Annotated in this window: 128 protein-coding genes, 1 other RNA gene, 1 pseudogene and 1 riboswitch (2 of these 131 cut by a window edge); of the genes and pseudogenes, 18 read left to right on the top strand and 112 right to left on the bottom strand. The window is 36.6% G+C overall.

The annotated features are described in order from the left end of the window. Positions 1 to 2,249 carry the 5' portion of an AAA family ATPase gene (locus AAIB49_RS02375; protein WP_343457077.1) on the bottom strand. Its footprint begins 865 nt before the window's first position, so 2,249 of the gene's 3,114 nt are visible here — the first part of the coding sequence; it begins with the start codon at positions 2,247 to 2,249; its stop codon lies off the left edge, out of view. Position 2,250: 1 nt separating this feature from the next. Then, positions 2,251 to 3,402: an exonuclease SbcCD subunit D gene (locus AAIB49_RS02370; RefSeq protein ID WP_343457076.1), complete on the bottom strand. Its 1,152-nt coding sequence runs from the start codon at positions 3,400 to 3,402 to the stop codon at positions 2,251 to 2,253. Between the two features lie 119 nt (positions 3,403 to 3,521). Between AAIB49_RS02370 and AAIB49_RS02365 the strand changes: the two genes are divergently transcribed. Then, positions 3,522 to 3,845 (top strand): YolD-like family protein, encoded by a 324-nt coding sequence (locus AAIB49_RS02365; RefSeq protein ID WP_339214957.1) that lies wholly within the window; start codon positions 3,522 to 3,524, stop codon positions 3,843 to 3,845. A 31-nt stretch (positions 3,846 to 3,876) separates the two neighbouring features. Here AAIB49_RS02365 and AAIB49_RS02360 read toward each other — a convergent pair whose 3' ends face one another. The 6 genes from AAIB49_RS02360 to AAIB49_RS02335 all read right to left on the bottom strand — a co-directional run bounded on the left by AAIB49_RS02360 (position 3,877) and on the right by AAIB49_RS02335 (position 7,083). Further along, a complete protein-coding gene (locus tag AAIB49_RS02360) occupies positions 3,877 to 4,098 on the bottom strand; it encodes a YozE family protein (RefSeq protein ID WP_339214955.1) in 222 nt (73 codons plus the stop codon). A 21-nt stretch (positions 4,099 to 4,119) separates the two neighbouring features. After that, entirely contained in the window at positions 4,120 to 4,863 is a 744-nt protein-coding gene (tatC, locus tag AAIB49_RS02355; RefSeq protein WP_186869737.1) for a twin-arginine translocase subunit TatC, read from the bottom strand. Positions 4,864 to 5,026: 163 nt separating this feature from the next. Beyond that, positions 5,027 to 5,230: a twin-arginine translocase TatA/TatE family subunit gene (locus AAIB49_RS02350; protein WP_186869738.1), complete on the bottom strand. Its 204-nt coding sequence runs from the start codon at positions 5,228 to 5,230 to the stop codon at positions 5,027 to 5,029. 20 nt (positions 5,231 to 5,250) lie between these two features. Beyond that, positions 5,251 to 5,487 carry a twin-arginine translocase TatA/TatE family subunit gene (tatA, locus tag AAIB49_RS02345; RefSeq protein ID WP_281413767.1) on the bottom strand — a complete coding sequence of 79 codons (237 nt, stop codon included), beginning with the start codon at positions 5,485 to 5,487 and terminating at the stop codon, positions 5,251 to 5,253. Positions 5,488 to 5,622: 135 nt separating this feature from the next. Next, complete coding sequence (locus AAIB49_RS02340; protein WP_339214947.1) at positions 5,623 to 6,114, bottom strand: dihydrofolate reductase; 492 nt, start codon at positions 6,112 to 6,114, stop codon at positions 5,623 to 5,625. Between the two features lie 12 nt (positions 6,115 to 6,126). Continuing rightward, a complete protein-coding gene (locus AAIB49_RS02335; protein ID WP_339217970.1) occupies positions 6,127 to 7,083 on the bottom strand; it encodes a thymidylate synthase in 957 nt (318 codons plus the stop codon). 136 nt (positions 7,084 to 7,219) lie between these two features. On the opposite strand from AAIB49_RS02335, the gene AAIB49_RS02330 reads away from it, so the two are divergent. Next, on the top strand, positions 7,220 to 8,266 hold the full coding sequence (locus tag AAIB49_RS02330; RefSeq protein WP_339214945.1) for a C40 family peptidase: 1,047 nt from the start codon (positions 7,220 to 7,222) through the stop codon (positions 8,264 to 8,266). Between the two features lie 66 nt (positions 8,267 to 8,332). Here the strand turns inward: AAIB49_RS02330 and AAIB49_RS02325 are convergent, their stop codons facing one another. Both AAIB49_RS02325 and AAIB49_RS02320 read right to left on the bottom strand, forming a co-directional pair. After that, positions 8,333 to 8,926 (bottom strand): HD domain-containing protein, encoded by a 594-nt coding sequence (locus AAIB49_RS02325; RefSeq protein WP_343457073.1) that lies wholly within the window; start codon positions 8,924 to 8,926, stop codon positions 8,333 to 8,335. Next, positions 8,926 to 10,602: a formate--tetrahydrofolate ligase gene (locus AAIB49_RS02320; RefSeq protein ID WP_339214942.1), complete on the bottom strand. Its 1,677-nt coding sequence runs from the start codon at positions 10,600 to 10,602 to the stop codon at positions 8,926 to 8,928. The genes AAIB49_RS02325 and AAIB49_RS02320 overlap by 1 nt, the downstream gene beginning before the upstream one ends. A gap of 346 nt (positions 10,603 to 10,948) precedes the next feature. On the opposite strand from AAIB49_RS02320, the gene AAIB49_RS02315 reads away from it, so the two are divergent. Next, positions 10,949 to 11,149 (top strand): cold-shock protein, encoded by a 201-nt coding sequence (locus AAIB49_RS02315; RefSeq protein WP_186869743.1) that lies wholly within the window; start codon positions 10,949 to 10,951, stop codon positions 11,147 to 11,149. A gap of 47 nt (positions 11,150 to 11,196) precedes the next feature. Here AAIB49_RS02315 and AAIB49_RS02310 read toward each other — a convergent pair whose 3' ends face one another. Together AAIB49_RS02310 and AAIB49_RS02305 are read right to left on the bottom strand one after the other, a co-directional pair. Next, positions 11,197 to 11,715: an isoprenylcysteine carboxyl methyltransferase family protein gene (locus tag AAIB49_RS02310; protein ID WP_339214940.1), complete on the bottom strand. Its 519-nt coding sequence runs from the start codon at positions 11,713 to 11,715 to the stop codon at positions 11,197 to 11,199. Continuing rightward, positions 11,715 to 12,800 carry a type III polyketide synthase gene (locus AAIB49_RS02305; protein WP_339214938.1) on the bottom strand — a complete coding sequence of 362 codons (1,086 nt, stop codon included), beginning with the start codon at positions 12,798 to 12,800 and terminating at the stop codon, positions 11,715 to 11,717. Before AAIB49_RS02305 ends, AAIB49_RS02310 begins: the two co-directional genes overlap by 1 nt. A gap of 242 nt (positions 12,801 to 13,042) precedes the next feature. Here AAIB49_RS02305 and AAIB49_RS02300 point away from each other — a divergent pair, with 242 nt between their 5' ends. From AAIB49_RS02300 to AAIB49_RS02290, 3 genes are read left to right on the top strand one after another with little or no spacing between them, the layout of a single operon-like run. Continuing rightward, a complete protein-coding gene (locus AAIB49_RS02300; RefSeq protein WP_186869746.1) occupies positions 13,043 to 13,180 on the top strand; it encodes a cytochrome c oxidase subunit 2A in 138 nt (45 codons plus the stop codon). Between the two features lie 24 nt (positions 13,181 to 13,204). Then, entirely contained in the window at positions 13,205 to 13,708 is a 504-nt protein-coding gene (locus tag AAIB49_RS02295; RefSeq protein WP_343457071.1) for a cytochrome c oxidase subunit II, read from the top strand. Beyond that, positions 13,708 to 15,396, top strand: a complete 1,689-nt coding sequence (locus tag AAIB49_RS02290) for a b(o/a)3-type cytochrome-c oxidase subunit 1 (RefSeq protein WP_343457070.1) — start codon at positions 13,708 to 13,710, stop codon at positions 15,394 to 15,396. The genes AAIB49_RS02295 and AAIB49_RS02290 overlap by 1 nt, the downstream gene beginning before the upstream one ends. A gap of 190 nt (positions 15,397 to 15,586) precedes the next feature. Here the strand turns inward: AAIB49_RS02290 and AAIB49_RS02285 are convergent, their stop codons facing one another. From AAIB49_RS02285 to AAIB49_RS02255, 7 genes are all read right to left on the bottom strand, one after another. Further along, positions 15,587 to 17,086 (bottom strand): carboxypeptidase M32, encoded by a 1,500-nt coding sequence (locus tag AAIB49_RS02285; RefSeq protein ID WP_339214931.1) that lies wholly within the window; start codon positions 17,084 to 17,086, stop codon positions 15,587 to 15,589. An 11-nt stretch (positions 17,087 to 17,097) separates the two neighbouring features. After that, complete coding sequence (locus AAIB49_RS02280; RefSeq protein WP_343457068.1) at positions 17,098 to 18,228, bottom strand: THUMP domain-containing class I SAM-dependent RNA methyltransferase; 1,131 nt, start codon at positions 18,226 to 18,228, stop codon at positions 17,098 to 17,100. 129 nt (positions 18,229 to 18,357) lie between these two features. Then, positions 18,358 to 18,732: RNase P RNA component class B (gene rnpB / locus AAIB49_RS02275), an RNA gene on the bottom strand. A gap of 64 nt (positions 18,733 to 18,796) precedes the next feature. Next, on the bottom strand, positions 18,797 to 19,105 hold the full coding sequence (gene gpsB, locus AAIB49_RS02270; protein WP_186869751.1) for a cell division regulator GpsB: 309 nt from the start codon (positions 19,103 to 19,105) through the stop codon (positions 18,797 to 18,799). A gap of 211 nt (positions 19,106 to 19,316) precedes the next feature. Further along, positions 19,317 to 19,715: a cytidine deaminase gene (locus tag AAIB49_RS02265; RefSeq protein ID WP_339214927.1), complete on the bottom strand. Its 399-nt coding sequence runs from the start codon at positions 19,713 to 19,715 to the stop codon at positions 19,317 to 19,319. A gap of 71 nt (positions 19,716 to 19,786) precedes the next feature. Further along, positions 19,787 to 20,137, bottom strand: a complete 351-nt coding sequence (locus AAIB49_RS02260) for a DUF1798 family protein (protein ID WP_339214925.1) — start codon at positions 20,135 to 20,137, stop codon at positions 19,787 to 19,789. 97 nt (positions 20,138 to 20,234) lie between these two features. Continuing rightward, complete coding sequence (locus AAIB49_RS02255; protein WP_186869754.1) at positions 20,235 to 20,444, bottom strand: hypothetical protein; 210 nt, start codon at positions 20,442 to 20,444, stop codon at positions 20,235 to 20,237. A 159-nt stretch (positions 20,445 to 20,603) separates the two neighbouring features. Here AAIB49_RS02255 and AAIB49_RS02250 point away from each other — a divergent pair, with 159 nt between their 5' ends. Then, positions 20,604 to 20,705 carry a spore protein gene (locus AAIB49_RS02250; protein WP_222619021.1) on the top strand — a complete coding sequence of 34 codons (102 nt, stop codon included), beginning with the start codon at positions 20,604 to 20,606 and terminating at the stop codon, positions 20,703 to 20,705. Positions 20,706 to 20,940: 235 nt separating this feature from the next. Here the strand turns inward: AAIB49_RS02250 and AAIB49_RS02245 are convergent, their stop codons facing one another. Next, positions 20,941 to 21,879: a DUF2515 family protein gene (locus AAIB49_RS02245; RefSeq protein ID WP_339214921.1), complete on the bottom strand. Its 939-nt coding sequence runs from the start codon at positions 21,877 to 21,879 to the stop codon at positions 20,941 to 20,943. Positions 21,880 to 21,984: 105 nt separating this feature from the next. Here AAIB49_RS02245 and recU point away from each other — a divergent pair, with 105 nt between their 5' ends. Continuing rightward, entirely contained in the window at positions 21,985 to 22,569 is a 585-nt protein-coding gene (gene recU, locus AAIB49_RS02240; RefSeq protein WP_339214920.1) for a Holliday junction resolvase RecU, read from the top strand. A gap of 17 nt (positions 22,570 to 22,586) precedes the next feature. Beyond that, positions 22,587 to 25,292, top strand: a complete 2,706-nt coding sequence (locus AAIB49_RS02235; RefSeq protein WP_343457066.1) for a transglycosylase domain-containing protein — start codon at positions 22,587 to 22,589, stop codon at positions 25,290 to 25,292. A gap of 45 nt (positions 25,293 to 25,337) precedes the next feature. On the opposite strand, the gene nth is transcribed toward AAIB49_RS02235, so the two are convergent. The 12 genes from nth to AAIB49_RS02175 form a co-directional block, all read right to left on the bottom strand. Next, a complete protein-coding gene (gene nth / locus AAIB49_RS02230) occupies positions 25,338 to 25,994 on the bottom strand; it encodes an endonuclease III (protein ID WP_343457064.1) in 657 nt (218 codons plus the stop codon). Further along, positions 25,994 to 26,680 (bottom strand): DnaD domain-containing protein, encoded by a 687-nt coding sequence (locus tag AAIB49_RS02225; protein ID WP_343457063.1) that lies wholly within the window; start codon positions 26,678 to 26,680, stop codon positions 25,994 to 25,996. Before AAIB49_RS02225 ends, nth begins: the two co-directional genes overlap by 1 nt. Before the next feature lie 86 nt (positions 26,681 to 26,766). Next, complete coding sequence (gene asnS, locus AAIB49_RS02220; protein WP_339214914.1) at positions 26,767 to 28,059, bottom strand: asparagine--tRNA ligase; 1,293 nt, start codon at positions 28,057 to 28,059, stop codon at positions 26,767 to 26,769. A 49-nt stretch (positions 28,060 to 28,108) separates the two neighbouring features. Continuing rightward, positions 28,109 to 29,290, bottom strand: coding sequence for a pyridoxal phosphate-dependent aminotransferase (locus AAIB49_RS02215; RefSeq protein ID WP_343457062.1), 1,182 nt, complete (start codon positions 29,288 to 29,290; stop codon positions 28,109 to 28,111). Positions 29,291 to 29,306: 16 nt separating this feature from the next. Next, positions 29,307 to 29,828, bottom strand: a complete 522-nt coding sequence (locus AAIB49_RS02210) for a cell wall elongation regulator TseB-like domain-containing protein (RefSeq protein ID WP_343457061.1) — start codon at positions 29,826 to 29,828, stop codon at positions 29,307 to 29,309. 369 nt (positions 29,829 to 30,197) lie between these two features. Further along, on the bottom strand, positions 30,198 to 32,981 hold the full coding sequence (gene dinG, locus AAIB49_RS02205) for an ATP-dependent DNA helicase DinG (protein ID WP_343457060.1): 2,784 nt from the start codon (positions 32,979 to 32,981) through the stop codon (positions 30,198 to 30,200). Between the two features lie 145 nt (positions 32,982 to 33,126). Continuing rightward, positions 33,127 to 34,113 carry a biotin--[acetyl-CoA-carboxylase] ligase gene (locus AAIB49_RS02200; RefSeq protein ID WP_339214909.1) on the bottom strand — a complete coding sequence of 329 codons (987 nt, stop codon included), beginning with the start codon at positions 34,111 to 34,113 and terminating at the stop codon, positions 33,127 to 33,129. Then, entirely contained in the window at positions 34,089 to 35,291 is a 1,203-nt protein-coding gene (locus tag AAIB49_RS02195) for a CCA tRNA nucleotidyltransferase (RefSeq protein WP_343457059.1), read from the bottom strand. The genes AAIB49_RS02200 and AAIB49_RS02195 overlap by 25 nt, the downstream gene beginning before the upstream one ends. Positions 35,292 to 35,313: 22 nt before the next feature. Beyond that, positions 35,314 to 36,438, bottom strand: a complete 1,125-nt coding sequence (gene bshA / locus AAIB49_RS02190; RefSeq protein WP_339214905.1) for an N-acetyl-alpha-D-glucosaminyl L-malate synthase BshA — start codon at positions 36,436 to 36,438, stop codon at positions 35,314 to 35,316. A gap of 2 nt (positions 36,439 to 36,440) precedes the next feature. Then, a complete protein-coding gene (mgsA, locus tag AAIB49_RS02185; RefSeq protein ID WP_339214903.1) occupies positions 36,441 to 36,851 on the bottom strand; it encodes a methylglyoxal synthase in 411 nt (136 codons plus the stop codon). Between the two features lie 16 nt (positions 36,852 to 36,867). Next, a complete protein-coding gene (dapB, locus tag AAIB49_RS02180) occupies positions 36,868 to 37,656 on the bottom strand; it encodes a 4-hydroxy-tetrahydrodipicolinate reductase (RefSeq protein ID WP_343457057.1) in 789 nt (262 codons plus the stop codon). Next, a complete protein-coding gene (locus AAIB49_RS02175; protein WP_343457056.1) occupies positions 37,653 to 38,033 on the bottom strand; it encodes a nucleotide pyrophosphohydrolase in 381 nt (126 codons plus the stop codon). The genes dapB and AAIB49_RS02175 overlap by 4 nt, the downstream gene beginning before the upstream one ends. A 132-nt stretch (positions 38,034 to 38,165) precedes the next feature. Between AAIB49_RS02175 and AAIB49_RS02170 the strand changes: the two genes are divergently transcribed. Then, positions 38,166 to 39,038, top strand: a complete 873-nt coding sequence (locus AAIB49_RS02170) for a YitT family protein (protein ID WP_343457055.1) — start codon at positions 38,166 to 38,168, stop codon at positions 39,036 to 39,038. Positions 39,039 to 39,278: 240 nt separating this feature from the next. On the opposite strand, the gene AAIB49_RS02165 is transcribed toward AAIB49_RS02170, so the two are convergent. From AAIB49_RS02165 to prsW, 33 genes are all read right to left on the bottom strand, one after another. Next, positions 39,279 to 39,959: a zinc metallopeptidase gene (locus AAIB49_RS02165; RefSeq protein ID WP_339214895.1), complete on the bottom strand. Its 681-nt coding sequence runs from the start codon at positions 39,957 to 39,959 to the stop codon at positions 39,279 to 39,281. A 60-nt stretch (positions 39,960 to 40,019) separates the two neighbouring features. After that, complete coding sequence (locus tag AAIB49_RS02160; protein WP_343457054.1) at positions 40,020 to 40,283, bottom strand: sporulation protein YpjB; 264 nt, start codon at positions 40,281 to 40,283, stop codon at positions 40,020 to 40,022. Positions 40,284 to 40,331: 48 nt separating this feature from the next. Then, a complete protein-coding gene (gene lhaT / locus AAIB49_RS02155; protein ID WP_343457053.1) occupies positions 40,332 to 40,922 on the bottom strand; it encodes a lipoprotein heptaprenylglyceryl N-acetyltransferase LhaT in 591 nt (196 codons plus the stop codon). A gap of 74 nt (positions 40,923 to 40,996) precedes the next feature. After that, the gene (locus AAIB49_RS02150; protein ID WP_343457052.1) at positions 40,997 to 41,779 is read right to left on the bottom strand and encodes a menaquinol-cytochrome c reductase cytochrome b/c subunit; all 783 of its coding nucleotides are present in this window, start codon (positions 41,777 to 41,779) and stop codon (positions 40,997 to 40,999) included. A 16-nt stretch (positions 41,780 to 41,795) separates the two neighbouring features. After that, positions 41,796 to 42,470, bottom strand: coding sequence for a menaquinol-cytochrome c reductase cytochrome b subunit (qcrB, locus tag AAIB49_RS02145; protein ID WP_343457051.1), 675 nt, complete (start codon positions 42,468 to 42,470; stop codon positions 41,796 to 41,798). Positions 42,471 to 42,476: 6 nt separating this feature from the next. Further along, complete coding sequence (locus AAIB49_RS02140) at positions 42,477 to 42,989, bottom strand: Rieske 2Fe-2S domain-containing protein (RefSeq protein WP_343457050.1); 513 nt, start codon at positions 42,987 to 42,989, stop codon at positions 42,477 to 42,479. Between the two features lie 138 nt (positions 42,990 to 43,127). Then, entirely contained in the window at positions 43,128 to 43,586 is a 459-nt protein-coding gene (locus AAIB49_RS02135) for a DUF2487 family protein (protein ID WP_343457048.1), read from the bottom strand. Positions 43,587 to 43,674: 88 nt separating this feature from the next. After that, complete coding sequence (locus AAIB49_RS02130; RefSeq protein ID WP_186869781.1) at positions 43,675 to 44,250, bottom strand: ReoY family proteolytic degradation factor; 576 nt, start codon at positions 44,248 to 44,250, stop codon at positions 43,675 to 43,677. Positions 44,251 to 44,280: 30 nt separating this feature from the next. Continuing rightward, a complete protein-coding gene (locus AAIB49_RS02125) occupies positions 44,281 to 45,528 on the bottom strand; it encodes a tetratricopeptide repeat protein (protein WP_343457047.1) in 1,248 nt (415 codons plus the stop codon). 85 nt (positions 45,529 to 45,613) lie between these two features. Then, entirely contained in the window at positions 45,614 to 46,690 is a 1,077-nt protein-coding gene (gene aroB, locus AAIB49_RS02120) for a 3-dehydroquinate synthase (RefSeq protein ID WP_343457046.1), read from the bottom strand. Then, positions 46,690 to 47,856, bottom strand: coding sequence for a chorismate synthase (aroC, locus tag AAIB49_RS02115; protein WP_343457045.1), 1,167 nt, complete (start codon positions 47,854 to 47,856; stop codon positions 46,690 to 46,692). Before aroC ends, aroB begins: the two co-directional genes overlap by 1 nt. A 102-nt stretch (positions 47,857 to 47,958) precedes the next feature. Continuing rightward, positions 47,959 to 48,735, bottom strand: coding sequence for a CheR family methyltransferase (locus tag AAIB49_RS02110; RefSeq protein ID WP_339214877.1), 777 nt, complete (start codon positions 48,733 to 48,735; stop codon positions 47,959 to 47,961). 299 nt (positions 48,736 to 49,034) lie between these two features. Then, entirely contained in the window at positions 49,035 to 49,481 is a 447-nt protein-coding gene (gene ndk, locus AAIB49_RS02105) for a nucleoside-diphosphate kinase (RefSeq protein WP_339214875.1), read from the bottom strand. Between the two features lie 83 nt (positions 49,482 to 49,564). Then, positions 49,565 to 50,536, bottom strand: a complete 972-nt coding sequence (hepT, locus tag AAIB49_RS02100) for a heptaprenyl diphosphate synthase component II (protein ID WP_339214873.1) — start codon at positions 50,534 to 50,536, stop codon at positions 49,565 to 49,567. A gap of 35 nt (positions 50,537 to 50,571) precedes the next feature. Further along, positions 50,572 to 51,279 carry a demethylmenaquinone methyltransferase gene (gene menG / locus AAIB49_RS02095; RefSeq protein WP_445254508.1) on the bottom strand — a complete coding sequence of 236 codons (708 nt, stop codon included), beginning with the start codon at positions 51,277 to 51,279 and terminating at the stop codon, positions 50,572 to 50,574. Further along, positions 51,279 to 51,989, bottom strand: a complete 711-nt coding sequence (locus tag AAIB49_RS02090) for a heptaprenyl diphosphate synthase component 1 (RefSeq protein ID WP_339214871.1) — start codon at positions 51,987 to 51,989, stop codon at positions 51,279 to 51,281. Before AAIB49_RS02090 ends, menG begins: the two co-directional genes overlap by 1 nt. Positions 51,990 to 52,116: 127 nt before the next feature. Next, a complete protein-coding gene (gene mtrB, locus AAIB49_RS02085) occupies positions 52,117 to 52,332 on the bottom strand; it encodes a trp RNA-binding attenuation protein MtrB (protein ID WP_339214869.1) in 216 nt (71 codons plus the stop codon). A 104-nt stretch (positions 52,333 to 52,436) separates the two neighbouring features. Continuing rightward, positions 52,437 to 52,709 (bottom strand): HU family DNA-binding protein, encoded by a 273-nt coding sequence (locus AAIB49_RS02080; RefSeq protein ID WP_010095921.1) that lies wholly within the window; start codon positions 52,707 to 52,709, stop codon positions 52,437 to 52,439. Between the two features lie 606 nt (positions 52,710 to 53,315). After that, positions 53,316 to 54,794: a stage IV sporulation protein A gene (gene spoIVA, locus AAIB49_RS02075; protein ID WP_343457043.1), complete on the bottom strand. Its 1,479-nt coding sequence runs from the start codon at positions 54,792 to 54,794 to the stop codon at positions 53,316 to 53,318. Between the two features lie 338 nt (positions 54,795 to 55,132). Then, a complete protein-coding gene (locus AAIB49_RS02070) occupies positions 55,133 to 55,855 on the bottom strand; it encodes a hypothetical protein (protein ID WP_339214864.1) in 723 nt (240 codons plus the stop codon). 18 nt (positions 55,856 to 55,873) lie between these two features. Further along, the gene (locus AAIB49_RS02065) at positions 55,874 to 56,071 is read right to left on the bottom strand and encodes a DUF2768 domain-containing protein (protein ID WP_186869791.1); all 198 of its coding nucleotides are present in this window, start codon (positions 56,069 to 56,071) and stop codon (positions 55,874 to 55,876) included. 245 nt (positions 56,072 to 56,316) lie between these two features. After that, positions 56,317 to 56,577, bottom strand: a complete 261-nt coding sequence (locus AAIB49_RS02060) for a stage VI sporulation protein F (protein ID WP_339214862.1) — start codon at positions 56,575 to 56,577, stop codon at positions 56,317 to 56,319. A gap of 59 nt (positions 56,578 to 56,636) precedes the next feature. Next, complete coding sequence (locus tag AAIB49_RS02055; RefSeq protein ID WP_339217966.1) at positions 56,637 to 57,674, bottom strand: NAD(P)H-dependent glycerol-3-phosphate dehydrogenase; 1,038 nt, start codon at positions 57,672 to 57,674, stop codon at positions 56,637 to 56,639. A gap of 15 nt (positions 57,675 to 57,689) precedes the next feature. Then, positions 57,690 to 59,000: a ribosome biogenesis GTPase Der gene (gene der / locus AAIB49_RS02050; RefSeq protein ID WP_339214861.1), complete on the bottom strand. Its 1,311-nt coding sequence runs from the start codon at positions 58,998 to 59,000 to the stop codon at positions 57,690 to 57,692. A gap of 193 nt (positions 59,001 to 59,193) precedes the next feature. Continuing rightward, positions 59,194 to 59,379: a capping complex subunit for YIEGIA gene (locus AAIB49_RS02045; RefSeq protein ID WP_339214859.1), complete on the bottom strand. Its 186-nt coding sequence runs from the start codon at positions 59,377 to 59,379 to the stop codon at positions 59,194 to 59,196. Position 59,380: 1 nt separating this feature from the next. Beyond that, complete coding sequence (locus tag AAIB49_RS02040) at positions 59,381 to 60,268, bottom strand: YIEGIA family protein (protein ID WP_339214857.1); 888 nt, start codon at positions 60,266 to 60,268, stop codon at positions 59,381 to 59,383. Between the two features lie 9 nt (positions 60,269 to 60,277). Beyond that, positions 60,278 to 60,862, bottom strand: coding sequence for a YphA family membrane protein (locus AAIB49_RS02035; RefSeq protein ID WP_339214855.1), 585 nt, complete (start codon positions 60,860 to 60,862; stop codon positions 60,278 to 60,280). A gap of 224 nt (positions 60,863 to 61,086) precedes the next feature. Continuing rightward, entirely contained in the window at positions 61,087 to 62,211 is a 1,125-nt protein-coding gene (rpsA, locus tag AAIB49_RS02030) for a 30S ribosomal protein S1 (protein ID WP_339214851.1), read from the bottom strand. Positions 62,212 to 62,350: 139 nt separating this feature from the next. After that, positions 62,351 to 63,022 carry a (d)CMP kinase gene (gene cmk / locus AAIB49_RS02025; RefSeq protein WP_339214849.1) on the bottom strand — a complete coding sequence of 224 codons (672 nt, stop codon included), beginning with the start codon at positions 63,020 to 63,022 and terminating at the stop codon, positions 62,351 to 62,353. Between the two features lie 39 nt (positions 63,023 to 63,061). Next, positions 63,062 to 63,724: a flagellar brake protein gene (locus AAIB49_RS02020; RefSeq protein WP_339214847.1), complete on the bottom strand. Its 663-nt coding sequence runs from the start codon at positions 63,722 to 63,724 to the stop codon at positions 63,062 to 63,064. Positions 63,725 to 63,822: 98 nt separating this feature from the next. Next, the gene (gene ypeB / locus AAIB49_RS02015) at positions 63,823 to 65,163 is read right to left on the bottom strand and encodes a germination protein YpeB (protein WP_343457042.1); all 1,341 of its coding nucleotides are present in this window, start codon (positions 65,161 to 65,163) and stop codon (positions 63,823 to 63,825) included. Between the two features lie 11 nt (positions 65,164 to 65,174). Next, complete coding sequence (sleB, locus tag AAIB49_RS02010) at positions 65,175 to 66,092, bottom strand: spore cortex-lytic enzyme (RefSeq protein ID WP_343457041.1); 918 nt, start codon at positions 66,090 to 66,092, stop codon at positions 65,175 to 65,177. 158 nt (positions 66,093 to 66,250) lie between these two features. Beyond that, the gene (prsW, locus tag AAIB49_RS02005) at positions 66,251 to 66,889 is read right to left on the bottom strand and encodes a glutamic-type intramembrane protease PrsW (RefSeq protein WP_339214842.1); all 639 of its coding nucleotides are present in this window, start codon (positions 66,887 to 66,889) and stop codon (positions 66,251 to 66,253) included. Between the two features lie 89 nt (positions 66,890 to 66,978). On the opposite strand from prsW, the gene AAIB49_RS02000 reads away from it, so the two are divergent. Beyond that, on the top strand, positions 66,979 to 67,950 hold the full coding sequence (locus tag AAIB49_RS02000; protein WP_339214840.1) for an asparaginase: 972 nt from the start codon (positions 66,979 to 66,981) through the stop codon (positions 67,948 to 67,950). 257 nt (positions 67,951 to 68,207) lie between these two features. Here AAIB49_RS02000 and AAIB49_RS01995 read toward each other — a convergent pair. The 8 genes and pseudogenes from AAIB49_RS01995 to AAIB49_RS01960 form a co-directional block, all read right to left on the bottom strand. Next, positions 68,208 to 69,262, bottom strand: a pseudogene (locus AAIB49_RS01995) (LLM class flavin-dependent oxidoreductase). A 20-nt stretch (positions 69,263 to 69,282) separates the two neighbouring features. Beyond that, complete coding sequence (locus AAIB49_RS01990) at positions 69,283 to 70,263, bottom strand: YpdA family putative bacillithiol disulfide reductase (protein WP_343457040.1); 981 nt, start codon at positions 70,261 to 70,263, stop codon at positions 69,283 to 69,285. Between the two features lie 89 nt (positions 70,264 to 70,352). After that, entirely contained in the window at positions 70,353 to 71,633 is a 1,281-nt protein-coding gene (locus tag AAIB49_RS01985) for a Glu/Leu/Phe/Val family dehydrogenase (protein WP_339214834.1), read from the bottom strand. 154 nt (positions 71,634 to 71,787) lie between these two features. Beyond that, complete coding sequence (locus AAIB49_RS01980) at positions 71,788 to 72,366, bottom strand: genetic competence negative regulator (RefSeq protein WP_339214831.1); 579 nt, start codon at positions 72,364 to 72,366, stop codon at positions 71,788 to 71,790. 162 nt (positions 72,367 to 72,528) lie between these two features. Further along, positions 72,529 to 72,837 carry a hypothetical protein gene (locus tag AAIB49_RS01975; protein WP_339214829.1) on the bottom strand — a complete coding sequence of 103 codons (309 nt, stop codon included), beginning with the start codon at positions 72,835 to 72,837 and terminating at the stop codon, positions 72,529 to 72,531. Position 72,838: 1 nt separating this feature from the next. Then, entirely contained in the window at positions 72,839 to 73,414 is a 576-nt protein-coding gene (locus AAIB49_RS01970) for a CPBP family intramembrane glutamic endopeptidase (RefSeq protein WP_343457039.1), read from the bottom strand. Between the two features lies 1 nt (position 73,415). Further along, entirely contained in the window at positions 73,416 to 74,945 is a 1,530-nt protein-coding gene (locus tag AAIB49_RS01965) for a RecQ family ATP-dependent DNA helicase (RefSeq protein ID WP_343457038.1), read from the bottom strand. Continuing rightward, complete coding sequence (locus AAIB49_RS01960) at positions 74,938 to 76,005, bottom strand: YpbB family protein (RefSeq protein ID WP_343457037.1); 1,068 nt, start codon at positions 76,003 to 76,005, stop codon at positions 74,938 to 74,940. Before AAIB49_RS01960 ends, AAIB49_RS01965 begins: the two co-directional genes overlap by 8 nt. Before the next feature lie 125 nt (positions 76,006 to 76,130). On the opposite strand from AAIB49_RS01960, the gene AAIB49_RS01955 reads away from it, so the two are divergent. Next, positions 76,131 to 76,385: a ferredoxin gene (locus AAIB49_RS01955; RefSeq protein ID WP_343457035.1), complete on the top strand. Its 255-nt coding sequence runs from the start codon at positions 76,131 to 76,133 to the stop codon at positions 76,383 to 76,385. 23 nt (positions 76,386 to 76,408) lie between these two features. On the opposite strand, the gene AAIB49_RS01950 is transcribed toward AAIB49_RS01955, so the two are convergent. From AAIB49_RS01950 to AAIB49_RS01890, 13 genes are all read right to left on the bottom strand, one after another. Next, complete coding sequence (locus tag AAIB49_RS01950) at positions 76,409 to 76,927, bottom strand: ECF transporter S component (RefSeq protein ID WP_343457034.1); 519 nt, start codon at positions 76,925 to 76,927, stop codon at positions 76,409 to 76,411. Further along, positions 76,924 to 77,364: a DUF4430 domain-containing protein gene (locus AAIB49_RS01945; RefSeq protein ID WP_343457033.1), complete on the bottom strand. Its 441-nt coding sequence runs from the start codon at positions 77,362 to 77,364 to the stop codon at positions 76,924 to 76,926. The genes AAIB49_RS01950 and AAIB49_RS01945 overlap by 4 nt, the downstream gene beginning before the upstream one ends. Before the next feature lie 159 nt (positions 77,365 to 77,523). Next, positions 77,524 to 77,707: riboswitch (cobalamin riboswitch) on the bottom strand. A gap of 45 nt (positions 77,708 to 77,752) precedes the next feature. Next, positions 77,753 to 79,522, bottom strand: coding sequence for an ATP-binding protein (locus tag AAIB49_RS01940; RefSeq protein WP_343457032.1), 1,770 nt, complete (start codon positions 79,520 to 79,522; stop codon positions 77,753 to 77,755). After that, entirely contained in the window at positions 79,522 to 80,238 is a 717-nt protein-coding gene (locus AAIB49_RS01935; protein WP_186869815.1) for a response regulator transcription factor, read from the bottom strand. The genes AAIB49_RS01940 and AAIB49_RS01935 overlap by 1 nt, the downstream gene beginning before the upstream one ends. Positions 80,239 to 80,345: 107 nt before the next feature. Further along, complete coding sequence (ccsB, locus tag AAIB49_RS01930) at positions 80,346 to 81,539, bottom strand: c-type cytochrome biogenesis protein CcsB (RefSeq protein WP_343457031.1); 1,194 nt, start codon at positions 81,537 to 81,539, stop codon at positions 80,346 to 80,348. Positions 81,540 to 81,559: 20 nt separating this feature from the next. Continuing rightward, on the bottom strand, positions 81,560 to 83,275 hold the full coding sequence (resB, locus tag AAIB49_RS01925) for a cytochrome c biogenesis protein ResB (RefSeq protein WP_343457030.1): 1,716 nt from the start codon (positions 83,273 to 83,275) through the stop codon (positions 81,560 to 81,562). Positions 83,276 to 83,293: 18 nt separating this feature from the next. Next, on the bottom strand, positions 83,294 to 83,872 hold the full coding sequence (gene resA, locus AAIB49_RS01920; RefSeq protein ID WP_186869818.1) for a thiol-disulfide oxidoreductase ResA: 579 nt from the start codon (positions 83,870 to 83,872) through the stop codon (positions 83,294 to 83,296). Positions 83,873 to 83,923: 51 nt separating this feature from the next. Continuing rightward, positions 83,924 to 84,667 carry a pseudouridine synthase gene (locus tag AAIB49_RS01915; protein WP_186869819.1) on the bottom strand — a complete coding sequence of 248 codons (744 nt, stop codon included), beginning with the start codon at positions 84,665 to 84,667 and terminating at the stop codon, positions 83,924 to 83,926. 100 nt (positions 84,668 to 84,767) lie between these two features. Further along, positions 84,768 to 85,298, bottom strand: a complete 531-nt coding sequence (locus AAIB49_RS01910) for a spore maturation protein (RefSeq protein WP_343457029.1) — start codon at positions 85,296 to 85,298, stop codon at positions 84,768 to 84,770. A gap of 1 nt (position 85,299) precedes the next feature. Continuing rightward, positions 85,300 to 85,887 (bottom strand): nucleoside recognition domain-containing protein, encoded by a 588-nt coding sequence (locus AAIB49_RS01905; protein WP_186869821.1) that lies wholly within the window; start codon positions 85,885 to 85,887, stop codon positions 85,300 to 85,302. Between the two features lies 1 nt (position 85,888). Next, the gene (locus tag AAIB49_RS01900; protein WP_343457028.1) at positions 85,889 to 86,986 is read right to left on the bottom strand and encodes a D-alanyl-D-alanine carboxypeptidase family protein; all 1,098 of its coding nucleotides are present in this window, start codon (positions 86,984 to 86,986) and stop codon (positions 85,889 to 85,891) included. Positions 86,987 to 87,246: 260 nt separating this feature from the next. Continuing rightward, positions 87,247 to 87,834: an SMC-Scp complex subunit ScpB gene (scpB, locus tag AAIB49_RS01895; protein WP_343457027.1), complete on the bottom strand. Its 588-nt coding sequence runs from the start codon at positions 87,832 to 87,834 to the stop codon at positions 87,247 to 87,249. A gap of 1 nt (position 87,835) precedes the next feature. Then, the gene (locus AAIB49_RS01890) at positions 87,836 to 88,579 is read right to left on the bottom strand and encodes a segregation/condensation protein A (RefSeq protein ID WP_343457026.1); all 744 of its coding nucleotides are present in this window, start codon (positions 88,577 to 88,579) and stop codon (positions 87,836 to 87,838) included. A 165-nt stretch (positions 88,580 to 88,744) separates the two neighbouring features. Here AAIB49_RS01890 and AAIB49_RS01885 point away from each other — a divergent pair, with 165 nt between their 5' ends. Next, positions 88,745 to 88,834 carry a YjcZ family sporulation protein gene (locus AAIB49_RS01885; protein WP_047980004.1) on the top strand — a complete coding sequence of 30 codons (90 nt, stop codon included), beginning with the start codon at positions 88,745 to 88,747 and terminating at the stop codon, positions 88,832 to 88,834. A gap of 193 nt (positions 88,835 to 89,027) precedes the next feature. On the opposite strand, the gene AAIB49_RS01880 is transcribed toward AAIB49_RS01885, so the two are convergent. From AAIB49_RS01880 to AAIB49_RS01785, 20 genes are all read right to left on the bottom strand, one after another. Continuing rightward, positions 89,028 to 89,396: a GNAT family N-acetyltransferase gene (locus tag AAIB49_RS01880; RefSeq protein WP_186869825.1), complete on the bottom strand. Its 369-nt coding sequence runs from the start codon at positions 89,394 to 89,396 to the stop codon at positions 89,028 to 89,030. A 241-nt stretch (positions 89,397 to 89,637) separates the two neighbouring features. After that, a complete protein-coding gene (locus AAIB49_RS01875; RefSeq protein WP_343457025.1) occupies positions 89,638 to 90,096 on the bottom strand; it encodes a site-2 protease family protein in 459 nt (152 codons plus the stop codon). A 20-nt stretch (positions 90,097 to 90,116) separates the two neighbouring features. Further along, positions 90,117 to 90,554 carry a peptidylprolyl isomerase gene (locus tag AAIB49_RS01870; protein WP_343457024.1) on the bottom strand — a complete coding sequence of 146 codons (438 nt, stop codon included), beginning with the start codon at positions 90,552 to 90,554 and terminating at the stop codon, positions 90,117 to 90,119. A gap of 151 nt (positions 90,555 to 90,705) precedes the next feature. Then, entirely contained in the window at positions 90,706 to 92,016 is a 1,311-nt protein-coding gene (gene lysA / locus AAIB49_RS01865; RefSeq protein WP_343457023.1) for a diaminopimelate decarboxylase, read from the bottom strand. A gap of 130 nt (positions 92,017 to 92,146) precedes the next feature. Further along, complete coding sequence (locus AAIB49_RS01860; protein WP_343457092.1) at positions 92,147 to 93,565, bottom strand: spore germination protein; 1,419 nt, start codon at positions 93,563 to 93,565, stop codon at positions 92,147 to 92,149. Between the two features lie 64 nt (positions 93,566 to 93,629). After that, on the bottom strand, positions 93,630 to 94,058 hold the full coding sequence (locus AAIB49_RS01855; protein WP_339214794.1) for a stage V sporulation protein AB: 429 nt from the start codon (positions 94,056 to 94,058) through the stop codon (positions 93,630 to 93,632). Then, positions 94,036 to 94,656: a stage V sporulation protein AA gene (locus AAIB49_RS01850; RefSeq protein WP_343457022.1), complete on the bottom strand. Its 621-nt coding sequence runs from the start codon at positions 94,654 to 94,656 to the stop codon at positions 94,036 to 94,038. Before AAIB49_RS01850 ends, AAIB49_RS01855 begins: the two co-directional genes overlap by 23 nt. A gap of 185 nt (positions 94,657 to 94,841) precedes the next feature. Continuing rightward, on the bottom strand, positions 94,842 to 95,594 hold the full coding sequence (sigF, locus tag AAIB49_RS01845) for an RNA polymerase sporulation sigma factor SigF (RefSeq protein ID WP_339214790.1): 753 nt from the start codon (positions 95,592 to 95,594) through the stop codon (positions 94,842 to 94,844). A 12-nt stretch (positions 95,595 to 95,606) separates the two neighbouring features. Beyond that, on the bottom strand, positions 95,607 to 96,050 hold the full coding sequence (gene spoIIAB / locus AAIB49_RS01840; RefSeq protein WP_339214788.1) for an anti-sigma F factor: 444 nt from the start codon (positions 96,048 to 96,050) through the stop codon (positions 95,607 to 95,609). Beyond that, positions 96,047 to 96,400, bottom strand: coding sequence for an anti-sigma F factor antagonist (spoIIAA, locus tag AAIB49_RS01835; protein WP_343457021.1), 354 nt, complete (start codon positions 96,398 to 96,400; stop codon positions 96,047 to 96,049). Before spoIIAA ends, spoIIAB begins: the two co-directional genes overlap by 4 nt. Positions 96,401 to 96,505: 105 nt before the next feature. Next, complete coding sequence (locus AAIB49_RS01830) at positions 96,506 to 97,687, bottom strand: D-alanyl-D-alanine carboxypeptidase family protein (RefSeq protein WP_339214784.1); 1,182 nt, start codon at positions 97,685 to 97,687, stop codon at positions 96,506 to 96,508. 127 nt (positions 97,688 to 97,814) lie between these two features. Continuing rightward, positions 97,815 to 99,119, bottom strand: a complete 1,305-nt coding sequence (locus AAIB49_RS01825; RefSeq protein WP_343457020.1) for a pyrimidine-nucleoside phosphorylase — start codon at positions 99,117 to 99,119, stop codon at positions 97,815 to 97,817. 18 nt (positions 99,120 to 99,137) lie between these two features. Further along, positions 99,138 to 99,962 carry a purine-nucleoside phosphorylase gene (locus tag AAIB49_RS01820; RefSeq protein ID WP_339214780.1) on the bottom strand — a complete coding sequence of 275 codons (825 nt, stop codon included), beginning with the start codon at positions 99,960 to 99,962 and terminating at the stop codon, positions 99,138 to 99,140. A gap of 19 nt (positions 99,963 to 99,981) precedes the next feature. Further along, positions 99,982 to 101,157, bottom strand: coding sequence for a phosphopentomutase (deoB, locus tag AAIB49_RS01815; protein WP_339214779.1), 1,176 nt, complete (start codon positions 101,155 to 101,157; stop codon positions 99,982 to 99,984). Positions 101,158 to 101,254: 97 nt separating this feature from the next. Next, the gene (gene xerD / locus AAIB49_RS01810) at positions 101,255 to 102,145 is read right to left on the bottom strand and encodes a site-specific tyrosine recombinase XerD (RefSeq protein ID WP_339214778.1); all 891 of its coding nucleotides are present in this window, start codon (positions 102,143 to 102,145) and stop codon (positions 101,255 to 101,257) included. Positions 102,146 to 102,148: 3 nt separating this feature from the next. Next, positions 102,149 to 102,355 carry a YqzK family protein gene (locus tag AAIB49_RS01805; protein WP_343457019.1) on the bottom strand — a complete coding sequence of 69 codons (207 nt, stop codon included), beginning with the start codon at positions 102,353 to 102,355 and terminating at the stop codon, positions 102,149 to 102,151. Between the two features lie 179 nt (positions 102,356 to 102,534). Further along, positions 102,535 to 103,005: a ferric iron uptake transcriptional regulator gene (gene fur / locus AAIB49_RS01800; RefSeq protein ID WP_186869839.1), complete on the bottom strand. Its 471-nt coding sequence runs from the start codon at positions 103,003 to 103,005 to the stop codon at positions 102,535 to 102,537. 75 nt (positions 103,006 to 103,080) lie between these two features. Continuing rightward, complete coding sequence (gene spoIIM, locus AAIB49_RS01795; protein WP_339214776.1) at positions 103,081 to 103,728, bottom strand: stage II sporulation protein M; 648 nt, start codon at positions 103,726 to 103,728, stop codon at positions 103,081 to 103,083. Positions 103,729 to 103,845: 117 nt separating this feature from the next. Further along, the gene (locus AAIB49_RS01790; RefSeq protein WP_343457018.1) at positions 103,846 to 105,015 is read right to left on the bottom strand and encodes an endonuclease Q family protein; all 1,170 of its coding nucleotides are present in this window, start codon (positions 105,013 to 105,015) and stop codon (positions 103,846 to 103,848) included. Between the two features lies 1 nt (position 105,016). Further along, positions 105,017 to 105,562 carry an NUDIX domain-containing protein gene (locus AAIB49_RS01785; RefSeq protein WP_186869842.1) on the bottom strand — a complete coding sequence of 182 codons (546 nt, stop codon included), beginning with the start codon at positions 105,560 to 105,562 and terminating at the stop codon, positions 105,017 to 105,019. A gap of 125 nt (positions 105,563 to 105,687) precedes the next feature. Here AAIB49_RS01785 and AAIB49_RS01780 point away from each other — a divergent pair, with 125 nt between their 5' ends. Continuing rightward, complete coding sequence (locus tag AAIB49_RS01780) at positions 105,688 to 106,599, top strand: aldo/keto reductase (RefSeq protein WP_343457017.1); 912 nt, start codon at positions 105,688 to 105,690, stop codon at positions 106,597 to 106,599. A 261-nt stretch (positions 106,600 to 106,860) separates the two neighbouring features. Here AAIB49_RS01780 and AAIB49_RS01775 read toward each other — a convergent pair whose 3' ends face one another. From AAIB49_RS01775 to AAIB49_RS01760, 4 genes are all read right to left on the bottom strand, one after another. Further along, on the bottom strand, positions 106,861 to 107,403 hold the full coding sequence (locus AAIB49_RS01775) for a GNAT family N-acetyltransferase (RefSeq protein ID WP_186869844.1): 543 nt from the start codon (positions 107,401 to 107,403) through the stop codon (positions 106,861 to 106,863). A 245-nt stretch (positions 107,404 to 107,648) separates the two neighbouring features. Beyond that, positions 107,649 to 107,969 (bottom strand): iron-sulfur cluster biosynthesis family protein, encoded by a 321-nt coding sequence (locus AAIB49_RS01770; RefSeq protein ID WP_186869845.1) that lies wholly within the window; start codon positions 107,967 to 107,969, stop codon positions 107,649 to 107,651. Between the two features lie 19 nt (positions 107,970 to 107,988). Beyond that, complete coding sequence (locus tag AAIB49_RS01765; RefSeq protein WP_186869846.1) at positions 107,989 to 108,783, bottom strand: SDR family NAD(P)-dependent oxidoreductase; 795 nt, start codon at positions 108,781 to 108,783, stop codon at positions 107,989 to 107,991. After that, entirely contained in the window at positions 108,773 to 109,732 is a 960-nt protein-coding gene (locus AAIB49_RS01760) for an MBL fold metallo-hydrolase (protein WP_339214766.1), read from the bottom strand. The genes AAIB49_RS01765 and AAIB49_RS01760 overlap by 11 nt, the downstream gene beginning before the upstream one ends. 194 nt (positions 109,733 to 109,926) lie before the next feature. Here AAIB49_RS01760 and AAIB49_RS01755 point away from each other — a divergent pair, with 194 nt between their 5' ends. Genes AAIB49_RS01755 through AAIB49_RS01740 form a run of 4 tightly spaced genes read left to right on the top strand, consistent with a single transcriptional unit; the run spans position 109,927 to position 114,025 of the window. Continuing rightward, the gene (locus AAIB49_RS01755) at positions 109,927 to 110,673 is read left to right on the top strand and encodes a glycerophosphodiester phosphodiesterase (protein WP_343457016.1); all 747 of its coding nucleotides are present in this window, start codon (positions 109,927 to 109,929) and stop codon (positions 110,671 to 110,673) included. A gap of 15 nt (positions 110,674 to 110,688) precedes the next feature. Further along, complete coding sequence (namA, locus tag AAIB49_RS01750) at positions 110,689 to 111,705, top strand: NADPH dehydrogenase NamA (RefSeq protein ID WP_186869849.1); 1,017 nt, start codon at positions 110,689 to 110,691, stop codon at positions 111,703 to 111,705. A 13-nt stretch (positions 111,706 to 111,718) separates the two neighbouring features. Beyond that, on the top strand, positions 111,719 to 112,642 hold the full coding sequence (rnz, locus tag AAIB49_RS01745; RefSeq protein ID WP_343457014.1) for a ribonuclease Z: 924 nt from the start codon (positions 111,719 to 111,721) through the stop codon (positions 112,640 to 112,642). Between the two features lie 15 nt (positions 112,643 to 112,657). Continuing rightward, the gene (locus AAIB49_RS01740) at positions 112,658 to 114,025 is read left to right on the top strand and encodes an aldehyde dehydrogenase (protein WP_339214760.1); all 1,368 of its coding nucleotides are present in this window, start codon (positions 112,658 to 112,660) and stop codon (positions 114,023 to 114,025) included. Positions 114,026 to 114,371: 346 nt separating this feature from the next. Here AAIB49_RS01740 and AAIB49_RS01735 read toward each other — a convergent pair whose 3' ends face one another. Together AAIB49_RS01735 and AAIB49_RS01730 are read right to left on the bottom strand one after the other, a co-directional pair. Further along, entirely contained in the window at positions 114,372 to 115,079 is a 708-nt protein-coding gene (locus AAIB49_RS01735; RefSeq protein ID WP_186869852.1) for a DNA alkylation repair protein, read from the bottom strand. 76 nt (positions 115,080 to 115,155) lie between these two features. Next, positions 115,156 to 115,343 carry the 3' portion of an iron chaperone gene (locus AAIB49_RS01730; protein ID WP_339214757.1) on the bottom strand. It continues 184 nt past the right edge of the window, so only the last 188 of its 372 coding nucleotides appear in the window; its start codon lies off the right edge, out of view; the stop codon is at positions 115,156 to 115,158.

Here is a 115,343-nt window from a genome sequence, read left to right as displayed (position 1 = left end):
TCGGAAATTGCAGTAAGAAACTTTTGCTTTTGCAGTTGATAGCTATCGTTTGTTTCTTGTTCAAATCCTTGAACTTGTTCTAAAACGGTCGTTTGTTTTTGTCGTAGCTCATTTATTTTCTCATAAGAAGACTTTAATTGCTCCCATTCGACCATCATATGTTCATACTGTTTTTCTTTCTCGATTACAAGGTTAGTAAATGTTGTCGGATCTTCCACTTCGTTTGGTAATTGTTTTACTAATTCTTCCGCTTTTGCAGAGGTTTTTAGTAGCTCATCATTAAGCTCTTGCATATGCTTGGATATTAAATCAAATGTTTGTTTTAATTCAGTTTCTTTATTCTGATAGGTGACTTTTTTGTCTTGGATACTTTTTATTTCCTTTAGTTTAGTGGTTATTCCTTCTAATTTTCGTTTGATACTGTCTATCTCATTCGTTACATTGGCTTCCACAGTTTGAACTTGTTCATTCGCAAAGCCAGGGAAAATCGTTTCTAATTCAGCTTGTAGCTTATCAACGTAAGAACGCTGTGTTTGCCCATTCGTTTTATGGTTAACAAAATCCTGTTGCACAGCATCAAACTCTAGCTCCTGCTTCTGGATTAATGCTTTTAATTCTTCTAGCTCTTCCATGTTATGTTCGAATGTATCTTGTACCGCTTTATTCGGATGATGTGTAGACCCACAAACCGGACAAGGTTCACCTGGTACTAACTCATGGGCAAGCCATCCAGCAAATTGCTCATTTTGAGCTAATTGTAGCTTATCGTACTTGGCCTTTAAATGCTTAATATGCTCTTGTTTTTCTTGATACTTTCGCTTAGCGGTGGCATATTGTTGCCTTAAACCAATCAGCTTGTGACTTTCTATTTGATATTCCGTTAATTTCTTCTTCCTATCCTCTTGTTCTATTAACGCATCTCTTGTTTCATAATACGCTTTAGTTAATGTCGTCTCTTCTGCTAATTGTGTTTCTAACTCTTTCATTTTAGCTTCTAATTTTTGTAAGTTCATTTGCGTTTGCGTTAGTTTATCATTGGCTTGGATTTTCTTCTGCTCCAGCTTATCCATTTTCTTCGTTAACTCAAGATACGTATTCACAAGCTGCAGCTGTTCTTTTCCCCGTTTAATTTCTTCTTTTAATGTTTCGCGTTCCGATTCCTTACTTATCGCCTCTTCATATTTCTGTTTCACGCTCCCATACTCTTTATTTAGCTGAGCTAGATTGGCTTCTTGCTCCTGTAGGCGTTTAGCTTGTCTTTGCCACTCTGCCTGTCTTGCTGCGGCTTGTTCTTCTAGTGGGACAAGTTGCTGAGCGGTTCTAGCAAGGTGAAGCCTTGCTTTCTGTTCTGCCATTGTAGCTTTCTGCTGATCGAGCCGTTGCTGTTCTACTAAGAGGGCTTGTTGTTCTTTAAACTTCTCTTCAATGATGCTCGCTTTTCTGAGCTTATCCTCTACAAGTTTTAACTTTTCCCGCTGCTTCCCTATTGCTTCGTTTTGCTCAGTCGCTCTATTTTCTGTTTCTTCAATTTCCAGACGTAGTTTATCTAGTTTTACCTCATTAGTATCCGACTCTTCTATTTCAACATGTTGCCAGTCAATTTTAGATAGCTCATATTCCATATCCGCTTCTAGCTTTTTCATTTGAGTTTCTAATTCTTTCGCTTGAATTTTTAATTCATCCGTCATTTTTTCATAAAAATGGGTACGGAATATCTTCTGAAGAATGGCTTCACGTTCTCTACTATTTTCTGAGATGAGCTTGCGAAATTCTCCTTGAGGAATTAGTACCATTTTACGAAACTGCTCATAATCAAATGCAAGCTTCTCTTCAATTGTTTCATTGACATCTTTAATACGAGAGGATAGCAATTGTTTTTCTCCATTGACAATCTCATACAAGATTGCCTTAGCTGGCTCTTCGGTGTAGCCATCGCCACGTTCTTTTTTCTTTTGTTGCTTAGGATTACGTATAATCTCATACACGCAGTTATTTAGGGCAAATTGGAATACCACTTCAGTAGGCTCATCTATTGCTGCAAAATGGCTGCGTAGTGAGTCTTGGTCACGGTCAGAGCCACTTGCTCTCCCATATAAAGCATAACAAATCGCATCAAACACAGTTGTCTTTCCAGCACCAGTGGGGCCAGTTATTAGAAAAATAGATTCATCACCTAACAACTCAAAGTCAATAACTTGCTTTTCTAAATAGGGACCGAAAGCAGTCACACTTAACTTGATTGCACGCATTTTATTCCCCTCTTTCCTTTGCCATTACAGTCGAAATCGTACTTTCGATATATGCCATTCGTTTCTCATCAATCGCTTCACCAGTAATCTCTTCATAAAAGGAAGCAAATAGCTCTGTATGAGATTGTGTTTGCTGTTGGCGAATTTGTTGTAAATCTAGTAGGCTCTTTGTTGTAGAAAATCCAACCCGCTCTAATCGTAAAATATTCGGATACACTTTTCTTAACTTGTACATCGGATCCATGATCTGTCCCTTGTCGAGCAGGCGGATGTGTAAGTAATCCTCATTGTTTTCTAGTGGATTGGTAAGAAGATCCTCAAAATGTCCTTCTACAATACGCATATCATGCTTCGGTACTAACGGAATAGCTTTTAACTCACACGTTCCATCCGCATCTAGTTCAATGATGGTGACAGACTTCTTATGAGTAGCTTCGGAAAAGGAGTATTTTAAAATCGAACCACTATACCTTACCTCATCTCGCTTAATACGCTGTGGTTGATGCAAATGTCCTAACGCAACATAAACAAAGTCTTGAAACAAATTCGCATCGACATATGGAGTTCCACCAATCATCGATAATCGCTCCTCTGATTCAGACTCCATTCCACCAGCTACAAAAGCATGTCCTACAAATATGTGACGTTCATTCATGTCATGATGCTCTTTAATATAGTTTGTTACGGCTTCCATTGCTGTTTGATGGGAATGAATCGTGTCATCGTTAAATAGCTCCCTAGCCTCGGTAGGCTCAATGTAAGGAACTAGATGAAAGTAAACTGGACCATGCTCGTCTTCTATAACAATAGGCTCAAGACTTCTACTTAGTCTGGTTTCAATATAAAGCCCTTGTGAGCGAAATAATTCTGTTCCGAACTCTAAACGTTCTGGACTATCATGATTACCAGAAATCGCTAATACTGGGATCTTTATGTCCGTTACAAGGGTTGTTAATACGCGATTTAATAGATCTACGGCTTCCTTTGGTGGAATAGCTCTATCATATAAATCGCCTGCAATTACTAACACATCCGGTTTCTCTGTTCGAATGATGTCGACTAACTGATCAAGAATATATGCTTGTTCCTCTGTCATATGAACGCTATTCACAATCTTTCCAAGATGCCAATCAGCGGTGTGTACTATTTTCATACTACTTTCCCCCTTGTGATTTCTTCTTCTATTTTATCATGTTTCGTTACTCTGCAGTATATTGCTTCCTTGATAAACAAACAAATGTTCGTATATAATAAAGATGAGGTGATAAAATCGTGAATGATAGAGGATCTATCAAATGGACTTCATTAATGCTCCCTGAGCACGTAGAACTCCTAAAAACTATATGGAGTGAGGATAATCGCATCCAACGGCCTCTGCTAGATGAGCAGGAGCTTGAGCTAATAAACAATCAAATTATCGAGGCGTATCAGGACAATCAGCTTATTACATTAACGTATTATCAAAACGGGAAAATGGTAGCGATTAGTGGGACGATTCAAAAGGTGGATCAACTAAAGCAAAAGGTTCTCTTGAAGGATCTAAACGAAGAAATACTAGCTATTCCATTTAACGATATATATCGTATTCAATCATAGTAATGGGTCTGTCTTATCGACAGACCCTAGTTTAATCTTTTTCTTTTATTACATATATTTCCCACAGCGAGTCAAATACAGATATCGCATTGGTGAATGGACTATTCCATTCTAAATACTCGCTAATTTCGTCATAGCTATCAGAGTGCCTCGGAAAATTATGATCCTGAAACATCCAATCTGCCAGTTTGCTTTCATCATCTGGCTTCTTTTTTCCACGATAGCTCATCATAAAATGATAGAACGAGCGCATATAAAACACCTCAAATATAAATTAGCCTTCCATAAATTCACGATGCTTCTTCTCTTTCTTTCTATATACCGTAGTAGAAAGGTAAATACTGATTTCATATAATAGAAAGAACGGAATTGCAACGATTAATGGTAAAATAAAGTCTGGTGGTGTAACCATCGCAGCAACGATAATCAAAATAAAATAAGCATATTTTCTCATTTTTCGCATCGCGTTTGGCGATAAAATGCCAATACTAGTTAAAAACATTGCAATAATTGGTATTTCAAAAATAATAGCAAATGGTAATGTAATGCGAAAGACGAATTTAAAGTACTTTTCTACCGTAAACATTTCATTAAACATACCATCATTTAGAGATAATAGGAAAGGTAATATTAAATTGATAAACATGATATAACCAACAACTAGTCCACCAACAAAAAGCAAGAAAATGACTGGGATATACGCTAAGGATGCTCTTCTTTCTTTCGGCGTAAGCCCTGGCTTAATAAACAACCAAATCTGCAAAGCTAATATGGGAAGAGTAGCAGCTAATGCAACGATTCCAGCCATAGTAAATTGCACCCAAAACACTTCTCCTAAACCAATTACTGCTAGTTTAAAGTCAATATGACTCTCAAAAAATCCATAAATATCTCTAACATATACAAAACCTATAATAAAAAACGCAACAAAGAAGAGCGCAGTTACCACTAACCTATTTCTAAGCTCCGCTAGATGACCAGTAAAATTCATTTCTTTCTCTTTATTCTTACGCGCCATACAAAACACCCCAAGAGTTCAAATGCTGTATCAAATTTCATTATACTAATACTTGTTATAAAAGCTTGTCTATATACGTATACTAGGAATCCTCACCGTGATCTGGAAAGAAAGAGATCACAACAGAAAAGAAGATGCAAGGTTATCCACCTTACACCTTTAGTTAGTCATTTTTAATCGTTGTATTTACTTCGTTAACCGGCTTTTCTTGCTTGTTATCCTCTGAAACAATGTCCTTTGCAGCATTGCGAAACTCACGTAATGAACTACCAAAAGCCTTTCCGATTTCAGGTAGTTTCGACGGACCAAAGATGACTAATGCAACAATAAGAATTAAAATTAAACCAGGTACACCGATACCACTCATTACTGTTCACTCCAAGTAATTTATTTATTATCCTTACCTTGCGTAAGATCTTTTGCATCCTTAATTTCTTCCGTTACATCTTCCGTTAAATCCTTTGCAGATTTCTTAAACTCCTTTAACGTTTGACCAGCGGCCTTTCCGATTTCAGGTAGTTTTTTTGGACCAAAAATAACTAAAGCAATAATTAGGATTAAAATTAAACCTGGAATTCCAATAGGACCCATATTGACACCTTCTTCTATCAAAATTAGTTTCATTATAGTTTAAAACACTTACAAAATATATGTATCAAAAGAAACGCTCACAAAACGTTCATAAAACAAGGATGGTTACATCATGATAACCATCTTTATTTTATCAGTTAACCGTAGAATAAACAACCACCATGCCAATTAACGGATTCGATCATACTGAATAAAGTAATAATCATACGGATTCTTCTCATCCTTTACCCCTTTAACAGTAGAGGTTTCTCTCCACATATCGGTTGAAAAGGCTGGAAAATAAACATCCCCTTCAAATTCATGATCAATTAAAGTCACATACATACGGTCTGCATATGGAAGGATGTCTTTAAATAAAGCACCGCCACCAATGACAAATAACTCTTCATTAGGATTCTGTTCCTTCATTTCGATAATCGTGTCCATATCGTGAATTAATTCTACACCTTCAGGAAGTGTTATATTGTTTCTGCTTAACACAATATTTCTCCGGTTCGGTAGTGCTCGTCCAATCGAATCGAACGTCTTTCTTCCCATGATAATCGTATGGCCCGTCGTTGTTTCCTTGAAAAATTTCAAATCATTCGGTAGATGCCATGGCAAATCATTATTAGAACCAATGACACGATTACGGTCCATTGCAAATAATAGTGATAGCAAGTAAATTCCTCCTTATACCGCAATAGGCGCTTTAATGGTAGGATGTGGCTCATAACCAATTATTTCAAAATCGCTAAGTTCGAAATCAAAAATGGACGCTTTTTCTTGGTTCAATTTGAGCTTTGGCATTGCTTTCATCTCACGAGTTAATTGAAGTTTTACTTGTTCTACATGATTCCCATAAATATGAGCATCTCCTAGTGTATGAACAAACTCCCCAACTTCAAGCCCTGTTTCATGTGCAATTAGATGGGTTAATAATGCATAACTAGCGATATTAAACGGCACTCCTAAAAATACATCTGCACTGCGTTGGTAAAGTTGACAAGATAGCTTACTATCCGCTACATAGAATTGAAATAGCGTATGACAAGGCGGTAATGCCATATTTGGAACCTCTTCCGGATTCCAAGCAGATACGATATGTCTACGAGAATTTGGATTCGTACGAATGGCTTCAATTACCTCTTTTATCTGATCAATCGTTTCATTTTGTGATGTTTTCCACGCTCTCCATTGCTTTCCATATACAGAACCAAGGTCACCATATTTTTCTGCGAATTGGTCATCTTCTAATACTTTTTGTTTAAAATAATTCATTTGTTCTTCATAAACTTCATTAAAAGCAGGGTCTACCTGACTGCGATTCCCAAAATCGGTCATATCAGGGCCAGTATACTCATCACTTTCTACCCATTTTTTAAAAGCCCATTCATTCCATATATTGTTATTATTTTCTAATAAATAACGGATATTAGTATCCCCTTTAATAAACCATAATAATTCACTTGCAACTAGACGAAACGGAACTCTTTTCGTCGTTAGTAGTGGAAAACCTTCTTGTAAATTAAATCGCATTTGGTGACCAAATACGGAATATGTACCAGTTTTGGTTCGGTCATCTCGTTTTGTACCGTTAGTTAATATATGCTGACATAAGTCTAGATAAGCTTGTTCTCCTGTTATCATTACGAGCTCCCCCATATCTACTTCATTTTTTTTATATTGTACCATAATAATCTTGTAACATAATCGTAATTCATATTTTCTATATATTTGCAATAAAACTAGTTAACAAGAGTCCAATCGAAAGGGGTATTAACGCATGTTAAATAGTACGGTTGAAAATTTAGCCAAGAATACATTGTTATACAGCTTTGTTCTGAGTCAACCATTTGCCCTTTACGCAGGAGCCTATCCTATTATTGGAAATAGAACATTATTAGAAGCGGAACAATTAGAATATGGAGATCACGGAGAAGCGGTTCGTATTTTACAGTATAAATTAAATGAGCTATCGTATTATGATGATAAAGTTGATGGAGATTTAGGCATTCTAACCGAGCATGCCATTAAAAAGTTTCAACGGGATCACAATATTACGATTACCGGTCAAGCGGATAAAGAAACGATTATTGCACTGATTGAAGTAGATATTGAACGACATATTAAAAGGCTAGAAAAATTATCCGATAAAGTATATCCAGGCCTTCATAGTGAGGATGTTAAAATTATTCAGGAATCATTACAGTACTTCGGTTATTATGAAGGTGAAATTGATGGAATGTATGGCCCGTTAACAAAACAGGCTATCGAAATTGCAGAAGAAAAACATGATATTGAGTTTCTTGATGAAGCACCGCAAGAATCCCTTCAAACCATGTATGACCAAGAAAGACAACAAGCAACCAATAGTAATGCTAGTGCAGAAGCAGAAACAGTGGCAAATACTGAAACAGAAACGGAAACAGTAACAAAAACCAACACAAAGGTAAAAAATGTTACAGCCCCAGCTAATTATACTGGTATTATTCAAACGGCTCAGGAGCATATCGGAACTCCTTATGTTTGGGGTGGTAGTTCACCTGGTGGGTTTGATTGTAGTGGCTTTATACAATATGTTTATAGCGTAAATGATGTCACTATTCCGAGAACAGTAAGTGACATTTGGAACTTTGCCACTCCGGTAAATTCACTATCTGTTGGTGATATCGTTTTCTTTGAGACATATAAACCTGGCCCGTCTCATGCTGGAATTTATATAGGGAATAATCAATTTATCCATGCTAGTTTAGATGGTGTGGAAGTGAGTAATATGGACGAATCCTATTGGCAAACCCGATACTTAGGTGCGAAGCGAATTGATGGCTAAACATCAAGGAAGGAGAGCAGTATTCGCTCTCCTTCCTTACATTTTTTTGATACAATTACTTCCCGTTTATCCCCATTCTTCGAGAAATTGTTCGATAAAGGCTTCAACAAATGCATGTCTTTCCTCAGCTAGTCTTTTAGCCGCATCTGTATGTAACGTATCCTTTAGATGTAAAATTTTATCATAAAAATGCTGTAATGATGTATCCTGTTTGTCTACATCATGATACATTAGCCTTCCCTTCGCCCCACCATATGCAAACGTTCTTGCAATACCAATTGCACCAATGGCATCTATTCGATCAGCGTCTTGAATGATTTTTCCTTCTATGGACGATGGTTTTTTCCCTTTACTGAAAGATATGTTTTCTATTGCTTGATGAATGGCTAGAATATCCTCCTCAGAAACCTGTATGGAAGTCAAGAATTTGTCCATATCGTTAAGGGCTCTTGCAGGGTCATCGAACAATTTATGGTCTCCAACATCATGAAGCCAAGCACCTGATACACAGATAAAGGTGTTCGCACTCTCTTGTTTTGTAATTTGACTTGCAAGTCTTGCTACCCGTTTTAAATGAAAAAAGTCATGTCCGGTTGAATCTTTGCCAAAAAGGTCTTGACAATATGCTTGAATCGCTAAAATTTGTTCACTTTGGTTCATTAGAATAGCCCTACAATCTTACCGTCTTCTGTTACATCCATATTTAAGGCAGCTGGTTTCTTTGGAAGTCCTGGCATCGTCATAATATCACCGGTTAATGCGACAATAAATCCAGCTCCGATAGAAGGGCGGAACTCTCTTATCGTAATTGTAAAGCCAGTTGGTCGTCCAAGTAATGCAGGGTTATCCGACAATGAATACTGTGTTTTCGCCATACAAACCGGTAAGTTCCCCCAGCCTTGCTTTTCAAAGAAAGCAAGCTGTTTTTTGGCTTTGGATGAAAATTCTACGCCATCCGCACCATATACGGTTTTAGCGATTTTAATGATTTTCGTATCTAATGCATCCTCTAGCTCATAAACATGCTTAAACTGTTTTTCTTTTGATGCAATCGTTTGGACAACTTTTTCAGCGAGTTCTATTCCACCTTCTCCTCCCTGAGCCCATACATCTGTCAATGCTACTTCATAGCTGCTTTCCTCACACCATGCTTTAATATATTCCACTTCATTCGTTGTGTCTGTTGGAAATTGATTAATAGCAATCACAAATGGTAAGCCAAAGTACTGGATCGTTTCAATATGCTTTTGAAGGTTTTCCATACCAGCCTTCAGTGCGTCAATATTTTCTACTGTAAGCTCATCCTTTGGCACACCACCATGCATTTTTAAAGCCCGCACTGTCGCAACAATCACTACTGCATCGGTTTCAATATTTCCAGCTCTAGTTTTAATGTCAAGGAATTTTTCCGCTCCTAAATCTGCACCAAATCCCGCTTCTGTTACTACATATTCGCCTAATTTCGCTGCTGTCTTTGTAGCAATAATACTATTACATCCGTGTGCAATATTAGCAAAAGGGCCACCATGTATAATGGCTGGCGTATTTTCGATTGTTTGGACTAAATTAGGCTTAATCGCATCCTTCAAAAGGAGTGTTAAAGCACCCTCTACCTTCAAATCTCGAGCATAAACAGGCTCTTCTTCGTAGGTATAGCCAATAACAATATTAGAAATTCGGTTCTTTAGGTCCTGTAAATCGTTAGACAAACATAGGATTGCCATAATCTCTGAAGCAACCGTTATATTGAAGCCATCCTCTCTAGGAACTCCTCGTAACGGTCCACCAAGACCAACTACAATTTGTCTTAAGGCGCGGTCATTCATGTCCATAACCCGTTTAAATTCAATTCTTCTTGGGTCAATATTTAATTCATTCCCCTGATGAATATGGTTATCAATCATAGCTGCTAAAGCATTATTAGCACTTGTAATAGCATGTAGGTCACCGGTGAAATGTAAATTTATATCTTCCATTGGAAGTACTTGGGAGTATCCACCACCAGCTGCGCCACCTTTAATTCCCATTACCGGACCAAGTGAAGGCTCTCGTAGTGCAATGACAGTCTTTTTTCCAATCTTATTCATTGCTTGTCCAAGACCTACAGTAACGGTGGATTTCCCTTCTCCCGCTGGTGTCGGACTAATGGCAGTTACTAAAATTACTTTTCCATTCGGTTTATCAGCTAATTTAGCCAAAAGCCGATCAGATAATTTAGCCTTTGTATGGCCATATGGTTCATAATCTTCATCGGATAAATTAAGTTCTTCAGCAATCTTATGTATCGGCTTTAACGTAGCTTCTTGTGCGATTTCTATATCGGACTTTATTTTCATTCTTCCTATCCCCTTTTAACATTTTTTGCTGACCAGAAAAAAATAATATAATACATAATTCAGCTAATAAACAACATACTATAATTATACAATGAATGTCAGTCAAATAACAGACTGATTGGATTATTCCGTATTATATACCAATTTGCAACTTGACTGACATATCAAAATAAGCTATATTTATCACAAGCAATGAAGATTTATGGATCATTAAAAGTGGTAGCTTCGAATGGAAAGAAGTGGGTTGATATGATCCAATCTTTCTTTAAGAGCTGCCTTTTTTGATACTCATTTTTCTGATTTGTATTATCACGTATTACGTGAAGGTTTTAGGAGGATTATTTACATGGAAAACGGAGTAGTAAAATGGTTTAACGCAGAAAAAGGCTATGGTTTCATTTCTGTTGAAGGTGGGAACGATGTATTCGTTCACTATTCAGCTATCCAAGGTGAAGGCTTTAAGACATTAGAAGAAGGCCAAGAAGTTTCCTTCGAAATCGTTGAAGGTGAACGTGGTCCACAAGCAGCTAACGTAGTTAAAAAATAAAAAACCTATATAATGAAAAACGGTAATCAACGTTGATTACCGTTTTTTTATAGTTTTGGTATCGAGGTTAATGCTTTTTCCTCTGCTGGAATTCTAATCCTTAATAACAACACATGGAGGATTGGGAATACAATTGCACTTAGATACGCACCAAATAACATCGGAATCACAAAGAGTTCAACAGCTACAATAACGTAATTCGGATGCTTCATATATTTATAAGGACCCTTTTTAATTAAGGCCACTCGAGGCATAACAATGATTTTAGTGTTCCAAAATCGCCCAAGAGAATAGATGCACCAAAACCTAGCTAACTGTGCCAATAAAAATACGAAAAAATAGAAATAACTAAAGACAACCTCCTGATTAACCAATTTCATCGATGTTTCTAAAAAGACGCTTATAAAAAACAGAATATGTAAATAAATAAACCATTTGTAATGTGCACTTCCTGTTTCTATTCCCCCTCTTGCCTTCATCCATTTCTCATTTTGTTTAGCAATAACTAATTCTACTAATCGTTGTCCAATGATAAATATAATTAACATCCACATCCATAATGCCATTATTCATCCCACTCCAGTAATAATATTTCAGAACTAAAACCAGGCCCTAATGCACAGACAATGCCTTTATTTCCAGGTATCATATCCTGCTGTAACCATTCTCGTAAAACATAGAGCACCGTGGAGGAGGACATATTGCCATGATCTTCTAGTATCTTATACGTATATTTCAATCTCTCTTTCGGAATATGTAATGCGTTTATCATGGCTTCGATTACCTTCTTTCCTCCAGGATGTGCGATAACACTATGAATATCCTCTATCTGTAAACCCGTATCCTGTAAAAACATTTCCATATGAGGCTTCCAAACGGTGTTTACTAGCGTAGGAATACTCTTTGAAAAAATAACTTCAAATCCTGTATTAACTACCTTCCACCCCATTACATCTGTAGAATTCTTCGCGGTATACGAGCTATAAGATTGAATAACCGGTAAGGGCTTATTCAGCTTATTGCGAAACGGAGACTTTTCTCCAATGAGTAATACAGCACTAATCCCATCTCCAAATAAAGCTGTTCCAACTAAGTTACTTTTCTTATTATCTGTTTTTTGAAATGTAAGACTACACAGCTCACAAGTGACAAGCATAGCGACTTTACTTGGATTGGCCTTCAGCCAATTAAACACCCTAGATAATCCAATCGCTCCACCAGCACACCCTAGTCCCCAAAGAGGCATTCGGTCTATATTAGGGCGAAATGGACGTTTGTTCATCAAATAGGCATCCACAGAAGGAGTAGAAACACCGGTACTAGATACAAATGAAAGTAAATCGATATCTTCATAGGATATCGCCTCTGTCAGATTAGCACGCTGTAAGCAATCATCCATTGCTTGAGTAGCATAATCAATCGCATATTGCTGGTATAAGCCATTACGTTCTTCAAAGCTGTGATCCGTTAAAAACCAATCCTCCTCTACTACAAATTGTCTAGATTGGATCGAAGCATTATCAAATACTGGTAAAAGTCTCGTTACTTCCCTTTCTGAGTACTGAAAAATCTTCTGTACTAAATCTTTTACTTGATTTTGAGCTATTTCATATTTTGGAATAGCTCTCCCAACAGAACAAATAATTGTCATGGTCTCACCTTTTAAAAAGCCATTTTTGAAGTTAGTTTGTTACGCTTTTCATAATTTATTACTTATTTTTACATATTTCTGCCACAATTCATTTCGTTCTCTTCTTATAAAACGCAGTAATACCAAGGATTCCAGGGCACTATTGAACAAAAGATGAACGTTAGCTGATTGGCATTTTCTGTATTGGAAATTTGTGTATGATGAAGGTGTAATAACTAACAAATCAAAAGGGAGGATCTCTTATGCGAAATCAAGAAACAAAAAAAGCATCTGAGAAAGAAAAGCCCGAACTAAAAGGTACCTTCATTTCAGTAATGCTATTAGGTGTATTTATCATCATCAGTTGGATTGGTGCATTTGCGTTATTTATTTCGAGGTAACTAAGAAAAGGAGTGTGAATGAGGATGCATTTGCATAAGTATGAAAAAATCTGGTTAACATTTGGAATTGGTTCCCTAATTGTATTCTTAAGCGTGCTAGGTTATGGCGCATTCTGGCAAGGAACACATCCACAAAGTCATGGCGTTACCATTGACCCAAACAATATTGAATCATATGAAGCCTTCAAACCAGAAAACCTAGGGTTAACACAGGTAGACGATGATAAGTATATCGTAAACATTGCTGCTAGTGCCTTCTATTATGACTTGGGAAAGGATGAGGAAGGAAATTCGGTGAAACACATCCGGATTCCTAAAGGATCAACGGTTCTATTCCAGGTAGCAACAAAAGATGTTGTTCATGGTTTTAATGTTGCTGGCACAAATGTAAACATGATGGTTGAACCAGGTTATGTAAGTAGTCTTGAAACCGTTATGAACAAACCGGGTACGTATACCATTGTATGTAACGAGTATTGTGGAATTGGGCATCATCTAATGTATGCCACCTTGGAGGTGTATGAATAATGCAGTTAGCAAAAAAAGTAATCGATAAACAAACTTCCGCTCTGGCATTACCTATATCTAAACCTGAATCAAGACTTTATATGTCGTTTCTATCTGTTGCATTTATCTCATTATTTATAGGTGGATTAATGGGCTTACTACAAGTTTTCGTACGTACAGGAAAATTCACCTTACCATTTGGGATTGATTATTATCAAGTACTTACCGTACATGGTGTCATTTTAGGGCTAGTCTTAACCACCTACTTTATTATCGGGTTTCATTTTTCCTTAATGGGAAAAACAGTAGGTATTTCAGATAAACAACGTAAAATTGCATGGGTTGCCTTTTGGATTATGGTAATCGGTACGATTCTAACAGCTACCATGATTCTGCTTGGTGAAGCAAGTGTACTCTATACATTCTATGCACCACTTCGAGCACATCCAGTATTCTATATTGGGCTTGCATTAGTTGTTGTTGGTAGCTGGATAGCTGGCTTTGTCAACTGGCATCAATTAGCTGTTTGGAAAAAAGCACATCCAGGTGAAAAATCACCACTTCTTGCCTTTATGGTTACCATTAATACCATTCTATGGTTTATTGCATCATTAGGTGTTGCTGTAGCAGTACTCATTCAGTTTATCCCATGGTCTCTTGGATTTGCAGAAACCATTAATGTGTTAGTAAGCAGAACATTATTTTGGTATTTTGGACATCCATTAGTCTATTTCTGGTTACTGCCAGCATATATGGCATGGTATGCTATCATTCCTAAAATCATCGGTGGTAAATTATTTAGTGATTCATTAGCTAGAATGTCATTTGTATTATTCCTATTCTTCTCGATCCCAGTTGGATTTCACCATCAGTTAACAGAACCTGGTATAGATCCAACATGGAAGTTCATTCAAGTAGTATTAACCTTTATGGTAGTCATTCCAAGTTTAATGACCGCGTTTTCCATGTTTGCAACATTCGAAATTACTGGTCGTCGTAAAGGGGCAAAAGGCTTATTTGGCTGGTTAAAAAAGTTACCTTGGAAAGATGTCCGTTTCCTAGCTCCATTTATCGGAATGGTCGCCTTTATTCCTGGTGGTGCTGGTGGAATTATAAACGCCTCACACCAAATGAACGCAGTAGTTCACAATACGATTTGGGTAACAGGTCACTTCCATTTGACTGTTGCTACCACCGTAATGCTTACTTTCTTTGGAATTAGCTATTGGTTAATTCCGCATCTAAGAGGTCGTAAACTAACACCGAAGATTAATCGTTTAGGTATCATTCAAGCTATTGTCTGGGCTGTTGGTATGTTCATCATGTCTGGTGCCATGCATATACAAGGAGTATTAGGTGGACCTAGACGCTCCTCTTACTCTGAGTATGCTGGTGGTGACCAGGTAACAGAATGGATTGGATACCAAATGGCTCAAGCAATTGGTGGAACGATCTTGTTTGTCGGTATTCTTTTAATGGTTTACATTTTTATTAAACTAACATTCTTTGCTCCGAAGGGTGAGGAAGAATTTCCAATTGCTGAAGAAGAAGAAAATGCTGAAGCTACACCTGCTTACTTTGAAAATTGGAAATTATGGATTGGTATTACCGTAGTATTAATTCTTGCAGCATATACGATACCTTTTATTGATATTATTCAACATTCACCAGCAGGATCTGTACCATTTGATTTTCCAATAGGGAGATAAATTCTATTCAGTAATGAACTGGTAGCCTTAATAAAAGAATTCTGTATCTAAATGATACGGAATTCTTTTATTAAGGAGCATATGATTAGTGAAAAATTCTTGATTAGTAGGCTAAATCTGTAACAGCTATTGTTTTTTCCATAGTCTTACCATGTATTACCCCAACAAAGATACCGGCTACCAAGATTACTTATAGCTTATAAATATCACGATATTTGCTTGTTAAATAGTTTATTAGATAGTCTGGATTCAATCCCTCTCCAGTAACATCTTTTAAGATATCTAGTGGTTTTTTCATTTTACCATACTGATGGATATTCTCAGTAAGCCACTTACGGATTGGAGCAAAATCTCCTGATTTAATAACCTCATCTATCTGAATCGATTCACTCATTTTATCCTTAAATTGTGCTGCATACATATACCCTAAAGCATACGAAGGGAAATAACCGAAGTCTCCACCTGCCCAGTGAATGTCTTGCAGTACCCCTTCTTTATCTGTTGGTGGTTCAACTCCTAGGTACTCCACCATTTTCTCATTCCATAATTGCGGTAAGTCTTTGACCTCAATCTCTCCGTTAATTAACGCTTTTTCTAATTCATATCGTATCATGATATGAAGTGGGTATGTTAATTCATCCGCCTCTATTCGAATGAAAGATGGTTTAACTTCATTAACCGCTTGATAAAAATCATGTAAATCTACTTGTGCAAAATGCTTTGGTGCATACTTTTTAAATACGTCATAATGGGATTCCCAGAACACATTATTTCTGCCTAAAAAGTTTTCCCAGAATAAGGACTGTGATTCATGAATACCCATTGAAGTTCCAGACGCAAGTGGGGTACCTTCTAATCGTTTATCAATATTTTGCTCATATAATGCATGTCCTGCTTCATGAATAATTCCAAAAACAGCCATACGGAAATCCTGTTCATCATATCGAGTAGTAATTCGAACATCATTTAAGTTGATAGTAATTTCAAAAGGATGAATCGTATCGTCTAATCGACCAGCATCAAAATCGTACCCCATACGATTTAATATTTCTACAGAAAATGCTTCTTGAGCTTGTTTAGGAAAATGTGCCGTTAATAAATCAGTATTAGGCTTGACGGAACTTTGCTGTATCTTTTGAAGTAGGTCCGAAAGTGATTTGCGCACTTTTGGAAATACCTCATCTAACGTTTTCACTGTTACACCTGGTTCATAATTATTTAATAAAGCATCATAAATATTTTCTTTATAGCCCCAGTAATTCGCAAACTTGATGTTATATGCTACTAGCTTCTCTAAGTACGGTTGAAATAAAGAGAAATCAGCTTTATTTCTCGCCTCTTGCCATACTGCTTCCGATTTGGATTGAAGCATAACATACTCTCTATACTCATCTTCTGGTATTTTTCGATTCTTCTCATAGGTATCGAGGCATTCGAGTATTGACTTTTGAATAATTTCATCTTCCGTATTATCCTTTAATGCGTCAATGAAAGCCTTCATTTTATCGGAAACTTGCATTTGATGTATTTTTTGCGATAGATAGCCTACTACTTCTGATCGCTGCTCCACACCTTTTTTGGGGATCTTCGTACGTAAATCCCATTGGATTAACGTTACTGCCTCACGCATAGCGTTTATTTCCTTCAAATAATCTTTAAATTCCTTTTCCATTTCCGAAATAGTTGCCATTATACTTCCCCCTATACTTTTTTCCCGAAGTATTGATAGTAATCGGTCTTAATAAATCCATTAAATAGCTTTCGTTTTTTAGTAGCTTTTGCTCCGTAATGCTTTTCAAATGCTTCAAGAGCTGTTAAAACATATACACTCCAGGATGGATGATTCTTCATAATATTCCCCAAATCCTGATACATCTTTTGTACTGCTTCCTGATCACCAATACGTTGACCATAAGGCGGATTGGCGATAATATAACCATTTTCATTACGAATAGTTAAGTCGCTTACTTGCATTTGTTTCCAGGTTACTAATTCACCTAAGCCTGCTTCTAAACTGTTCGCCTTCGAAATCTCAATCATTTTATGATCGATATCACTTCCGATGATGTCTAGCTTTTGATCATAGTTGGCTAAATCTTCTGCTTCCTGAAAGGCTTCATCCCAATACTTATTGCGAATAAATTCCCATTCCTCCGCAGCAAATTCTCTATTAAATCCTGGGGCAATATTTTGACCAATCAAAGCTGCTTCAATAGGTATCGTTCCAGATCCACAAAAAGGATCAATTAACGGGAATTCCGGACGCCAGTTTGTAAGTAAAACCAATGCAGCTGCCATTGTTTCTTTTAATGGTGCTTCCCCTTGTCCAACACGATACCCTCTTTTATGTAATCCTACTCCGGACGTATCAATTGTTAATAACGCCATATCCTTTAATAACGATACTTCTACTTTATACATTGCACCAGTTTCTGGCATTTTGGATGCCATTCCATACTTTCGTTTCAAACGTTCTGCAATAGCTTTCTTCACTATCTTCTGACAGTCTGGAACACTATAGAGTGCTGATTTAACCGATTTACCGGATACAGGAAACTGACCATCCTCACTTACATACTCTTCCCAGGCCAATGCCTTCGTACCTTCAAAAAGTTCATCAAACGTAGTCGCTTTGAATTCACCTACAACTATCTTGACCCTATCAGCCGTTCTAAGCCAAAGATTACACCTTGGAATGGCTGAGATTGGAGCTTCAAAAATTACTTTCCCATTATCAACTTCTACTTCATAACCAAGCTTCCGTACTTCTTCTGCTACTACCGATTCTAGTCCCATAGCAGCTGTTGCGATTAATTTAATATGCTTTGCCATTTACAAAATCCCTTCATTGTTAGAGTAAACGTAACGTTAGTTTACCACAAATTTACTATATACATAAAATAACCTCTCCGCACGATGCAGAAAGGTTATTGGAAAAATCATATGTAAGACCATTGAATACTCGATAAGCCATGTTCTGTACCATTGTACTCCAAGCGGTGGTCAGCCTCGTACTCCGGTTGTAATCATCTATCTACAGGAATTACCTGTCCCTCGTTCGGTTCATTTCCCTAATAAAGGATGCCCCTACCATAATTTGGGTTGCTCACTCGTGGGGTTTACCTCGTTCCACCTAAAGTGTTTCCACTTTAGCTCCGTCACTGTGGCACTTTCAAGGCTATCATTCCATATCTTGCGACTTAGGAACTTCACCTGCCGTTAGCCTTTAAAGACTACCTTGACTTATGAATTCGTCAAGCACGAACACTACAAACATCGCAGTTTGTGTGAGCATGGACTTTCCTCTGCACAAACGTGCAGCGATTACATGAGTATTCAATTTATCGCTAAAATCTATCTTACCATATTCCTAAACTAATTTCACTGGTAATGATTGGATTTATGAATCAGCGTTTGCGTACTTACTACCAAATACAGCTTTTTCTAAATTAGAAAGACGTTTTAGTACATCATAATTAACTTGTTGAGGGACTGGATTAGTCGATCTTGTTCTTACTTGTCCTTCACTATTTTTTTTCAATCGTTGGATTTCTTGTTTTAGGCGATCTATTTCCTGACCAAATGCCTCATAATCTTGAATAACAACGTCTAGAAATTCATCTACTTCTTCTTGGTTATATCCGCGCATTGCTGTTTTGAAATCTTTTTCAAGAATATCTTTTCCACTTAATTGAACACGATTTTGCATGGCTTCTTCACCCCATCTAATGTAATCATCTAAATTTATTAGTATCAACTATTAACTGTAAAACAAGTTATTTTACTATATGTATATCGTTCGTATTTTATTATAGCAAAAAAGTAAGAAGCAGGACAATCCGCTTCTTACTTTAATTTACCACAACTTCCGCTATTTTTCAGTACAAAAATACCGGTATTTATTGTCATGTTACTATGTATTATTTTTCCATATCTGTTTTTTGGAAGGAGAATGGAAGTAATTCATCCACCTTAACTGTCATCGTATTGTCATGTAGATTAGTTAGGTGTACCTTCATCTCTCCAGCAAAAAATTCACTCATCACTTGGCGACAGGAACCACATGGCGGTACCGGTCTTTCCGTATCGGCAACAACAGCCATCTCAACAAATTCAGTTTCTCCTTCAGAAATTGCCTTGAATATTGCAACTCTTTCAGCACATAAAGAAACTGGGTATGCTGCGTTTTCAATATTACATCCAGTATATACTTTTCCTGATTTTGTTAAAAGCGCAGCACCAACAGCAAAATTCGAATATGGGACATATGCCCTTTTTCTAATTTCTATTGCTTTTTCTATCAGTTCATTTTTAGACATTACCTTTCCCCCTCTCGGTGTGTGGAAGCTAATTATATTAAAAGTTGTCAGAATTGTAAAGATAAAGGCAGTTAGTCCAAAGCTCGTATCAATTGATCCAATACGTATAGGACAGACTGGTGTAATTCCATATATCGCCTACGTCGAACATCCACATAGTAACTATGCATTATTAATAGTTCCATATTTTCTCGTGTGGATACAATTTGATTTGGGTGTACACTTATCTTACTCGCTTTGATCACTTCTAATGCAAGTGCTTCCCATTTCTCTAAAAGCACGTATACAGGCAAAGTCTTCTCCCGTACCATTTCAAAATAAACTTTATCCTTCCTGTCTTCTGGAGGATCTGTTTGTTCAAATATATCTTTCAGTTTCACTAATTCTTGTTTAAGTTGATTTGTATACTCAATTAATCGCATGGTTACGCCTCTATTCATCCGTTCTTACCTATACCATATCATGTTTAGCAAATTTAGGCATTAAACCAAGCTTATCATATTAAATCGATACAATAATTCATTGTTTTAGTAACGAATGGATTGTTAGTTTAACCTGTTCATATTCATATAGTTGTTCTTCATAATGTTGCTCTATTGAGTTATTTACGCTTATAGTTAAACGTTGCTCTACCTTTCGCGTAATATCCCCAAGTTGTAACAATGCTGTCTCAAAATCTTTTCGGCAAGCGCCACTAACTTCTGTAACTTTCACTAGTGCTAGTCCCATTATTATCACCTCACGAATTTAGTCTCTTACCTTTACTATTCGTTAAGATTAAGCTGACTCCTTCCTGTTCGACAAAACTAGAAGTAATCGTACAAAACTAGTGAGGATACTCATTTTTTTTCATTAATTAGACAAACTATTAGTAAAGGAGGTTATCTGATGAAAGACAACCATAAAAACAAACAAAAAGAAAATGAGAATGGGAAATCATTAAAAACTGGTGATAAGAAATTAAACGGCCCTAATCGCCCATCAACATAACAAAAGAAGACTTTTTTTGATAAACAAGGCTGAGACACAATGAAATTTGTAAGTTGTGCAACCTCATAATACCTTAGTAGCGCCGAAAAAAATAAAGTCTATGTTATTCGGTATTGCTAAGGTAAACTTGTGTCTCAGCACCTTCTCATCACAAAGTTATGCATGAAAACGCATAATTGAAATGACACCCTAACATACCCTACTTAAATATCGATATAATTTTCCATGTACTTCGCTACTGCATCAAGGATTTTATATGATAGTAACCATACAATAGCTTTCGTTTTAAATAAAAGGAACCCCCTATTTCCTTTGGTTCAACTGTTACTGGTTCAAACCACTTCTTTTTAGTGCCCCCTAAATAAAACCAATCCCGACGAATACTATCTTGGTGATTGATTATAGGATAAACAAGTCTTAACACTGGACTCTTTGGAAGTGAAATGTTGTAGAGACTTTCATAATCTCTTCTTGAGCCAGTATGTTCGACCGTTACTATAAAATCCATCAAGCCAGAATAAACTTCAGGATGGAATATTTGTGAGGCTAACTTTTTACCGAGTGTGATTCGATTGGTTACATTAGTAAACCCGTGAACATAACATCCATACAGACTTCCTCCTCTAGTAGGAAGTAAGACAGCATTAAGCATTAAATTATTTTGTAGCCAATATGGAAGACGGAAGAATACGCTTCTTTTAAAATACGGCTGCGTAATAACGGGACGTTGTATAACATTTTGCTCATTTATAATAAGTGCCAGCATCAATCGTTCTTTATTGTTTGTTTTTCTAAATATTTCCCATTCATGAATCATAAAATCAGACACATGAAATTCCTTTAAGATATCTACTAATGAATGCCCATGCTTCATAAATAACTCATACGCTAATAATTGTGGGTAAGCATCGGAAAAAATCAGCCAATTTGCCCGTTCATAGGTCATGAATAAGTTTTGCAATTCCTTACTTCCAAGCATGTTTTTATACGGAGGTAAATACAAATCAGTCATATTCCATCCAGCATTTCTCGATACAATACTAGCAACTAATGCCCATTTTACTTCTGGATATTTCAAGTAAAATTCTTGGTATGCTTTAGTACGTGATATGTTGTCTAGATTATGCTTATTCGTTCTATTTATTATATAATAGAGGTACTCCCGTTTTTTCATATATATGCCCTGCCCTATATGTGATATTTTGATCTATTTTTAACTTAAAAGTTACAATGCAGGAGTTTTTCTGATATGATACTGTTTATGCTAGGGGGGAAAGCCGTGAATTATCCAAATGGAAAACGGTCACTATCCAATATAAGAAGTAAAACGACTAATCAAACCTTCTCCAATAGAGGGATGACGCTGGAAGAGGATATAAACCAAACGAATCAATATTATTTGGACATGGATCTTGCTATCATTCACAAGAAACCTACGCCCATTCAAATCGTAAAAGTTAACTATCCTAAGCGTAGTGCAGCTGTCATTACCGAAGCGTATTTCAAACAAGCATCAACAACTGATTATAACGGATTATACCGAAATCATTACGTAGACTTTGAGGCCAAAGAAACGAAAAATAAACATTCATTTCCGCTAGCCAATGTGCATGAACATCAGATTCATCATATGGAATCAATTATTAAACACGGCGGCATATGTTTTATGATTATCCGATTTGCACATCACGATGAAACATATCTGTTAGAAGCAAAAGAATTATTAGCCTTTTGGTATGAAAAGGAAACCGATGGTAGAAAATCAATACCATACACGCAAATTAAGCAAAGAGGACACTTCATTCCTTTTAAATACCAAACTAGAGTTGATTACCTTTCGATTATTGATCAACTTTATTTTTAGATTGGAGGTAGTGAGAAATGGCAGAAAAAAGCCAAACTCGCACTGCGCGAAGAAAACAAAAAAAATCAAAAAAGAAACCATTATGGAAAAAGATATTATTAGCATTACTTATTATTTTTCTTGCAATCGGCATAGGTGTAGCTGGTTTATTTACTTATTATATTGCCACAGCACCAGAAATTGATGCATCAAAATTATCAGATCCACTTTCTTCAAAGGTCTATGATATGAATGGTGAAATCATCGCCGATCTTGGAGAATATAAACGGACAAAAATCTCGTATGACGACTTACCTGATATATTAATCGATGCCGTGACTGCGACTGAGGATGCTAGATTTTTTGAGCATTCTGGGATCGACTTAAGAAGGATTGGTGGTGCTATTATAGCGAACATCCGCCATGGATTTGGTTCTGAAGGTGCAAGTACCATTACACAGCAAGTAGTAGAAAGATCTTTCTTAACACCAGATAAAGAAATCAAACTTAAAGTACAAGAACAATGGCTCGCCTTACAGCTAGAAAAAGATTATTCGAAAGAACAGATTTTAGAGATGTATTTAAATAAAATCTATTATGGATCTGGTGCTTATGGTGTAGCTAAAGCTGCTGAAACTTATTTTGGCAAAACCGATTTACATGAGCTAACCATAGCAGAAGCAGCTATTTTAGCAGGGCTACCGCAAAGACCGTCTGCTTATGATCCATTTAAAAATCCGGATCTAACGAAAGAAAGAATGGAAACTGTACTTAAACTAATGGTTCGTCATGACAAAATAACACAAGAAGAAGCTGACGAAGCAATGAAAGTGGATATCCCTTCCCTACTAGTTGAAAAGAAAGAAGTATCGAATCCATACGATGCCTTCCTTCAACAAGTAGAAAAAGAAGTACACGAAAAATTAGATGGTGCCGATATTTATTCTGATGGTCTACAAATTCACACCACCCTAGATAAGAACGCTCAAGACTATGTAGATCTGTTATTATCAGATTCAGAAAGTAATCCAGTTGCCTTCCCTAACGAAGACTTACATGCTGGACTAGTGTTACTTGATACAAAGACGGGAGCAATTCGTGCAATTGGTGGGGACCGCAATTATCAGAATGGCTGGAACTACGCAATTCAAGGTGGTAGCCAAGCTGGTTCTACCTTTAAGCCTATCGTAGCTTATGGCCCAGCCATTGAATACAATAAAATGTCTACTTATCATCAAATTAATGATGATAAGCCATACGAAATTGCAGGAACGGACCAAGCAATTCGAAATTGGAACAGAGCATATCAAGGCTGGATGACAGCTCGCTATGCTTTACAAGAATCACTCAATGTTCCAGCAGTAAAAGTATTAGAAGAAGTTGGCTATGATAACTCGCAAAAATTTGCTAATAACCTGGGGATTGAATTTGCAAATGGTCGCCCACAATTAACGGATGCAATTGGTGGTGCCGATACCAATGTTAACCCACTACAATTAGCAGGAGCTTACCAAGCATTTGGTAATGAAGGTATACGATACGAGCCTTTTGCCGTTTCGAAAGTAGTCTACCCAGATGATCGAACAATTAACTTAGCGCCAGAACCAGAAGTTGCCATGTCTGATTATACAGCTTATATGATCTCTGACATGCTAAAAACTGCCTTAGCACAAGGTTCTTCTGGTGGACCGGCTCGAATTTCAGGTTTACCTATTGCAGCTAAAACAGGTACTACCAACTTAAAAGATGTGGAAGGTACAAAGGACTCATGGATTGCTGGTTACACTACGAACTATACAACTGCAATATGGGTCGGATATGACGAGTCTAACCGCACAATGAATGATGAAAAATTAGTGGCACATAATCTGTTTAAGCAGCTTATGACAAAAGTCCACGAGAATGTGGAGACAGCTGATTTTGTAAAACCTGATTCAGTCGTAGAAGTAAAAGTGGAAAAAGGATCAAATCCTGCTGCCCTACCTAGTGAATATACACCTAGCTCTGAAATTGTTACGGAGTTATTTGTGAAGGGTACAGAGCCTAAAAAGACTTCCGAGCGATTTGATATGCTTGATCCAGTTAAAGGATTAAAAGCGGAATACAAAGAAGATAATAATTCTATTTTAGTCACTTGGAATTATGATTCTGATGAAGAAGTTAACTTTGAAGTCTCAGCTAGTGTAAACGGTGGAGACATGCAAGTCCTCTCCTCTACGGAAGAGAAACAATTAGAAATCAGCCAAGTAACACCTGGTGCTGAATATACGATTCAAGTTGTAGTAAAAAGTAAAGATAATGAAGAAATTCGCAGTGAACCACAATCTGTTAAGATTCAGCTAGATAATGAGGAAGAAGAGGAAGAAAATACTCCTATCAATGCTGTAAGTGGTCTTACTGCTGTATATGACCCAGCAAAATCCATTATCGATGTAAATTGGGGCTATGATGGACCACCGGCTGCTTTCGAAGTTGTAGTGGAAGGTGCACAAGGTGGTACCCAGATGGTAGAATCAAAAGGAATTGAAATTAGTGGAAACTTCACTCCTGGTCAAGTTTACACCATACATGTAACAGCGATTGGCCAAAGAGGAGCTAATGAAGGATCCCGAGGGGAAACCCGTAGTACTTCTGTTGAAATTCCTGGAAATGATGATAATAATCCAGATCCAGAAGATGAAGCAGATGAAGTATCTAACCCTAATTCTGACAATCAGGGCGATGAAGACAATGGAGAAGAATAGTTGATATAACTAAAAAAGCTGTCACAGTTTATCGTGACAGCTTTTTTAAATTGTTTCTCGTTTTTTCATTCTCTTTTGCCCTTCTCTACATACCTCTAGTAAGGGACATTCTGGACAATTCGGATTTTTCGCCTTGCAATGGTAACGTCCAAAAAAGATTAACCGATGGTGGGTCACACTCCATTCATCCTTTGGTACCTTTTTCATTAACGTTTCCTCTACTTCAATGACGGAATCCTTCCAGCGACAAATACCTAATCGTTTGGAAACCCGCTCTACATGAGTGTCTACAGCAATAGCCGGTTCACCAAAGGCAACAGATGCAACGACATTAGCCGTTTTTCGACCAACCCCCGCTAATTTTACTAGCTCATCTTTTGACCTTGGTACTTCCCCACCATATTCCTTGAGTAATACAGTGCAAAGCTTCTGAATGTTTTTTGCCTTATTACGATACAATCCGATAGACCGGATGTCATGCTGTAGTTCTTCAAGTGGTACGGCTAAATAATCCTCAGGTGTTTTATACTTTTGAAAAAGATCCTTTGTAACCTTGTTTACTAGTGCATCTGTACATTGCGCTGATAATAAGACTGCTATTACAAGTTCAAATGGATTACTATGGGTTAATTCACATTCTGCATCTGGAAACATCTTACCTATTTCGTCTAAACAGAATCGAATTTGTTTCTTGTTTAACATTAGTCCTCTCCCTCTAGCCAATTATAATAAAATGATGTATCTCTTTTTGAATTATTTACATTACTTTGTTTGGTGGTCTGATTATCATGGAATCGCTTGGAGGCCTGACGAGCTTGTTCAACTGTATGAATCCCTTTCTTTTGCCATTCTCTAAGAATTCGGTCCATATATTTAAAATTTAACTTAGCCATTAACACAGACTCTCGTAGTGCTGCCTTAATCAATGCTGGTGAGATCTTGTCCTCATCCAACCAAACATTAATCGTCTCTATTTCAAATGGTGAAAGCGGCCTACCAAATTCCTGTTCAAACAAAATAAATAATGTGCCGTCATCATTGTCTTTCTTCTCATCCTTTACAGGCTGGTATATTTTTTCCCATAATGGCTCAAGTGAATAGGATTCGCTTAACTGATTTTGACTATTCTCTGAACGCTCAATCTTCAAGAGATTCCGTTGAATTAGCTTTCGGAGAATCTTCGAGCATTCATTATCGTCCACAGTCAAATAATCCGATATCTCATGTATAGTAGGAAAATCGTTGCCCTGTAAAATAAATCGATGGATGTGTAATATAACGGTTAAATCGGTCTCATTAAGCCCTAATGTTTTATAAGAGAGCAATAATTCGCTCGGTATGCTTATTTGATTATTCATAATATCCTGAATCAACATGTTTTTTTTCATATAGTGCACCTCATATTAAGTATAGCATGAATTGGATGTACATATAAATGTGGCTGTCCCTAATTGGAACAGCCACATTTAGTTTTTTATGGGTACAAACGATTTAACAATCTTGGGAATGGAATTGTCTCACGAACATGCTCTACTCCTGAAAGCCAAGCAACTGTACGCTCTAAACCTAAACCGAATCCAGAGTGTGGTACACTTCCGTATTGTCTTAATTCCAAGTACCATTGATAAGCTGGCCCTGTTAAGCCATGGTCTTCGTAACGTTTTTTCATTAGCTCTAAGTCATCAATTCGTTGGGATCCACCTATAATTTCACCGTATCCTTCTGGAGCAATTAAATCTGCACAAAGAACTACTTCCTCACGATTTGGATCTGGTTTCATATAGAATGCTTTAATTTCTGCTGGATAATTCGTAATAAATACTGGTTTATCAAAGCTCTCAGCAATTGCAGTCTCATGAGGTGCACCGAAATCCTCGCCCCACTCAATGTCTGTAAAGCCCTTCTCCTTTAATAACGCAATCGCATCATCATAGGAAATACGTGGGAATGGAGCTTTTACTTTTTCAAGCTTCGAAGTATCTCTCTCAAGAATATCTAACTCTAATTTACAGTTTTGCAATACAGATTGAACGATATGGCTAACATAATTTTCTTGGATTACTAGGCTTTCTTCATGGTCTACAAATGCCATTTCTGGTTCGATCATCCAGAATTCAATCAAATGACGGCGAGTTTTAGACTTCTCTGCACGGAAAGTAGGTCCGAATGAAAACACTTTTCCAAAGGCCATTGCAGCAGCTTCCATATATAATTGCCCACTTTGAGATAGGTAAGCATCTTCATCAAAGTATTTAGTATGGAATAATTCCGTTGTACCCTCTGCAGAGGATCCTGTTAAAATTGGCGGATCAATCTTGATATATCCGTTATCATTAAAGAATTCATATGTAGAACGAATAATCTCATTTCTTATTTTCATTACAGCATGTTGTCTTTTAGAACGTAACCATAGATGGCGATGATCCATTAAAAATTCTGTTCCATGCTCCTTCGGTGTAATAGGATAATCAACCGATTCATGAATCAATTCAATATCGGAAACTTGCATTTCATAACCGAATGGGGAGCGAGTATCTTCTACAATAGTACCAGTAACATAAATAGAAGATTCCTGTGTTAAGCTTTTTGCAAGCTGAAATGTTTCTTCACTCACATCACTTTTGGCAACAACAGCTTGCATAAATCCTGTGCCATCCCGTAATTGTAAGAATGCAATTTTACCACTAGAGCGCTTATTGGCAAGCCATGCTCCGATTGTTACTGATTTCCCCTCATGTTTGGGTACTTGTGCGATTGTTGTTTTCAACGAAATAACCTCCATTAGTAAAAAATTTGCTTCGTCATGTGAATATCTATTATTGATGTTTTTCTACAAATCGTTTAATTCGATGAGCAGCTTCAATTAATTGCTCTATTTCGATTGCATAAGATAAACGCATGTAATTAGGTGCTCCAAAGCCTGAACCAGGTACTACAGCAATCTTTTCCTCTTCCAGTAATGCTGTTACCCAGTCATCCACAGAATCAAAGCCATTTAATTTAGCAGCTTCGGATACATTTGGAAATAAATAGAATGCTCCCTGAGGCTTTTTACAGGTCACTCCTGGAATAGTAACGATTAAATCATATAACGCATCGAGTCTTTCTGCAAATACTTTACGCATTTCAATAGTTGGATCCTCTTCTGCTTGATATGCTGCTAACGAAGCATATTGTGTAATTGAAGTTGGATTAGATGTTGAATGCGATGCTAAATTAGTCATTGCCTTTATAATTACTTCTGGACCTGCAGCATAGCCGATTCTCCATCCAGTCATCGCATGTGATTTCGATAGGCCATTAATCACGATAGTCTGCGCTTTTAATGCAGAAGAAAGTTGTGCAATAGATACATGCTTATCTTCTGTGTAGATTAATTTCTCATAAATTTCATCAGAAATGATAAAAATATTATGCTTTAAGCAGATTTCTCCTAACGCTTTCAGCTCATCTTCACTATACATCATCCCTGTTGGATTACTTGGAGAATTTATAATGACCGCTTTTGTACAATCCGATATTGCTGCTTCCAATTGTTCTGGTGTAATTTTAAAATCATTTTCTTCTAAGCCATCTACAATAACTGGTTTTCCACCAGCTAGTTTAATTTGTTCTGGATAGCTTACCCAATACGGCGCTGGAACAATGACTTCATCACCTTCATTTAAAATCACTTGAAAAAGCGTATATAAAGCATGCTTAGCACCTGAAGTAACAATGATTTCGTTCATTTGATAATCAAGCTCGTTATCCTGTTTTAATTTCTTCATTATAGCTTGCTTTAATTCATTAATACCACCAGCAGGTGTGTACTTCGTCATGCCTTGATCCATTGCATCTTTTGCAGCTTGAATAATATATGCTGGTGTATTAAAATCTGGTTCACCTGCACCAAGTCCGATAACGTCAAAACCATTATTTTTTAATTCCCTCGCCTTTGCTGTAATAGCTAAGGTTGACGATGGGGTTAATGTTTTTACTCTGTTTGCAATCTCCATTTTGCAATTCCCTCACTTAATCAAACATTTTTTTAAAGCGAAATTCTTCATACTTTGAGCCATCAAACATAGACACATAATCCATCACATATCGTCCCGCTTCATCGTAGTAGGTAATCTCCCATAATGGATTATGATCGGTAATTGCCGGAACAATTTTAATGAACTCACAATTGGTACATGTTTGTTGCCAGCTTTGACGAATGGATTCAACTGGAATAATCTCATCCTCATTAATGGTGGTTAATTCATCCTCTTCGTCATCAGGAATAAATACCATTAAACTTTGATTATCTTCAGTAGTACCAGTGACGATATAATGGAGTGTATCCCCGTGATATCGCATCGTTTCCACTACTTCGATTACTTCTGTTTCCTCAATTACTCGTTTTTCAGCATGTTCAAACCCATTCGTTTTACTTTTTTCTATATTGTTATATAAGACCGTTAAAAAGATAAGAATAGCAACAACAACAATGATCAATGCGAAAATAACCCATTTTGTCCAGGAGGGAGCACTTATATTATTTCTTCGCATATGTTACCTACGTTTGTTACTACCTTCAAATTTCTAATACGTGGCTGAATTCTTTTATTTCTTTCCATATCATTTACCCTCCAAATTCCTATACCTATCAAATTGCTTCTATTCTTATCAATTATTACTAATCATAGTTGCTTATATGCTGCTAATACTATAATTACGTTGAACTTAAATAAGATGAAACACATCCATTATACCAAGCATTTCCCGATTTTTGTTTTGATTTTATTTATTTCAACCAAAAAACTTCTAAACTCCATACCATCTCATTGAACTGATGCCCCTCGCATCAGTTTTTTTTATGTCAAAACATTACAGAATGAGGAAAACAACGTGATACTGTGCCGTATTGAAAATTAATGGTTAAAACCATTCTCTTGCTTTTTTCATTAATTCGGTTGTTGAATCAAAGGCAATCGGTACTTTTGGAATGGATTCCGTGAAATACTTCCCATAGGACGATCTTATCATTCTCGCATCACACACAAATACAATCCCTCTATCATTATTTGAACGAATAAGCCTTCCGAACCCTTGTTTAAAACGGATAACCGCATTTGGAAGTGCTAAATCATAAAATGCATTTCCACCAGTTTTCTTCATATCTTGCGCCTTTGCCTCATATACAGGGTGATTAGGAGGTTGAAATGGCAATCTTACTATCACTAAACACGATAGATCATCACCTGGAATATCGACACCCTCCCAAAATGAACTTGTTCCTAGTAGGATTGATTGATCGAATGTTTGGAAGTTCTTTTTTAATCTTTCTCTACTACCACTTGAAATACCTTGGGCAATAAGTACAAACTTATCATTTTCCATGGATTCTTTCATTAAATAATACGATTTTTTAAGCATATCATACGATGTGAATAGTACCAGCATCCTACCACTGGTGATTTCTGCAAGGGATAGGATAGCCTCACAAGTTGCCGTAACAAAATCGTCCGAATTACTATAATTCCACTCTGGAAAATCGTTCGGAACCATCACACGAACTTGATCTTCATAAGAAAAAGGAGAGGGTATTTTTTTCGAATAAAGCCGATTATTTGGTATTCCTAGCCGTTTTTGAATGAAACTAAACGAATTTTTCATCGTTAAAGTAGCGCTGGTTAAAATAGCACTTTCTTTTACAGCAAAAAATTGTTCTTGAAGCACAGCGGATACATTAACTGGTTCACTATATAAATAAACCGCATTTTTAGCACCATATGCTTCAATTTCTATCCATTTCACGGCAACAGAATCATTATCAAGTAAGAATAATTGTTCTATCCCATCAATAAAGGACTGAAGTAATTCAATACGATGCTCTGTTTCATCCTTTGCTTCCTTGTCACTCAATTGTTGGCTTATGATAGTAAGGTAATGGATTAAATCCCGAATGTAAAAGATAACCCTTGTAGCCATCTCTTTAATTGGATTCCATCTCACTGCTTTCTCTTTTCTTTCTTCATACCGATACTGAATTCGGCCGACATCACTTAATACCTTCTTCGTTCCTTCTAGGTGTAACACATATTGAAAGATCGAACGGAACAAATCATCTAATTCATACTTGGTTAAGCTAACTAAATCATTCCAGCGTTCAGAGGAAACGGCCTCTTTAATCTCGTCATGACTAGTGGCAAGCTTATCTATCCATTTCCCTTCCCCAAAGGATCCAATTTGGTTGATTACATGTTGCATATTAACATAATCAAGCTTTAAACCATAGTGTTTTGAAGCGGTCTCTTCTAAGTGATGTGCCTCATCAATGATGACTTTATCGTATTTTGGTAAAAACTGATACTCATTAAATATATCGGTACATAATAATGCATGATTCGTAATAATAATATCTGCTAATTGAGCTTTTCTCCGTGCTTTCTGGTAATAGGAATATTTAAACCATGGTGAAGAAGGATCCGCTTGTCCTTCCGTATCAGCAGAGATTCGTCTATAAAATAGTTGGCCATGGGAAGGCAAGTGTAATTCATCTATATCACCTGTTTCAGTTTCCAATAACCAGACGAGAATCATGGCTTTCGTTAAGGCAATATCATAGTTATCCTGCTCAGAGGAATACAATTCATGAATGAATTTTTCAATACTAATATAATGCTGCTTTCCTTTTAATAACGCCACTTTAAATGGAAATGATAGTAGCTTTTTCACCAAAGGAATTTCTTCTTCTAATAGCTGTGATTGCAGCTGTGTCGTATACGTACTAATCACTATTTTCTTATTTGTTTTTACCGCTTCATAAATAGCTGGTATCAAATAGGCTAATGACTTTCCTGTACCGGTCTCCGCTTCAATAAGAGCGTGTTTTTTTCCCTGGAATGAATCATAAATGTCCTCAGACATGATTCGTTGTCCATCTCTTTTTTCGTACTGCTTAATCGCTGATTCCATTGAACCATTCTCTTCATAGATAGAATCTAAATACTCGCCAAAGGAAGTCGTGATCATTACTTTTTCACGCTTCATAGGAATATTATTACGGAAAGCAAGTCCCTTATAACTAATATAATCCGTTTCCTCAGGCTTAAAGGCAACTTGTTCCAATTGTTTGTTTAGAATGTCATATAAATCGGACTTTAATGATTTTTCGATTTTTAAAAGATGCTGTAATGTTTCATATGGTAAGGTAGATATCTTTTCCTTTAAGATAAGGAAGAGCTTTGCTGTGACATAAGCATCTGATAATGCACGATGCGGATTATCATGTTTAATATTTAAATAATCCGCCAACTGTCCTAACTTAAAGCCAGGTGCCTGTGGTAACAGAATTCTAGTTAATTCCACCGTATCCAGTACAGGATTTCGTAATCTAGGTTTACCAATAGACGTTAGTTCTGAATTTAAGAATCCCATATCAAATGGGACATTATGAGCGATTAGGTAACTGTTTTCTAGTAAAGTCGTTATCGTGTCCGCCATTTCTGTAAAAGATGGTGCATCCTTTACATCTTCATCTTTAATTCCCGTTAGCTTTGTAATAAAGGGTGGTATCGATTTTTCTGGGTATAACATCGTTGAAAATTCATCCGTGATTTGATCATCTTCAATTACAACGATACCCACTTCGATAATTTTATCTTGGTTTGCACTAGAGTTTCCTGTTGTTTCTAAATCCAAGACAACAAATCGATTCATTCCCTCACCACCTTTATATGTCATTTAATATAATGTACTTCATCGTATCGTTTAAACTTTATTCCTTTTTTTCTTCATCACAAGTTGAAGAGGTATCTCAGGTTAAAAGGAAAACCTACCTAAGAGACACCTCCCCTACCATGCCTTATGTATTACCAAACCAATCAATTTCTCCAGAATATACCTTCTTAATCGTGCCATCCTCATACTTCGCTAATAATGCCCCGTCCTCGGCAATTCCTGTTAATACTGCTCTTTGAACATCATGGAACGTCTTAATGCTAGTAACCTCTCCGATTCGATAACCATAGCTTTCCCACTTTTCCTTAATTACTGAAAATCCTTTATCGAGGAAATCTTCATACGTCTTTTCGAAGTATAATAAGATTTGTTGAATTAATTCTGTCATATTCCATGACTTACTAGTTTCTATCTTTAATGATGTTGCTTTCGATTGAATATCTTCCGCAAGGTCATCCGGTTCGTGATTCACATTAATTCCGATGCCAATAACTACATATTGGATACGGTCTTGTTCTGCTTGCATCTCCGTTAGAATACCAGAAGTTTTTTTATCTTGTAATATAATATCATTTGGCCATTTAATTTTTGGATTAAGCTTCAATTCTTTCTTCAATACGTCAGCTAATACGGTTGCCGTAAGTAAAGTCAATTGAGGAGCTAAATATGGTGGGATAGATGGCCTTAAAATAATACTCATCCATATCCCTTTGTTCCTCGAACTGTACCATGCTCTACTTAACCTTCCCTTCCCAGCAGTTTGTTCATCTGCAATTACGACTGTCCCATGGTCTGCAAGATTCGTAGCTAAATCATGGGCAATATGCTGGGTAGAAGTAGTGGATTCCTTATGAATAATTGTTTTGCCTAACCAGGTTGTGTTCAATCCCCATTGTACGGTATTTTCACTTACTTTATTTGGTGATTGAATAATCCGATAGCCTTTGTTACGAATTCCCTCAACAACATAGCCATCTTTTTCCAATTCCTTTATATGCTTCCAAATTGCACTGCGGGAAATTTGGAGCTGATTTGAAATCTCTTGTCCAGATATATAGCTATCCTGGTTACTGGATAATAAATTAATTATTTTTGCTCGGGTGGATTCCATTTTAGCCAATCCTTTAATATCGTTTTGTTGTTTTGTAATTCTCCTAGAACAACTAATCTTTCTAGTTTCTCCAGTTTATCCTGAATCCAAGGTCCTTTTGGAACAGTAGGAAATAATTTTATTATATCATTTCCATTGATATTTAGGTCTTTTTTTGATGTAAGGTTTAATTGTTTTTTTAATCTGTAAAGTTCATCCTTGTCTATCTTAGTTGGAAACATTATCTCGGTAATTCGATAGAACGCGTTGTAATAATCTGGTGGGAGTTGATATACTAACCAATTATCTAAGCCGTTAGCTTTATAATATTCTACTGCTTGGTTCAATTGAAAAGCTTCTCTTAGAATTTTATTAGAACATTTCCATTTCTTGCCAATAGTTCTTATGTCTACTTCAGGCTCCATCTGATGAATGATACAGAGCACTTCAGCTAATGTATGCAGTGGTTGCATAATAGGGACAAGCTTGGCAATGAGATGATAATCTTTCAGAACTGGAAGCTCTTGGTCTATCCTTAATTCTACCATATAAGATAGTGCGTTTTTCACATTCTCACCAGCAAATAACTTCTGTAACTCAACGGTTATTCGCTCAACAGCAAGTTCCGTTATCGATTGTTTCGTAGCCATAATTGCTTTTAAAGTGTTTTCTTCTATTTGGAATCCTAGTTGACTGGAAAAGCGAATTGCTCGTAGAATTCGAAGCGGATCTTCTTGGAATCGATCATGGCCATTTCCTACAGCTCGAATTAATGCTTTCTCAATATCTTCTCGACCTTGAAACAAATCAATTATATGCCCATGCTTGTCCATGGCAAGGGCATTAATGGTAAAGTCTCTTCTCGCTAAATCCTCGTCAATCTTATCAATAAATTGTACAGAATCAGGATGGCGCTGGTCTGAGTACTCTCCTTCCACTCGAAAGGTGGTTACCTCATACGAAACACCACGATGTCTAACGATGACCGTTCCATGCTGAATTCCTACAGGGATTACTTCATCAAAAATAGCCTGCACTTCAAAAGGCTTTGCAGAGGTTGTAATATCAACATCACCAATTGGTCGTTTTAATAAAAAATCTCTAACACAGCCACCAACAAAGAATGCCTGGTGACCTGCTTCTTCTATCTTTTCAATAATAGCTAACGCTTCTCGAAAAGGCTCTGTTAGTTCCTTCATTATTCCTAAACACCTCTATTTACTAATTCGATAATAATTTATGATATAAGTCCATGTACTGGTTTAATATAATAGATGAATGGAAATGATTCCGAACACGTTCAAGAGCTTTTTCAGAAAAACGCTTTAGTAATGACTCATCAGTTAATAATTGTTTGGCATAGTAAGCTGCTGTCTCGACGTCGCCTAACTCCACAATATATCCTGTTTCATCGTGAACAATAACCTCTGGTATCCCACCAACATTCGTACCAATACAAGCTACTTCGCAAGCCATTGCTTCTATTAATACTAATCCAAAACTTTCTTTTTCTGAAAGTAATAAATTCAAATCTGCTATCGATAATAAATCACTTATATTTTTTTGTTTGCCTAGGAATAACACATCATCTTGAATACCTAATCTTGTCACCAGATTAAATGTATTAGTATATTCTGGACCATCTCCGACTAGCAGTAACTTCGCTTTCATATCATCTCTTATTCGCTTAAATGTGTTTACAGTATCCTCTAGGCGCTTTACTTTTCGAAAGTTTGAAATATGTATAATGACCTTTTCATCTTCCTGTATACCATATTGTGCCTTAATTTCTTCTAAATCTCGCTTATAGTACTCTTCCTCGTTAACAAAATTGTAAATCACGGAAATTTCTTTATCTGTTTCGATCATATGTTTAGTCTGATTAGCTAAATCCTTAGATACAGCTGTTACAGCATCAGAATTTTCAATTCCATATTTAATCATCCGCTTAAACGTATTATCAATCCCTAATACCGTTATATCTGTTCCATGTAATGTAGTTACTATTTTCACATCACGTTTAGCCATGTCTCGTGCTAAAATAGCACACACTGCATGAGGCATGGCATAATGAACGTGTAGAATATCCAGTTCTTCACGATCAATTACTTCAGCCATTTTGGTAGCTAATGCCAAGTCATAAGGAGGATATTGAAATACTGGATAATGACCAACTTCTACCTCGTGATAATAAATATTGGGAATTACTCGGTTTAAACGAAAAGGTAGACTAGACGTTATAAAATGTATTTCATGCCCCTGCTCGGCAAGGAGCATCCCTAATTCTGTAGCAATCACACCTGATCCACCTACAGATGGGTAACAGGTTATTCCTATTTTTTTCATCCTCAATATTCCTTTTTCCCTTTCATTATCTTTCGCCAATCAAGACTACCGTGCTCTAATCCATGTATAAATATCTCTGCTGAACTTAAGTTCGTTGCAAGTGGAATTTGATGTACATCACAAAGCCTTATAAGTGCACTTACATCTGGTTCATGAGGCTGAGCGGTTAAAGGATCACGGAAGAATATAACCATATCCATCTCATTATTCGCAATCATGGCTCCGATTTGTTGATCTCCACCTAAAGGGCCAGATAGAAAACGATGAATGGCTAAGCCTGTTTCCTCGGTAATTAACTTTCCAGTCGTCCCTGTTGCAAATAATTGATGCTTTTCTAACACATGTTTGTAAGCTAAAGCAAAATTTATCATGGCTTGTTTCTTCTTATCATGAGCTACTAATGCAATATTCATAAACTACCTCCAGTTATTAATCCAAATCTAGGACATTTTCCAAACCATAGACTAGTTCGTCAAAGTGAAACACCTGATTTACGGATAATTTAATTCCTTCCATAAAGGACTTTCTATTCATTGAATCATGTTTAATCGTTAATGTTTGGCCCTCTCCTCCAAAAATGACCTCCTGGTGTGCGACGAGCCCTGGTAACCGTAAACTATGTATGTGGATACCATCATCCTGTGCTCCTCTTGCCCCTTTCAGTATTTCTACTTCATCAGGGTGGCCTTGTGCTTTACTCTCACGTACGTTTTTTATCATTTCAGCAGTTTTTATTGCGGTTCCAGATGGCGCATCAACCTTTTGATTATGATGTTTTTCAATAATTTCGATGTCTGGAAAATATTTCGCTGCTATTTTGGAAAAGTGCATCATAAGTATAGCTCCTATGGCAAAATTGGGAGCTATAATAATGCCAGTTTTATTCTCTTTCGCTACTTGTTTCATCTCTTCTAACTGCTCATTAGTAAATCCAGTCGTACCCACTACACAGCGTATATTTTGCTGTAAAGCGATAAGAATATGATGATAGCTTGCTTCAGCAACCGTAAGATCTATTAATACATCTACTTCCTTTGCATAGAAGCACTCCTCTGGGTTTTGATATACCGGAATAGCCTTCTCAGCTAGTGATGGTATGGAAGAAGCTTTATGATCAATGCAAGCAACTAAATTAAAGCTTGGCTCTGCTAATACCATTTGTACTGCTTCAGACCCCATTCGCCCACGAGGACCAGCAATAACTATATTTTTCCTCATTCTCGTTCCTCCTGTTGTACTTCCTTCTTCGTCCATCTATCCTTATCTCTCGTTTCGAATTTCGTCATCGATCGGTTAAAAGCGTCCGAGAGGTCAATATCTAATGAATTAGCCATACATGCAATAACAAATAAGATGTCACCTAATTCATCTTCCACAGTATTTTCTTTCTCAGTAGATTTCTTCGGCTTCTCCCCGTAATAATGATTCATTTCCCGAGCGAGTTCTCCTACCTCTTCCGTTAATCTAGCCATTAAAGCTAAAGGTGAAAAATAGCCCTCTTTAAATTGACTAATGTATTGATCCACTCTTTTTTGCATTTCTTTTGTAGTAATTTCTGAAGTTTGAATGATAATCTGCCCCTTTTCGAGTAGCATTTTCTTTAATGTTAGCGAATCCGATGATTTTTGACAAATTATTTAGCACGGGAAAGCATTGTTCTAACCATTTAAATTGATTATAATAGGAAAAGTGTTCTATCGAATCTTTTTATAAATGGAGGTGCAACAATGATTTTCGGCTTAAAAATGAAAAATATCCTTTTCATCTTAATTGGTGCTGCTATTTTTTCTTTTGGAATCGTTCACTTTAACATGCAGCATAACCTTGGTGAAGGTGGTTTTACTGGTATTACCTTAATCTTATATTTCGCATTCAAATGGGATCCAGCAATTACGAATATCGTTCTGAACATTCCAATCCTCCTTATTGGTTGGAAATATCTCGGTCGAAATACACTTTTTTACACCATTATTGGGACTTTATCTGTTTCTTTATTCTTAAGCATTTTCCAATATTACGAATATGAAATTCATTTAGAACAAGATATGTTTCTTGTTTCGTTATTTGCTGGTGTCTTTATCGGAGTAGGACTAGGAATTGTATTTCGATATGGCGGAACTACTGGCGGTGTCGATATTATTGCACGAATTGTACATAAATACATAGGTTGGAGCATGGGAAAAACCATGTTTGTATTTGACTTTGTCGTAATCGTTACCTCCATTTTTACCATTCTTGAACTGGATCAAGGAATGTATACATTAGTTGCGGTATATGTAGGTGCACGAGTCATTGATTTTATTCAGGAAGGTGCCTACTCTGCTCGTGGAGCAACTATTATCTCCTCTAAGAGTGATGCCATTGCTAAGAAAATCATGCGCGATATGGACCGTGGCGTAACCGTTTTAGATGGACGAGGTAGCTTTACAGGCGAAAAAAGAGATGTATTATATTGTGTTGTCGGTAGAAATGAAATTGTAAAATTAAAAAGCATTATTAATGCAATTGATCCACAAGCGTTCGTCGCAGTTGGTACTGTTCACGATGTCTTGGGGGAAGGATTCACATTAGACGAAAATAAAAATCCAATTAATGATTAAGTAACTCGAATGACGTAACGAAGGAATAATGGCTTTACAACAGAACGTAACGGATAAAAACATAGGGGCGAGAGCAAATGAATACACGCTCTCGCCTGCTTATTTATAAGGAGCAAAAACCCTTCCTTTACCAAAGATCCAATGAATAATAAAAAATCCGAACGAATGCGAATTCTCCTGAAAGAAGTCAACATGGTCCGGATCTTTTAATGTTATTCCCTATCTTGTTTAATGAATTGCTTAATCTTGGTTACTTGCTACAATCATTAATATAAAGCGGATTAATTCCGCAACTGCTACTAATGCAGCAGCTACATATGTCATAGCCGCAGCATTTAATACCTTCTTCGTATCACGTTCTTCATTATTTCGAATGACCCCAGTAGATACTAATTGCGCCATTGCACGATTCGAGGCATCGAATTCTACCGGTAATGTTACTAATTGGAATAACACCGCAGCAGCAAAGAATATAACACCGACTATAGCAAGTGTTGGAGAAAAGAATAATCCAGCAATAATTAAAAAGATCGCAGCATTAGAGCCAAAATTGGCTACCGGTACCAAAGCACTTCTAAATCGTAAAAATGCATAGGACTCTGCATCTTGAATGGCGTGTCCTACTTCGTGAGCAGCTACAGCTGATGAAGCCATGGATTGCCCGTGATAAATACCACTTGAAAGAAAAACAGCTTTCTTCCTTGGATCATAATGATCGGTTAGTGTTCCTTTTGTCTCATGAATTTCAACATCATAAAGCCCATTATCATTAAGAATTTTACGTGCCACTTGAGCACCTGTCATCATAGATGATGTAGCTACTTTAGAGTACTTATTATACGTACTTTTGACCTTTGATTGTGCCCAAAGTGGGATAATCATAAGAAGGGCTATATAGATTAAATAGGTTCCAAGAGTCATGGCACATTCCTCCATTAAGTTAATGTATCTCTATAGTCAATTTTAGTCAAATGGTCAGATTTAGTCAATTAATTTGTCGTTATCTCTATGCTGCTTCTCCTTCTTCTCACCTTGATATTTTCTCCAACTAACATAGGATAATGTACATACTATAGTTCCACCAACAATTAGCAGTAACCAATAAAAGGGGAGAAGATTATCCTCACCTTTTTCATTATCCGTGGTGGCTAGTATAACATCACTCCAAAGCATCTCCATCAGAAAAAAAAACACTATCCCTATGATAATCCACATCATCACTTTTATTGATCGATTCTTTTTCATAGAGATCACCCTTTTTCATGAGTATCTCTATAAATGTATGTCACTTCATTAGCTGTTATAACTTACAGGGCTTGGCTTATCTTTAATAGTTAACTTGTAAGCAATCCAAATGGATACAATACTGAGCCAAAATGTAAAATAGCCTATTTTATCCATATGCTCAGTTAGCGTAGAATAAATGGGCATCATTCCAAATACATAATCAATTATATCATTATGTAAAGTCCAAATAGCTGCAATAACAATGTGTATAAACCTTATTTTATAATACGGGGCATATAGTAATCCTTGGATTGCCATAGCTGCATGAGATACCATTAACATATAACCACTTGGTGCTAAGTCCCCATTCAACCATAATGTTAAAAGGTTCATCACTACAGCCCAGATTCCATATTTGAACAATGTAATAATCGCCAAAGCTTCAATTAATGGAAAATGCTTTTTAAAGATAAAAAACAATAAAAATATCGTAAAGAATAAACTTGCGGTCGGACTATCTGGAACAAATATTAGGAAAATTGGTGGTGTAATTGCTAGCTGGGAGCGATACCAATAAAATCCATAGATTGTACCAATTAAATTAATGATAAATAATAAAACAAGGTAGCGCTTATCTAGCAATATCGCTTTTAACATGTAAATATAGTTCTCCTCCTTAGAAATCAAAAGCACCTTTACCATGTTGGCAAAGGTGCTTTTCTAAACAATGATTATTCTGCCGCCTGCTCATTGACTGATATAATAAAATCAACCAATTGTTCAAGCTCTTCATCCGTACCAGTAAACATACCAGCAGGCATGCCACCAATACCTTCTTTTGCGATAGTAGCAATTTCATCTGCTGTATGTTCAGTACCAATAAGCGCTGGTGCTGCAGAACTACCTTCTAATGCATCACCATGACACTGTAAACAGCTTGATTCATAAGCCGCATAGCCTTCATGTGACGTATCTATTTCAACATCAGTAGGTGGAATTGGTTTATTCATTTCTGCACGCTCTTCCCAATCAACATGAGATGCAGAAGTGTAGGTTAACCATACCACAGATACTAAAGCAAGTAACATCATAATAACAGCTATTGGCCGTTGATGTGGTCTACGTCCTGGACCATTATCTAAGAATGGTGCTAGAAGAAGTGCCCCGAATGCAAGACCAGGTATTCCAATCATACCAAGTAGTACATACGGTCCACTAGCGAATTCATATTTAAGTAATTCATACAAGAACAAGAAGTACCAGTCTGGTAAAGGTATATATGCTGCATTCGTTGGATCAGCCATTCCTTCTAGTGGAGATGGATGTGCTAATGTAAGACATAAAAATCCAACTAAAAATACTGCACCTACTAACCACTCTTTTAATAAGAAGTTGGGCCAAAAAGCTTCTGTTCTTCCAGGATACTCAGAATAATCTTTAGGTATTTGTGATGCTCTACGCTCTGCCGGTACACGAGAATCTCCGACAAATTTCATTCCTTTTCCCTTATGCATAGCCTTCCCCTCCTTTTTATAGTGGTCCAGAAATACCTTGTCTACGGATTAAGATAAAGTGAGCTCCCATAAGTGCAAATAATGCAGCTGGTAGGAAGAATACATGAATCGCAAAGAAACGAGTCAGTGTTTGAGCTCCTACAATGTCTTCATCACCCGCAAGTAATGCTTTTAGATCGCCACCTATGAGCGGAACTTGCTCGGCCATCTCCAATCCTACTTGTGTAGCAAAGTATGCTTTGTTATCCCAAGGTAATAGATATCCTGTGAATCCTAAACCTAGCATAACGAAGAAGATAAGTACCCCTACCATCCAGTTTAATTCACGAGGTTTTTTATATGCTCCTTGGAAGAACACCCTTAAAGTATGTAATAAAAGCATTACGATAACGACACTAGCACCCCAGTGGTGCATGCCACGTACAATTTGACCATGTGCAACTTCAGTTTGTAAGTAATATACAGATTTCCAAGCGTTTTCAATATCTGGTACGTAATACATGGTTAAGAACATACCTGATAAAATTTGAATAACAACCACGAAGAATGTTAAACCACCAAAACAATATACAAATGCAGAAAAATGATGGGCAGGGTTAACATGTTCTGGTACTTCATGGTCTGCAATATCCCGCCAGATTGGCGTAATATCAATACGCTCATCAATCCAGTCATAAATCTTTTGTAGCATAAATGATTACGCCTCCTTCCTAGATATTGCTTTACCTAAGTATAGCATTCCATTTTCCACTTTTTGTTCATACAATGCTAATGGCGCTGTCGGTGGTGTTCCTGGAACATTCACACCATCCTTGGTGTAGCGACCATCATGACATGGGCAAAAGAATTGATCCGGATAACTTTCATTTCCCTCCCACGATACAACACAGCCTAGATGTGTACATATTGGGGAAAGTGCTACAATGTTTCCGCTATCATCTTTATAAACCCACGCTGTTCTTGTTGGTTGTGACTCATACCATCCATCTACTTGTTCAATTTGCCAATCGACACGTTGAGGTGTTGTTGTAATATCTTCAACAGCAAGACCGACGTTTACAAAGTCACCTTCACTTGGTGGCTGTAAAACTGGGTCAATTGCCATTCTGAGCATAGGTGCAAGCAAACCAGCAGCCATAAATCCTCCAACACCAGTTAGTGTATAATTCAGAAATTGACGACGGGACACTTGTTGCTTTTCTTCGCTCATGATTTTCCCCCCTCTTCACAATAATCACGGACAATAATTTTAATCATATTACTAGGACAATATCATGATAGCGCAAACTTACTGCTCGGTCAATACATATCCATCTATGTTCTGAAAGATTTCATAATTTTATTACGTTTACCAATAACTGCGTATAAGATCGATGACATCTGGAACTTGTCCCCTTATTAATTGCAGCATATTAGCAGAATTTGTCTCATCAATTTGAACCCCAGGAACCCATAAGAGATGAGCCTCTAAATTTTTTTCATAACGCTTCCAACTAGCATCGAAGGTTAAGATGAACACATGCTCAAACGGTTGTTTCTTAATTTCCTCACACCACTCATTTAGTCGCTTCGCTTCTTGTTCCTTATCACCAAATTCTAAATAATAATAGTTAGGAATTAAAAGTACTCTACCTGACAGCTCTTTTTCAATTTCCGTCGCAAAGATAGATAAGCTTTCTCTTTTGGAAGTACTTTTTCCAAAAGACGCTTCTTGTGATACTTGAAACGGAATAATTGGAATGATAGCAGTATCAATATATTCTTTTGAGCCAACATAGAGCTCCATATCCTTTTTTGTCCATTGCATGTATGTAGCCACCTTTTTAAGTATTTACTAAATTTAATATTTTTATGATTCCCAAGTTAATATACTGTTGCAAACAAAAAAAATCAACCTATTGCTCTTGCAAAGTAGGTTGACTAAGCATTTTCAACTCCAGGATTCTAAGTTCTTTTACTAATTTGTTAAATTGGTCTTTATCTTGTTCATCTAAGCTCCGATCAATTTTCTCTAACAATTGCTTTTTTCGAAATTCAAAAAGTGAATGTTCCAGCAGTAATTTAGCATTATCTTTGTCTTGCTGGGTAATTAAATATTCATCTGGAACAAAAGGATTTTCTTCTAATACGGAAGCATATAGATGATTTTGATTTGACTGATTAAAATTTAATTGAATATATAATGACTCATGTTGATTGAGACGAATATCGTGAAATGCCTTTTCAGCGTCTGTGGTTACTAAATGATTTTTGTAAAAGCGGAATGGGACTTCTTTGGAACATTGACTGGTAATAATAACACTTCTAACACAGAATTTAGCGTCATGAACAAAGTGAACATTTTCTAATATTTCTTGATGATTAATTAAGTAGTTCAGAATCCATACACTTTCCCGTTTTTTTAATTGATAATTATTGAGGAACCATTGTAAAAACTTCTTTTTATCCTTTACTGAAACAGGTGCTTGCATAGCGTTTATTACCTCCTCCCCTTCACCATATTACATTTGCTTCAAACGATTAACGTATTCCATGATTTCATCGTCCTGTGGGTCTTGCTCTAAATAGGTAGTGAATACCTTAATCGCCTCTAAAGATTTCCCTTCTTCAACTAAGAAGTATCCGTATTCTTTTAAGAAGTCATTATCATGTTGTAAGCTATTATATGCTTCCTTATAGTGATTTAATGCATCATTATAGGATTCAATTTCAATATAGGCACGTGCAATTTCCCAGTCGTATAAAGGATCGTCACCACCATATTCTTTGACCATACGAATTAACTCGATAATTTCTTCCGGCTTGTCCTTCAATTTTAACAGTTCTATTAAAAACAGAACTGCTTCCTTATAATCCATATCGAGATTAACTGCTTCTCGAATGTGTTTTTCACTTTCCACATCTAGATTACATTTATGAGCCAAGGTCCCCGCTAAGTAGTATAGTTCCTTATTAAACTCATCTAATTTTAGACCCTTTAATGTCGTTTCGTAAGCATCATTTAGTAACTCCTCGTCCTCATACGCCTTCGCTAACTGCATATATGCAGTATGATAATAAGGATCTTCTTCAATTAACTCCTCCCATACATGAATAGCAATATCCTTACGATCTGCTTGATATGCTGTAACCCCATATTTAAATAACATATCTGGATTTTTGCTATCTGTTTTTTCGTAATAGGTTAATGCAACCTCATACTCTCCAACGTTAGCATAAGATTCTGCTAATCTTTCATAAATCGGGATATCGTGCACATCGGATTTTAAGGCTTTTTCATAAAAGGTGATGGCTCGCTTGAAATCTCCGAAAGAATAATAGAGCTCTCCTAAACCTAAATCAATGATTGGCTCAGACGGATCTAACTCTTTCGCTTGAAGAAGCTTTTGCTCTGCTACCTCAAATAATCCTTGGGATTGATAAAGGTCTGCAAGTGCTACTAAAGCTTGCAAATAAGCGTCATCTCCTTTTGGAATAGAGTTAAGCAGATCGATAGCTTTTTCATCGTTATCTTGTTCGATATAAATATCCGTGAGGTATAATTTTAATTCACTTTCTTCTGGATACTTTTCAAGTAATCTAGACAGAATTTCTTCAGCTTCCACTAAAAATCCCCAATGCAAATAAAATTCCGCATACCAATATAGCTCTTCATCAGATGCTTTTGTCATTTGCTTACGTATAAGCTTTAGCGCCTCGTCTACCTTATCCATCTCCATTAAGTTGTTTGCTTTTTCAATAATATTCACTTTAAAATCCCTTCCATCTACAGTTAAATTATCTCTACTAAGAAACTAGATTACGTGGTGATTATTAACAATCACCACGACTCTTTTATCCATTTATCATTTCTCTCTCTACAAATGATGTTAAATAAATCTTTAGTTGGTTTTCTTCTACAATATGGGTAACCGGTTCTCCAATTTTATTTAATAACACCATCTGGATTTGATTATGCTCAGTTTTTTTATCCCGTTTCATTAAATGAATTAATTCGTCCACTCTATCCCTATTCATCAAAAATGGATATTCATTTCGCTTTAACCAATCTCTGAGCTCTTGGTTCGGTAATACTGCTTGTAATTCTTGTTCGCTTACATAAAAAGCAAATAGTAGTCCAATTGCCACTGCCTCACCATGGGTTAGTACACCATACCCTAAATCGGCTTCTATTGCATGACCTAATGTATGCCCGAGATTTAAAAACTTCCGCACCCCTGATTCTTTTTCATCCTGCTGAACGATGTCTGCTTTAATTTTAATTCCCATTTCTAAAAACTGTTCTAAATCTGCTGGGGTAATCCTATCTAAAGGCTGCGATAAGAGCTTGTTCCATAAACCACTATCGGAAAGCATAGCCTCTTTTATTAGCTCAGCAAACCCTGATCGAATTTCTTTTGGTGGTAGAGTTTGTAATGTATCCGTATCATATAGTACTAGTATAGGTGGATAAAAACTACCAATCAAATTCTTTCCTTTATCATGATTAATAGCAACTTTCCCTCCAACACTACTGTCATGCGCTAGTAATGTAGTAGGTACTTGAATAAAATCAATTCCGCGCATATAGGTTGCTGCTACAAATCCCGCTAAATCTCCTATTACTCCTCCACCTAAAGCAATAATGAGTGATTGACGATCTAAGCCATATTCAATTGCTTTCGTATGAAGGGTATAAAATGTTTCAATATTTTTCGATTGCTCTCCTGCATCGACAATTTCTATAAAGACGTTCTGTTGATTTAGTCCATCGTGAATGTCTTGAGCATATAGTTTTCCAACATTAGAATCTGTAATAATAAGAATCGACGAATAATTCTTATTCAGATGTTCCTTGATATGATGTCGTATATGGTTACCAATTACAATATCATAGGATTGAATGGTTGAACGCACATGAATGTTTTTCATTAGAATCTCCTTATTTCTTCACGATAGTTTTCTACAGCTTCTTTTAATTTATAGAAGTTATCACGCGGAAATTGCTCCAGCATCGCTTTTGCTAACTCAAATGCTACCACATGCTCCATTACTACTGCGGCTGCAGGTACTGCGCAAGCATCAGAGCGCTCCACACTAGCTTGAAAAGGTTCCTTTGTTTCTATGTCAATACTTTGTAGTGGCTTCATTAAGGTAGGAATCGGCTTCATAACACCTTTGACAACAATAGGCATTCCAGTTGTCATTCCACCTTCAAATCCCCCAAGATTATTCGAGTTTCTGTAATACCCCTTTTCCTGATTCCAATTGATTTCGTCATGAACCTTACTACCATTTCTTCTTGCAGCGTCAAAACCGATTCCAAATTCGACCCCTTTGTACGCATTAATACTGACTACTGCTCCTGCAATACGTGAATCTAGCTTCCGGTCATAATGTACATAGGAACCAACACCAGCAGGCATCCCTTCTACGTAAACCTCTGTAACACCTCCTATAGTATCACCATTTTTTTTAGCTAAATCAATTCTCTCCATCATTTGTTGCTCAACATTCTTATCTATTGTTCTTACTGGAGAAGCTTCCGAAATCCGCTGTCTTTCTTCCATCGATAGGTTAGGCATGTCTTCTGCTTGAATTCCACCTATTTCTTTTACATACCCACACACATTAATTCCAAGTTGTTTTAGCATTGTTTTCGCAACAGCACCAGCAGCCACTCTTGCTGCAGTCTCCCGGGCAGAGGAGCGCTCTAATACATTACGCATATCACGATGTCCATATTTTAGTGCACCGTTTAAATCTGCATGACCAGGCCTTGGTCTTGTTACTACTCGCCTTAACGTTACATCCTTATCTAACGGATCCTCCCCCATAATATCGGTCCAATGCTTATAATCATCATTATGTATTACTAGTGAGATAGGAGATCCTAATGTATACCCATGGCGAACACCACTTGTAATCTCTACTAAATCTTTCTCTATTTGCATTCGTTTACCCCGTCCATAACCTTTTTGTCTACGAAGTAACGACTCATTTATCTGATCTTTTTGTAAAGGCATTTGTGCAGGAATACCTTCTATGATTGTTGTCAATTGTTTTCCATGTGATTCACCTGCAGTTAAATAACGCATGCTTTACCTCCTTGTTTTACCTATCCTATTATCTAGTATAAACTAATAGGCCCTTATAATAGAAAAAAATGCTCCATATCATCTGATATGAGCATTTGATAATTAATTTAATTTTTGATAAAAGAAAGTATCCAATAATTGCAGATTATACTTGTTTGGACTAAATATTTGTTCGGTACTACCAACAAATAGAACACCATTATTTGTAAGTGATTTAGAAAAGTTATGATAGATTTTATCCTTAGCGATGTCCGTAAAATAGATTAGTACATTTCTACATATAATTAAGTCAACTTGTTCAGGATAGTCATCCTCTAATAGATTGTGCTTTTTAAACGTAATTTGACGCTTAATAGAAGGGTCTACTTCATATGTGTTATCACGATACGTAAAGTACTTTTTCTTTAATTCTTCAGGTAATTCCTTAAGCGCCTGTTCAGCATAAACACCTTGTTTGGCTTTTTCTAGTACCTTTTCATCAATATCGGTTGCTAGGATTTTCGCATTTATATTAGGGAAGAATTCTTTTAGTAAAATGGCTATACTGTATGGCTCTTCTCCTGTAGAACAGGCTGCACTCCATACGAATAATGATTTATTATTTGTTTGAAGTGTTGGTATTACGGTATCACGCAATACTTCCCATCGCTTAGGATTTCGGTAGAATTCCGATACGTTTATGGTAATTCTATCGATAAATTCATTAAGTAATCCTCTGTCTTGATGGATCGCGTCAAAATATGACATAAAATCCTGGTAACCTCTTTTATCACGTAATGAGGTTAATCTTCGCTTCATCTGTGCTTCTTTATACTGCTTTAGATTAATGCGAAACTTAGCATACACTTTCTCTGTAAATAGTTGATAATCATCCCTCATAGCCTCTGCGCCTCTTTTTGCTTATGTATGTATACTTGCTAATCTAGTAAAAGAGGATGGGACAAAACTATTTCTAACATAGGATAAACCGAACACAAAAGTTAGCGCATCAAACCCGCCCCGGAAATATACTTGCAGTTCGTGGGCGGCTGGTGAGCCTCCTCAGAACTAACGCTCCTGCGGGATCTCACCGATGCCTTTCCTCCCACAGGAGTCTCCGTATATTTCCGGGGCTAATGTGGTGATAGTTCGTTTTTTATTACATTAGTTTTAGTTTTGTCCCAACCTCTTTTATTAACTTAATAAATCCAATTACTATCTTGTTTGGAATATGATATTAATTCATTTTGATCGAAGAATAAATTAATTTCTCTCTCAGCGCTTTCTGGTGAGTCTGAACCATGAATGACGTTCTTACCTACTGTCACCCCAAAGTCACCTCTTACTGTACCAGGTAAAGCTTCAGCTGGATTCGTTTTCCCCATCATTTCACGTGCTGTACTAATGACCTTTTCACCTTCCCAAACCATTGCAAAAACTGGTCCAGAAGTAATGAATTCTACTAGTTCTCCGAAGAAAGGTCTTTCTTTGTGCTCACCATAATGCTCACTCGCTAGCTCCTCAGAGATTTGCATTAATTTTGCACCTACTAATTTAAAGCCTTTTCTCTCAAAACGGTTTACAATTTCGCCTACTAAATTTCGTTGTACTCCATCTGGTTTAACCATTAAAAAAGTTTTTTCCATATTTACACCTCATTTAAGTATGTCATTAGTAATTATGTAACCGTTTTAATTCTATCAAACTTTTATAAAAATAACAATATTTACTATTGCTTTCTTTTTCCTATATATTTGGCAATTTGTTCAAGGGTTATCTTCGCTTTATTGTGTGGGAAACCATTCAATGCACGAAATGCCTTTTTCAAATAACGTTCACTTAGTTGATAAGACATGTCAATGGCATCTGTTTCTTTTAGTCTGCGAATAATGAAATCCATCTTTTCCTTAGAAACCTCATCCGGATTTGCGAAGGTTTCTCGAACTAATCGATTAAAGTTCTCATCACGCATAGCATAAAGAACTGGTAATGTGACATTCCCTTGATACAAATCATTCCCAGATGGTTTTCCTAATTCTTCAGCAGAAGAAGTAAAGTCAAGAATATCATCGATGATCTGGTAGCTCATTCCAATATAATATCCATATTCATAAAGCTTCTTCACTTCACTAGGTGTAATTCCTGATGTCATCGCGCCAAGCTTACAGCTTAAAGCGATGAGTAAGGCAGTCTTCCGCTTAATTCTTCTTAAATAAGATCGGATATTTTGATCCCAGTTGTACTTATCTTTGATTTGTTGAATTTCTCCTAAACTAACCTCGACTAATGCCTCTGCCAATGTTTTATGTAATTCTGCATTATCAATCTGTGTGATTGTTTCTAGAGCTCGAGCTAAAATATAGTCACCTGTATACATGGCGACACGGTTACCATATTGCTTCTTAATTGTCGGCATCCCTCTTCGTAGCTCTGCATCATCTATAACATCATCATGGACTAAGGTTGCCATATGGATTAGTTCCAATGAAACTGCTACTTTGGTTACTTGTTCGATACTAACCGTACCGAATTGACTTGATAACAAAACAAAGACAGGCCGAATACGCTTCCCTCCTGCCTTTAGTAGCTGTGTAGATGCTTCTCGTAGTACGGGATGATTGGCCTGAATTGCCTCCATTAAGGATGATTCTATTACGTCGAGATCTTTCTTTAGGTAGGTATATGTTTTTGGTAATTTCATGTAATTCACCTTTTGTCTGTCAAAACTAATGATTTTTATTTAACACCCATGTGCATAGCTGCAACCCCACCGGTATAGCTCTTCACCTGTACTGTCGAAAATCCAGCATCTAAAAACATTTGCTTTAATGTCTTTTTATCAGGGAAATTCCTAGTAGATTCATTTAACCATGCATATTCCTCATAGCTCTTTGCGAAAATTCTACCGAATAATGGCATAATAAAACGGAAATAAAAGAAATACAGTTGTTTAAAACCAATCATCGTAGGCTGTGATGTCTCTAGACATGCTACAACACCACCAGGTTTTACAACTCGATACATTTCCTTGAGAACAGTCATATAATCAGGAACATTTCTTAGTCCAAATCCAATTGTCACAAAATCAAAAGAATTATCCTCATATGGCAATTCCATTGCATTACCATGGACGAACTCTAGATTATTATAGTTGAGTTCTTGATTCTTCTCTTTTGCTACCGATAACATGTTTTGGCTGAAATCTAGACCGATTACGTTTCCTTTTTTACCTACTGCTTCAGCTAGTGAGAAAGACCAATCTCCAGTTCCACAGCAAACATCTAATGCACTTGCTCCATTTGGAACATTCATTTGCTTCATGACATCTTTTCGCCAAGCTTTATGTCGCTGGAATGAGATGATAGAGTTCATCGTATCATATTTATCATATATTTTTTCAAACACATGATGTACGCGTTCTTCTTTTGATTTACCTTGCATCATTAATCCATCTCCGAAGCGGTATGTTGGTATACAATGGTGTGAAGTATTTGTACAAGATCCTGCTTATACCCCTTTTCCACCTGTAATCCCTCTAGCATACCTTTTGTTTTGTTTACTTGAGACTCAAGTACTAATTGTTTGTCTATTTCAACAAATATATCATTTGTTTGTATCATATAGCTTAGTAATAATAATTCTGCCATAACAGGGAGCTCTTCTGTCACTTGAACATGATCAGCTATATATTTAATTAGGGTTATCTGAATTTCTTTTTTAATATTTAAGTAGTTCTCTATTGTATTGTCGTTAAGATAATATAATTCCATCTTTAATTCATTAATGTGTTTGATTGCTGTGGCAAGTACGGTTATATACTCACGTTCTTCTATTTCAGCGAGTAGATAATAATAAAGGCCACTATAGTAATCCCCAGCTAATATGGATAATTGGCTTTCAACATTAATGGATGGACCTTGTTCCCCTTTATAGTCCGGAATTTGCTCATGTATATCTAAAGCAATTTGTACAAGCATTGTCGTTATAATTAGCTGTTCTTTTACTTTTGGGGCTAATGTTGTTTTATTCAATATTTGTTGAAGAAAGTATAGTTTGTATTCATCAATTTCAGGGTTGTCAATATGTTGTGAAAGGAAAGAATGTCTTACTTTCTCTTTAATTTGCTGTTTTAATTGTTGTAATTCCCTCTCCATTGTATGCAAATTTATCACCTTAGCCCTTCAAGCCTTTTTGTTGCCTTAGTTATTATAACACATTTATCTATGTCGGGTAGTTCAAAAGTTGTAATATGTATGCTATATAACCTGTAATATATTTCCTTTAGTTATTCGTTACCTCGCCATGGCTTGTTTGGATAATAGCTTTACCTCTAACTTTCACCGCGGAAGTATGCTCTGTAAACTGAGCAATCATAATTTCTCCTTTATCCAGTTTCTCTGAATGGTGAAATTTCGTATCTGATCCTCTCGTTAATCCAATTACATTAACACCATCTTCAAGGGCTTTAATTACAAAAAAGTCATTGTTATTATTCATACGTAACACTCCTTCGTATTTTACAATTAGTATAATCCCTTTAGGAAGTAATATGAAAAGAAAAAAGGGTGCGTATGAACGCACCCTTTAACCCTATGTACGTATTATTTTACGCTGTCTTTAAGGGCTTTACCTGGTTTGAAAGCAGGAACTTTGCTTGCAGGGATTTCGATTTCTTCTCCAGTTTGAGGGTTACGACCTTTACGTGCAGAACGCTCGCGTACTTCGAAGTTACCGAAACCGATTAATTGTACTTTTTCACCTTTTTTAAGTGAATCCATGACAGCTTCGAAAACTGCATCAACAGCTTTTGTAGCATCTTTTTTAGAAAGTTCGCTTTTTTCAGCAACAGCATTTACTAAATCTGTTTTATTCATGACATTCACCTCCTCCCAAAAAAGATTTCGGGTCACATTGGTACAAATATTTCTCTCTCATCATTTGTTTACCAATTTACCAACTTTTATACTTAAATGCCCCTATATCAATAGGGACAACGCTAATAATAAACGAGATTTCTTTAAAATTCAACAAAAACCTATTATTTTTTCTTATTTTGTTTGATATTTTATAGATTGGCGGCTACTTCCAACCAAATATTGGTAATATATCCTCTTCTTAAAATTCCCTATGTAACATATTCGCTAGTTGCTCGCAAAATCCTTCTTAAATTTAAAAATAAACAAAAAATAAGAGGCTGGGACAAAAGAATTTATCTCAAATAAAAAACCGAATGATGAGCAACGACCACGCTCCGGAAATATACTTGCGGTTGCTTCCAGCACAGGGGCGACATCTGCTCAAAAAAACCTCGCAGTGTCTACTTTACCGCCGGGCGGCTGGTGAGCCTCCTCGTGCTACTTCTTTAGGGGTCTCAACCTTGCCCTATCCTCCCGCAGGAGTCTACGTATATTTCCGGAGCTAGTATCGTGAATCATTCGGTTTTACATTTAATTCTCTTCGTTATGTCCCGACCTCTTATTTTATAGGATTATCGCTATTAATCCTCCAGAGCCTTCATTAATAATTCGCTCTAGTGTTTCTTTTAATTTATATCGAGCATTTTCAGGCATTAGTGAAATTTTAGCTTGAATGCCTTCTCTTACAATAGAACTAAGTGATCTACCAAATATGTCAGATTCCCAAATCGATAATGGGTCTTCTTCAAAGTCTTGCATTAAGTATCTCACCAATTCTTCACTCTGTTTTTCCGTACCAATAATTGGTGCGAATTCGGACTCTACCTCTACTTTTATCATATGAATAGATGGTGCAACTGCCTTTAGTCTTACACCAAATCTTGACCCTTGGCGAATAATTTCAGGCTCGTCAAGCTCCATATCCTCTAGTGTCGGAGCAGCAATACCATATCCTGTTTGTTTAACCATTTGTAAGGCACTCGCAACTTGGTCATACTGCCTTTTCGCATAAGCAAAGTCTTGCATAAGCTCTAGCAAATGATCCTTCCCTCTAATTTCAACACCGACAATTTCTTTTAATACTTGATCGTATAAGTAGTCTGGAGCATGTAAATCAATTTCAGCTATACCTTCTCCCATCTCCATGCCAGCTAGATTTGCTTTGTCAATATAATCATAGTCTGCGAAATCACCAACAATATGATCGACATCACGTAGTCTTCTAATGTTTTTTACGGTAGATTGAATTGCTTCTTGATAGCTTTCTCGTAACCAATGATCTTCCTTCAGTACCATTACCCAGCTTGGAAGATTCACATTGACCTCAAGTACAGGGAACTCATATAACGCTTCACGAAGAACATTATATACATCATGTTCTGTCATGGACTCGACACTCATCGCAAGTACCGGTATATCATATTTTTCAGTCAGCTCTTGTCTAAGCAATTCGGTTTCTCCACTTGTTGGGTGAACGGAGTTAATAACCATAATAAATGGTTTCCCTACTTCTTTTAATTCTTCCACTACTTTAGACTCGGCCTCAACATAGCCGGCTCTTTCGATATCACCGATAGACCCGTCTGTTGTAACAACCACACCAATTGTAGAATGTTCCTGAATTACTTTTCTAGTTCCAATTTCAGCAGCATCATGAAATGGAATTGGTTCTTCATACCAAGGAGTATTGATCATTCTTGGTCCGTTCTCATCTTCAAATCCTTTCGCTCCTTCTACTGCATAACCAACACAATCTACCAGTCTAATATTTACATCTAGACCTTCCTCAACGGTTACATTCACTGCTTGATTCGGAATAAACTTTGGTTCAGTTGTCATAATAGTCTTTCCAGCTGCACTTTGCGGTAATTCATCTTGTGCCCTAACCTTCTCACTTTCATCTTCAATATTCGGAAGAACAACTAGCTCCATAAATTTCTTGATGAAAGTTGATTTTCCTGTTCGAACAGCTCCAACAATACCAAGGTATATATCGCCATTCGTACGTTTCGAAATATCTTTAAAAATGTCTACCTTTTTCAAACGATCCCCTCCCGATCACTACAATATTAAATGAACAAACTACGAATAATTGACATTACAATTCTATGATGTTGTCCTATCAAATTATGACTTAATATATGCAAAAGAATTAAAATAAATGATAAAGTTTCTTTAGACGAACCAGAATTATTCTAAGCCAATTACTAGATGTACGTATTAGGACAGTTCTAGGAGGCTCCCTACCTTACATTATTTAATTTAATAAGCTTTTAAAGGATGCATTTATTCGTAGCTCGGTAATTTCAAATAACATCAGGTATAGCAATAAAAAACCCCTGCAACAAATATATGCTGCAAGGGCGCGTATTTATGAAAATTTATTCCGTCATAAAAACAGGCTCATTATCTTTAACTGTATAAGGTAATGAGTACACGGGTAAGAAAGGGGTGTTTTCCGCTAATAGAAAGCGAATATCCTCTCCTTCTTTATAGCTACTGTTATACTCTTTTAAAGCGTTATTTAAATCTATCCGATAATCAATATAGATATTACCCTCCGTATCCATGACAATTGGTAATACAGCATCAGAATAAGGACTTTCTATTGTCGGTGGGGTCTCTAACCCTAATTTCTCATGATCAATAGTAAAGATGCCGTTTTCTACTACTTCTCCAAAAGGTGGATATAGATGTTTATCACGATATAGATTAATTTTCAGATTAATACTTCTCAGTGCATCGGTAATACGTAAGTCAATTAATTTAACTTCTGGATTGGTCTCTGGGTTAATAATGGCATATTGATATATTCCGCCATTCTCATAAGCATTACCTGGCACCTCGGCTAGGCTACCTTGTTCTTTTAGCTGATTAAAATCAATAATATATTTTTCAAAAATAGGAGTTTCGTTTGGCTTCGTTCGTATAGGTAGTAATCCATTCGTTTTCTCCTGATAATCATTTAATGCAGATTGAACCATATCAAGCTGTGCCTGGTTTGGGGTTTGATTCTTTTCTAGTTGGCTACTAGGATATAAACAACCGCTTAAAATCAATAATATTAGGAGCATCATTGCAATAATTTTATATGTATGATTCATACATTAACCTCCATTAGCTTATATTGTTGGCCCACTAAAGACGATATAAAGTATTATGATACCTCCTAAAATAAGGCAAACATATGCTAAAAACGATACAATTATGGATAAAAACCCTTTCAGTTTATGTCTTGCTAATACAATTAGGCCGATAGCTATAATTAAAAGCCCCATACCCGCTAAAGATATCCACATATTCATCATTGATTGTGACATTTTTTCACCTCTATATCTGTTTGTCCATTTACTGCAACCGTTATTATACCATACCGTACCAAATAGAGCATGCATAATAGGGGAATGGAAGTATGTTTTCGCATATAAAAAATCCAGGATAAAGAGGGGCCATCTTCATCCTGGCTTGACTAAATAATACCCACAGCAACTCTATCTATGAATGCTTGTGCGTTCTATTTTATGCGAGCTGACTCGAGGTTGTATCCTCACATGCCCAAGTCTCGTTACTTTTTAAATAACTGATTCAGCGAGTTAAGATCTCCAGGAACTTTATTATTCGTTATGGACTTAACAAGTTTATCTTCTTTTTCTCTCGAGATGGGTTTGTTCGCCATTTTCGCTAGTTGCCGAACGAGCCTTCGAACGGTTTTCTCATCCGAAAAATCGGCGTTTTTAACTGAATCAGCAACCTTGTAAATTTCACTTGGACTAATACCAGCACCTTGTTGAATTTTGTCAAAGGGATTGTTACTTTTATTGCTCACATGCTCGCCTCCTTGCTCTATACTTCAACATAGTATATGCAAGGGAATTTATCAGTGTGTTAGCGAGCGTAACGGTTCTTTAACAATGTCGCTAAATCATCCATTTCTTCTCGTTTATTTCGATTCATTAATTGCTCCACGACTTCTTTCGGCTTCTTCTGATGGTGGATAATTTCATAAATACCATGAGTAATCGGCATTTCTATATCCTCTTGCTCTGCGAATTGGTATGCTGCTTCCGCGGTACGAACGCCTTCCACTACCATACCCATTTGATCTAAAACCTCTTCTAAGCTTTTACCTTTTCCGAGGAGATTACCTGCTCTCCAGTTCCGACTATGAACACTTGTACAGGTTACAATAAGGTCGCCAACACCTGGTAATCCCAAAAAGCTTAAAGGATTAGCACCTAAATATGTTCCTAGCCTCGTAATCTCAGCAAGTCCTCTTGTAATTAATGCAGCCTTAGCATTATCTCCATACCCCAGTCCATCTGAAATACCAGCACCTAGCGCAATAATGTTTTTCAGGGCACCACCTAATTCGATGCCAATTACATCGTTACTTGTGTAAACGCGAAATACTTCATTAAAGAAAGTGTCTTGGGCAATTTTAGCTTGTTCTTCATTGATGGATGCAACTGTTACGGTTGTAGGCTGTCTAAGACCAACCTCTTCCGCATGGCTAGGCCCTGATAAAACAACAATATCCTCGTATTTCACTTTATCCATCTCTTCGTCGATCATCTGGGATACACGTTTTAGAGTACCCGGTTCAATCCCTTTTGTTGCATGAATTATGGTTGGGTTTCCTGTTAAAATAGAATTTAATTGTTGTGAAACCTCTCGTATAGCCTTCGTCGGTACAACTAACAAAATAACATCAGTATCTTGAATTGCTTCCTGCATATCAGCATAAGCTCTGATTCTCTCTGGGATCATAATTTCTAAATAATGTTCATTTTTATGCGTTGTGTTAATTTTATCTGCTTGTTCCTTACGGTGAGTCCATAACCTAACATCATGCCCATTATCAGCAAGAACGATACTCAATGCAGTACCCCAGCTACCTGCTCCTAAAACAGCTACTTTTTTCACCAAAAATCCCTCCCCCTAAGATCTTCTGCGAGCAATTATTTTTATCGGTGTTCCCTCAAAACCAAATGCATCACGGATTTTATTCTCCAAGAAACGTTGGTATGAAAAGTGCATTAGCTCTGGATCGTTCACAAAGACGACAAATGCAGGTGGCTTAGCAGCGACTTGTGTTGCATACAATACCTTCAAGCGTTGTCCCCTAACCGTCGGTGTTGGATTCATTGCAATGGCATCCATAATGACATCATTTAATACATTTGTCGGAATTCGTTTCGCGTGATTTTCACTTGCTACTTGAACCATTGGTAGTAATGTATGGATACGTTTCTTCGTTTTAGCAGATAAAAATACGACTGGTGCATAGTCTAAGAATTGGAAATGAGCGCGAATTTTCTCCTCATATTCCTTCATTGTTTTCTCATCTGCTTCCACTGTATCCCATTTGTTTACTACAATTACAATTCCTCGACCAGCATCATGTGCATACCCAGCAATTTTTTTATCCTGTTCCCTAATACCCGTCTCAGCATCGATTAAAACGAGGACAACATCGGACCGTTCAATAGCTCTTAATGCACGTAATACACTATATTTTTCTGTTGATTCGTACACCTTCCCACGTTTTCTCATTCCGGCAGTGTCAATAATGACATAATCTTGTCCTTCTCGGTGTAAATGTGTATCTACCGCATCACGTGTGGTACCTTCTATAGCACTAACAATTACTCGTTCTTCATTCAGTAATGCATTGACTAAAGAAGATTTACCTACATTGGGTCTACCAATTAAACTAAAGTAGATAGTATCCTCATCTACCTCTTCTTGCTCAAATTGTGGAAAATGTCCAACCACTTCATCTAATAAATCTCCTAGTCCCAAACCATGGGCACCAGAAATAGGGAACGGTTCACCGAAGCCTAACGAATAGTACTCATAAATCTCATCACGCATTTCTGGATTATCTATTTTATTTACTGCTAGAACAACTGGTTTATTCGACTTGAATAAAAGCTTAGCCACTTCTTCATCAGCAGCAGTGATCCCTTCTTTGGCATTTACAATGAAAATAATGACATCAGCTTCGTCTATCGCAATTTCAGCTTGCTGACGCATTTGAATTAAAAGTGGTTCATCCCCAATTTCTATACCACCCGTATCAATAAGATTAAATTTCGTATTTAACCATTCCGCTTGTGAATAGATACGATCTCTTGTTACCCCTGGTATGTCTTCTACGATTGATATTCTTTCACCTACTAATCGGTTAAAAATAGTAGATTTTCCAACATTTGGTCTCCCTACTATGGCTACTACAGCTTTCCTCATTGAAAGGAACATCCTCTCTCTATGTAAAATACATTTTTTAGTTTATTTAAGTCTAGTGTTAAATTGGATTGATTTTTACTTATACTTTGCGTAATTACGTTTCTATGTAATACTATTCTAATCAACCTAACAAATAATACCACATATCATAACTTTATTCATTCTAGCAAAAGAAACTAATCTTAACAATATTTTAATGTTTTACAATGATAAAAACCTCATCACTTAATGCATGGGCGATCCCGTCTAGTATGGCCTCTAAATTGGCAGCTGTTTTTTGTAATTCATCAAAATCCTGACAATGAAAAATCGGTGCTCCTCCTGCCACCTTCTCATTATTAGTTGTAATGATAGCCAAAATTGCTTTTTCTATGACCATGCTAATGGACCTCCCTTTTGGTATTAGATTTTGAAGGCATTCGAATTGCCGTTTCCAATACAGGGACCGCACCGATTATTTGAATTGCTTTCTCAACATCTCTAATTTGCGGCAAAATGAAAACACCAATTCTACCATCATCTAAATCTCGCTTAATAAGTGGCACTAATGCCGGTGTTCCAGAATCACGAAACACACCTAACGAAACCGATACATCATGTAATATCGCTTGTCTTTGACCTAGATGGGCAATCGTATTCACCACATTTATATTTTTAGGCTTTAAAATAAAGCCCATACCATACTTAAGAATCTCCTTTTGCCTTTCCGGTAGACCTATATTCATAATATAGATATTATCTATATATAATCCAGCCCCTTCAAAGTGTGGTTCCACATGTTCAATTTGAACAAGATCTTTGATTGTACTTCCGCTTTGCATGATTTTACTAATAATGAAACAAATAATCGCACCAACAATAGCCGCATATATATTCCAAATTATATAAAATAACGTAGTAATAAAGGCTGTTAAAATAACTAAATAATTCCTGCTTTCAAATGAAATTGCGATCCCTTCTATATAAGCCTTTCCCCTTGAAACAAGCTCATGATCATCAATTTCACTTAGTGTATTCCGTTCCATGTTTCGTACCTCTCGAAATTGTGTAGCTGCAACAGTTAAAAACGTTACCGCAGTAAAATCCATCTCCATCATCGCTGGTACTGCAACTGCACCAAGAGATGCTGCAATAAACCCTAATGAAACATGGATAATTTTCCCATGTAAATATGTTGGATATTGACGGTAATCCGTACGAAGCATAATTACTCTAGTAATCGTACCTACTACTACACCTAAAACAATAGGCATCATATACTCATTCATTTTGCCACCTCAAATGTTGTTCGTTTTATGGAGTAATAAAAACAGTTTAGCTTTTCCTTGATGAATAGCTTCTATAAGCACAAGCAGGAATACCATAACAGAGAGTGTATCTAGAAATCGTAAGCTGCCAATAGCTTGTGTAATGGAATAATTATATAGTAGAACGCTATATAAAAACTCACCACTACAAATACCGATGACACTTATCACGAACCTAGCATAAAGTTTTTTTGTTAATAGCAATGCCAAGCATACACATAAAATAGGTATCATGATGATTCTTGGCATAAATAGCCATACTGGAGCATTTACTTCCCATATTAATAAACTTGTATACCCAATCATCATAGTAAATGCTGAAAAGAGGAGGATTCCTTTTCTATTTAATGTTGAAAGGAGGATAAAAGCTCCTAATATAAGGGTTAAATAGGACATAGATAACGCTATCGAATCAAAGGATAGATATAGATTGGAAAAACCGATAATCATTAATATCCACATCGCATAAATAGTCCGTATTTTATTCTTAGGAACTATAAAGGTAAAAATCACCCAAAAGAACCAACCAAACCAGTAAAAAAAGATACCATCCATCAATCATCACCCACCATTTTTAGTATTGCTTTGATGGGTTGTTTTTAAACAAGAAAGAGGATGTCTCCTATATTTGTTCAAAATAAGAAAGACCCGAACCAGTATAAATTAGTTCGGGTCTTATTTAACAACTATAATGCTATACGTTATGTGGGTTCCTTATGAGCACCGTATGGGTAAACAGGCTCATAGAAATTATCATTACATATTATTCCAGTTGAATGTTATTGCTTGAATTTATTTAATTTGTCTCCAATAAGGTCACCAAATTGGAAGCTAGATTGCTCTTCAACCTTTTCGTATTGTTTGTAGTCTTTTGCTTCTTCTTCAGCTTCTAATTCTCGAATACTTAATGACATTCTTTCTTCTGATTCATTAATATCTAGAACCTTCACCCTTACCTGCTGACCAACTTCTAATACCTCTTGTGGTGTTCCAATGTGGCGATTAGCAATCTGTGAAATGTGTACTAGACCTTCTACACTTGGAAGTACTTCGATAAATGCTCCAAAATTAACTAAGCGTTTAACCGTTCCTTCTACTACTTGACCTGGTTTAATTTTACTTTCAATATCTGCCCATGGCCCAGGAAGAACTTTCTTTCTAGAAAGTGCAATACGTTCATTATCACGGTCAACGGAAAGTACTTCTACTTTTATTTTGTCCCCAACAGATACCACTTCTTCGGCACTGTTGACATGATCATGTGATAGTTGAGAAATATGTACTAACCCATCAATACCACCGATATCAACAAACACACCAAAATCAGTAATGCGTTGAACTGTTCCCTCTATCACTTGTCCAACCTCTAAAGATTGAATAATCTCGGACTTTTTATTTGCTAGTTCCTCTTCTACAACCGCACGGTGAGATAGGATAACACGGTTTTGTTCCTTATCTAACTCGACGATTTTCACCGTTAGAATACGATCTTGGTATTCGGAAAAGTCTTCTACATAATGTGCTTCTACTAATGAAGCAGGAATAAAGCCACGTATGCCAATATCAGCAACTAGGCCGCCTTTTACGACTTCTTTTACTTGGACTTCAAACACTTCTCCAGATTGGAATTTAGTTTCTAAGTCACCCCAAGCCAATTCTTGGTCTACAATTTTCTTAGAAAGCACTACTCCATCATCCTCTATTTTCTTAATAGATAATGATAGCGTATCGCCTTCCTTCACTACCTCATTAGGCGTCTCAATATGTAGATTAGACAATTCACTAATCGGAATAATACCCTCCGTTTTATAACCAATATCAACAAGAACATGTTTATCTTCAATCTTCACAACCGTTCCTGTTACCTTATCCCCTACTTGTAAATCTAAATTTTCTTCACTCATTCCAATTCCTCCTTAGCCAATACAACGATATAACAACATATTTTCAGAAAAAATCTTCCTTTTAATAACTTCTAATATTTGACTTTATTTGTCAAGCAAATATTACCTTTATGATAGTAGTTCGTATTTCCCAAGTTTATTATAGGACTTTATGGACCTCGAGTAAGATTTGATCCGCGACATCTTCAATAGATAGTGAGGTTGTATCTATTTCCACAGCATCTTCCGCTTTTATTAGTGGTGAAGCCTCGCGCTCCGAATCAATTAAATCTCGCTTCTCAATTTCTTTCTTTAATTGCTCCAAGTCAGATGGAAATCCTTTATTTATATTCTCTACATGTCTTCGTTTAGCCCGTTCCTCGACTGAGGCAATTAGGAAAATCTTAACCTCTGCATCTGGGATAACCTTCGTACCAATATCACGACCATCCATAACTACCCCACGCGCTTCTGCTAGTTGCTGTTGTCTCGCTACCATATCCTCTCGTACCTTCGGGTGCTGTGCAACATAGGACACATTATTCGTAACTTCATTTGTACGTATCTCTAATGTTACATCTCGATCATCAAGTAAAACTCGTTGACCTTCTTCACTCTGGACTAGTTTAATACTTGTTGTGTCAAGTATTTCCACTAGCTCCTGTTCATTATTTACATCAACAGAATTTTCTAGTGCCTTTAATGTTATTGCGCGATACATTGCACCTGTATCAATGTAAATATAAGATAATTTACTTGCAACAATTTTAGCTACTGTGCTTTTCCCGGCTGCCGCAGGACCGTCAATCGCTATCGCAATTTTTTTTGTCATTACATTATTCATTCCTCTCATTGTCAATCCCTATGCTAGCTATTGAATTTCTTTTTGTCTTGCTTCTCGTTGCTTTTCAAAACAGTAACGAACAATACTCTGTTTATCCTGTTCACTGAGAGCATGTAGTTTTATTGAGGCTATATTGGCAGTATGTTCTTGATGAATAATCCTTACAACCTCACCGGATAATTCCAGATAGGAATACTCCCCAGAATGCATATGAAGAACCAAATATAATGTTACCTTCTCCTGTTCCATTATGCTAGTTCCTTTAGGTATAATGACAGATAACCCACCGCCACTAATATCGACTGTCACGGTTGTAAAAGGAGGAAAATTCTTTTCCATACTATGAACAGCAACATCAGTAGCCGCTTCTACTCTTACATATTGCCTTCTTTGGATTCGCTCTATTTGGTCTTTTTCAGGTATGACAAGTGCCAAAGTAGGTATTTTCCCCCTCTGTTTATCTATAACTTCTGTTTTAAATCGATAAACAGATTGGTCTTCCCCATTATACTCAGCATACATTATATCACCTATTTTAAATCCTGCATTCGTTCTTTTTGTTTGTATGTGAACTGGATAATCAACATATAGATAGTTACTATTTTTATCCACTATCTTACAACGATATTTCTCCGTAGAATTTGTTTTTATACTGAACGCCTCAATTGTTAAAAAAACCCCAATCTTCATGTTACTCCCCCACACATTATCTATTCAATAAAACAATAGCTCTCCATTTATTATCACAAAAAAATAAAAAAAGGGAAAGGACAAAAGCCTCTCCCGAACTAAATTCCTGCATAATTTATTTCTTTGCCATTTAATTTTTCTACTTTTTCTTCATGGCCATCTGTCGCATTTATAAAGATACGATACGTGTCATTACCTAAGAGACCAAGGAATTCATATACCAGTACCTCTTCGCCAAGATCATTCGTTATGACGGCTAGAAACTCTTCTTGTATATCTACATTTGGATTTACAAAATCTCGTGCTTCCTCATAGCTTAGCTTAGGATCTGAAATGTCTCTTTCATGGTGATTTAAGAAATAATTATTTGCAGTCAATCCAATTATATCTCCATTATCTAGTGCCACTTTAACCTCTATTGCATCTGCAAAAACCCGGACACCATCTTGATTATAAATAAAGGAGTATATACCTATGTTTTCATATTGACTACTATTAAACATTTCCATTCCTTCAAAATCATGATCTTGAATATATTTCTCAGCAATTTTAAACCCATCATTTAAGCTGATACTTTGTTTTCCAACTGGTCTATCGACAAGTAATGTAATAGGGTGGCCACCTTTTTGCGTTAAATCGAGGTATGCACTCTTATTTCCTTCAGAATATGACACACTATATAAGGCTACGTCTGCCCCATCTCCTGTTTCTGTTAAGTTTAAATCTCTTGTTTCTTTTATATTAAATAGATCCTTACTATATTGCAGTGCTTCCTGTTCACTAATTTGTTTACCTTGAATATTTTCATAGCTATGATTTTCTGAGGAGGTACCAGAAATAGCTGAATCGACATTTCCTTCTGAATATCCTTCAATTTTCTTTTCGACAGTTTTAAAACCATCGATAATCGTGTTATCTGCTTGTTCATCCTCTGTAGCTAAGGCTAATTGGACGTCCATCCAACGCAGATTGTTTTCCATCGCTGTATGTTGTACTTGACGAAGTTCATCCTTTATTTCTCCGGCTTGCGAATACAATTTCTCTAATGTTTCTAGCTCTTTATCCGATAATGGGTCTTTATCTAAATCTCGAATGGCAGTTCGGTACGTAAAATCTCCAATATTCGATAGAAATTCTTCCGTTTTATTAAAAGGCATTAACGTAAGTGGCAGCTGCCCAACATTGGATAATGAATCCGATGTCAGTCTCCAAATTTCCGCCAGCTGTGGTGATAATCGTTCTCTGGAGTTCATAGCAATTGCCGTACCAATCTTATCATGCAAAAGATCCATATTATAAGTCAGTTCATGGAATGCTCTTTGATACGTATTTTCTGCTTGTATTAAGATGGCATTTTTTTCTTGATGTTCCTTATAGCCCCATGCAGCAGTTCCTACAACTCCTACTGCTAGGACAACTATCGATATCCAACGCAACATATTTTACACCCCTATTTACAAAAGATATGCTTACCTATCCGCTTAATTTGTGGTCTACCCCAAATCCAACTTGATGTAGCCGTATCTGGGTTGAAGTAATAAATTGCTTCCCCTGTAGGGTCCCAACCATTGATAGCATCTAAAACTGCTTGTCTAGCTTTTTCATTAGGTGTTAACCAAATTTGTCCATCTGCTACTGCCGTAAAAGCTCTAGGTTCAAAAATAACTCCTGCAACAGTATTAGGAAACGTTGCACTCTCTACACGATTTAAAATTACTGCGGCAACAGCAACTTGCCCCTCATATGGCTCTCCTCTTGCCTCTCCATAAACAGCATTTGCCATTAAGCTGATATCATTTTGTGAAAAGCCTTGTGGCACATTAACAGCTGGTGTATCTGTTGTATCACCTGCGTTTGTAGCATCGCCTGTATCACCTTCTGCTGGAGCTTGTTGCTCCGCACCACCTTGGTTTTGTGCTGGTTCTTTTGGCTGTGTTTTAGCAGTTCCACCACCACCATCAGCTTTTTTCTTTGGTTTTGTCTGTTTGGCAAGATCGGTGTCACCATAGTAAGTAAATTCATTTCCTTTAGCCAGTTGTTCATGAACCCATTTACCATTAAATTCTGATGCATCAACTAGCTTTTGCCTAGTCTTTAATCCTGCAAGACCATCAACATCTAATCCGAATTCCTTTTGAAAATTCCGTAACGCCCAGTATGTTTCCCAACCAAATACACCATCAATTTTGCCATTATAAAAACCAATATACTGGAGCCTTGCCTGAAGCTCAATGACATCATCACCAACTGCCCCTTTCTGTATGACCTGATTCGTAAAGGCTTCTACTTCATTGGGGTTGTAAGTTTCTTGAAGTCCAAATGCAAATAGACATATAATAACTAAAAGGATGTATTTTCTCAATGTCATATTGATACCTCTCACTTTCATTTTTGTCTAGTAGTACCTATTTTCTGATGAAACTGCTAATTTATGCATACGAATCTAGATTTTAAATTTAACTAGGATACTGAGAAACAAAAAAAGAGACTTTAAACAGTCCCTTTTTTCTTCATCGTATTTAATTATTATGAGCTTGCTCTAGCTATTTTTACACGATGTAAACCAAAGAACCAAAGCAGTATCATAAATGGAATGACATACAAGGCCCAGTTTTTCGTAACATATCCTAAAATAAAATTATAAATTCCGTGTAAAGCGATTGGTATAATCAATGCTAAAATAATATTGACCGCTCGATTCACAGGGTACATCTTGGCTTTTCCAAAATAATAACCCATGATGACACCAAATAATGCATGGGAGGATACAGGAAACAACGCTCTAGTAAAAGCATACTCAATCCCATTTACTAGTAGATAAAGAATATTTTCAACTGTAGCAAATCCTAAGCTTATTGAAACAGCGTACACAATCCCATCGTAATGCGCACTAAATTGTGTATGCTGATAAATAATGTACATAAAAACAAACCATTTGAAAAATTCTTCCAAAAAAGCAACAACAAAAAAAGATTGTACAAATAAGTTACCGATTTGATCACTTTCAAACGCATATTGGAGAAACATGATTGGGAATACAAGTAAACCACCAAAAATGAACGTACGCAGAATCAGCGGGATCGGTTCTGTGATTTTATCTTTTAAATAAAAAAAAGACATTAAAGCAAGTGCAGGTGCAACCCCAGCAGATATAATTCCTAGCATTTGTACCTTCCCCTTCCAAACTATTTCAATCGTACCATGTTCCGAAACGATTGAAAATACATAATTTATGAGAAAAGTAGGTGTATCTTTTGAAAAAAATAATCATCCTTCACACCGGTGGCACTATTTCCATGCTTGAAAATAAAGAAACGGGTGAAGTAAATACGACAAACGAACATCCATTAACAAACGTCCCATACAAATTCAGTGATGATGTCATGATAGATGAGCATATTGTGTACTCTTTACCATCTCCACATATAACACCGAAGCATATGTTGGAATTAGCCAAAACAATCGAACAGTTTTTATTAGAATATGATGGGATTGTCGTTACCCACGGAACGGATACTTTAGAAGAAACCGCCTATTTATTAGAATTGGTATTAGATACAGAAAAGCCCGTAATCCTAACAGGAGCAATGAGATCCAGTAATGAGATTGGCTCTGATGCATTATACAATTTAATCAGTTCTGTTCGTGTTGTATTATCTCCTGCTGCCTATTCTAAAGGGGTATTAGTTGTCATGAACGATGAGATTCATAGTGCGAAGAATGTTACGAAAACATCGACCAGTAATATTGCAACCTTCCAAAGTCCACAATTTGGGCCAATTGGAATTATTACGAAAGAATCCATACTCTTTCATCATCAGCTAACATCAAGAACGGCTTACCCTGTAGAAAATATTTCAAAAAATGTTCCTTTGTTGAAGGCTTATGCGGGAATGGATAGTAACATTATTGAATTAGTATATAGTGGAAAGCCAGATGGATTAGTTATTGAGGGGCTTGGACAAGGGAATCTTCCTAAGGAGACAATCCCTGCCATTAAGCAGATTTTAGCAGACCAAATTCCAATTGTATTAGTTTCAAGAAGCTTTCGAGGTGCTGTACAACCTACCTATGCTTATGAAGGTGGAGGAAAACAATTGAAGGAAATGGGCGTAATTTTCACCAATGGATTAACTGGTCCAAAAGCGCGTTTGAAATTACTAATTGCATTAGAAAACACATCCGATATACAAGTCATACGTGATATTTTTGAAAAAGACTTTTAAGTGATTGATTGGGAAGGGTTGTCAACAACCTGTGACTACAGAAATTTGTTTTCACTAGCTACTAATATAGCGAGGTCCCCCACTTGTGGGAGTACCTCGCTATATTCTTTCTACTCAGTAGTTCATTACTACCAGAGGCTTTATTTCCATATTAGCTAAAAACAAGAACATGACAGAGATATCTTTCCTACTGACGATGCCTACACTTACTTAATTCCTGGCCAATCTTTTTATCTTGAGCATATAATCCTTCAAAACTATCGGCTATTCTCTAATTCCCACTGTTTAATCTCTTTACGTACCATTGGAGCCACTTCTTTCCCTAGTAATTCAATTGCATGCATCACATCTTTATGTGGCATAGAACCTACTGGTACATGTAACATAAACCGCGTAATTCCAACTTCTTTACGTAAGAGGATTATTTTTTCTGCAACAGTCTTTACATCTCCAACGTAAAGTGCTCCTTCTAACTGTCTAGCATGATCAAAGGTATTTTTAGTATAAGGTGCCCAGCCACGTTCCTTCGCTAACACATTCATTGCTTGTTCTGTAGGTGGAAAAAACTTATCCACTGCTTCCTCTACAGTATCCGCTACAAATCCATGGGAATGTGATGCGACAGTCAGTTGCGATGGATCATGGCCTGCTTGAGCTGCGGCACGATAGTATAATTCCACCAACGGGGCGAATTGTAATGGGCTGCCACCGATAATAGCAAGTGCAAGAGGAAGACCTAATATTCCAGCACGTATAACAGATTCAGGTGTTCCACCACTAGCAATCCATACTGGAATAGGCTCTTGAACTGATAGAGGGTATACACCACGATTATCGATGCTTGCCCTATGCTTTCCATTCCAAGATACAGATTCCGATTTTCTTATGTTTAACAATAGCTCTAATTTTTCATCGAATAATTCATTGTAATCCTTTAAATCATAACCAAATAAAGGAAAGGATTCGATAAATGAACCCCGCCCTGCCATTATCTCTGCTCTTCCATTAGAAATCGCATCAATTGTTGCAAAATCTTGAAACACCCGAACAGGATCTGCCGAGGATAATACGGTAACAGCACTAGTTAAACGTATGTTTTTCGTTTGGGAAGCAGCAGCCGCAAGTATTACCGCAGGAGCAGAGCTAGCATAATCTTTTCGATGATGCTCACCTACTCCATATACATCGAGACCTACCTCATCAGCCAACACAATTTCTTCTACGACTTCTGTATTCTCTTTGCATGACTAATCACTTTTCCTGTATTCACATCAGGGGTTGTTTCCACAAATGACGTAAGACCTATTTCCATTCTATATGCTCATTTACCCTCTATTTCAAACGGGTTGCAATTTGTCTTGCTATTTTCTCACCATGAAAGCGCCCATTTTCAATAAAGATCTCATTATTGTTATTTCCAGCAGCTACAACCCCCGCTATAAATACACCCTCTACATTAGTTTCATACGTTTCTTCATCATATAACGGTTTTCCGTTTTCAGAATTAAATTTCACACCAATTTCTTTGATTAATTTCACATCAGGACGATATCCGGTCATTGCAAAAACAAAATCATTATCAATTCGATATTCCTTATCAAGTACTTTATAATAGACGGAATCATTCGTAATCTTCAAAACATCAGCTTGAAATACCATGTTAATTATATCTTTTCTTACAAGTGAATCGAAATCAGGAAGAATCCATGGTTTAATACTCTTAGAATACGTTTCTCCTCGATAGAGAACCGTAATATTCGCTCCTGCTTTTTGAAGCTCCAGTGCAGCATCAACTGCTGAGTTCTTCCCACCAATGACAACCACATTCTTATTATAATATGGATGTCCTTCCTTGAAATAATGACTAACCTTTGGTAAGTTCTCCCCTGGAATATTCATATAATTCGGCTGATCGTAATAGCCTGTTGCAATGATAATTTGTTCTGCAACATATTCTAACGGCTTACCATGAAATGTCTCCGTAAAAACAGAGAAATAGTCTCCCTCATTCCTCAGTGATGTTACCGTTTCATACGTATTGATGCGTAATTTTTGTCTTTCTGCTACATTTCGGTAATACGCTAATGCTTGGTTTCTTCTTGGCTTTTGTTTCTCTGTTATAAACGGTATGTCACCTATTTCAAGCTTTTCACTAGAACTAAAAAACGTTTGATGTGTTGGATAGTTGTATATGGAATTTACTACGTTACCCTTTTCTATTATTAACGAATCTATACCTTGTTCTTTTAACGCAATGGCACTAGCGAGTCCACAAGGCCCTGCACCAATTATAATGACTTTTTCTTTTCTCATGTCTATTACCCCGCACTTCCTTTAGTCAAAATCAAAAAACTCTTATCCATACGATGATAAGAGCTTTTTTTTAATTCATGTTCTATCGATTATACCCAGCCTCGGAAACGAGATGCTTCCGCCATTTTTCTTACACCAACCATATAAGCAGCTAGTCGCATATCGATTCTTCTAGTTTCCGCTGTATTATAGATGGTGTTAAATGCTTTCGTCATAGTATGGTAAAGCTTTTCCTCTATTTCCTCTTCGGTCCAATAGAATCCTTGATTATTTTGTACCCATTCAAAGTATGAAACAGTAACTCCACCTGCAGATGCAAGAACGTCTGGAACGAGTAGAATACCCCTTTCCGTAAGAATTTTCGTCGCTTCCATCGTCGTTGGACCATTTGCTGCTTCGACAACAATTTTAGCCTTGATATTATGAGCATTTTCCTCAGTGATTTGGTTTTCTACTGCTGCTGGTACAAGGATATCGCATTCTCTTTCTAATAACTCTTTGTTCGAAATGGTATTATTAAATAATTTCGTTACGGTACCAAAGCTATCTCTGCGATCTAACAGATAATCAATATCTAACCCTTCTGGATCATATAGACCACCATATGCATCTGAAATACCAACAACTATGGCACCTGCATCATGTAAGAACTTAGATAAAAAGCTACCAGCATTTCCAAATCCTTGAACAATTACTTTAGCGCCTTTTACGTCAATATTGCGTTTCTTCGCTGCTTCATTAATACAGATTGTCACACCTTTTGCCGTAGCAGATTCTCTACCATGTGAACCGCCTAGAACAATTGGTTTTCCTGTAATAAACCCAGGGCTATTAAACTCATCAATTCTACTATATTCATCCATCATCCATGCCATGATTTGGGAATTAGTAAACACATCTGGAGCAGGAATATCTTTTGTAGGGCCAACGATTTGGCTGACCGCTCTTACATATCCACGACTCAACGCTTCTAACTCGCGGAATGACATTTCTCGAGGGTCACAAATAATACCGCCTTTACCACCACCATACGGTAAATCAACAATACCTGCTTTTAAACTCATCCATATTGATAATGCTTTCACTTCTCTTTCTGTTACGTTAGGATGGAATCTAATTCCTCCCTTTGTAGGTCCTACCGCATCATTATGTTGTGCACGATAACCAGTGAAGATTTTAGTTGAGCCATCATCCATACGAACAGGAATTCTAACTGTCATCATACGAAGTGGTTCTTTTAACAACTCATAAACTTCATCAGGGTAACCCAGTTTCTCCAGTGCATTTTTTACAACAGTTTGTGTTGAGTTCAGTACATCCAATTGCTTATTATTCTCTTTGGTAGAATCTGCTGCTTTTTCGGCTACCATGAATTTACCTCCTAAGGAACATATAAATATTAATAATAGCTATTCTCAGAGATTAGTATACACGTTAGTCACAAATATGCAATATAAAACCCCTCTTTTTCTCTTAAATTTCAATAAAAATGTAAACGTTTTCTTTTATATACTATTATACAATTTAAGTAAAGGTCTGCACAATCGTTTCTATAGCGTTGGAAGGGATAATAACCTTTCCATATTCTTTAAGCCTATAGGAAGTAACGATACTTGGATTAGAGAACTCTGACATTAGTGCAATAACATTTTCTTTATTATTACCACCTAGTTCGTTTCGTTTTAATAGCATATAATACCGATTTTCCATAAAAAACACTTGCCCTCCACTGACTGATAAGGAATGTAAATAGGAGGAAACCTGTATAATATTCTCGAAATCATCAAAGGAAAAAATTAATTCTTTGCTCTCGTCAAGTGTCACTTTCATTTCAATGAAATCCTCATCCCAATCTATATTATCGCGATTTTGCGTAACAATAACATGCATTCCCTGTGCCTGCATGATATACACTTGCACATATAACTTTCCTTCAAGCTCAAAACCAAGTTCTGAACTTGCTTCATACATCACATCTGTAAAGAGGTTCTGGATGCTTGTGGCATCTTGAAATAACTCCTCTTTGTTAAATCCCCGTTCTACCAAGTCATCAAACGTTAAAAATATTGTAAATTGACTGCTGGACACCCTTTCGATACGCACATAGCATCCTCCTCAAATGAACAAAATATCCCGCTTCTAAAACAAATGACCTTCATTCGGTCAAAAACGGCTAGATTCTTTTTATTATTATATGCTGTTAAACAAATTGTTGAACGATATACAAGTTAACTTTTAACTTCGGGCGATATGATCAAAAAGGCTTTAAAAAAATTCCAATCCATCCCCTAGAATAAACAGGATTACCAAAACCGCTAAAAGTAAAACAACTATTGCTAATCTAATAAATGGTTTTGTTATTTTGAAATGGGTTCTTTTTTTCTTAACTCCGTGAACTTCTTTTCTAGGGGGAAGATTTAATACACTCATATCATGAAAACTATCAGCGTCAAAATTAGACTGATTATTCTCAGGTTGTGCTAGATCTCCTTCTATCTGCTGTTGGTTTACTTCATTCAATATAGATCTTAATTCTTCTGCTTGATCATGATGATCTTTTTTCTTCGTTTCCACACTAATCCCCCCAAATTTTATAACGGATGATTAATCCCAATAAAAAATCAATGACAAAATGCGTTGTTATCGATACCAATAAATTATTCGTAACCTCATACATATATCCAATGAATAAGCTTATCATTAAGACTGATAAGAGTAGTACCGGCTTCCTCAAGTATCGAACGTGTACTAACGCAAAAATAATACTTGCCGTCAAATATCCAAAAGTCGTTTGAATAACCCCGCGGAATAGCATTTCCTCGGAAACAGCAATAAGTAGTGTTAGAACAAATATCCTAGGAATAGAGAGGTTGGTAAAGATTCGTTTATTAATTCCGCCATCATCATAATAATTACTAGGCAGGGTGGATATTAAAACAAGATCTATAAGTACAATAATAATTCCCGGCATAATGCCGAAATAAACCATTTCATTCATGTTGAAATGGAATAAGCTTATCCAATCAGCTAAACTATCAAATAAGAAAAAGCTTAGCACAATGGAAATGAATAAAAATAACACTTGAGAATATACTACCGCTCTTCTTAATTGTTCATTTGTCAGTTGATCAGCCAGCTCAGCTTGTCTCATTTTATTCTCCTAGTAGTATACGTTTTAATTTCTTTTCCCATGATGAAATAGAAGGTTTATTTATTGTTTGCACAGGGGTGAAGCTTTGAATATTCATTCCACAATAACTACAACAAAACGTTTCAGGCTTTGTATAGCCATCCTGAAATTTTGCGTACAAATTTTTTCTAAGACATTCATTAGATTGAATCCAATTTAACATATCATATAATTTAGATTGTTTTAGTATAAATCGTTCGTCACGTATTTTTTTTACGTGTTGAAATGCTTCATCGATTTTACTTTGCTCATATTTTAAACCATTTTCTATGAACATGCCATTTTTTTCTAATTGGGAGGAAATAAACCGCCATTGAACCTCACTAATCTCCATCAAAGACTGCATTTCTTCTAATTCTTTTGGTAGGGACAGGTTCTCTTCGCGGTAAGATTTTATAATTCGGTATACCCGCATTAAGTCTTCATCTGAAGGTAATTCACTGTCTATCATTTGTTTAGGAAGAAATACATCCTGCCTACTATATAAAAGTACACTAATACTCTGCTCCCCATCTCTCCCAGCTCTACCAATCTCCTGAATATAAGATTCTATTTGACCAGGAAAATGATAATGAAAGACAAAGCGAATATTATTTTTATTTATCCCCATGCCAAATGCGCTTGTACAACAAATAATATCAATTTGATCGTTCATGAACTGTTGCTGTATCGCAATACGGTCCATTTGTTCCATACCACCATGATAAAAAGCCACTCGATGATTGGGAAGCTTTTCAGAAAGTAGAAGCGAAACACTTTCTGCTGCAGTCTTACTAGAAAAATATATAAGAGAAGGAACCTTTTTCTCCTTTAGCAGCAGGGTAATCACTTCAATCTTCTCTTCATTGTTTTGCACTTCCATAATAGAGAGTGCAATATTCGTTCTGTCCATCGGAAAAATATGCTTAACCATAGCAGGGCGATCTAATGAAGAAATAATATCTGCTTGAACCTCCCTTGTTGCTGTGGCACTTAATGCAAGGACTGGTGGTTCTCCTAAAACATGCAGAACTTGTCTTAATTTTTGATAATCCGGTCTAAATTCATGACCCCATTGGGAAATACAATGGGCTTCATCTACAACAAATAATGAGATAGTAAGTTTTTTCAAATAGAATTGTAGTTCTTTTTGCTGCAAAATTTCAGGAGAGACATAGATTAATTTGTATTGATTTAGATTTCGATATAATCTCTTCCTTTTTTCATAATCTAAAAAGCTATTAATTGCGATGGCATCTTTAAAATTTGTTGCTTTCAATTCTTTTACTTGATCCATCATCAATGAAATAAGTGGTGAAACGACAAGTGTAACACCTTCAAGAAGACGGGCTGGTAACTGGTAGCAAATGGATTTCCCCGTACCAGTTGGCAATATCCCTAATACATCATTTCCTTTCATGACATCTTCCACTATTTCCTTTTGGCCTGTTCTGAAGGCAGAGTAACCAAAGTACTGTTCTAGCTCTTTTTCTAATGACAATGTGTTAGACATGGAAATCTTCCTCCGCTAAAAGTTCCTTCAACCTAGTTAGGACTAGTCTAATTTGAAAATAATCAATGGAAGGACTACAATTTTCTTTAATGATCTTTAGCTTAAGTGTTTGATTGTTTTTTACTGCTTGCACAATTTGTGCTTGCTCCTCCTGTGAAACAAACGATTGAATGTCAAAATCTGGGTCATACAAAGCAATCTCAACAATATGATCATAAATAGTACTTAGCTTTAGATCTCTTTTTTTGGCGATGTCTTCCAGGCTAAGGTTATTCATATATAATTGATAGGTAAGATTCGCGGTATTCGTAATGAATTTATTCTCGTTTGGCTTATCAATTAATTGCAATAAAATAGGATAATTCTCTTGATTTCTATCCATAACCGTAAGGAATTTATGTGTTATTGCAATTAATATAATATTCATATCGTCATGAGAAAATTGGTATTTTGCCGCTAATTGATCGATACTCATCCCATAGTGCTGATATCCACTTAATCGGTCCACAAATATTACTGCTTCTTTATTCGATAGTTGGCTTAAAACGTGATGTAGCTCATGATACAACTTCTCCGCCACCCGCTCTTTACCGTTGTGATGATAGAATTGTTTTACCCAATATGTAACACTGGGATTATCTATTATTGGGATAAACGAATAATGATTAGCTTGTAGATTAGAGTACGTTTGAACTAATAAATAGAGTCTTTCTAAGAAGGAAATATCCTTCCCAGAAAGCATCAGCCCATTTAAATTGGTATATACAGATGAATCATAATACTCATGCAAGAGCTCTTTAGCAGCCGATGAAATCCTATAATAGTCATCTGGACCTTGCTCAATGATCCATCCTTTCTTCTTCATTTCACGAATAATGTGTATAAAATGCTGACGTGACAATGATGCATATATCCCATAATATTTTTCCAATTGAAAAATTCTGGCATCATGAACAGATTGTATCGATTTTTTTCCCGTTATGAGATGATATATTCCAAATATGGATCGATTGGTTCTAATACGATCGATACAATCTAATAAAATTCCTTCAACATACATATTTTTTTAACTCCTCATTGGACTTAGTTCTATCATATCATTTATCGTTTAGTTGAATAATACTAATTTACATTTTAAAATAGAAAAAGTACTAGATATAATTGTATCGTGAGGGGTAACCATTGATGAGAGCTAAATATACCATAGTGGATAAAGAAACGTGTATTGCCTGCGGTTCCTGCGGGGTGGCTTGTCCATTACTTTTTGATTATGATGATGAAGGTCTAGCCTTTGTTACAATAGATGACAATACGGGAAACAAGGAAATACCTGAGGAATTAGAAGACGATGTATTGGATGCTTATGAAGGTTGTCCAAGTGACTCCATTAAAATAGCAGAACATCCTTTCCATAACGATCCACTTCGATATGAGAGATAATAGACGAACACCAACAAAGTAGGTTAGTTGGTGTTCAAATGTTTTTGTATATAGTTTTGGAAAATAAATGACACCGTCGGATAGAGTAGTAGCATGATGACAGCATTACCAATTGCATGATACGTATCGAACGGTAAACCAGCTATATAATAAGCCCAAAATCCATGTCCAGTAATTTGGTAGTTGGTCAACGAAACAATGAATCCGTATAAGTATCCACTAAATACAGCCAATATTAGGATGAGATAGAAAGGAATATGTTTCATTGATTTACCTAAGATACCGCTCATAACCCCAATAAGTCCCCAGGATATGATTTGCCAAATCGTCCATAATCCAGTCCCAAGAACCATATTCGATAAAAAGGTAATTAAAAACGCCAATATAATACCAGCAACTGGCCCTAAAAAAATGCCACTTATAATAATAACTGAAGTTACGGGTTGAACATTTGGGATAGAACTTAACATAATTCGTCCAACTACAGCTAATGCTGCAAGAAAAGCTAACAGCGTTAATTTATAAATATTCAACGATCTCATTCCCAAGATTGATAATCGAAATTAACTACGTCCCCATCTTTCAGTTCCACTTCCCCTGCTCCTACCAGTGAACTTTCACCATTGATAGAAAACATCCAGGACATTGAATTTTCTTCATCATAATCTAGCCCCTCAAGAGAGGTAATAAAGCCGTCTTTATCTTCAGCGTTAAAATTTTCCTTCATCACGTCTAATAGAATATCGCCTTCGTTGATTTCTACTTCTTTTTCTTCTAAAATCTCAGCTTCTTTATCCTTAGAAAGTACAATTTTAACAGTTGCTTCCTCTTGTTGTTCACTTGTTTCAGTAGTATTAGCTTGGTTTTCGTTTGGCGTTTGATTTTGAGTTGCATTATTAGAAGACTCATCATTGCCACAAGCTGCAAGAACTACTAATGCTACAAGTACTGTAAACAGTTTTAATAATAGTGATTTCATATTTTCCCCTCCACTTTAGTAATTTTAAAAATCAGGTGAATAAAAAAAGAGCTAACCCCGTAACTAGTTAACTCCTGTGACAGTCTATCGACCATAAAAAAGCATAAAAATACTGTTTTTATGTACTAGATTGTCTCAATTGTCCTATCCTCGGGATCATTGATACAGTTGATAATGGCAGGTCTACTGGCTTGTGACTACTTACCTACTTTAAGCCCTTCCCATAGAATAATCTACAGTGGTCATTGCTTATTTCGTCATCACTTACAGTTGCGAGGACAGCTCTAGCTTTTCACTAGATTCCCTTTTAAGTAACACATACACCAATATCAAATTCTTGTATTCAATTCTACTACATATAGTACCATACAAAAGATAAATTACAAGATTAAATATCTTCTTCCTTGGGAATCATGAAGTTAAATGTTGTTCCGATATCTAATTTACTTTTCACCGTAATGGTACCTTTATGTGATTTGACGATATTTTTGGCAATAGATAACCCTAGCCCGGTACCTTTAACATGCTTATTCCGAGTTCTCGATTTATCAGCCTTATAGAATCGTTCAAACACAAATGGCAAATCTTCTTCCGGTATTCCACTACCACTGTCTTCAACAGACACCGATAATCCATTATCATCATTTGTGACCGAAACCTTCACAAAGCCACCTTCACTCGTATGGCGAATCGCATTATCAATCAAATTTGTAAATACTTGTTCAATACGATCCGGATCAAAATAAGCCTGAGCTTCTTGTATATCTTTCGCTAAACTCATTTCAATTTGATTCTCGGCAGCAATTCCTTGGAACTTACGGAATATCCGTTCAATATAAGGAGTGATATCCACCTTTTCCTTTTTCAAGGTTAAATGTCCTGCTTCCATACTAGCCATATCCAGTAATTCATTTACGAGACGACTCAAGCGTAAGGATTCTTCATAGATAATTTGTGCGAGTTCATTTTTCTCTTCTTTCGTCTCGGCAATATCATCGACTATTGCTTCACTATATCCTTGCAACATCGAAATAGGGGTTCGCAATTCATGGGATACATTCGCAATAAAGTCTTTACGCAATTTATCTAGCCTACGTTCCTCAGTCATATCGCGAATTACAGCTACTGCACCACGTATATAAGCTTGATCATATAAAGGTGTCATGATCATTACCCAGGTTCGGCCTTGTAATGTGATTTCTTCTATTACTTCCTTTTCCCCTTCAATGACTTGCTGTAACGTATCCAGCAATTCTTTTGGAAGCTTACGTGATTCGGTATCACTTTGTAGATTTTTTTCGAAATACCAGTCTTCTATAAACCGTTCCGCAGGCTGATTGGTAGCAATAATTTCCCCGCTACGGCTTAATGTAATCACACCATCTGCCATCGAATTAACAATACTAGATAATTGTTCTTTCTCCTGTCTTAACGCATTAATATGAAATTTTAACTGTCTTCCCATATGATTAAATGCCATCGCCAGTTCCCCAATTTCATCATGCGTCAAGATGGGAACCTTTGTATTAAATTCTCCTCTTGTTAAATCAAAGGCTGCCTCTCTCATTTTAATCAATGGTGATGTAATACGTGTTGATAAGAAAAAGGCAAATATCGTTGTAAGAATAATCGCGACAGCAGCAGCACCTAATATGATTTTGGTTGTTTCTGCTTTGGTACGGTCGACAATAGCTAATGATTGATATACTAGTACAACATCATCGGTGTTCGGAACAGTTTTTCCAACGAGCATAATACCAGGCTCATCTTCTGAAACTTCAATTTCATCGTTGTTGTTGTCACCATCCGCCATAATTCCAGCTACATCGGATTGCTCGATAAGCCACTCATCCCGTAAACTGGACAAATGAATATCATCGGTTTCTGAACTCCAATAATCCCCTTCTGAAAATAAAATAATCACTTTACTTGATGGGTCTTTTACTCGTTCCGTTGTTTCATAAATTAATGATTTATCCTCGTGATTTTCCACCATAACCGAAACCTTTGTCGCGGTCTGTAATAATGCTTCTTCTGCTTCTTGAATATGAAAGTTCTCAAAGAACTCTAATAAAAATATCGTTAATACAAATAATACAAAAGAAACTAGCAATAATATAGTTACTGCTAGTTTCCCCACTACACTACGCCAAAACATTATTCATCATCTACCTCGAATTTGTATCCAACTCCCCAAACCGTAACAATCATCTTTGCAGCTTTTTTGGATACTGTATTTAATTTCTCACGAAGACGTTTTACATGGGTATCGACAGTTCGTAGGTCACCAAAGAATTCATATTGCCAAACATCCTTTAACAGCTGCTCACGGTTAAATACCTTATCTGGTGATTTAGCTAGATAGCATAGTAATTCATACTCTTTCGGTGTCAGTGCAACTTCTTGTCCATCAGCTGTAACACGATGGGCATCATGATCAATGGTTAAATGTGGAAATACTAATAAATCTTTTGTTGATGCATTCATTTCCTGATTTCCACCTGAACCGGTACGACGTAGTAATGCTTTCACCCGAAGTACTACTTCCCTAGGACTGAAAGGCTTCACAATATAATCATCGGTACCTACTTCAAATCCCTGTACGCGATTGGCTTCTTCACCCTTTGCCGTTAACATAATAACAGGTGTATTCTTTTCTTTTCTTAATTCTTGGCAAACTTCAATTCCATCCATCTCCGGCATCATAATATCTAATAGGATCACATCATAATCATTTTCTAGTGCCAAGCTTAATCCTTCTGGGCCATTTTCCGCTTCTTCTACAATTAAATCTTCCCGTTCCAAATACATACGAATTAGGCGGCGGATTCTTTCTTCATCATCAACCACAAGTACTCTAGTACTATTATTCATGGAATGCTCCCCCTTACATACTATCTACCAACAGTATAAACCAAGCACATATAAATGTATAAGAAAACATGACATTTGTACGAAAAATGTCATGTTTTCAAGTTGATTTATGCGTATGAGTGTAAACCTGCTAAAACAAGATTTACAACGATTAAGTTAAACATGATAATGCCAAATCCAATAACAGCTAACCATGCTGATTTTTCCCCGTGCCAACCACGAGAAAGTCTTAAATGTAAGTAAGCTGCATAGAAGAACCAGGTCACTAAGGCCCATACTTCTTTTGGATCCCAGCCCCAGAATCGTCCCCATGCAATCTCAGCCCAGATAGATGCGAAAATCAAACCACCTAATGTAAACACTGGGAAGCCAATAGCAACAGAACGATAATTTATTTCATCTACTAAGTCTGGTTTAACATTCTTCAGAAGTGGTTGAAGCAATGCACCAACACGTTTTCTAAATATTAAGCGCACTAATCCATAAAGAAGCGTACCTGCAATAAAGGACCATATTACCGTGTTAAACTTACTGCCTGCATCCGCACCGTGCATCCATTCAGGCGTCTCAAATAATGGATTCATCACACCTTCTGTAATCAGTACACCTTCATTAGGTGCTGCAATTGCTGGTAACGTATATTCCGTAGTGACGGTTTTTCCATTTAAAGGATATTCGAATGTTGCACTATAATGCATTGCATTAAACACAGACGAAACCACAATAAAACCAATTACTAAAAAGATAGTATAAAGCACTACCTCAAGTGATATAGTACGACCGGAACGCTTACTTTGGTCAATTCCATGAATTAAATAGATAAGCCCGGCAACAAAGCTAATAAATAAAATCCCTTGTCCTAAGGCGACTGTCGTGACATGGATATGCAACCAGTGACTTTGTAATGATGGAACAAGTGGTGCAATTTCTGTAGGGAACATACTTGCGTAAGCAATGAATATTAACGCTATTGGTAAAGCAAATAAGCCTAAAATACTCAATTTGTACATAAAATAAATGATAATAAACGCTAACACTAGGCACATTCCTAAGAAAGTGACAAACTCAAACATATTACTTACCGGAGCATGACCAGACGCCATCCATCTCGTAATAAAATAGACTAGCTGTGCTAGAAAGCCTAAAATCGTTAATGAAATTGCAAGCTTTCCAGCAAATCCCTGCTTTTTGTGATCAACATGTTTATCACGAATGGTTGCCCCAAAAAATAACGTTGCAACTAAGTACAAAATAAATGCTATAAATAGCATTGTACTGCTCGTATTTAATAAACTCTCCATGAGTTTCCTCCTTGTACCTATTAATCTTCTTTTTGATCATCCACCATTTGAATAGAGGTACCGTCAATTGCTTTTTCAATATCTTTTTTCAGTCCAAACCAGTTCTTATTCGTATGGGCCGCTAATAGTATGCCATTTTGTTTAGGGTGAATCCATACTCGGCGATGCTGCCAGTACATGCCTTGAATAACCCCAATCATAAAGATGAGCGCACCAATTATAAATAAAGGAATCGTATTGTCTCGCTTAACACTTATACCACTCTTACGATCAAAATCAATTGCATCAATGATGATGCGGTATTGATTTTCCCCAGTTGGATCAACAGTAGGTGCAAAAGTTCCGACTACATGTCCCATAGGCTCGAGATCAACTACTTTAGGGTCTATTCCAAGTTCTTCTACAGCCCCAATAACATCCCCTATAAAACTAGTCTCTGCTTCTTCACTTTCAGGTGGATATAAATTAAAGACAAATGCTGGGTTATTCGTTTCATTCGTTTCAGACTTAACACCATCACTGGTTAACTTAAAATCAGGATAAAATTCAGCTACTTCAACCGTAAAACCATTATCTAGTTCATAGTGGCTTTGTGGATGATACAAGTCAATAGTAAACTCACCTAACGCTTCTGCATCCGGATCGTTCATTTCATAGATTTTAAAGGTCATCTTTGAAAAAGCATTCAATTGATAGCCCTGTTGATAAAGTGTATAACCGCCAACCTTAGCTGGATTATTCATCGTAATGTTATAATCTTCTACTTTAACAAGCTCTTCCTCAGCACCTAATACTTCTGCTTCTTCCGCACGATAAACGGTTGCATTTGTTTGGAAATTACTAGGGATAATTCTCCCTTCTTGTTGAAGAGCATCTTTAAATCGTTCATCATTTTCATCATATGTATCCAGGATAAACTCCTGATTCTCGATGTAATATTCACTATCCGTACCTGGGATTACAACGGTTTCACCTTCACGGACCCACATATAATCCGATAGATAGAAAAAGGGGGTTGTCCGAAGTAGTGCAGCAACTAATATAATAATAAGACCGATATGATTGACATAGGGACCCCATCTAGAAAATCTACCTTTTTCAGCTACAATATGGCCATCTTCTTCCTTAATACGATAATGTTGCTTTTGTAACCGTTCTTTCACCATGTTTACGTCTTCATTTGACACTGTTTCTGTTTGACTATAAAAGCGTTGTCTACTTATAAATGATTCATGTCGCTTTGCTCGTTGTCTCTTAAGTGCTCGATACAACGGAACAAATCTGTCAATACTACAAATTACTAAAGACACACCAATCAAAGCGATTAAAATTAAATACCACCAAGAGCTATATAAGTTATGAAATCCTAGTTGATAATAAATCTGCCCAAATATGCCGTACGTTTCGGGATAAAAAACTGCTGGATCCCGAGACACTGCATCAGCAGGAATATATTGTTCCAGAGGAAAAATTGTACCAATTCCAGATGCTATTAATGCCAAAACAATTAGCCAAACAGCAACTTTTACCGAGGAGAAGAAGTTCCAAATTTTATCAATTATTGTTTTGTTATATGTAGTAGATCGTCTTGCACTTCCCTCATAGCGCATATTCAGCAATTTTCGCTTATCATTACCATCAATATGCTGGTTCGCCTGAACAGGCTTACCACAGGCCTCACAAAGGACTGTTCCCTCTGGATTTACATGTCCACATTCACACTTAATATGATTCATAGATATCCCTCTTTTGTCTTATGATTCAGAAGGTTGAATTTGCTTTAAATACCCCTCTAATCGTTCAAGCGTAAGGGCACCCTCCACAACATCAACTATCTCACCCTCAGGACTAATAAAAAATGTACTAGGAATTGGACCTATTTTGTAAAGATCTCGTACCTGTCCTTTCGTGTCATGAGGTATAGGGAAAGTCAGGTTATGCTTCTCAGCAAATTTGTCTATTACAAATTCCGTTGCATCTAGACTAACCGCTATAATTTCTACTCCCTTTTCTTTGTATTCTGGATATAATGATTGCATATATGGCATCTCTGCTTCACAAGGCGCACACCACGTACCCCAGAAATTCAGCATAACCCCTTTGCCCTCATAATCACTTAGACGAACTGTTTCCACTTCATTATGATCATTGACTTGTTTTAATTGAAAATCAGGGGCTTTATCGCCAGCTCTATAAACCGTCCTGTCAGCTGTAATATTGGTCACGAGTGCATAGACTACCGCCAATAGGAGTAAAGCTAAAATGACAGAACGAAATATTAATCTATTTCTTCGCTTATTTTTTTTCTTCAATTTTGCTTGCTCAATACTCATAGTCAACACTCCCCGACCAATTATACCATTATTTGGACAATGAAATTATGTCTAATCTTCAACAATTTGTGTGGCTAGGTTAACCATTTGCTTTACTTCTTTAGGAGTTAATTTCCGGTACTCTCCTACACTTAACCCATCAAGAGTCAGTAACCCGTATTGTTCACGTTTCAGCTTCATAACAGGGTACCCTAATTGCTCCATCATACGACGGACATGTCGGTTTTTTCCTTCGCGTAACGTCAATTCCAGAATCATCGTATTTTTCTTCTTATCGGTAGACAAAATCCGGTAACGTATTGCTTTAAGTATTTCTCCTTTATCCCGTACACCCTTTCTTAGTCTACCTAGCTCTATTTTTGATGGAATCCCTTTAATTTTAGCAACATATACTTTCTCAACACCATGCTTTGGATGCATGACAAGATTGGCAAATTCCCCATCATTCGTTAAAAGAAGAATCCCCGATGTATCATAATCTAATCTACCGACCGGATAAATCCTTTCTTCAATCTCCGGGAAAAAGTCGGTTACAACCTTTCTACCTTTTTCATCCTTTACACTAGAAATAACACCTCTAGGTTTATAAAAAAGATAATAAACTGGAACTTCTTTCTCAAGTTGAACACCGTTTACTTCGATTTTGTCATCAGGACTCACCTTTGTACCTAGCTCTGTTATGACTTTATTATTCACCTTCACTTTTCCTTCTATAATTAGTTGCTCTGCTTTTCTTCTAGAGGTTACACCACTTTGTGCAATCACTTTTTGTAAACGTTCATATGTATTTGACATTTCATCACCAATTTCTATTCTTTTTTTAACATAATAATAGCGTTAACCATATGTTAACGCTATATAAATGATTTTATCCATAATGTGCATGATTAGAAAATCATCCAAACACCAAGGTAACAATAACAATCGCTGCTATTATACCAATTATATCGGCTAAAAGTCCAACTTTTAGGGCATAGCTCATCTTACGAATACCTACAGCACCAAAGTATACAGTTAGAATATATAAGGTTGTATCCGTGCTTCCCTGCATAGTAGATGCTAGTCTTCCTATAAAGGAGTCTGGACCATGTGTTGCAATTAATTCAGTTGTAACCCCAAGAGCTGCAGAGCCGGAGATTGGTTTAACTAATGCAAGTGGTACAATCTCTGGGGGCACACCAAAAAATAATAAAATCGGTGAAATCAAACCGATAATAGCATCTAAAGCACCCGAGCTTCTAAAGATAGCGATTGCTACAATCATCCCTACTAAAAAAGGAAGTAAAGAAAAGGCCATCTTAACCCCTTCTTTCCCTCCCTCGACGAACAACTCATAGGATGGTACCTTTTTCCAGGTAGCAACCAGCAAGACGAGCATAATAAATAACGGGATAATCCATATACTTACCTGTGAAATAAATACCATATCATTTCTTCCTCCAAGTACTTCTATAATAAAATAGCCGATCAATCATAATAGCACTAGTAGTAGAGATTAAGGTTGCTAGTATCGTTGTCCCTACAATTTCCGTTGGGGAAATAGAATCATATTGCATTCTAATAGCAATAACGGTTGTAGGAATAAGTGTTAAGCTGGAAGTATTAATCGCTAAGAACGTTATCATCGATCTAGACGCCTCATCCGAACCACTTATTTTTTTCATCTCTTCCATTGCTTTGATTCCCATAGGTGTAGCAGCATTACCAAGCCCGAATATATTAGCGGTCACATTGGAAAGTATGTAGCCTATTGCTGGATGATCCTTTGGAATCTCTGGAAAAAGCCTCACCACTATTGGTCTAAATAACTTTGCTAGTCCTTTCAAGATTCCTGCCTCTTCAGCAATCTTCATAATACCTAGCCAAAATACTAGTACACTAATTAGACCGATTGATAACGTAACGGCTTCATTTGCACTTTCAAAAACGGCTTTATTAACTTCATCCATCGTTCCGTTAAACATAGCATATAGAATGCCTATAATTGCTAAGAAAGCCCAGATTAAATTTACCATGTTATCCCATCCTAAATACTTGCTTAACTATCGAAATTACATTGGCAAAAAAGCTATTTTCATCATCTGGTTTTCCCTCTTTAAAAATAGCAACCTCTAATATTGGTTCATCATGTAAGGAGAATAATTGCTTCCCTACAATTTGTTCTGTGCCAAGTTCTTTCTCAAAAGGCAACCATTCCGAACTTACCGCTTCCCTTTCCCCTTCTTTTAAAGGAAATAATGTATCATCATGAATATGGCCTTCGATCCTTTTTTTAGGTCCTATTTGAAGATCAATCATTCCTTTATCCCCGATAGATTCCATTTTATAGTTCTCATACCCCCATTCAAACATGTTGATATGATCTCGCCAATCATCTGGAGCGTTTAACGTAACAGCAATTAAGTCCATTCCATCCTTCGATGCAGTGGATACTAATGTTCTACCTGTTTGTTTCGTAAAGCCTGTCTTTCCACCGGTACAATATTTATAGAAAACGGTTAATAATTTATTTTTATTTTTCCAGCTATATTCTCTATTATCGGACTTATAAAATTTAGCACCAGTTATTTCTTGGAATGTTTCATTCTCCATGGCATACCGCATTAGTAATGCCATGTCATAAGCAGAAGAATAATGGGTTTCAGAATCCAGTCCATGTGGATTATCGAAATGCGTATTTGTCATTCCTAGCCACTGGGCTTTTTCATTCATAAGATAAACAAAGCCTTCTTCACTACCACCAACATGCTCAGCAATTGTAACCGCAGCATCATTCCCAGACCGTAACATTAATCCATATACTAAATCCTCCAATTTCATTTTCTCGCCTTCCTTTAAGTAAATGGAGGATCCTTCCGTATAAACTGCTTTTTTACTGGCTTTTGCCATTTCATTCATTTTTCCTGATTCAATGGCAATTATTGCTGTCATGATTTTCGTTATACTGGCGATATTTTGTTTTTCATGTGCTTTCTTTTCAAACAATATTCGGCCGGTCGACTGTTCAATTAAGACGGCATTATTCGCAGACACACCCGGCTCAGCATGTCCAATAATCGGAAATGAAAATGTAAAGAGAATGATCGTTAACACTATCATTGCAATAAAACGCATAGTTTGTCCCCCCAGAATCATGTCTATACATTTTATGCGAAAGCTGCTTTGATATGATTAAAAATGTACAACCTCTGAGCATAATTTCTAACCATACTAAATATAGAAGGAGTTAGTCTTAGTCTTCACTTAAGGTAAAAGATAAAAAACCTGAACAAATTCTTTGAATTCGAATCTGTTCAGGTTTTTTACATGAGGTATTTACTTTCTGGAGCTAAGATTGTGGAATTGTTCACCTTATGTTCAAGTTTTACTACATTCTAATTATTATTGGCTTCTTCTAAATCATTAAATCGATCAAAGAATAAATCTGCCTCATCCTCGAATTCCTCCGGATCAAAGTTGTCTGGTAATGGTGGCAGCTCTTCTAATGAGGTTAATCCGAAGTAGGTTAGAAAATCTTTACTCGTACCAAATAAGGTGGGTCTACCGATTCCCTCTTTTCTACCTACCTCTTCAATTAACGATCTTGCTAGTAAGGTTTGAACGGGACGATCACTTTTCACCCCACGGATCTCATCAATTTCTGACCGCGTAATTGGTTGGCGATAGGCGATAATCGCAAGTGTTTCTAAAGCAGCCTGAGACATTCTACTAGATTGAGGAGCTTCTACCAATCTTTTGTAATACTCACTATGCTCTGGTTTTGTCGTTAAATGGAACACATGATGTGATTCCATTATCATAATACCTCTGCTCGCATGTTCATAATCATATTTTAACTCTTCGATTAAGTGTTCTACAGCTTTTTCGGAGATTTGCATAATCTTAGCTAATTCTTTTATCGTAATTCCTTCATCTCCACATGCAAATAGTAACCCTTCTAGAATTGCTTTTACATTTTTCATCTTATATTTCATCCCCTGCATAGTATACATATAATGGTTCAAAATGCTGTGTTTGATTACACGTTACTTGATTAATTTTCATTAATTCTAACAAGGCCATAAACGTAACAACTATATGGGATTTGGTACGCACAGTAAATAATTCATCAAACGTAATTCCACTTTTTGCTTTCTTCTTTACTATATCCAATACTTCTTCCATCCGTTGTTCAATCGGTATTTCTGCCTTTTGAATACGTGTATCTAGTGGCTCTTTCCACTTCTTTCTTTCTAGCATTCTACCTAATGCACCTAGCATATCATAAATCGATATTTCCCCTTGAACGATTGTTTTCTCGATATTTAAATTGTCGAATATAACGGGAGGTCGCGTATAGGTTTGATGTGCTTCTAGTTCCTTTTCTTTGAACGTTTCCGCAGCCTCTTTGTACTTTCTATATTCGATTAATCGTTGCATTAATTCTTCTCTAGGGTCTTCCATATACTCTTCATCCGTCTCTTCAATCTCGGGTTTAGGAAGAAGCATTTGGCTCTTAATTGCTAGAAGCGTTGCTGCCATTACTAAATATTCGCTTGCAATATTTAGCTCTAAATGCTGCATCGTATGTATGTAATTCATATACTGTTCCGTGATTTGGGCAACTGGAATGTCATAAATATCGATCTCGTATTGATTAATTAAATGTAGCAGTAAATCAAGCGGACCTTCAAATGTATCTAATTTCACCTGATAAGCTTGATTCATAAATGTCGCCCTTTCTAAATTTAGTTCCAAGACATTAAGATTTATTTTGCTAAAACTCGTTTCAAATGCCTATACACAGGATTGGGTATCTACATAAGTTATTAACGTAAGATAAATGTTACCCAAAAAACATTTATTCATGATTAAAAAAAGGAGGAATTTTAAATGGGTGCAGGATACAATTATGGCGGAGGCTTTGCTTTAATCGTAGTATTATTCATTCTTTTAATTATTGTTGGTGCTGCTTGGTTCTAAGATAAGCTACGATTAGCTTCGTCAACATTAACTAATACTCCTAACAAAAATCAGCCCTATACATGTGTAGGGCTGGTTTTTTTAGAAAAACTCACATTTACTTTGTCGAATATACCTGCTATTCTTACGTAGGCTAAAAGCAATATCCTACTTCCCGTTCTATCAGAAAAACATTATATTCTATAAGTGTTCCCTAGTTATTAGGGTTCTCCTCTTGCTCCATACAATGATCGTAATATACACGTATTTGATCTACTGAACTTACTTGGTGTGAGGAACCATACAGCTTCCTTGCTTCCTGAATCATCTTTTTACCAATACCAACATTTCTGTGTGAAGGATTTACGGAAATATGTTGAATAATTGCTTGTTCACCGTCAACTCGTAATCCGATTGCACCGACAATATCGTCATCTTCTTTCCAAAGATAAAGATGCCAATCTGGATTGGTCTCATACTCTTTTATTGTTTGTTGCAACTTCTTTACATCTTTTTCTTCAGGCATAAAAGACAATAAACCCATTGCAATCTTTTCCGAATTTTTTTTATAGCGATTTAACATAGATACCCCTCACTATGTAATATAACATGTAATCTAATTTCTTTAATTAATTTGGAGTTCGTTATATATATTGACCTATTAATCTATATTTGTCAATTATTGTTCTAAAATACAAATATATACCAATAAGCAAATCCCCAGATAATACCCAGCACAAGTAACACCACAAATAGAAGGATATTTTTCTTGCGTTGATTCAAATAACTCATCCCTTATCATTATTGACAATTTTTACTAGCTACTATACATTTTTTTGAAATATGGCCCTCACCATGATCAAACCGTCTGATTCTTGTTTCCCCACTTTATATGGAATAACGTTCATCACAAACAACCAACCATTATATAGCATAAATATGAGTAAATATGTATTTGGTACGCTTTGATAAAGGAGGTAACAGATGAATACAATTATTGCATTGAGTAGTGGCCCCAATAACGTAATGTAAAAAACTTCAACGTTGCTATACGGTTTTACTCGTTTACTTCCTGTGTATCCGGAACTAAAAAACAGTCTACCTATCTGCAACTCCATATTAAAAAACACCAATCTAAAGAGCTTTTTTCCTCTACCAATTACCAGCGTAATCTCATCTGCTTTTGCAAGCTTGGCACCTAACAGATGTCCAATCTCATGGACAAGATTACTGAGTGGTGCCACCACCAAAATAAGGAAAATCAACAATAAAGCTGTATTCATCTATACCGTCCTAAAATGTTTTATTCAGAAAAAACTTTAACTTCTTTCATTACATCGCCATTACGCATCGCCTTCGCATGTTCAATACCAGATGTAACTTTACCAAAAACCGTATGCACACCATTAAGATGTGGTTGTGGTTCATGTACAATAAAGAATTGAGAACTTCCTGTGTCTCTTCCAGCATGTGCCATAGAAAGTGAGCCTTCTTCATGCTTATGTGGGTTATTATCTGTTTCACATTTAATCGTATATCCAGCGCCACCAGTACCGTTACCGATAGGGCATCCACCTTGGCTTACAAAGCCTGGGATTACACGGTGAAATGTTAATCCATCATAGAAGTTTTCATTTGCTAATTTTTCAAAGTTAGCTACTGTTCCTGGTGCTTCATTTGGGTATAATTCAAATTCAATTTTATTTCCATTTTCCATTAAAATATAGCCTTTTTTAGCCATCTATTCCATCTCCATTCATTTCAAAAACTATTATTACTTCATCATAATACCATTTCTATACGTTAAATTAAAGTTTTGACTCGGTTTAGGACCCAGTAGCTTAAACTAAGTCAACTTTTGGATAGTTGTTGTTTCTATTAACCCGATACAATCATGATTCATAAGAAAGGTCATGACTAATGATGTCCTCATATGTCTCTCTTTTAATAACTAATTTATCTTGACCATTTTCCACAAATACTACCGCTGCACGTTGGATTCGATTGTAATTACTTGCCATCGAGTAACCATATGCACCAGTAGATAGAATAGCTAATATATCTCCACTATTAACTTTAGGAATGGGTAGATCCCAAATTAGCATATCCCCTGATTCACAGCATTTTCCTGCGACAGAAACCACCGTATCGTTGGCATCGTTTGCCCGATTAGCAAGTAATCCATGGTACTTCGCTTGGTATAGCGCTGGGCGAATATTATCTGTCATTCCACCGTCCACTGAAATATAATCACGAACACCAGGTATGTGCTTCTGAGAACCGACGGTATATAGCGTGATTCCCGCATCGCCTACAATAGAGCGACCAGGTTCAATCCAAATTTCTGGTAATGGGATATTTAATTGTTCACTATGCTCCTTCACTGTTTCCACTAGCTTCTCAACATAATGATGAAGTGGAATTGGTTGATCCTCTTCTGTATAGCGAATACCAAATCCCCCACCTAAGTTAAGCACCTTCGGAATAAACCCATAAGAATCTTTCCATTCTGCTAGTTTATTGAATAGGATATTGGTTGCTGTAACAAATCTTTCTGTATCAAATATTTGTGAGCCAATGTGACAATGTAGCCCTTTAAAATTCACATGTGGATTGTCAAGCAATAAATGAAATGCTTCATCAGCTTGTCCATTATGTAAATCAAATCCAAACTTAGAATCTTCATTACCTGTCATGATATACTGATGTGTTTTAGACTTAATTCCTGGTGTTACACGAATAATTACGTCCATTTTCTTATTATGGTGCTTCAGTATGCTCGTTAGTAATTCGATCTCAAAGAAGTTGTCCACCACCACACAACCAATATGATTCTCAACAGCCATTTCTAATTCACGGGAACTTTTATTATTACCGTGTAGATGTATCTTTTCCGGATTAATACCAGCTTGTAATGCTGTATAAAGCTCCCCTTCTGAAACAACATCTACGGATAGTCCCTCTTGTTTCATTACCTGTAAAATTGCGATCGAAGAGAAGGCTTTACTTGCATACGCCACTTGTGCACGTACCCCTAATTGTTTAAACGTATCCACAAATGATCGACAACGATCCCGTATCACGGCAACATCATAAACATACAGTGGTGTACCGTATTTATTGGCTAACTCCACCGTGTCTACCCCGCCAATTTCTAAATGACCCAGATTATTTATCTGATATGGATATTGATCCATGAACATTTCCCATCACCTATTCATTTTTATTAGTTTGATAAGTAAAAATACTTATAAAAAATTTATCATAACCTGTCAAAAAACAAAAGGAATAAAATCCATTCACAGTAGTGAATCATTTTATTCCTTACGCTAATTACTTATCAACTGGTTGTCGATATATATTTTTCGGATGGACAATACTAGGTCTAGTATTGGCAAAAGGAGTTGGAAACCTTAATATTGTTGTAAGCATTGCTTTTGGATTGAATGGAAGCAAAGGCCAAAGATACGGCGTTCGCATAGACCGTAAGCTCGCCAAGAACAGGATGAATAATGTTGTTCCGATTACATAGCCATATAATCCAAAGATTGCAGTTGCTAGTAATAAGACGACTGTTGCTACCTTATTGGCAACACTCAATTCGTAACTTGGTGTTACATAGGAACCAATTGCACTTAGTGATATATATAGAATAACCTCAGGACCTAACAGCCCTACATCAATAGCAATCTGACCAATTAATACAGCAGCAATTAATCCCATCGCGGTGGACAGGGCAGTTGGCGTGTGAATGGCAGCCATCCGTAAAAACTCTATTCCAATTACTCCTAAAATAAGCTGTATGACAATTGGTATATTTCCATCCTCATTTGGTCCAATAAAGGAGAGCTCTCCTGGTAGAAGCGTTGGATCAAGTACAAATAATAACCATGTCGGTACTAGAAAAATGGACAAAAAAATCGCTAAAAATCGAAGCCATCTAATACAAGAACCAATAAGTGGCGCCTGACGATGTTCCTCGGCATGCTGTGAATGATGAAAGAATGTGGTCGGTACAATGATCACACTCGGGGAAGTATCCACGATAATGATAACATGCCCTTCTAACAGATGGTTTGCCGCTACGTCTGGGCGTTCTGTGAAGCGGACTAATGGATAAGGATTCCATCTCCGTTCGACTATATACTCTTCTAATGACTTCTCAGCCATCGTGATCCCATCTATATCGATTTTTTCAATTTTCTCCCTTATTAAATCAACTAATCCATCATCTGCAATGTCTTTAATATAAGATAAGCAAACATCCGTTTTGGATCTTTCTCCTACCTTTAACATTTCATTTCGCAGTCGCTCGTCTCGTATTCTTCTTCTCGTTAAAGCTGTGTTTTCGATGATATTTTCCGTAAAGCCATCACGAGAACCTCGGATAACCCTTTCCGTGTCTGGTTCTTCCGGCGAGCGGCCAGGATAGTTACGAACATCAATTGCATATCCGTAACGCTCCCCATTTATTAAAACAACGATTAACCCGGAAAGAACCTGGTCTACCACTTCATCCATCGTTTTAATTTCGGAAACTTGTTGATGAAGCAAGCGATTTTTAATAATCTCGGCTATTTTCCTCCGTTCTCTTTCCGTTTCATTTAAATGGAGTAGTTCTTCAATTAGGTCTTGTATGATCATACTGTCGATTAAACCAGTAACATAGTACAATTGAATTTCTGTTTTTAACACGGTTATTTCTCGAAACCCTACATCAAAAGAAGTCCCTACTCCAACTCTCTCTTTCATGTACCGATTGTTTTCTTTAATATTTGCTGAAACCGGTTGTTGACTCAATTGTAATCCTCCAATCTTATCTAACTAAGATTATCCACTGAAATAAGGAACCCACTATTTTTCCTAATACAACAGCCATCATGAGGGTAATAATTTTCTTATCCAGCCCTATGCGCTTAGATAATAATGGAAAAACATTCAAAACTTCTGTCAATGCAGCTGCAAGCATACCGTTAAAAACGCCATGGAATGCCCCCCATATAACGAGCAAAATAACGGGATGGCTCCACGATATAGTAGCAAACGATAAATAAGTCCCAAACAAAGTTCCTAATATGACACAACCTGTATATACCTTTACTAGATGTAATGTTTTCGTAAGCTGAATTAATCTGGGAATAATACCTAGTACGGTTAGAAAAGCCACGAACCCACACCCAACAGCAAGTCCACTTGAAAAGCCAATCATGACCTCCATTGCATTAATGAGGATACTTTGGGTCATTTAATCGGTTCTCATGGTAATTGACATAATCATCAAGTGACTGCTGATATTTATAGATTTCTACCTCTAATGGGCTTGGCTCTTCATTAAAGCGCTTCTTAAACCAGTGATTAAAAAATAAAATCATCCCAATACCTAAACCAAATGAGTAAGGAATCTGAATCCATAATGGAAATTCATTCTCCTCTCCTGTTAATAAATAATGTAATTTCTGCTGGACTGCCTGCATGCTTACATCATAATGAAAATTAATGATGGTCATGGCAGTTCCAATAAAAAGTAGCAGCCATACGAAACAAACGATTACCATATTGGGATTCTTTTTATATTTACTGATGCGAATGATGGTCTGTTCTGGACCAATTAATTGAATCTCTAAATTAGGATAGTTTTCCGTTAAATGCTTTATAATCAAAAAACTATCGATAATGACAATTTCCTTATCTTTTTCTGTAACTCGATATATCCTTAATTCTTGTAATTTTTCAATGGCTTCCTGTGAATTTGAGGATATATATGCTACATCTTTTAGCTTTAATTCAATCGGATTCTTTATTTCTAATTTCTTTTTCATTCGTAAATAAACAATTCCATCCATATTCTTCACCTCTGGGGAATCATTGAAGATACAAGTTAGTATTTGTTTAAACATGAAATATTATTAAATGGAAGTACAAATAGCTGGAGAATACCTCATAAAACTGTACAAATGTTTTAACACTAGTTTCTCCATTCCTTAAATAATAAGCAAAAAGCTGCAAGGGGTATTACCCCTCACAGCTTTTAAGGATCGATTTTACTTTTCATTTCAAACAGTATTTTCTTTTCCAGTCTCGAAACTTGGACTTGCGATATGCCAAGCCTTTCGGCAACCTCTGATTGGGTCTTGTCCTTATAATATCTTAGGTAAAGGATTAATCGTTCTCGTTCACTTAGTCCGCGTATTGCTTCTTCTAACGATAATTTATCGAACCAATTGGAGTCTTGGTCAGCTATTTGATCTAATAAGGTGATCGGGTCACCGTCGTTTTCAAAAACAGTTTCATGTATGGAATGAGGTGACTTCGCAGCTTCTTGGGCATGAACAACTTCCTCAGGAGAAATATCTAATGCCTCAGCAATTTCGTTGATTGTTGGTGATCTTCCTAGCTGCTTTGTAAGTTCATCTTTTTTCTTACGGATTTTATTACCAATCTCCTTTAATGAACGACTTACCTTCACACTACCATCATCACGAAGGAAACGTTGAATTTCACCGATAATCATTGGTACAGCATAAGTTGAAAAACGCACATCATAGGAAAGATCAAACTTATCAATCGATTTAATCAATCCAATACTTCCAATTTGAAATAGATCGTCCGGATCGTATCCTCTATTCATGAAACGTTGAACAACGGACCATACTAATCGGATATTTTTTTCAACCAAATAATCACGAGCTTCTTTGTCACCCTGTTGACTTTTCAGAATATACGCTTTGACTTGTTCATCCGTTAATGCTTCATTCCGTTTATCCTGCTTTACATTAACCATAGGCATACATCCTTAATTATAAACCGTTTTACTTTTCGTTAACTGCTTTCTCATATGAACAGTGGTACCTTCACCTTGCTTGGATATAACTTCAACAGAATCCATAAAGTTCTCGATAATAGTAAAACCCATACCGGAACGTTCTAGCTCCGGCTTTGATGTATACAATGGTTGCCTTGCTTCATCGACATCATCAATTCCAATACCATAGTCGCGAATCGTTAATTCTATTTCACCATCATCATATAGCTTACACGATATGGCTACTTTATGATTAGGATCGTTATTATATCCATGGATAATCGCATTCGTCACGGCTTCAGAGACTACCGTTTTAATTTCAGTTAATTCCTCCATTGTGGGATCGAGCTGAGCCACAAAAGCAGCAACGGTCACCCGGGCAAACGATTCATTTTGGCTAACACTAGAAAATTCTACATGCATTTCATTACTCATGAAGCCACCCCCAACGTTTCTAACGCAAACATCTCATTCTCCTCTAAACGAATAATTTTGAACATACCAGACATTTCAAACAAACGTTTGATAGAATGCGGTATCGAGCAAACAACCATTTGCCCTCCTAATTGCAGTACTTCCTTATATCTACCTAGAATAACACCTAGTCCAGAGCTATCCATAAAGCTTACTTGTTCAAGATTTAAAATTACATGCTTAACCGGGTTATGGTAAAGCATGTCCTTCCATTGATCACGTAGGCCCTCTGCTTCATGATGATCCAATTCGCCAGCTAAGCGAACAATAAGCACATCTTCTTTTACCTCAAATGTATAATCTAGACCCATTTTAATCCTCCTTACATTCCTTATGTAAGTACACATTCGTTGTGAAATGGGTAAATTCCTTCCTTGTAGACAAAAGAAGAAATATTTCTCCTAAACTAGAAGTAATTAGTCATATTTCGACAGCTTCTGAATGGAGCGTTTAAACAAGGTAAATAATGACGCCTTCTCAACATCCTCGTCAACAACTAGAGGTGTTTCAGAGATGACCATTTCACCATTCTTAACTTGAAGCGTACCTACCTTATCGCCTTTCTTTAAAGGTAATGTAATGGCATCAAGCTTAACAGACGTAGATAATCCTTCTACAGATTCTCCTTTTTTAAATAAGGTGCTAATGGATTGTGAAGCCACAACCGGAGTATTTCTATTCTCTGCTTTAAACAAATTTAGCTTTGTAATAGGTTCTCCCTTTTCAAAGAGCTTTTTCGTTTCATATGTGTTAAATGCATAATCTAACATCTTCGATACGGTTGCATTTCTTTCTTTTGGAGTCCCGGCCCCCATGACAACAGCAATCACCCGCATGTCACCTTTTTTCGCCGTAGCGGTTAAGCAGTACTTTGCTTCATTGGTAAAGCCCGTTTTTAATCCGTCAACACCAGGATAAAAGCGAACCAGCTTATTCGTATTTACAAGCCAGAACTCGTTATCAGTCCCTTTCCGTAAATAATCTTCGTATACAGAGGTATATTCCGTAACGGACTCATACCTTAATAGTTCTTTGGCCATCATGGCCATATCATATGCTGTACTATAATGATTTTCTGCAGGTAAGCCAGTCACATTTTGAAACTGTGTATTCTCTAACCCTAGCTCTTTTACTTTATCATTCATCATTTTTACAAATGCTTCTTCACTTCCAGCAATTCTTTCGGCTAATGCTACACTAGCATCATTACCGGAAGCAATCGCAATACCTTTTAACAGGTCATTCACCGTCATCTCTTCGCCAGCTTCAAGGAAGATTTGTGATCCACCCATTGATGCAGCATTTTCACTGACTCGGATGAGTTCATCTTTTTTCAATGTACCTTTTTCTATTTCTTCCATGATTAACAGTAATGTCATCACCTTTGTCATACTTGCAGGTGGTAATTTTTCATGGGCTTGTTTTTCAAACATAATCTTTCCTGTATCTCGTTCGATTAAAATGCCGGATTTAGCATCAGGAGCTAGATCAAATGACTCTTGTTTTTGTGAATCCCCTTTTTCTTCTGCTGCTACTGTAATCGTATAAAAAGAAAGGGTGAAAAATAGTAAACTAATCATTAGAACAAATTTTTTCATCGTGTTTAACCTCCAGCAATCAATATAACTCTAGGATTACCAAAATTAAACAGATTTATAATCAGGAAAAGATAAAAATCTTAACAATAAATACGGGAAGTCCCATGAGTGAGACTTCCCGATTAAACTATTCTGTAATCATTTCATATATTAGCTTTGGTGCTTTCACATTTTCGTCTGTAATGATAATACTAGACTTAATTAGTTCAACAACCGATGCTACATTGTCGATATTACAATGCATAGTAAGTAGTGACTCTCCCTTACGTACTGGATCACCTACTTTTTTATGAAGCATAATGCCAGCAGCTAGATCAATCTCAGATTCCTTCGTTGCTCTTCCAGCTCCTAGCATCATAGCAGCAGTTCCTAGTTGGTCGGCAACGATTGTTTGCACTGTTCCAGACTGCTCTGCCGTTACCTCAATTTGCTTACTTGCTTTTGGTAGTAATTCTGGATTGTCCACAACAGTTGCATCTCCACCTTGTGAAGCAAGGAATGTCTTAAATTGTTCAAGTGCTTTACCATTAGCTAGATTTTCTTCCAGCATTTGTTTTGCTTCCTCAATATTGCTTGCTTTTTCTGCTAGTACAACCATTTGACTACCTAATACTAAACATAATTCGGTTAAGTCCTTTGGTCCTTTCCCGCTTAAGGTATCAATAGCTTCTTTTACTTCTAATGCATTACCAATTGCAAGGCCTAGCGGTTGACTCATATCCGAAATAACCGCCATCGTATTTCTGCCAACCTTCTTTCCAATTGAAACCATTGCTTGAGCTAATTCCTTCGCATCTTCAATTTCCTTCATAAATGCCCCTGCACCGGTTTTGACATCTAATACAATGGCATCAGCACCAGAAGCAATCTTTTTACTCATGATAGAGCTTGCAATTAGCGGAATCGAGTTCACCGTAGCTGTCACATCTCGTAAACTGTACAGCTTTTTATCTGCAGGAGTTAAGTTTCCTGTTTGCCCAATAACCGCAACTTTATTTTTATTGACTAAATCGATAAATTCTTTATTCGTAATCTCTGTATGGAATCCAGGCACGGACTCTAACTTATCAATTGTACCACCTGTATGGCCTAGCCCACGGCCACTCATTTTAGCTACTGGAGCACCAACAGAAGCAACAAGAGGTGCTAGTACTAGTGTTGTCGTATCTCCAACACCACCAGTGGAATGTTTGTCTACCTTAATTCCTGCTATATCAGAAAGGTCAATCTGATCACCAGATTCAACCATAGCTTTTGTTAAAAGTGCTCTTTCTGTTTCCGTCATATCCTGAAAATAGATTGCCATCATTAATGCACTGACTTGATAATCAGGAATGTCACCGCTTGTATAACCATTTACAAAGAAGTAGATTTCTTCTTCTGTAAGTTCTATTCCGTCCCGTTTCTTTTCGATGATATCGTACATCCGCATAGAATGTTCTACCTCCTGTTAGTTCAATGGTAATGTCTGAACAATTTTCTTCACGAATTGAAGAAAGTCTTGTTTCACTTTATCTGTAGTTTCAATAACCTCATGATGGGTTAAAGGTTGATCTAAAATGCCTGCTGCCATGTTCGAAATACAAGAAATTCCTAGTACCTTCATATTAGCATGATTTGCCACCATTACTTCCGGTACAGTTGACATACCAACTGCATCTCCACCCCAAGTTCTTAGCATACGCACTTCTGCTGGGGTCTCATACGCAGGTCCAGTATTTCCTACGTATACTCCTGTTTGAACCTTTAAGTCTAGTTCTTTAGCCGCTTCAAGCGCAAAGTCGACATACTTTTTATTATAAGCGGAAGACATGTCTGGGAATCTCGCACCTAGTTGTTCATCATTCGGACCAATCAGTGGACTAGTTCCCATATTATTGATTTGGTCGGTAATGACCATTAAATCACCAGGCTCAAAGCTTTCATTAATTCCACCAGCTGCATTTGTTACAATTAATGAGGTAATGCCAAGCTCTTTCATTACTCGAATCGGAAAGGTAACTTGCTGCATAGTATAACCTTCATAAAAATGAAAACGACCTTGCATTGCAAGAACTTGTCTTCCTTCTAACTGACCAATTACTAATTGTCCTTTATGACCTGAAACCGTTGATTCTGGAAAATATGGAATTTGGTTATACGGAATAATGACAGGATTTTCAATCTCGTCTGCTAAAACTCCTAGTCCAGACCCTAAAACTAAACCAATTTCTGGTGTAGTGGATAATTGACTTTTAATAAATTCATTCGCTTCTTTTATCTTTGAATACTCCATCTATTATACCTCTCCCTAATTAAATCTCTTTCAAAAAGCTCTTACCGTGCTCTGGTAATGTAACATTAAAATTATCAGCAATCGTTGCACCAATATCGGCAAAGGTTTTTCTAATTGGTAATTCCCTACCAACATCAATCCCTTTATGATGAACAAGCAATGGCACATACTCACGTGTATGATCTGTTCCATGATGTACAGGGTCATTACCATGATCTGCAGTAATAATTAATAAGTCATCATCCTTCAGTTTGCTCAATACTTCAGGAAGTCTAGCATCATATGCCTCTAGTGCTTCTCCATAGCCTTGTGGGTCTCTACGATGACCAAATTTCGCATCAAAATCAACCAGGTTTAAAAAGCTAATACCATGAAAATCCATGCTCATGGATTCTACTAATTTGGTCATACCGTCATCATTATCTACAGTTCGAATTGCTTTCGTTACGCCTTCACCATCGTAAATATCAGATATTTTCCCAATGGCAATCACATCGTAGTTTTCATCCTTTAATGTATTCATAACGGTCTTACCGAAAGGCTTCAATGCATAATCATGCCGGTTAGAAGTACGTTCAAATGCTCCAGGATTCCCAACAAATGGACGTGCAATAACTCTACCTACCATATACTTTTCATCTAATGTGAGTTCCCGAGCAATTTCACAAATGCGGTACTGCTCATCGATTGGAATAATATCCTCATGGGCAGCAATTTGTAATACAGAATCAGCAGATGTATAAACAATTAATGCACCCGTATCCATATGCTCTTTTCCAAGCTCATCTAATATTTCGGTCCCTGATGCAGGCTTATTACCAATAATTTTTCTTCCGGTTCTGCTTTCTAATTCATTTATTAACTCCGCTGGAAAACCATTCGGGAATGTTTGAAATGGTTGTTCAATATGTAATCCCATAATCTCCCAATGTCCGGTCATTGTATCCTTACCATTGGATGCTTCTTCCATTTTAGTGAAATGGGCTTTAGGCTTTACAGCTTTTTCAATTCCTTTAATTTCCCTTATATTACTTAGTCCTAATTCCGCCATATTCGGCATATGTAATCCATTCATATGCTCTGCAATATGTCCAAGTGTATCTGCACCTTTATCATTAAATTTTTCCGCATCTGGTGCTTCACCAATACCAACGGAATCCATTACTACTAAAAAAATACGATTAAATTTACTCATATTCTATAACCTCCCAATCTTATGTTGTCTTATTTTTGAATTTATATGTTTTTCTATTGGTTGTATGATGTCAGACAACTTCCGTAAAAAGGCAGTCCTATGCTCGAGGGTGAAACGATTTATACATGTCTTTTAATCTTGTTTTCGTTACATGGGTATAAATTTGTGTTGTCGAGATATCAGAGTGCCCAAGCATCTCCTGTACCGCACGCAAATCAGCACCATTTTCTAATAGATGCGTAGCAAAGGAATGTCTTAACGTATGTGGTGTTATATCCTTCGTGATATTTGCGTCTTTTGCTAGCTTTTTAAGTATTTTCCAAAATCCCTGTCGCGTCATTGGTCTACCATGCTGGTTTAAAAATAAAACACTCTCATCTCTATTCTTTTTTAATAGATTAGAGCGGGCATATTTTAGATAATTTTCTATCGATTGCTGTGCCATATCACCTAATGGTACAATTCTCTCCTTTGCTCCTTTACCGAAGCATCGGACAAAGCCCATCGTTAAATGTAAATCGTCTGTTTTTAGTGATACTAGTTCACTTACACGTAAGCCGGTAGCATAAATGAATTCAAGCATAGCCTTATTTCGAATATCTAAAGGAGTATTCCCTTTAATATCAAGGAGCTTGTCTACTTCTTCTATGGAAAGAACATCCGGAAGTTTTCTTTCTTTCTTAGGTGTTTCAATATGTAATGTTGCGTCATGATTAACAATTTCCTCACGCAATAAAAAATGGTGAAACTGACGAATGGCAGAAATAGTTCGCGCAATCGTTGCAGATGATTTCCCTTCATCCCTTAGTTTATAAAGAAATCCAACAATATCCGTTCTTGTAATCTCATTCCATGTACTATGTTTCCCTATACTCATATCTTTCATATATCTACTTAAATCTCGTTTATAGGATTTTAACGTATTATCAGATAATCCTCGTTCAATTTGCAGATAATGAAAAAAATCATTATAGGCATGATTTAGCATTCTCTACTCCCCTAATCGAAAAAAGATATTTAAACGATCAATAAAGCTTTGTTCATTTTGGAATACTTTAACAGATGGACCTTCTGGAGTCTCATATCGATGAAACTGTTCATATTCGGAATGCATGACTTGCAAACCAAAATAAAATAAGCATGTACAAGCAACGAAGATAATAAATACCTTAACCGTATCCCATACCATCCTCTTCATATGGCATTCTCCTTTAATAAATACTAATAATAAAAGATATGCCAAAAAAGATATACTTTATACATACTAACTAGAAAACTAGTCCCATAAATTCATATGATGAACCTATTTATATAGTAACACGAAAAAATGACGATTAAAATTAAATAATGCCTTCTCCTATTGAAAAGGCATTCCTATCATGAAGTAGACTTAGAAGCAGACTTGACAGTAGCTTTTTGACATACTTTACACAGGCCATGAAAGGTCAATCGATGATCCTGTACTTGAAAACCCCACTCTTTTTCTACTATTTTCTCAACATCACCTAATAAATCTTCCATTATTTCCTCTACCGAACCACACTCAATACATACTAAGTGATGATGAAAATGCTCGGCTCCTTCTTTTCGTAGATCGTATCTGGAGACGCCATCGCCAAAATTAATTTTATCAATGATTTTTAATTCCGATAATAATTCCAATGTACGATATACGGTAGCCAAGCCGATTTCAGGTGCTTTTTCTTTAACTAATAAATATATATCCTCAGCACTCAAATGGTCCGCTTCCCGTTCAAGTAGTACTCTTACGGTGGCTTCGCGTTGTGGAGTCAGCTTATAGCTCTGTGCATGAAGTTGTTTCTTTATACGATCAATACGATGTTCCATGGCGATCTCCTCCCTCATATCCACCTTTAATTATATGCACACGTATAAAGGGTGTCAAAGTTTATTTGTTTCTAACTATTCTGTGGCATATAGAGATTTAATATAGGATACCATGGCTTCATTTGCAACATAGGCTTCAATCAGTGCTGGAATAACAGATAATATCAGTAATATAGCAAATACAGAAGCATATTTTATGAATGGATGTAAAACTGGTTGTGAGAAGGACACCTTTCTAGCGAATAATTTATTCAATAATCCCAATGTGAATATCATAGAAAGACTTCCAGCAATGATATAAATGGGTATAACCAAAATATTTTGAGGTGCAATAGAAAATGTAGCTAGTAAAAAGCCCTTTAACCCAAGCTGATTAACAATAAATCCTACTGAAAATCCAACTACCAATCCTTTTAAAAATATTAGAATCCATACAATTGGCAAGCCAATTACTGATAAGCCTAGTATAAATAGAAGAAATAAATATCTCGCATGATATACATAACTTTCCTTGAATATATCATTATTAGCAATTGTATTCTCATTCGTTAAGTAACCAAAAAAACGTTCTACATAAAAGAAAAGATCTGTTCTCTGCTCAAACCCCATACTATTAACAACAATTGCCCCAAATATTATACCGGTTAAAAATAATATAATCATAAAGATATAAATGGTCGCATGTGTTTTTAGATGATCCATTGCTAGTGTTCGTTTTATCATAGGAATCCTCCATTCACTTTCTTGTCTATATTAAAAGTTATGAGGGATTCCTGTTAAACATTCCTATCAAATCTATCTTTACAATAATATCTTTTATCATTCAACTAAACTGTAGCATCAGCTCTCGGCAACACTACCATATTTTCCTCCACCACCAGCAATGATAGCTAGTTTTCCTTCTCTCATTTGAATAATAGACTGTGCAATATGTTCTGGAACTACTGCTAGTAAGGTTTCATAAGGAACATGATGGATAATATTCATTTCCGTTTGAAAATGTTCTAATAATTTTTTATATGTTTTCGGCCCTAGCTTCGGTAGATATTCTAGTGGTACTTGATACATATATGGTGGACGTAGCTCTACTTCACCAGTATGATCTCTTAACTCGCCTATTCGATCTGCTACCCCTTTCACAATCTTTCTTGAACCACACTCTGGACACACAGTCGAATCCGAATCCAAGTAATGGAGACATTGATCACAAACCGTCTTATGGTATTTACCGAGCTTTGGATTCATTCCGAAATTACGGATAATCTTTCGTCCTTTAATCTGGTGTAAGGCATAATTAAATTCTTTAAAAGACGGTTCACTCATTTGAATTTCCTGATATTCCCTACCAATTTTCGCTAATGAATGCGCATCAGAATTGGTCAAATAGGTATAGGAATGGAGTTCTTTGATTTGATCTGCCATATACGTATCCGAACTAAGACCTAATTCAATTCCATCTATTAAGTCTGGGTCAAAGACTTCGTTTAGCGATTGTTTAACCCCTTTACCATATAAGCTTTTATAAGGTGTGAATACATGTGCTGGTATAAAAATTCCTGACAATTCTTTTACTTTGTATTGCAAATCCTTAGCTGAACCATAGTAGCGCTGCGAGCTTAACGTAATATTCTTCATTTTCGTTATGAGCCATTCCGAAAACTTCTCCATTTCTACTAAGCTTGGTAGAAAGCAAAGAACATGAATTGGACCTCGACAATTCTCGTCATATACTTCTATTTCGGAACCAAGGAGTAATGTGACTTCCTCAAAACGGATTCCACCATCATTAAGTTCGTATGCTAGCTCTTGGTCTATCAGCTTTTTTAATTCCAACTGTACATTAGGTGATTGGCAATCAATTACACCAATTAACTGAATCCCTTTGTTCCGACTAGCCTCTTTTAATATATTCGTTATGGTTAAATTCTTGGAAGCCGTAATTTTAACTGGCTTATTAAAAATATCTCTTCCAATATGAATGTGCATATCGGCAAAATAGGATGGTAACATGTTATAACAACTCCTGAGTATCTAGGTAAAGTATGGCATAATTCGTTTTTGCATCATGGATTCGTTGTTCTTCTACTAACTTTTTCGCTTCCTCCAGTGTAACCTCTAGAACTTCTACAAACTCATCTTCATCTAAAGCTTTAGGTACTGTTAATTTCTCTAAATCTTTAGCTAGATAAATATGCATTAGTTCATTAGCAAATCCTGGCGAAGTATAGAAGGAGGTTACTTTTGTTAGATGACTTGTAGTGTAGCCTGTTTCCTCTTCTAATTCTCGCATTGCGGTTATTTCTGGCACTTCACCAGGCTCAAGTTTCCCAGCAGGGATTTCAATTATCGATTTTTCTAATGGCTTACGATATTGTTCAACAAGAACAATTTTATTATCCTTTGTAATCGGTATAACTGATACAGCACCTGGATGCTTAATTAATTCTCTCTTAGCTTGTTGGCCATTTGGTAATCGTACATCATCAACTTGTAATTTCACAACTTTTCCATCATAGATTGTTTTCGAATTTATCGTCTTTTCTTCAAATTTCTTCATTACGTTCATCCTTTAATCATAATGATTCCATTTTAGCATAAGGATTCTTGCAAGTTAATAATCAAAGCTTTAGAACTTGGCATTTGCCTTTCATTTGAAATATGATAAAGACAGGAGGGAGTACTATGAAGAAAAATAAATTAGGAAAATCAGACATTGAAATATCAGCATTTACACTTGGGTGTATGTCACTTGGTACCGATAGAACGAAAGCAAAAGCTATTATTGACTATGCCTTAGACAACGGGATCAACCACCTTGATACCTCTGACTTATATGACTTTGGATTGAATGAAGAGATAGTTGGGGAAGCAATTAAACATAAGCGCGACAAATTAATTGTTACAACAAAGGTAGGCAACCGTTACACTCCTGGTCAGGATGGTTGGTACTGGGACCCATCGAAAGCCTACATACTGAGAGAGGTCAAAGAAAGCTTACGTCGCCTTAAAACAGACTATATTGATTTCTATATGCTTCACGGTGGGACATTAGATGATCCAATTGATGAAACAATCGAAGCGTTTGAACAATTGAAGCAAGAGGGACTGATTCGCGCATATGGAATCTCCTCCATTCGACCAAATGTGATTAGAGAATATGTCCAAAAATCTTCCATCGATGGTGTCATGACACAATACAGTCTTTTAGACAGAAGACCAGAAGAAGAAACGTTAGATTTGCTATACGAGCATAACATTAGCGTGTTAGCAAGAGGCCCACTTGCTAAAGGGATGTTAAGTAATCAAGCGAAAACAGTGATCACCAATAAAGGAGAAAAGGGATATTTAGATTATACACAAGACGAGTTACAAAACATCTATCAAGAACTAAGCGCTATCTCAGAAAATCTAAATGATCTTGCATTACGTTATGTGTTAAAACATCCTGCAGTATCAACTGCCGTATTTGGTGCTAGCTCCATACAACAAGTAGAGGAAAATTTAACAATCCAGTCAGCTAACCCTCTTGATGAGGATGTTTATCAAAAGCTTAAAACGATTACGAGAAGCAATACGTATGACAACCATAGATGATTGTTTAATATAGGAAACCAAAGCTTCTTAGTAAAAAAACGAACTTACTTTGTATAATCCTTTTACGAGGATTTCTAAAAGTAGTTCGTTTTTGTACTTTATGACCACTTTAACCAAAACTACCAGTAATAGACCAATTATCAACTTGTGAGTCGGATTAGATTGATATGGCTGGTCCCTTCTCCATTAAAACCTTTGGCTCTAGGAGTCTATTTCACTACACTTTATGACTTTCATTCGTCAGTTTTCATTACGTTCGGTTTACTTATTTATAATGCCATAATAGACTAAATCAACATATCGATTTTCTTTTCTTACATGCTCCTTTAACATGCCCTCTTTTTCCATACCTATCTTTTCCATCACTCTACCTGAAGCTGGATTCGTACTGAAGAAGCGGGCAAATACTTTATGAAGTTGCTTCTCTTTAAAGGCGAATTCTATCATGGCTTCTGCTGCCTCTGTAGCATAGCCATTTCCCCAATATTCTTCCCCTATCCAATAAGCTAGCTCACCATGATGAAAGCTAGGACTATTCGATAAGGCGATTGCACCGAATAATTCTCCTGTCTTCCGGTCTGTTATAGCAAATTCATAAGCTTTATCAGCTAGAAAATTTTCTAAATGACGCTCCATCCAAACTAAGGCATGATCCCTTTCATAGGGAAAAGGTAGATACATCGTGTTCTTGTAGATCTCGTAATTATTACATAATTTAGCAACAGTATCCGCATCAGATTCTTGGAACAACCTTAGCAGAAGTCGTTTCGTTGTAATGGTTTTGACTTGATCATTGTAAGTCATACGTTTTCCCTCCTGTGTAACCCGAGCTCAATTTAAAACTAACGTTATACGTATTCCTATGAGTGATACGTAATCGATGTATATTTATTCGATTAGCGATATGTATATATTACCATAATTTAGCAGTACACTTATAGAAACTATCAGAAAAAATAGACTAGCATTTTATTTTAGTTGTGTAGATAAGAAAAAATCGTGCAAGCAATCCAAGAAAGGATTACGGCACGATTGGAATACATACTTATTTAATTTACAACACTTGTTGTAGAAATAAACGGATTCAAAATACCTTCTGGACTAGATAATCGAAAAGTTCCATTTACATAATCTAGTTTCATCTCTTCAGCAAAAAAGACTGCCTGCATGCTGTTTATAATGGTAGGAAAGGTATCGTTTTCTACGTCCTGATGTGTTTCTTCTTTCTGCGACAAGAACCGAAACGTAGGCATACCATTCACGCCACAGCCCAAGCCTTCTGTATCATAACGTAATAAGATATATGTCATGTTATTTATATTTAGTTCATTAAGCTTATGTTGGGCATTCTCTGTAATCGTAAGTTTCATTTATTTCTCCTCTATTGTCCTATTTTTTATTAAACTGTTTTTTTAGTACTTTTTCCATAATACCAGGAAAAACCTGATAAAATCTACTACCTAGATCCATCCAGAGTGGCATATTAATTTCTCGTTTACTTGTGAATAGATGTTGGGTGATCTTCATCGCAACTTTTTCCGGCTCTAACATATACTTATTTACATTTTCTTGATAACTCCCCTCCGGATCTGCTAAAGAGAAGAAATTCGTTCGAACTGGACCAAGGTTAACTGCTGTAACCGCTATATTGTGTGCGACAATTTCCTGTCTTAATGCATTAGTAAAACCGATTATAGCATGCTTGGTAGACGCATATACAGCTGATTTAGGTGTGGATATTTTTCCAGCTTGTGATGCAATATTCACGATATGACCGGCATTATTAGCCTTAAAATGCGGAAGAAATAGCTTAGTCATTCGAATGACAGCAAGCACGTTTACTTGAAACATTAGCTCAATATCTTGCCATTTCGTTTCATCCACATATTGAAACAGACCTACCCCAGCATTATTGATGAGTGCATCTATCGTTTCATGTTCTCTCATCACTTGAACAACTACCTCATCCACTTCCTCTAGATTAGTTAAGTCAACCTTATAATAATACCCTTTCACCTGGTATTCTTCTTTTATTTGTTCTTGAAGTTGTCGTAACTTATCCAACGAACGAGCTAGCATAATAGGTGTTCCACCGCTAGCAGCTATTTTCCTAACAAGCATTTCACCAATTCCACTTGATGCTCCTGTCACGACAATCTTTTTTCCTTGAAGGCTAGTTTGCATGATAAATGATAACCCCGTCTTCCATTGTTGTTGTTACTAATCCCCGATTCTCTAGGTAATCCAATTGACCAATTGTCTCAGACATCGTTAAATCAATTTGTGATTCAAATTGTCTCGGAAATAGTTGCTCACAGAGCTGAAAAGCTGTCTTAGAATATTCTTTTAATAGACTGAGTACTTTATTAGCACGATTCTCTTGTTTAGCATAGACACGGGAGACTACTTCTTCTACGTCGGTAAAAATCTTACCATGCCCAGGCAATACTACGTTAATATCTAGACTTAAGCATTTCTCTAAATTATCTCGATACTGTAATAGTGGCTTAGGACGTTCTGTTTCATCTTCTGATGGTGGTTCCATTATTGGATTAGGGCTAATATGATGTAACAGATGATCACCGCCAATAAAGGTACCATCATCACGTAGAAAGGAAAGATGACTTTGTGCATGCCCTTTTGTCTCAACCACACGAAACTCTGGATAACCCGGTAACAAATCCCCTTCCTCGATTACTGTTGTTAAGATCCCTTTTCCTGCCCAAACTAATTGTTTTCGTAGCTTATCGATATGAGAACGAAAACGGCTTGGCACCCCATTTGCATCAAAATATTCATAATAAAATGCTTCAAAACGACTAAAATAATCATCATCATGGGATAGCCATGGTTCCACATTCTTGTCTCCAACAATATTCGTTACCCGATCAAAGCGGTCTATTAAACCAGTATGGTCAGGATGATGATGTGTTAAAATAATTTGTTCAATATCGTTAGGCTTATAGCCAATTTCTTTCAGCTGTTCAACTAAAGCGTTCCATGCTGCTTCTGTCCGGACACCAGCATCAACTAAAGAGAGTGTGTCACCCTTTAATAAATAAACATGTGTATCCCCAACTGCAAAAGGAGTTGGAACGGTCATTTGTTGGATTGATTTTTTTGCTACTTTCATATTCAAAGCCCCTTCACTCTAGTAAACTCTATGTACTGAATAGTCGTTCATTCCTTTATGTTTATTTTACAGCTAAACAGGAAAGAAGTCACTTATCTAAATTAAGATTGTATATTGGAATCCAATCCCACAATTTGTTTATTGGTTGACTTTACCTTTCATTTAAAACAAAATCAAATTAGAGGTGATGGAATGTGACGACTAAAATAATTGCCCACCGAGGTGCAAGTAAGCTTGCGCCAGAAAACACCATGTATGCATTTGAGCTTGCATACAATTTAGGTGCAGAAGGAATCGAAACAGATGTACAATTAACAAAAGATAATATTCCAGTATTAATTCATGATGAGACCGTAAGACGAACGACTAATAGTAATGGTTATGTAAAAGATTTCACTTTTGAAGAACTATCTACATTAGACGCTGGTTCATGGTTCTCCCCCGATTTTCGAGGAGCTAGAATTATTCGCTTAGAAGACTTCCTTACATGGATTAAACCAAAGAACTTATACGTCAATATTGAATTGAAAAATAACAAAATTGACTATAGTAATTTGGAACAAATAGTCTATAACCAGTTAAAGGAACATCGTTTATTGGAACGGACAACTTTATCAACATTCAATCCGAATAGTGTAAAACGACTAGCTAGCTATCAGGATGAAGTGGAAATAGCATTCCTTACCTCAAAGCGAAATGCAAACTTAGTCGAGTATGCTAAAGCATTAGGTGCCAATGCACTACATATAAAATATCGTTTAGTACATCCATTACTAATTAGCCAAGCTCATGAACAGAATATGCCGGTTCGTGTATATACCGTAAACAAATACTCGCATATGATGCACTGTTTTGAACAAGGGTGTGACGGTATCTTTACCGATGTCCCATACAAAGCACTTACGTTTAGAAAAGTATTCCAATATAAGAAACAATTATAAATGGAGGTTTTATTCATGACTAAATTATTTACACCTATTACATATAAAAATATGACATTAAAAAATAGAATCGTTATGTCTCCGATGTGCATGTACTCCTGTGAAAACGAGGATGGCAAACTAACACCTTTCCATCTCACACATTACATTTCTCGAGCAGTCGGTCAAACTGGATTAATCATGTTAGAGGCTAGTGCTGTAGAACCTGCTGGGAGAATTACAGCGAAGGATCTCGGAATTTGGGATGATGCGCATGTTAGTGGTTTAAGAGAGCTCGTTCACGAATTACATCGTTACGGCTCTAAGGCAGGAATTCAACTAGCACATGCTGGACGTAAAGCAGAGGATGAAGAGATTAGTTACGCACCATCTCCACTTCGCTTCAATGACAGATACCAAGAGCCATCTGAATTGGATCACCAAGGCATTAACAGAATTATAGCAGCTTTTGCAGAAGCAGCAAGAAGAGCAAAAGAAGCCGAATTCGATATGGTGGAAATCCATGCAGCTCACGGATATCTAATCAATGAATTTCTCTCACCATTAGCCAATAAGCGAACTGATGAGTATGGTGGTAGTAAAGAAAATCGTTTCCGTTTCCTTCAAGAGGTGGTAGAGGCAGTATCTAAGGAATTCACTGGTCCAATATTTGTCCGTATTTCTACAGATGAATATCACCAGGAGGGAAATACATTAGAGGATTTCTTGTATTATGCAACGCAATTAAAAGAATTAGGAATTGACTTAATTGATTGTAGCTCAGGTGGTGTTGTACCTGCAAAAATTAATCCATACCCTGGCTATCAAATAAAACGGTGTGAAACAATTAAACATACGGTTGGAATTCCAACTGGAGCAGTTGGTCTCATTACGACAGGTATTCAAGCAGAAGAAATTCTCCAAAATAATCGAGCAGACCTTATTTTCATTGGTAGATCCCTACTGAATAACCCATATTGGGCTAAAGAAGCTGCATATGAACTTAACTACGAACTAGAAGCGCCGAAGCAATATGCACGAGGTTGGAAATAAGGAGGCCAAATTCATGGAGTTATTATTTTTAGGTACAGGAGCTGGTGTACCCTCCAAGGAGCGAAATGTGACGGCCATCGCATTAATGTTACTTCAAGAAGCAAATAGTATTTGGTTGTTTGATTGTGGTGAAGCGACCCAACACCAAATTCTACAGACTTCCATTAAACCGAGAAAAGTAAATAAAATATTTATTACCCATTTGCACGGGGATCATATATTTGGATTACCAGGCTTCCTGAGTTCCAGGTCCTTTCAAGGTGGAGAAGATGAATTAACTATTTATGGGCCAAAAGGCATTGAAGAATATGTACGAACTAGCTTGGAACTAAGTGGATCTCATCTAACCTATCCACTTTTTTTCGTAGAATTACGTGAAGGTAAAATATTAGAAGAAGAAGGGTTTATCGTATCCTGTAAGAAATTAGACCATGGTATACCAAGCTATGGATTTAGAATAGAAGAAATGAATAAGCCAGGAGAACTTCAAGTAGAAAAGCTTAAATCTGCTGGTATAAACCCCGGTCCAGTTTATAGTCTTATTAAAGAGAACGAAACGACTACACTAGAGGATGGTCGGATGATACACAGAAAAGACTATATCGGACCTGACAAACCCGGAAGACATATTGTCATTCTTGGGGATACAAGATCAACTGAATTAAATCAGGACTTTGTTCAAGCAGCAGATTTATTAGTACATGAAGCAACCTTCGACAAAGAAAGCTATGAGTTAGCACATAACTATTACCACTCTACCACTGCCCAAGCAGCGGATCTCGCTAAAGCTGGTAAGGTAAAAAAATTAGTCCTAACACATGTATCCTCCAGATACCAAAAACTGGATTTGGATCAACTACTTGATGAAGCACGAGCAATATTTCCAAATACGGAAATAGCACATGACTTTTTCAAATTATCTGTTCCATCCCATTAGAAGGAGTGGTATTTGATGAACATCCAACAATTGGTTGAAAACCAACGTAACTTTTTCTTAAATGAACATACACTAGATTATCGCTTTCGAATCGATCAACTACGAAAATTACGTTATATGCTAGAAAAGTACGAAAAGAATATTTACCAAGCTTTAAAGCAGGATTTAAATAAATCAACTTTCGAAACCTTTACAACAGAGCTTGGTTTTTTATATAACGAAATAAAACATCTGGAAAAAAACTTAAAAGAGTGGATGAAAGATGAACCAGTGGACGCCCCTCTGACCCATAAAGGAACGAAAAGCTATATTCGCAAAGAACCATATGGAGTTACTTTAGTTATCTCCCCTTGGAACTATCCGTTACATTTGGCGATTGCACCTGCTATCGGAGCAATTGCTGCAGGAAATACAGTTATTATTAAACCGTCAGAATATAGTCCATCCACTTCATCTTTACTCGCTAAAATGGTCAAAGAAACATTTGATCCTAGCTTTTTAACAGTAGTAGAAGGTGCAAAAGAAACTAGTGAAGCGTTATTAAATCAACGCTTTGATTATATATTCTTTACTGGCAGTACTCCTGTAGGCAAAGTCGTCATGCGTAAAGCTAGTGAATATTTAACTCCGGTAACATTAGAACTTGGTGGGAAAAGCCCTGTTATTGTAGATAGAGATGCCAATATATCGATAACGGCTAAGCGAATTGTATGGGGAAAATTTTTAAATGCCGGACAAACTTGTGTTGCTCCTGATTATATTTATGTTCACAGTAAAATGAAGGATAAGCTTATCAAAGAAATGAAAAAGCAAATAAAGAAGCTATATAATAAAGATGCACTAACGAATAAAGATTATGTTCGAATTGTTAATGAAAAACACTTCCATCGCTTGTCAGCCTACCTTTCAAATGGCATAATAGCCTATGGTGGGAATACAGACAATGAGCAATTAAAGATTGAGCCAACCATATTAGATCAGATCACTTGGGAAGATCCTGTCATGCAGGATGAGATTTTTGGCCCAATACTACCGATTCTTACGTTTGAAACATTAGATGATGCGATCGCCGATTTAAAGCGTCGGGAAAAACCTTTAGCACTTTATTACTTTGGTGAAAAAGAGAGTAATCAAGAAAAAGTGATGACAAGTTTATCATTTGGCGGAGGTTGTATTAACGATACATTATATCATCTAGCAAATCCTAACCTGCCTTTTGGTGGAGTTGGCAGCAGTGGTATTGGTAGCTATCATGGGAAATATAGTTTTGATACGTTTTCTCATCAAAAAAGTATCTTGAAACAAACTACTAAAATGGATATACCACTTCGTTATCCTGGTGGTAAGCTTGCATTTTCATTAATTAAGAAAATATTAAAGTAACCGAGTAATCGTTTTTATATCCTCAGTGAATGTTAAAGAAGAGGCTTTAGACAAAAGAATTTATCTCAAATAAAAAACCGAATGATGAGCAACGACCACGCTCCGGAAATATACTTGCGGTTGCTTCCAGCACAGTGGCGACATCTGCTCGAAAGAACCTCGCAGTGTCTTCTTTACCGCTGGGCGCTGGTGAGCCTCCTCGTGCTAAGCACTTCGGGTTCTCAACCTTGCCCTATCCTGCTGCAGGAGTCTACGTATATTTCCGTAGCTAGTATCGTGTATCATTCGGTTTTACATTTAATTCTATTAGTTATCTGCCAACCCCTTCTTCTATATCAAGTATGGACTAGCATCTTACATATTTACGCTTAAAACCTAGTGAACCTCTGTCTAAATCCTTCTGAATCTTTTCGGAAGCATGTAAGATAGTACTTTTCTTGTTGTCCTTTTTCATTTCGACTGGCCCAATTCTCTTTGCCACTTCAACTGCCTTCTCGTGAAGGGGCACATACGAAATTGCAACGGTATAGATAAAATTATTCATGGAAGACTTCGTACGTTCTGGTGCTTCATGAATTGTCTTCATCACTTGATCCAACATACTGGAAAGCTTGTCCGAATTAAATTCATCATCTGGGCGACTACCTAATAACCAACAATAACAGCTCCAGCCTGCTGACATCTTAAGCTCCTCACCACTAGCAATCCATTTATCAGCTACTTCTTGAGCAATATCCGTTTCAGATAACGTTACAGCTACAACATAATCGGAAATCATATAAAAATATGCACTTTCCATCCAACGATTAAAGTCTTCCTCCGTCATCACGTGTGGGTCTGCGATAATACCAGCAAAATACATAGCATCATAGTTTCCGGTTACATATAATTCCTCTGCCAATTTTTGATTCTTCTTAATTTTTCTAGCAATTGGTTTCATTGCACCAGTCGCTACACCAAATAATGGTTCATGTGCGCCATTACTTAGGTATCTTTTTTTCGTTCGCTCCGTACCAAGTGATTCTAATTCTTCCATTACTGTTTTTAAATCCATGGCTTAACTTCCTTCCTGTAACATTCTTCTTCAATTAAATCGACCCCACTATCCGGTATTTACGCAAATACTACTTCTATTTACGCCAAAAAGTAGTACAGTCGGCTTTATCCAATATATTAAATGTAATCATTTTCTCAAGTAAAACATAGTCAAACGGATTATCCCACTTGAAGCGTACCAGTTCCTTCGTATGCTCTAAGCCTGCCTCCTCTATTTCATTTGCAAAGTGAATCATCCCTGCTCTTTCCGGTGCAACTGCTA

Source organism: Ornithinibacillus proteolyticus (assembly GCF_039581225.1).
GTDB lineage: Bacteria > Bacillota > Bacilli > Bacillales > Amphibacillaceae > Ornithinibacillus > Ornithinibacillus massiliensis.
Note: the sequence above shows the minus strand (reverse complement) of the source record. Positions and strands in the feature narration are given on the sequence as shown.

Bases quoted from the DNA above. Each gene is read 5' to 3' on its own strand.
- AAIB49_RS02370 (WP_343457076.1), bottom strand. From the start codon at position 3,402: ATGAAAATAGTACACACCGCTGATTGGCATCTTGGAAAGATTGTGAAT.
- AAIB49_RS02360 (WP_339214955.1), bottom strand. From the start codon at position 4,098: ATGCGCTCGTTCTATCATTTTATGATGAGCTATCGTGGAAAAAAGAAG.
- tatC (WP_186869737.1), bottom strand. From the start codon at position 4,863: ATGGCGCGTAAGAATAAAGAGAAAGAAATGAATTTTACTGGTCATCTA.
- AAIB49_RS02350 (WP_186869738.1), bottom strand. From the start codon at position 5,230: ATGAGTGGTATCGGTGTACCTGGTTTAATTTTAATTCTTATTGTTGCA.
- tatA (WP_281413767.1), bottom strand. From the start codon at position 5,487: ATGAAACTAATTTTGATAGAAGAAGGTGTCAATATGGGTCCTATTGGA.
- AAIB49_RS02335 (WP_339217970.1), bottom strand. From the start codon at position 7,083: ATGATAACAGGAGAACAAGCTTATCTAGACTTATGTCAGCATATATTA.
- AAIB49_RS02330 (WP_339214945.1), top strand. From the start codon at position 7,220: ATGTTAAATAGTACGGTTGAAAATTTAGCCAAGAATACATTGTTATAC.
- AAIB49_RS02325 (WP_343457073.1), bottom strand. From the start codon at position 8,926: ATGAACCAAAGTGAACAAATTTTAGCGATTCAAGCATATTGTCAAGAC.
- AAIB49_RS02320 (WP_339214942.1), bottom strand. From the start codon at position 10,602: ATGAAAATAAAGTCCGATATAGAAATCGCACAAGAAGCTACGTTAAAG.
- AAIB49_RS02315 (WP_186869743.1), top strand. From the start codon at position 10,949: ATGGAAAACGGAGTAGTAAAATGGTTTAACGCAGAAAAAGGCTATGGT.
- AAIB49_RS02310 (WP_339214940.1), bottom strand. From the start codon at position 11,715: ATGGCATTATGGATGTGGATGTTAATTATATTTATCATTGGACAACGA.
- AAIB49_RS02305 (WP_339214938.1), bottom strand. From the start codon at position 12,800: ATGACAATTATTTGTTCTGTTGGGAGAGCTATTCCAAAATATGAAATA.
- AAIB49_RS02300 (WP_186869746.1), top strand. From the start codon at position 13,043: ATGCGAAATCAAGAAACAAAAAAAGCATCTGAGAAAGAAAAGCCCGAA.
- AAIB49_RS02295 (WP_343457071.1), top strand. From the start codon at position 13,205: ATGCATTTGCATAAGTATGAAAAAATCTGGTTAACATTTGGAATTGGT.
- AAIB49_RS02290 (WP_343457070.1), top strand. From the start codon at position 13,708: ATGCAGTTAGCAAAAAAAGTAATCGATAAACAAACTTCCGCTCTGGCA.
- AAIB49_RS02285 (WP_339214931.1), bottom strand. From the start codon at position 17,086: ATGGCAACTATTTCGGAAATGGAAAAGGAATTTAAAGATTATTTGAAG.
- AAIB49_RS02280 (WP_343457068.1), bottom strand. From the start codon at position 18,228: ATGGCAAAGCATATTAAATTAATCGCAACAGCTGCTATGGGACTAGAA.
- gpsB (WP_186869751.1), bottom strand. From the start codon at position 19,105: ATGCAAAATCGTGTTCAATTAAGTGGAAAAGATATTCTTGAAAAAGAT.
- AAIB49_RS02265 (WP_339214927.1), bottom strand. From the start codon at position 19,715: ATGTCTAAAAATGAACTGATAGAAAAAGCAATAGAAATTAGAAAAAGG.
- AAIB49_RS02260 (WP_339214925.1), bottom strand. From the start codon at position 20,137: ATGCGATTAATTGAGTATACAAATCAACTTAAACAAGAATTAGTGAAA.
- AAIB49_RS02255 (WP_186869754.1), bottom strand. From the start codon at position 20,444: ATGGGACTAGCACTAGTGAAAGTTACAGAAGTTAGTGGCGCTTGCCGA.
- AAIB49_RS02250 (WP_222619021.1), top strand. From the start codon at position 20,604: ATGAAAGACAACCATAAAAACAAACAAAAAGAAAATGAGAATGGGAAA.
- AAIB49_RS02245 (WP_339214921.1), bottom strand. From the start codon at position 21,879: ATGAAAAAACGGGAGTACCTCTATTATATAATAAATAGAACGAATAAG.
- AAIB49_RS02235 (WP_343457066.1), top strand. From the start codon at position 22,587: ATGGCAGAAAAAAGCCAAACTCGCACTGCGCGAAGAAAACAAAAAAAA.
- nth (WP_343457064.1), bottom strand. From the start codon at position 25,994: ATGTTAAACAAGAAACAAATTCGATTCTGTTTAGACGAAATAGGTAAG.
- AAIB49_RS02225 (WP_343457063.1), bottom strand. From the start codon at position 26,680: ATGAAAAAAAACATGTTGATTCAGGATATTATGAATAATCAAATAAGC.
- AAIB49_RS02215 (WP_343457062.1), bottom strand. From the start codon at position 29,290: ATGGAGATTGCAAACAGAGTAAAAACATTAACCCCATCGTCAACCTTA.
- AAIB49_RS02210 (WP_343457061.1), bottom strand. From the start codon at position 29,828: ATGCGAAGAAATAATATAAGTGCTCCCTCCTGGACAAAATGGGTTATT.
- dinG (WP_343457060.1), bottom strand. From the start codon at position 32,981: ATGAATCGATTTGTTGTCTTGGATTTAGAAACAACAGGAAACTCTAGT.
- AAIB49_RS02200 (WP_339214909.1), bottom strand. From the start codon at position 34,113: ATGGAATCCACCCGAGCAAAAATAATTAATTTATTATCCAGTAACCAG.
- AAIB49_RS02195 (WP_343457059.1), bottom strand. From the start codon at position 35,291: ATGAAGGAACTAACAGAGCCTTTTCGAGAAGCGTTAGCTATTATTGAA.
- bshA (WP_339214905.1), bottom strand. From the start codon at position 36,438: ATGAAAAAAATAGGAATAACCTGTTACCCATCTGTAGGTGGATCAGGT.
- mgsA (WP_339214903.1), bottom strand. From the start codon at position 36,851: ATGAATATTGCATTAGTAGCTCATGATAAGAAGAAACAAGCCATGATA.
- dapB (WP_343457057.1), bottom strand. From the start codon at position 37,656: ATGAGGAAAAATATAGTTATTGCTGGTCCTCGTGGGCGAATGGGGTCT.
- AAIB49_RS02175 (WP_343457056.1), bottom strand. From the start codon at position 38,033: ATGCTACTCGAAAAGGGGCAGATTATCATTCAAACTTCAGAAATTACT.
- AAIB49_RS02170 (WP_343457055.1), top strand. From the start codon at position 38,166: ATGATTTTCGGCTTAAAAATGAAAAATATCCTTTTCATCTTAATTGGT.
- AAIB49_RS02165 (WP_339214895.1), bottom strand. From the start codon at position 39,959: ATGACTCTTGGAACCTATTTAATCTATATAGCCCTTCTTATGATTATC.
- AAIB49_RS02160 (WP_343457054.1), bottom strand. From the start codon at position 40,283: ATGAAAAAGAATCGATCAATAAAAGTGATGATGTGGATTATCATAGGG.
- lhaT (WP_343457053.1), bottom strand. From the start codon at position 40,922: ATGTTAAAAGCGATATTGCTAGATAAGCGCTACCTTGTTTTATTATTT.
- AAIB49_RS02150 (WP_343457052.1), bottom strand. From the start codon at position 41,779: ATGCATAAGGGAAAAGGAATGAAATTTGTCGGAGATTCTCGTGTACCG.
- qcrB (WP_343457051.1), bottom strand. From the start codon at position 42,470: ATGCTACAAAAGATTTATGACTGGATTGATGAGCGTATTGATATTACG.
- AAIB49_RS02140 (WP_343457050.1), bottom strand. From the start codon at position 42,989: ATGAGCGAAGAAAAGCAACAAGTGTCCCGTCGTCAATTTCTGAATTAT.
- AAIB49_RS02135 (WP_343457048.1), bottom strand. From the start codon at position 43,586: ATGCAATGGACAAAAAAGGATATGGAGCTCTATGTTGGCTCAAAAGAA.
- AAIB49_RS02130 (WP_186869781.1), bottom strand. From the start codon at position 44,250: ATGCAAGCACCTGTTTCAGTAAAGGATAAAAAGAAGTTTTTACAATGG.
- aroB (WP_343457046.1), bottom strand. From the start codon at position 46,690: ATGAAAAACATTCATGTGCGTTCAACCATTCAATCCTATGATATTGTA.
- aroC (WP_343457045.1), bottom strand. From the start codon at position 47,856: ATGCGTTATTTAACTGCAGGTGAATCACATGGAAAACAATTGACAACA.
- AAIB49_RS02110 (WP_339214877.1), bottom strand. From the start codon at position 48,735: ATGAGGGATGATTATCAACTATTTACAGAGAAAGTGTATGCTAAGTTT.
- ndk (WP_339214875.1), bottom strand. From the start codon at position 49,481: ATGGAAAAAACTTTTTTAATGGTTAAACCAGATGGAGTACAACGAAAT.
- hepT (WP_339214873.1), bottom strand. From the start codon at position 50,536: ATGAAATTACCAAAAACATATACCTACCTAAAGAAAGATCTCGACGTA.
- menG (WP_445254508.1), bottom strand. From the start codon at position 51,279: ATGATGCAAGGTAAATCAAAAGAAGAACGCGTACATCATGTGTTTGAA.
- AAIB49_RS02090 (WP_339214871.1), bottom strand. From the start codon at position 51,989: ATGGAGAGGGAATTACAACAATTAAAACAGCAAATTAAAGAGAAAGTA.
- mtrB (WP_339214869.1), bottom strand. From the start codon at position 52,332: ATGAATAATAACAATGACTTTTTTGTAATTAAAGCCCTTGAAGATGGT.
- AAIB49_RS02080 (WP_010095921.1), bottom strand. From the start codon at position 52,709: ATGAATAAAACAGATTTAGTAAATGCTGTTGCTGAAAAAAGCGAACTT.
- AAIB49_RS02070 (WP_339214864.1), bottom strand. From the start codon at position 55,855: ATGAATCATACATATAAAATTATTGCAATGATGCTCCTAATATTATTG.
- AAIB49_RS02065 (WP_186869791.1), bottom strand. From the start codon at position 56,071: ATGTCACAATCAATGATGAATATGTGGATATCTTTAGCGGGTATGGGG.
- der (WP_339214861.1), bottom strand. From the start codon at position 59,000: ATGAGGAAAGCTGTAGTAGCCATAGTAGGGAGACCAAATGTTGGAAAA.
- AAIB49_RS02045 (WP_339214859.1), bottom strand. From the start codon at position 59,379: ATGGTCATAGAAAAAGCAATTTTGGCTATCATTACAACTAATAATGAG.
- AAIB49_RS02040 (WP_339214857.1), bottom strand. From the start codon at position 60,268: ATGAATGAGTATATGATGCCTATTGTTTTAGGTGTAGTAGTAGGTACG.
- AAIB49_RS02035 (WP_339214855.1), bottom strand. From the start codon at position 60,862: ATGGATGGTATCTTTTTTTACTGGTTTGGTTGGTTCTTTTGGGTGATT.
- rpsA (WP_339214851.1), bottom strand. From the start codon at position 62,211: ATGAGTGAAGAAAATTTAGATTTACAAGTAGGGGATAAGGTAACAGGA.
- cmk (WP_339214849.1), bottom strand. From the start codon at position 63,022: ATGACAAAAAAAATTGCGATAGCGATTGACGGTCCTGCGGCAGCCGGG.
- AAIB49_RS02020 (WP_339214847.1), bottom strand. From the start codon at position 63,724: ATGAAGATTGGGGTTTTTTTAACAATTGAGGCGTTCAGTATAAAAACA.
- ypeB (WP_343457042.1), bottom strand. From the start codon at position 65,163: ATGTTGCGTTGGATATCGATAGTTGTCCTAGCAGTAGGAGTTGTAGGA.
- sleB (WP_343457041.1), bottom strand. From the start codon at position 66,092: ATGACATTGAGAAAATACATCCTTTTAGTTATTATATGTCTATTTGCA.
- prsW (WP_339214842.1), bottom strand. From the start codon at position 66,889: ATGCTAGGAATTATATCTGCTGGGGTTGCACCTGCACTTGCTTTAATG.
- AAIB49_RS01990 (WP_343457040.1), bottom strand. From the start codon at position 70,263: ATGAGAAAAGAAAAAGTCATTATAATTGGTGCAGGGCCTTGTGGACTC.
- AAIB49_RS01985 (WP_339214834.1), bottom strand. From the start codon at position 71,633: ATGGTAGCCGAAAAAGCAGCAGATTCTACCAAAGAGAATAATAAGCAA.
- AAIB49_RS01970 (WP_343457039.1), bottom strand. From the start codon at position 73,414: ATGAGACAAGCTGAGCTGGCTGATCAACTGACAAATGAACAATTAAGA.
- AAIB49_RS01965 (WP_343457038.1), bottom strand. From the start codon at position 74,945: ATGTCTAACACATTGTCATTAGAAAAAGAGCTAGAACAGTACTTTGGT.
- AAIB49_RS01960 (WP_343457037.1), bottom strand. From the start codon at position 76,005: ATGTATGTTGAAGGAATTTTATTAGATTGTATCGATCGTATTAGAACC.
- AAIB49_RS01955 (WP_343457035.1), top strand. From the start codon at position 76,131: ATGAGAGCTAAATATACCATAGTGGATAAAGAAACGTGTATTGCCTGC.
- AAIB49_RS01950 (WP_343457034.1), bottom strand. From the start codon at position 76,927: ATGAGATCGTTGAATATTTATAAATTAACGCTGTTAGCTTTTCTTGCA.
- AAIB49_RS01945 (WP_343457033.1), bottom strand. From the start codon at position 77,364: ATGAAATCACTATTATTAAAACTGTTTACAGTACTTGTAGCATTAGTA.
- AAIB49_RS01940 (WP_343457032.1), bottom strand. From the start codon at position 79,522: ATGTTTTGGCGTAGTGTAGTGGGGAAACTAGCAGTAACTATATTATTG.
- AAIB49_RS01935 (WP_186869815.1), bottom strand. From the start codon at position 80,238: ATGAATAATAGTACTAGAGTACTTGTGGTTGATGATGAAGAAAGAATC.
- ccsB (WP_343457031.1), bottom strand. From the start codon at position 81,539: ATGGAGAGTTTATTAAATACGAGCAGTACAATGCTATTTATAGCATTT.
- resB (WP_343457030.1), bottom strand. From the start codon at position 83,275: ATGAATCATATTAAGTGTGAATGTGGACATGTAAATCCAGAGGGAACA.
- resA (WP_186869818.1), bottom strand. From the start codon at position 83,872: ATGAGTATTGAGCAAGCAAAATTGAAGAAAAAAAATAAGCGAAGAAAT.
- AAIB49_RS01915 (WP_186869819.1), bottom strand. From the start codon at position 84,667: ATGTCAAATACATATGAACGTTTACAAAAAGTGATTGCACAAAGTGGT.
- AAIB49_RS01910 (WP_343457029.1), bottom strand. From the start codon at position 85,298: ATGGTATTTATTTCACAGGTAAGTATATGGATTATCCCGTTATTTATT.
- AAIB49_RS01905 (WP_186869821.1), bottom strand. From the start codon at position 85,887: ATGGTAAATTTAATCTGGGCTTTCTTAGCAATTATAGGCATTCTATAT.
- AAIB49_RS01900 (WP_343457028.1), bottom strand. From the start codon at position 86,986: ATGCGTTTTATTGCAATGATAGTGTTAACGATCATTCTCTTTACATTT.
- scpB (WP_343457027.1), bottom strand. From the start codon at position 87,834: ATGAAAAATGTAAAAGCAATTCTAGAAGGGTTACTATTTGCATGTGGA.
- AAIB49_RS01890 (WP_343457026.1), bottom strand. From the start codon at position 88,579: ATGAATCAAGCTTATCAGGTGAAATTAGATACATTTGAAGGTCCGCTT.
- AAIB49_RS01885 (WP_047980004.1), top strand. From the start codon at position 88,745: ATGGGTGCAGGATACAATTATGGCGGAGGCTTTGCTTTAATCGTAGTA.
- AAIB49_RS01880 (WP_186869825.1), bottom strand. From the start codon at position 89,396: ATGTTAAATCGCTATAAAAAAAATTCGGAAAAGATTGCAATGGGTTTA.
- AAIB49_RS01875 (WP_343457025.1), bottom strand. From the start codon at position 90,096: ATGAATACAGCTTTATTGTTGATTTTCCTTATTTTGGTGGTGGCACCA.
- AAIB49_RS01870 (WP_343457024.1), bottom strand. From the start codon at position 90,554: ATGGCTAAAAAAGGCTATATTTTAATGGAAAATGGAAATAAAATTGAA.
- lysA (WP_343457023.1), bottom strand. From the start codon at position 92,016: ATGTTCATGGATCAATATCCATATCAGATAAATAATCTGGGTCATTTA.
- AAIB49_RS01860 (WP_343457092.1), bottom strand. From the start codon at position 93,565: ATGAAAGAGAGAGTTGGAGTAGGGACTTCTTTTGATGTAGGGTTTCGA.
- AAIB49_RS01855 (WP_339214794.1), bottom strand. From the start codon at position 94,058: ATGACCCAAAGTATCCTCATTAATGCAATGGAGGTCATGATTGGCTTT.
- AAIB49_RS01850 (WP_343457022.1), bottom strand. From the start codon at position 94,656: ATGGATGGAATTGTTTATTTACGAATGAAAAAGAAATTAGAAATAAAG.
- sigF (WP_339214790.1), bottom strand. From the start codon at position 95,594: ATGGTTAATGTAAAGCAGGATAAACGGAATGAAGCATTAACGGATGAA.
- spoIIAB (WP_339214788.1), bottom strand. From the start codon at position 96,050: ATGAGTAATGAAATGCATGTAGAATTTTCTAGTGTTAGCCAAAATGAA.
- spoIIAA (WP_343457021.1), bottom strand. From the start codon at position 96,400: ATGGGTCTAGATTATACATTTGAGGTAAAAGAAGATGTGCTTATTGTT.
- AAIB49_RS01830 (WP_339214784.1), bottom strand. From the start codon at position 97,687: ATGAAAAAATTTGTTCTAATGATTAGTTTACTATTTTTCACCCTTTCT.
- AAIB49_RS01825 (WP_343457020.1), bottom strand. From the start codon at position 99,119: ATGCGGATGTACGATATCATCGAAAAGAAACGGGACGGAATAGAACTT.
- AAIB49_RS01820 (WP_339214780.1), bottom strand. From the start codon at position 99,962: ATGGAGTATTCAAAGATAAAAGAAGCGAATGAATTTATTAAAAGTCAA.
- deoB (WP_339214779.1), bottom strand. From the start codon at position 101,157: ATGAGTAAATTTAATCGTATTTTTTTAGTAGTAATGGATTCCGTTGGT.
- xerD (WP_339214778.1), bottom strand. From the start codon at position 102,145: ATGCTAAATCATGCCTATAATGATTTTTTTCATTATCTGCAAATTGAA.
- AAIB49_RS01805 (WP_343457019.1), bottom strand. From the start codon at position 102,355: ATGAAGAGGATGGTATGGGATACGGTTAAGGTATTTATTATCTTCGTT.
- fur (WP_186869839.1), bottom strand. From the start codon at position 103,005: ATGGAACATCGTATTGATCGTATAAAGAAACAACTTCATGCACAGAGC.
- spoIIM (WP_339214776.1), bottom strand. From the start codon at position 103,728: ATGATAAAACGAACACTAGCAATGGATCATCTAAAAACACATGCGACC.
- AAIB49_RS01790 (WP_343457018.1), bottom strand. From the start codon at position 105,015: ATGTTACCATCCTATTTTGCCGATATGCACATTCATATTGGAAGAGAT.
- AAIB49_RS01785 (WP_186869842.1), bottom strand. From the start codon at position 105,562: ATGAAGAAATTTGAAGAAAAGACGATAAATTCGAAAACAATCTATGAT.
- AAIB49_RS01780 (WP_343457017.1), top strand. From the start codon at position 105,688: ATGAAGAAAAATAAATTAGGAAAATCAGACATTGAAATATCAGCATTT.
- AAIB49_RS01775 (WP_186869844.1), bottom strand. From the start codon at position 107,403: ATGACTTACAATGATCAAGTCAAAACCATTACAACGAAACGACTTCTG.
- AAIB49_RS01770 (WP_186869845.1), bottom strand. From the start codon at position 107,969: ATGAAACTTACGATTACAGAGAATGCCCAACATAAGCTTAATGAACTA.
- AAIB49_RS01765 (WP_186869846.1), bottom strand. From the start codon at position 108,783: ATGCAAACTAGCCTTCAAGGAAAAAAGATTGTCGTGACAGGAGCATCA.
- AAIB49_RS01760 (WP_339214766.1), bottom strand. From the start codon at position 109,732: ATGAAAGTAGCAAAAAAATCAATCCAACAAATGACCGTTCCAACTCCT.
- namA (WP_186869849.1), top strand. From the start codon at position 110,689: ATGACTAAATTATTTACACCTATTACATATAAAAATATGACATTAAAA.
- rnz (WP_343457014.1), top strand. From the start codon at position 111,719: ATGGAGTTATTATTTTTAGGTACAGGAGCTGGTGTACCCTCCAAGGAG.
- AAIB49_RS01740 (WP_339214760.1), top strand. From the start codon at position 112,658: ATGAACATCCAACAATTGGTTGAAAACCAACGTAACTTTTTCTTAAAT.
- AAIB49_RS01735 (WP_186869852.1), bottom strand. From the start codon at position 115,079: ATGGATTTAAAAACAGTAATGGAAGAATTAGAATCACTTGGTACGGAG.